Annotated in this window: 103 protein-coding genes and 1 riboswitch (2 of these 104 only partly in view); of the genes, 42 read left to right on the forward strand and 61 right to left on the reverse strand. The window is 68.8% G+C overall.

Annotated features, from left to right (window positions below):
• From ACYVIO_RS26835 to ACYVIO_RS26845, 3 genes are all read right to left on the reverse strand, one after another.
• Positions 1–121, reverse strand: the start of a protein-coding gene (locus tag ACYVIO_RS26835; protein ID WP_460653672.1) for a VOC family protein. Its footprint begins 236 nt before the window's first position; only the first 121 of its 357 coding nucleotides appear in the window; its start codon is at positions 119–121; its stop codon lies beyond the left edge, outside the window.
• A gap of 24 nt (positions 122–145) precedes the next feature.
• The gene (locus ACYVIO_RS26840) at positions 146–964 is read right to left on the reverse strand and encodes a MerR family transcriptional regulator (protein ID WP_460653673.1); all 819 of its coding nucleotides are present in this window, start codon (positions 962–964) and stop codon (positions 146–148) included.
• 118 nt (positions 965–1,082) lie between these two features.
• Positions 1,083–2,984, reverse strand: coding sequence for a ricin-type beta-trefoil lectin domain protein (locus tag ACYVIO_RS26845; protein WP_460653674.1), 1,902 nt, complete (start codon positions 2,982–2,984; stop codon positions 1,083–1,085).
• A 287-nt stretch (positions 2,985–3,271) separates the two neighbouring features.
• On the opposite strand from ACYVIO_RS26845, the gene ACYVIO_RS26850 reads away from it, so the two are divergent.
• Entirely contained in the window at positions 3,272–4,525 is a 1,254-nt protein-coding gene (locus tag ACYVIO_RS26850) for a family 16 glycosylhydrolase (RefSeq protein ID WP_460653675.1), read from the forward strand.
• A gap of 45 nt (positions 4,526–4,570) precedes the next feature.
• Here the strand turns inward: ACYVIO_RS26850 and ACYVIO_RS26855 are convergent, their stop codons facing one another.
• A complete protein-coding gene (locus ACYVIO_RS26855) occupies positions 4,571–6,061 on the reverse strand; it encodes a GMC family oxidoreductase (RefSeq protein ID WP_460653676.1) in 1,491 nt (496 codons plus the stop codon).
• Positions 6,061–7,572, reverse strand: a complete 1,512-nt coding sequence (locus ACYVIO_RS26860) for a GMC family oxidoreductase (RefSeq protein WP_460653677.1) — start codon at positions 7,570–7,572, stop codon at positions 6,061–6,063. The genes ACYVIO_RS26855 and ACYVIO_RS26860 overlap by 1 nt, the downstream gene beginning before the upstream one ends.
• Before the next feature lie 94 nt (positions 7,573–7,666).
• Here ACYVIO_RS26860 and ACYVIO_RS26865 point away from each other — a divergent pair, with 94 nt between their 5' ends.
• A complete protein-coding gene (locus ACYVIO_RS26865) occupies positions 7,667–8,368 on the forward strand; it encodes a TetR/AcrR family transcriptional regulator (protein ID WP_460653678.1) in 702 nt (233 codons plus the stop codon).
• Between the two features lie 36 nt (positions 8,369–8,404).
• Here the strand turns inward: ACYVIO_RS26865 and ACYVIO_RS26870 are convergent, their stop codons facing one another.
• Positions 8,405–9,745 carry a GH1 family beta-glucosidase gene (locus tag ACYVIO_RS26870; RefSeq protein ID WP_460653679.1) on the reverse strand — a complete coding sequence of 447 codons (1,341 nt, stop codon included), beginning with the start codon at positions 9,743–9,745 and terminating at the stop codon, positions 8,405–8,407.
• Positions 9,746–9,839: 94 nt separating this feature from the next.
• Complete coding sequence (locus ACYVIO_RS26875) at positions 9,840–11,054, reverse strand: ROK family transcriptional regulator (RefSeq protein ID WP_460653680.1); 1,215 nt, start codon at positions 11,052–11,054, stop codon at positions 9,840–9,842.
• Positions 11,055–11,354: 300 nt separating this feature from the next.
• On the opposite strand from ACYVIO_RS26875, the gene ACYVIO_RS26880 reads away from it, so the two are divergent.
• From ACYVIO_RS26880 to ACYVIO_RS26910, 7 genes are all read left to right on the forward strand, one after another.
• Positions 11,355–12,365, forward strand: coding sequence for a LacI family DNA-binding transcriptional regulator (locus tag ACYVIO_RS26880; protein ID WP_460653681.1), 1,011 nt, complete (start codon positions 11,355–11,357; stop codon positions 12,363–12,365).
• A 185-nt stretch (positions 12,366–12,550) separates the two neighbouring features.
• Positions 12,551–14,227, forward strand: a complete 1,677-nt coding sequence (locus ACYVIO_RS26885) for an ABC transporter substrate-binding protein (RefSeq protein WP_460653682.1) — start codon at positions 12,551–12,553, stop codon at positions 14,225–14,227.
• Between the two features lie 78 nt (positions 14,228–14,305).
• Positions 14,306–15,376, forward strand: coding sequence for an ABC transporter ATP-binding protein (locus tag ACYVIO_RS26890; protein ID WP_460653683.1), 1,071 nt, complete (start codon positions 14,306–14,308; stop codon positions 15,374–15,376).
• Positions 15,373–16,353 carry an ABC transporter permease gene (locus ACYVIO_RS26895; RefSeq protein WP_460653684.1) on the forward strand — a complete coding sequence of 327 codons (981 nt, stop codon included), beginning with the start codon at positions 15,373–15,375 and terminating at the stop codon, positions 16,351–16,353. The genes ACYVIO_RS26890 and ACYVIO_RS26895 overlap by 4 nt, the downstream gene beginning before the upstream one ends.
• 3 nt (positions 16,354–16,356) lie before the next feature.
• Entirely contained in the window at positions 16,357–17,397 is a 1,041-nt protein-coding gene (locus ACYVIO_RS26900) for an ABC transporter permease (RefSeq protein WP_460653685.1), read from the forward strand.
• Positions 17,397–18,404: an ABC transporter ATP-binding protein gene (locus ACYVIO_RS26905; RefSeq protein WP_460653686.1), complete on the forward strand. Its 1,008-nt coding sequence runs from the start codon at positions 17,397–17,399 to the stop codon at positions 18,402–18,404. Before ACYVIO_RS26900 ends, ACYVIO_RS26905 begins: the two co-directional genes overlap by 1 nt.
• A 75-nt stretch (positions 18,405–18,479) precedes the next feature.
• A complete protein-coding gene (locus ACYVIO_RS26910) occupies positions 18,480–19,883 on the forward strand; it encodes a GH1 family beta-glucosidase (protein WP_460653687.1) in 1,404 nt (467 codons plus the stop codon).
• 152 nt (positions 19,884–20,035) lie between these two features.
• Here the strand turns inward: ACYVIO_RS26910 and ACYVIO_RS26915 are convergent, their stop codons facing one another.
• Positions 20,036–20,440, reverse strand: coding sequence for a DoxX family protein (locus ACYVIO_RS26915; RefSeq protein ID WP_460653688.1), 405 nt, complete (start codon positions 20,438–20,440; stop codon positions 20,036–20,038).
• A 103-nt stretch (positions 20,441–20,543) separates the two neighbouring features.
• Here ACYVIO_RS26915 and ACYVIO_RS26920 point away from each other — a divergent pair, with 103 nt between their 5' ends.
• Positions 20,544–21,110: a DinB family protein gene (locus ACYVIO_RS26920; protein ID WP_460653689.1), complete on the forward strand. Its 567-nt coding sequence runs from the start codon at positions 20,544–20,546 to the stop codon at positions 21,108–21,110.
• On the opposite strand, the gene ACYVIO_RS26925 is transcribed toward ACYVIO_RS26920, so the two are convergent.
• From ACYVIO_RS26925 to ACYVIO_RS26935, 3 genes are all read right to left on the reverse strand, one after another.
• Complete coding sequence (locus tag ACYVIO_RS26925) at positions 21,095–22,492, reverse strand: alpha/beta fold hydrolase (protein ID WP_460653690.1); 1,398 nt, start codon at positions 22,490–22,492, stop codon at positions 21,095–21,097. The two genes, ACYVIO_RS26920 and ACYVIO_RS26925, sit on opposite strands and share 16 nt — an antisense overlap.
• A 389-nt stretch (positions 22,493–22,881) precedes the next feature.
• Positions 22,882–23,889, reverse strand: a complete 1,008-nt coding sequence (locus tag ACYVIO_RS26930) for a sugar-binding transcriptional regulator (protein ID WP_460653691.1) — start codon at positions 23,887–23,889, stop codon at positions 22,882–22,884.
• Positions 23,890–23,916: 27 nt separating this feature from the next.
• On the reverse strand, positions 23,917–25,473 hold the full coding sequence (locus ACYVIO_RS26935) for an apiosidase-like domain-containing protein (protein ID WP_460653692.1): 1,557 nt from the start codon (positions 25,471–25,473) through the stop codon (positions 23,917–23,919).
• A gap of 56 nt (positions 25,474–25,529) precedes the next feature.
• A riboswitch (FMN riboswitch) is annotated at positions 25,530–25,663 on the forward strand.
• Between the two features lie 108 nt (positions 25,664–25,771).
• On the opposite strand from ACYVIO_RS26935, the gene ribB reads away from it, so the two are divergent.
• Positions 25,772–26,395, forward strand: a complete 624-nt coding sequence (gene ribB, locus ACYVIO_RS26940; RefSeq protein WP_460653693.1) for a 3,4-dihydroxy-2-butanone-4-phosphate synthase — start codon at positions 25,772–25,774, stop codon at positions 26,393–26,395.
• Here the strand turns inward: ribB and ACYVIO_RS26945 are convergent.
• Genes ACYVIO_RS26945 through ACYVIO_RS26975 form a run of 7 tightly spaced genes read right to left on the reverse strand, consistent with a single transcriptional unit; the run spans position 26,379 to position 33,255 of the window.
• Entirely contained in the window at positions 26,379–27,344 is a 966-nt protein-coding gene (locus tag ACYVIO_RS26945) for a transketolase family protein (RefSeq protein ID WP_460653694.1), read from the reverse strand. The two genes, ribB and ACYVIO_RS26945, sit on opposite strands and share 17 nt — an antisense overlap.
• Positions 27,341–28,252 carry a transketolase gene (locus ACYVIO_RS26950; RefSeq protein ID WP_460653695.1) on the reverse strand — a complete coding sequence of 304 codons (912 nt, stop codon included), beginning with the start codon at positions 28,250–28,252 and terminating at the stop codon, positions 27,341–27,343. The genes ACYVIO_RS26945 and ACYVIO_RS26950 overlap by 4 nt, the downstream gene beginning before the upstream one ends.
• Entirely contained in the window at positions 28,249–29,244 is a 996-nt protein-coding gene (locus tag ACYVIO_RS26955; protein WP_460653696.1) for a sugar phosphate isomerase/epimerase family protein, read from the reverse strand. The genes ACYVIO_RS26950 and ACYVIO_RS26955 overlap by 4 nt, the downstream gene beginning before the upstream one ends.
• A 22-nt stretch (positions 29,245–29,266) precedes the next feature.
• On the reverse strand, positions 29,267–30,163 hold the full coding sequence (locus ACYVIO_RS26960; RefSeq protein ID WP_460653697.1) for a carbohydrate ABC transporter permease: 897 nt from the start codon (positions 30,161–30,163) through the stop codon (positions 29,267–29,269).
• Complete coding sequence (locus ACYVIO_RS26965) at positions 30,160–31,071, reverse strand: carbohydrate ABC transporter permease (protein ID WP_460653698.1); 912 nt, start codon at positions 31,069–31,071, stop codon at positions 30,160–30,162. The genes ACYVIO_RS26960 and ACYVIO_RS26965 overlap by 4 nt, the downstream gene beginning before the upstream one ends.
• A 4-nt stretch (positions 31,072–31,075) precedes the next feature.
• The gene (locus ACYVIO_RS26970) at positions 31,076–32,365 is read right to left on the reverse strand and encodes an ABC transporter substrate-binding protein (protein ID WP_460653699.1); all 1,290 of its coding nucleotides are present in this window, start codon (positions 32,363–32,365) and stop codon (positions 31,076–31,078) included.
• The gene (locus ACYVIO_RS26975) at positions 32,362–33,255 is read right to left on the reverse strand and encodes a nucleoside hydrolase (protein ID WP_460653700.1); all 894 of its coding nucleotides are present in this window, start codon (positions 33,253–33,255) and stop codon (positions 32,362–32,364) included. Before ACYVIO_RS26975 ends, ACYVIO_RS26970 begins: the two co-directional genes overlap by 4 nt.
• A gap of 90 nt (positions 33,256–33,345) precedes the next feature.
• Here ACYVIO_RS26975 and ACYVIO_RS26980 point away from each other — a divergent pair, with 90 nt between their 5' ends.
• A complete protein-coding gene (locus ACYVIO_RS26980; RefSeq protein ID WP_460653701.1) occupies positions 33,346–34,794 on the forward strand; it encodes an FGGY-family carbohydrate kinase in 1,449 nt (482 codons plus the stop codon).
• On the opposite strand, the gene ACYVIO_RS26985 is transcribed toward ACYVIO_RS26980, so the two are convergent.
• Together ACYVIO_RS26985 and ACYVIO_RS26990 are read right to left on the reverse strand one after the other, a co-directional pair.
• Positions 34,754–35,563 carry a CPBP family intramembrane glutamic endopeptidase gene (locus ACYVIO_RS26985; RefSeq protein WP_460653702.1) on the reverse strand — a complete coding sequence of 270 codons (810 nt, stop codon included), beginning with the start codon at positions 35,561–35,563 and terminating at the stop codon, positions 34,754–34,756. The two genes, ACYVIO_RS26980 and ACYVIO_RS26985, sit on opposite strands and share 41 nt — an antisense overlap.
• A gap of 122 nt (positions 35,564–35,685) precedes the next feature.
• Complete coding sequence (locus ACYVIO_RS26990; RefSeq protein WP_460653703.1) at positions 35,686–37,443, reverse strand: bifunctional metallophosphatase/5'-nucleotidase; 1,758 nt, start codon at positions 37,441–37,443, stop codon at positions 35,686–35,688.
• 199 nt (positions 37,444–37,642) lie between these two features.
• Here ACYVIO_RS26990 and ACYVIO_RS26995 point away from each other — a divergent pair, with 199 nt between their 5' ends.
• Positions 37,643–38,740, forward strand: coding sequence for a hypothetical protein (locus tag ACYVIO_RS26995; RefSeq protein ID WP_460653704.1), 1,098 nt, complete (start codon positions 37,643–37,645; stop codon positions 38,738–38,740).
• A 314-nt stretch (positions 38,741–39,054) separates the two neighbouring features.
• Here the strand turns inward: ACYVIO_RS26995 and ACYVIO_RS27000 are convergent, their stop codons facing one another.
• The 6 genes from ACYVIO_RS27000 to ACYVIO_RS27025 all read right to left on the reverse strand — a co-directional run bounded on the left by ACYVIO_RS27000 (position 39,055) and on the right by ACYVIO_RS27025 (position 45,394).
• Positions 39,055–39,939: a Gfo/Idh/MocA family protein gene (locus tag ACYVIO_RS27000; RefSeq protein ID WP_460653705.1), complete on the reverse strand. Its 885-nt coding sequence runs from the start codon at positions 39,937–39,939 to the stop codon at positions 39,055–39,057.
• A gap of 76 nt (positions 39,940–40,015) precedes the next feature.
• Complete coding sequence (locus ACYVIO_RS27005; RefSeq protein ID WP_460653706.1) at positions 40,016–40,828, reverse strand: carbohydrate ABC transporter permease; 813 nt, start codon at positions 40,826–40,828, stop codon at positions 40,016–40,018.
• Complete coding sequence (locus tag ACYVIO_RS27010; protein ID WP_460653707.1) at positions 40,828–41,757, reverse strand: carbohydrate ABC transporter permease; 930 nt, start codon at positions 41,755–41,757, stop codon at positions 40,828–40,830. The genes ACYVIO_RS27005 and ACYVIO_RS27010 overlap by 1 nt, the downstream gene beginning before the upstream one ends.
• 24 nt (positions 41,758–41,781) lie before the next feature.
• Complete coding sequence (locus ACYVIO_RS27015) at positions 41,782–43,029, reverse strand: extracellular solute-binding protein (protein WP_460653708.1); 1,248 nt, start codon at positions 43,027–43,029, stop codon at positions 41,782–41,784.
• Positions 43,026–44,405: a sulfatase family protein gene (locus ACYVIO_RS27020; protein ID WP_460653709.1), complete on the reverse strand. Its 1,380-nt coding sequence runs from the start codon at positions 44,403–44,405 to the stop codon at positions 43,026–43,028. The genes ACYVIO_RS27015 and ACYVIO_RS27020 overlap by 4 nt, the downstream gene beginning before the upstream one ends.
• Positions 44,402–45,394, reverse strand: a complete 993-nt coding sequence (locus tag ACYVIO_RS27025) for a hydroxyacid dehydrogenase (RefSeq protein ID WP_460653710.1) — start codon at positions 45,392–45,394, stop codon at positions 44,402–44,404. The genes ACYVIO_RS27020 and ACYVIO_RS27025 overlap by 4 nt, the downstream gene beginning before the upstream one ends.
• A gap of 102 nt (positions 45,395–45,496) precedes the next feature.
• Here ACYVIO_RS27025 and ACYVIO_RS27030 point away from each other — a divergent pair, with 102 nt between their 5' ends.
• Positions 45,497–46,639 carry an ROK family protein gene (locus tag ACYVIO_RS27030; RefSeq protein WP_460653711.1) on the forward strand — a complete coding sequence of 381 codons (1,143 nt, stop codon included), beginning with the start codon at positions 45,497–45,499 and terminating at the stop codon, positions 46,637–46,639.
• 17 nt (positions 46,640–46,656) lie between these two features.
• Here ACYVIO_RS27030 and ACYVIO_RS27035 read toward each other — a convergent pair whose 3' ends face one another.
• The 8 genes from ACYVIO_RS27035 to ACYVIO_RS27070 all read right to left on the reverse strand — a co-directional run bounded on the left by ACYVIO_RS27035 (position 46,657) and on the right by ACYVIO_RS27070 (position 58,337).
• Positions 46,657–47,424 carry a heparin lyase I family protein gene (locus tag ACYVIO_RS27035; protein ID WP_460653712.1) on the reverse strand — a complete coding sequence of 256 codons (768 nt, stop codon included), beginning with the start codon at positions 47,422–47,424 and terminating at the stop codon, positions 46,657–46,659.
• On the reverse strand, positions 47,424–49,409 hold the full coding sequence (locus ACYVIO_RS27040; RefSeq protein WP_460653713.1) for an NHL repeat-containing protein: 1,986 nt from the start codon (positions 49,407–49,409) through the stop codon (positions 47,424–47,426). The genes ACYVIO_RS27035 and ACYVIO_RS27040 overlap by 1 nt, the downstream gene beginning before the upstream one ends.
• Before the next feature lie 114 nt (positions 49,410–49,523).
• Positions 49,524–51,077 carry an FG-GAP-like repeat-containing protein gene (locus ACYVIO_RS27045; protein ID WP_460653714.1) on the reverse strand — a complete coding sequence of 518 codons (1,554 nt, stop codon included), beginning with the start codon at positions 51,075–51,077 and terminating at the stop codon, positions 49,524–49,526.
• Between the two features lie 117 nt (positions 51,078–51,194).
• Positions 51,195–53,273, reverse strand: coding sequence for an NPCBM/NEW2 domain-containing protein (locus tag ACYVIO_RS27050; protein ID WP_460653715.1), 2,079 nt, complete (start codon positions 53,271–53,273; stop codon positions 51,195–51,197).
• Positions 53,274–53,309: 36 nt separating this feature from the next.
• Positions 53,310–55,328, reverse strand: coding sequence for an alpha-galactosidase (locus ACYVIO_RS27055; protein WP_460653716.1), 2,019 nt, complete (start codon positions 55,326–55,328; stop codon positions 53,310–53,312).
• Positions 55,325–56,149: a carbohydrate ABC transporter permease gene (locus tag ACYVIO_RS27060; protein WP_460653717.1), complete on the reverse strand. Its 825-nt coding sequence runs from the start codon at positions 56,147–56,149 to the stop codon at positions 55,325–55,327. Before ACYVIO_RS27060 ends, ACYVIO_RS27055 begins: the two co-directional genes overlap by 4 nt.
• On the reverse strand, positions 56,146–57,063 hold the full coding sequence (locus tag ACYVIO_RS27065; protein WP_460653718.1) for a carbohydrate ABC transporter permease: 918 nt from the start codon (positions 57,061–57,063) through the stop codon (positions 56,146–56,148). Before ACYVIO_RS27065 ends, ACYVIO_RS27060 begins: the two co-directional genes overlap by 4 nt.
• Positions 57,060–58,337: an ABC transporter substrate-binding protein gene (locus tag ACYVIO_RS27070; protein WP_460653719.1), complete on the reverse strand. Its 1,278-nt coding sequence runs from the start codon at positions 58,335–58,337 to the stop codon at positions 57,060–57,062. Before ACYVIO_RS27070 ends, ACYVIO_RS27065 begins: the two co-directional genes overlap by 4 nt.
• Before the next feature lie 166 nt (positions 58,338–58,503).
• Here ACYVIO_RS27070 and ACYVIO_RS27075 point away from each other — a divergent pair, with 166 nt between their 5' ends.
• From ACYVIO_RS27075 to ACYVIO_RS27090, 4 genes are read left to right on the forward strand one after another with little or no spacing between them, the layout of a single operon-like run.
• On the forward strand, positions 58,504–59,214 hold the full coding sequence (locus ACYVIO_RS27075; RefSeq protein ID WP_460653720.1) for an SDR family NAD(P)-dependent oxidoreductase: 711 nt from the start codon (positions 58,504–58,506) through the stop codon (positions 59,212–59,214).
• A gap of 52 nt (positions 59,215–59,266) precedes the next feature.
• Positions 59,267–59,995, forward strand: a complete 729-nt coding sequence (locus ACYVIO_RS27080; protein WP_460653721.1) for a FadR/GntR family transcriptional regulator — start codon at positions 59,267–59,269, stop codon at positions 59,993–59,995.
• Complete coding sequence (gene dgoD, locus ACYVIO_RS27085; protein ID WP_460653722.1) at positions 59,992–61,137, forward strand: galactonate dehydratase; 1,146 nt, start codon at positions 59,992–59,994, stop codon at positions 61,135–61,137. The genes ACYVIO_RS27080 and dgoD overlap by 4 nt, the downstream gene beginning before the upstream one ends.
• Positions 61,131–61,925, forward strand: coding sequence for a hypothetical protein (locus ACYVIO_RS27090; RefSeq protein ID WP_460653723.1), 795 nt, complete (start codon positions 61,131–61,133; stop codon positions 61,923–61,925). Before dgoD ends, ACYVIO_RS27090 begins: the two co-directional genes overlap by 7 nt.
• Positions 61,926–61,927: 2 nt before the next feature.
• On the opposite strand, the gene ACYVIO_RS27095 is transcribed toward ACYVIO_RS27090, so the two are convergent.
• Positions 61,928–63,763, reverse strand: coding sequence for an exo-alpha-sialidase (locus ACYVIO_RS27095; protein ID WP_460653724.1), 1,836 nt, complete (start codon positions 63,761–63,763; stop codon positions 61,928–61,930).
• Positions 63,764–63,896: 133 nt separating this feature from the next.
• On the opposite strand from ACYVIO_RS27095, the gene ACYVIO_RS27100 reads away from it, so the two are divergent.
• The gene (locus ACYVIO_RS27100) at positions 63,897–64,520 is read left to right on the forward strand and encodes a bifunctional 4-hydroxy-2-oxoglutarate aldolase/2-dehydro-3-deoxy-phosphogluconate aldolase (RefSeq protein ID WP_460653725.1); all 624 of its coding nucleotides are present in this window, start codon (positions 63,897–63,899) and stop codon (positions 64,518–64,520) included.
• On the forward strand, positions 64,513–65,442 hold the full coding sequence (locus ACYVIO_RS27105) for a sugar kinase (protein WP_460653726.1): 930 nt from the start codon (positions 64,513–64,515) through the stop codon (positions 65,440–65,442). The genes ACYVIO_RS27100 and ACYVIO_RS27105 overlap by 8 nt, the downstream gene beginning before the upstream one ends.
• Before the next feature lie 715 nt (positions 65,443–66,157).
• On the opposite strand, the gene ACYVIO_RS27110 is transcribed toward ACYVIO_RS27105, so the two are convergent.
• Positions 66,158–66,766 (reverse strand): TetR/AcrR family transcriptional regulator, encoded by a 609-nt coding sequence (locus ACYVIO_RS27110; RefSeq protein WP_460653727.1) that lies wholly within the window; start codon positions 66,764–66,766, stop codon positions 66,158–66,160.
• A gap of 93 nt (positions 66,767–66,859) precedes the next feature.
• Here ACYVIO_RS27110 and ACYVIO_RS27115 point away from each other — a divergent pair, with 93 nt between their 5' ends.
• On the forward strand, positions 66,860–67,645 hold the full coding sequence (locus ACYVIO_RS27115; protein WP_460653728.1) for an SDR family NAD(P)-dependent oxidoreductase: 786 nt from the start codon (positions 66,860–66,862) through the stop codon (positions 67,643–67,645).
• 140 nt (positions 67,646–67,785) lie between these two features.
• Here the strand turns inward: ACYVIO_RS27115 and ACYVIO_RS27120 are convergent, their stop codons facing one another.
• A complete protein-coding gene (locus ACYVIO_RS27120) occupies positions 67,786–68,337 on the reverse strand; it encodes a helix-turn-helix domain-containing protein (protein ID WP_460653729.1) in 552 nt (183 codons plus the stop codon).
• A gap of 58 nt (positions 68,338–68,395) precedes the next feature.
• Between ACYVIO_RS27120 and ACYVIO_RS27125 the strand changes: the two genes are divergently transcribed.
• Entirely contained in the window at positions 68,396–69,319 is a 924-nt protein-coding gene (locus ACYVIO_RS27125) for an alpha/beta hydrolase family protein (RefSeq protein ID WP_460653730.1), read from the forward strand.
• Here ACYVIO_RS27125 and ACYVIO_RS27130 read toward each other — a convergent pair whose 3' ends face one another.
• The 3 genes from ACYVIO_RS27130 to ACYVIO_RS27140 all read right to left on the reverse strand — a co-directional run bounded on the left by ACYVIO_RS27130 (position 69,320) and on the right by ACYVIO_RS27140 (position 74,309).
• On the reverse strand, positions 69,320–70,786 hold the full coding sequence (locus ACYVIO_RS27130) for an ATP-binding protein (RefSeq protein WP_460653731.1): 1,467 nt from the start codon (positions 70,784–70,786) through the stop codon (positions 69,320–69,322).
• A gap of 16 nt (positions 70,787–70,802) precedes the next feature.
• Positions 70,803–72,464, reverse strand: a complete 1,662-nt coding sequence (locus tag ACYVIO_RS27135; RefSeq protein WP_460653732.1) for an NAD(P)/FAD-dependent oxidoreductase — start codon at positions 72,462–72,464, stop codon at positions 70,803–70,805.
• 78 nt (positions 72,465–72,542) lie between these two features.
• Positions 72,543–74,309: a chitinase gene (locus tag ACYVIO_RS27140; RefSeq protein ID WP_460653733.1), complete on the reverse strand. Its 1,767-nt coding sequence runs from the start codon at positions 74,307–74,309 to the stop codon at positions 72,543–72,545.
• A gap of 187 nt (positions 74,310–74,496) precedes the next feature.
• On the opposite strand from ACYVIO_RS27140, the gene ACYVIO_RS27145 reads away from it, so the two are divergent.
• Positions 74,497–77,505, forward strand: coding sequence for a S8 family serine peptidase (locus tag ACYVIO_RS27145; RefSeq protein ID WP_460653734.1), 3,009 nt, complete (start codon positions 74,497–74,499; stop codon positions 77,503–77,505).
• Between the two features lie 43 nt (positions 77,506–77,548).
• On the opposite strand, the gene ACYVIO_RS27150 is transcribed toward ACYVIO_RS27145, so the two are convergent.
• The 4 genes from ACYVIO_RS27150 to ACYVIO_RS27165 form a co-directional block, all read right to left on the reverse strand.
• Positions 77,549–78,031 (reverse strand): winged helix-turn-helix transcriptional regulator, encoded by a 483-nt coding sequence (locus ACYVIO_RS27150; RefSeq protein WP_460653735.1) that lies wholly within the window; start codon positions 78,029–78,031, stop codon positions 77,549–77,551.
• 7 nt (positions 78,032–78,038) lie between these two features.
• Positions 78,039–79,328 carry an MFS transporter gene (locus ACYVIO_RS27155; protein ID WP_460653736.1) on the reverse strand — a complete coding sequence of 430 codons (1,290 nt, stop codon included), beginning with the start codon at positions 79,326–79,328 and terminating at the stop codon, positions 78,039–78,041.
• A gap of 61 nt (positions 79,329–79,389) precedes the next feature.
• Positions 79,390–80,187, reverse strand: a complete 798-nt coding sequence (locus tag ACYVIO_RS27160) for a helix-turn-helix transcriptional regulator (RefSeq protein ID WP_460653737.1) — start codon at positions 80,185–80,187, stop codon at positions 79,390–79,392.
• Between the two features lie 60 nt (positions 80,188–80,247).
• Complete coding sequence (locus ACYVIO_RS27165) at positions 80,248–80,610, reverse strand: hypothetical protein (RefSeq protein ID WP_460653738.1); 363 nt, start codon at positions 80,608–80,610, stop codon at positions 80,248–80,250.
• 205 nt (positions 80,611–80,815) lie between these two features.
• Here ACYVIO_RS27165 and ACYVIO_RS27170 point away from each other — a divergent pair, with 205 nt between their 5' ends.
• From ACYVIO_RS27170 to ligD, 3 genes are all read left to right on the forward strand, one after another.
• Positions 80,816–82,015, forward strand: a complete 1,200-nt coding sequence (locus tag ACYVIO_RS27170; RefSeq protein WP_460653739.1) for a helix-turn-helix domain-containing protein — start codon at positions 80,816–80,818, stop codon at positions 82,013–82,015.
• A gap of 10 nt (positions 82,016–82,025) precedes the next feature.
• A complete protein-coding gene (locus tag ACYVIO_RS27175; protein ID WP_460653740.1) occupies positions 82,026–83,162 on the forward strand; it encodes a branched-chain amino acid aminotransferase in 1,137 nt (378 codons plus the stop codon).
• Between the two features lie 151 nt (positions 83,163–83,313).
• Complete coding sequence (ligD, locus tag ACYVIO_RS27180) at positions 83,314–84,324, forward strand: non-homologous end-joining DNA ligase (RefSeq protein ID WP_460653741.1); 1,011 nt, start codon at positions 83,314–83,316, stop codon at positions 84,322–84,324.
• Between the two features lie 3 nt (positions 84,325–84,327).
• On the opposite strand, the gene ACYVIO_RS27185 is transcribed toward ligD, so the two are convergent.
• The gene (locus ACYVIO_RS27185) at positions 84,328–84,933 is read right to left on the reverse strand and encodes a TetR/AcrR family transcriptional regulator (protein ID WP_460653742.1); all 606 of its coding nucleotides are present in this window, start codon (positions 84,931–84,933) and stop codon (positions 84,328–84,330) included.
• An 85-nt stretch (positions 84,934–85,018) separates the two neighbouring features.
• Here ACYVIO_RS27185 and ACYVIO_RS27190 point away from each other — a divergent pair, with 85 nt between their 5' ends.
• Entirely contained in the window at positions 85,019–86,410 is a 1,392-nt protein-coding gene (locus ACYVIO_RS27190) for an FAD-dependent monooxygenase (protein ID WP_460653743.1), read from the forward strand.
• On the opposite strand, the gene ACYVIO_RS27195 is transcribed toward ACYVIO_RS27190, so the two are convergent.
• Entirely contained in the window at positions 86,395–87,480 is a 1,086-nt protein-coding gene (locus ACYVIO_RS27195; protein ID WP_460653744.1) for a lipid II:glycine glycyltransferase FemX, read from the reverse strand. The two genes, ACYVIO_RS27190 and ACYVIO_RS27195, sit on opposite strands and share 16 nt — an antisense overlap.
• A gap of 182 nt (positions 87,481–87,662) precedes the next feature.
• Positions 87,663–88,733, reverse strand: a complete 1,071-nt coding sequence (locus ACYVIO_RS27200) for a substrate-binding domain-containing protein (protein WP_460653745.1) — start codon at positions 88,731–88,733, stop codon at positions 87,663–87,665.
• Positions 88,734–88,856: 123 nt separating this feature from the next.
• Between ACYVIO_RS27200 and ACYVIO_RS27205 the strand changes: the two genes are divergently transcribed.
• From ACYVIO_RS27205 to ACYVIO_RS27240, 8 genes are all read left to right on the forward strand, one after another.
• Entirely contained in the window at positions 88,857–89,237 is a 381-nt protein-coding gene (locus ACYVIO_RS27205; RefSeq protein ID WP_460653746.1) for a MarR family winged helix-turn-helix transcriptional regulator, read from the forward strand.
• Between the two features lie 99 nt (positions 89,238–89,336).
• Positions 89,337–90,983 (forward strand): purine-cytosine permease family protein, encoded by a 1,647-nt coding sequence (locus tag ACYVIO_RS27210; protein ID WP_460653747.1) that lies wholly within the window; start codon positions 89,337–89,339, stop codon positions 90,981–90,983.
• Positions 90,980–91,282, forward strand: a complete 303-nt coding sequence (locus tag ACYVIO_RS27215) for an urease subunit gamma (RefSeq protein WP_460653748.1) — start codon at positions 90,980–90,982, stop codon at positions 91,280–91,282. Before ACYVIO_RS27210 ends, ACYVIO_RS27215 begins: the two co-directional genes overlap by 4 nt.
• A gap of 12 nt (positions 91,283–91,294) precedes the next feature.
• Positions 91,295–93,808: an urease subunit alpha gene (locus ACYVIO_RS27220; RefSeq protein ID WP_460653749.1), complete on the forward strand. Its 2,514-nt coding sequence runs from the start codon at positions 91,295–91,297 to the stop codon at positions 93,806–93,808.
• The gene (locus ACYVIO_RS27225) at positions 93,808–94,491 is read left to right on the forward strand and encodes an urease accessory protein UreF (RefSeq protein WP_460653750.1); all 684 of its coding nucleotides are present in this window, start codon (positions 93,808–93,810) and stop codon (positions 94,489–94,491) included. Before ACYVIO_RS27220 ends, ACYVIO_RS27225 begins: the two co-directional genes overlap by 1 nt.
• The gene (ureG, locus tag ACYVIO_RS27230; RefSeq protein WP_460653751.1) at positions 94,484–95,329 is read left to right on the forward strand and encodes an urease accessory protein UreG; all 846 of its coding nucleotides are present in this window, start codon (positions 94,484–94,486) and stop codon (positions 95,327–95,329) included. The genes ACYVIO_RS27225 and ureG overlap by 8 nt, the downstream gene beginning before the upstream one ends.
• Positions 95,313–96,038, forward strand: a complete 726-nt coding sequence (locus ACYVIO_RS27235; RefSeq protein ID WP_460653752.1) for an urease accessory protein UreD — start codon at positions 95,313–95,315, stop codon at positions 96,036–96,038. Before ureG ends, ACYVIO_RS27235 begins: the two co-directional genes overlap by 17 nt.
• A 101-nt stretch (positions 96,039–96,139) precedes the next feature.
• On the forward strand, positions 96,140–96,769 hold the full coding sequence (locus ACYVIO_RS27240) for a nucleoside/nucleotide kinase family protein (protein WP_460653753.1): 630 nt from the start codon (positions 96,140–96,142) through the stop codon (positions 96,767–96,769).
• A gap of 360 nt (positions 96,770–97,129) precedes the next feature.
• Here the strand turns inward: ACYVIO_RS27240 and ACYVIO_RS27245 are convergent, their stop codons facing one another.
• Positions 97,130–97,876: a TetR/AcrR family transcriptional regulator gene (locus ACYVIO_RS27245; protein ID WP_460653754.1), complete on the reverse strand. Its 747-nt coding sequence runs from the start codon at positions 97,874–97,876 to the stop codon at positions 97,130–97,132.
• Between the two features lie 82 nt (positions 97,877–97,958).
• On the opposite strand from ACYVIO_RS27245, the gene ACYVIO_RS27250 reads away from it, so the two are divergent.
• From ACYVIO_RS27250 to ACYVIO_RS27260, 3 genes are all read left to right on the forward strand, one after another.
• Positions 97,959–98,870, forward strand: a complete 912-nt coding sequence (locus ACYVIO_RS27250) for an ATP-binding cassette domain-containing protein (protein ID WP_460653755.1) — start codon at positions 97,959–97,961, stop codon at positions 98,868–98,870.
• A complete protein-coding gene (locus tag ACYVIO_RS27255; protein WP_460653756.1) occupies positions 98,867–99,640 on the forward strand; it encodes an ABC transporter permease in 774 nt (257 codons plus the stop codon). Before ACYVIO_RS27250 ends, ACYVIO_RS27255 begins: the two co-directional genes overlap by 4 nt.
• A gap of 289 nt (positions 99,641–99,929) precedes the next feature.
• Positions 99,930–100,124 carry a hypothetical protein gene (locus tag ACYVIO_RS27260; RefSeq protein ID WP_460653757.1) on the forward strand — a complete coding sequence of 65 codons (195 nt, stop codon included), beginning with the start codon at positions 99,930–99,932 and terminating at the stop codon, positions 100,122–100,124.
• A 46-nt stretch (positions 100,125–100,170) separates the two neighbouring features.
• Here ACYVIO_RS27260 and ACYVIO_RS27265 read toward each other — a convergent pair whose 3' ends face one another.
• The 7 genes from ACYVIO_RS27265 to ACYVIO_RS27295 are packed head-to-tail and all read right to left on the reverse strand — an operon-like array spanning position 100,171 to position 107,190.
• Positions 100,171–100,995, reverse strand: a complete 825-nt coding sequence (locus ACYVIO_RS27265) for an alpha/beta hydrolase family protein (protein WP_460653758.1) — start codon at positions 100,993–100,995, stop codon at positions 100,171–100,173.
• Entirely contained in the window at positions 100,992–101,831 is an 840-nt protein-coding gene (locus tag ACYVIO_RS27270; protein ID WP_460653759.1) for an ABC transporter ATP-binding protein, read from the reverse strand. Before ACYVIO_RS27270 ends, ACYVIO_RS27265 begins: the two co-directional genes overlap by 4 nt.
• Positions 101,828–102,628, reverse strand: a complete 801-nt coding sequence (locus ACYVIO_RS27275; RefSeq protein WP_460653760.1) for an ABC transporter ATP-binding protein — start codon at positions 102,626–102,628, stop codon at positions 101,828–101,830. Before ACYVIO_RS27275 ends, ACYVIO_RS27270 begins: the two co-directional genes overlap by 4 nt.
• Entirely contained in the window at positions 102,625–103,479 is an 855-nt protein-coding gene (locus tag ACYVIO_RS27280; protein WP_460653761.1) for an ABC transporter permease, read from the reverse strand. The genes ACYVIO_RS27275 and ACYVIO_RS27280 overlap by 4 nt, the downstream gene beginning before the upstream one ends.
• The gene (locus ACYVIO_RS27285) at positions 103,476–104,420 is read right to left on the reverse strand and encodes an ABC transporter permease (protein WP_460653762.1); all 945 of its coding nucleotides are present in this window, start codon (positions 104,418–104,420) and stop codon (positions 103,476–103,478) included. Before ACYVIO_RS27285 ends, ACYVIO_RS27280 begins: the two co-directional genes overlap by 4 nt.
• A 2-nt stretch (positions 104,421–104,422) precedes the next feature.
• Complete coding sequence (locus tag ACYVIO_RS27290) at positions 104,423–106,063, reverse strand: ABC transporter substrate-binding protein (protein WP_460653763.1); 1,641 nt, start codon at positions 106,061–106,063, stop codon at positions 104,423–104,425.
• 8 nt (positions 106,064–106,071) lie between these two features.
• Complete coding sequence (locus ACYVIO_RS27295) at positions 106,072–107,190, reverse strand: C45 family autoproteolytic acyltransferase/hydolase (protein WP_460653764.1); 1,119 nt, start codon at positions 107,188–107,190, stop codon at positions 106,072–106,074.
• Between the two features lie 97 nt (positions 107,191–107,287).
• Between ACYVIO_RS27295 and ACYVIO_RS27300 the strand changes: the two genes are divergently transcribed.
• Together ACYVIO_RS27300 and ACYVIO_RS27305 are read left to right on the forward strand one after the other, a co-directional pair.
• A complete protein-coding gene (locus tag ACYVIO_RS27300; protein ID WP_460653765.1) occupies positions 107,288–108,178 on the forward strand; it encodes a MurR/RpiR family transcriptional regulator in 891 nt (296 codons plus the stop codon).
• Between the two features lie 545 nt (positions 108,179–108,723).
• Complete coding sequence (locus ACYVIO_RS27305; RefSeq protein WP_460653766.1) at positions 108,724–109,050, forward strand: putative quinol monooxygenase; 327 nt, start codon at positions 108,724–108,726, stop codon at positions 109,048–109,050.
• A 387-nt stretch (positions 109,051–109,437) separates the two neighbouring features.
• On the opposite strand, the gene ACYVIO_RS27310 is transcribed toward ACYVIO_RS27305, so the two are convergent.
• The 3 genes from ACYVIO_RS27310 to ACYVIO_RS27320 all read right to left on the reverse strand — a co-directional run bounded on the left by ACYVIO_RS27310 (position 109,438) and on the right by ACYVIO_RS27320 (position 110,826).
• Positions 109,438–109,905: an excalibur calcium-binding domain-containing protein gene (locus tag ACYVIO_RS27310; RefSeq protein ID WP_460653767.1), complete on the reverse strand. Its 468-nt coding sequence runs from the start codon at positions 109,903–109,905 to the stop codon at positions 109,438–109,440.
• Positions 109,906–110,051: 146 nt separating this feature from the next.
• Entirely contained in the window at positions 110,052–110,465 is a 414-nt protein-coding gene (locus ACYVIO_RS27315) for an SgcJ/EcaC family oxidoreductase (protein ID WP_460653768.1), read from the reverse strand.
• Positions 110,466–110,499: 34 nt separating this feature from the next.
• Positions 110,500–110,826: a hypothetical protein gene (locus ACYVIO_RS27320; RefSeq protein WP_460653769.1), complete on the reverse strand. Its 327-nt coding sequence runs from the start codon at positions 110,824–110,826 to the stop codon at positions 110,500–110,502.
• A 138-nt stretch (positions 110,827–110,964) separates the two neighbouring features.
• Between ACYVIO_RS27320 and ACYVIO_RS27325 the strand changes: the two genes are divergently transcribed.
• Entirely contained in the window at positions 110,965–111,465 is a 501-nt protein-coding gene (locus tag ACYVIO_RS27325; protein WP_460653770.1) for an AAA family ATPase, read from the forward strand.
• 165 nt (positions 111,466–111,630) lie between these two features.
• Here the strand turns inward: ACYVIO_RS27325 and ACYVIO_RS27330 are convergent, their stop codons facing one another.
• Positions 111,631–111,846 (reverse strand): hypothetical protein, encoded by a 216-nt coding sequence (locus tag ACYVIO_RS27330; RefSeq protein WP_460653771.1) that lies wholly within the window; start codon positions 111,844–111,846, stop codon positions 111,631–111,633.
• Positions 111,847–111,918: 72 nt separating this feature from the next.
• On the opposite strand from ACYVIO_RS27330, the gene ACYVIO_RS27335 reads away from it, so the two are divergent.
• On the forward strand, positions 111,919–112,698 hold the full coding sequence (locus tag ACYVIO_RS27335; protein WP_460653772.1) for an endonuclease/exonuclease/phosphatase family protein: 780 nt from the start codon (positions 111,919–111,921) through the stop codon (positions 112,696–112,698).
• On the opposite strand, the gene ACYVIO_RS27340 is transcribed toward ACYVIO_RS27335, so the two are convergent.
• Both ACYVIO_RS27340 and ACYVIO_RS27345 read right to left on the reverse strand, forming a co-directional pair.
• On the reverse strand, positions 112,691–113,209 hold the full coding sequence (locus ACYVIO_RS27340) for a DUF402 domain-containing protein (protein ID WP_460653773.1): 519 nt from the start codon (positions 113,207–113,209) through the stop codon (positions 112,691–112,693). The two genes, ACYVIO_RS27335 and ACYVIO_RS27340, sit on opposite strands and share 8 nt — an antisense overlap.
• Positions 113,206–113,320, reverse strand: partial view of a class I SAM-dependent methyltransferase gene (locus ACYVIO_RS27345; protein ID WP_460653774.1) — the final stretch only. Its footprint extends 635 nt past the window's final position; only the last 115 of its 750 coding nucleotides appear in the window; the start codon falls outside the window, past its right edge — the gene reads right to left on this strand; its stop codon occupies positions 113,206–113,208. Before ACYVIO_RS27345 ends, ACYVIO_RS27340 begins: the two co-directional genes overlap by 4 nt.

Consider the following 113,320-nt stretch of genomic DNA (forward strand, 5'->3'; position numbering starts at 1 on the left):
CGGTGGCCATGAATTCGTTGCTGCCGGCATCGACCTCGGTCTGGAAGACCTGGGCCCAGAAGGCGGCCTGGGCCTGGACGTCGGTGCAGTCGACGGCGAGCTGCTCGAAGGTGACGGGCATGGTTCAGCCTTTCGTTGGTTGCGATCAGTGCAGCGTGGGGATCCGCTGGATCGGCCAGCAGATCTCGGTCCGGTAAGTGGTCGGGTCGGCGGTCTCGCCCGGCCCGACGACGTACAGCTCGCGGATCGATCCGGGAGCGATCGCGCAGTGCTCAGCGACGTGGCTGCCGAGGGCGCCGTACGTGCGGTCGAAGTCGGTGAACGGCCCGGCGTGCACGGTCACCGCGAAGTAGCCGGCCGGGAGATCGACGAGCTCGACACCCTCGTACGGCGCTTGCCCGGGCGCGACGGGCAGGAAGCCGACGACCTCGCCGACGTCGTCGGTGAAGAACTCGTCGCTGTACGTCGCTCCGGCCGTGGCCGTGATGCCGAGCTCTCCGCCGATCGCGCCGAGGCGGGTGAAGGTCGTCTCGCACCAGGCGTCGATTTGGTCGCGGGCGACCCGGTCGGTGACGGCGTAGGCGCGGAAGGCGGGGACGAAGCGGTACTCGACCGCGAGCTGCGTCGGCTGGAGAGTGAGCATCGAGCGGAGCGACGCGACGACCTCCTGGGTGCGGATCAGCTCGCGCTCCATCTGGTCGAGGTGGAGGCGCAACGTCTGGTCGCGGGTCGCGAGGTCGGGGGCGTCGATCACCTCCCGGACCTGCGCGAGCGGCATCTGCAGCTCACGCAGCCGGCGGATCAGCTGAGCGGTCGGCACCTGCGTGACCTCGTACCGGCGGTAGCCGGAGCTCGGGTCGATCGCGGCGGGCGCGAGCAGTTCGATGTCGTGGTAGTGGTGCAGCGTCTTCACGCTCAGATGCGTGAGCCGGGAGAACTCCCCGATGGTCACCGAAGCCGTCATGCATCAAACCTTGCACCCTCCGGCGACCGGAGGGTCAACAACAGACCGACCGCGACCCCGGGGGCGCGGGGCGCGGTCGGTCGGGCGGGGTCCCCGTGCGGACCCCACGACTAGAGGGCTAGACGTTCCACTTCTGGTTCGCGGCCCCGGTGCAGGACCAGATCTGCAGCGGTGTCGCGTTCGCCGAGTTGTTCCCGGTCACGTCCAAGCACTTGTTCGCCGCGGGATTCACCAGATCCTTCCCGCCGGTGTAGTTCCACTGCTGAGCAGCCGACCCGTTGCACGTGTACAGCTGCACCCGAGAGCCGTCCGCCGTACCAGCGCTGGCAACGTCCAGGCACTTGCCGAGCGCCCGAACAGTCCCGTCACCAGGACGCGTCCACTGCTGAGCGGTCGAGCCGTTGCAGTCATAAAGCTGTACGCCGGTGCCGTCCGCCGAGTTCGCGCCGGCGACATCGATGCACTTCCCGGCCAGCCCGGTGATCTGACCACCGGTCCCACCACCACCGCCGCTCTGCGTCCCCGACCACGTGAAGGTCGCCGAGGTCTTGGTCGGCAGCGTGTACACGAACGACTGCGACCCCCAGTTCACCCGCACCGACTGCGAGCTGCCCGTCGTGTTGAACGCGATCAGCGCCTTCGAGCCGTCCGGGTTCTTCCACGCGACGTTCTTCACCGAGGCGTTCGCGTTCGACTCGATCCGCGCCGCCCCCGGCTTCACGAACTTCGTCAGGTGACCCATCGTGTAGTACTCGACGGTCTTGTCGACCTGCCCGGCCCGCGCCCCACCGCGCTGGACGGTGATCAGCCCGGTGCACACGTTGCAGCCGGCACCGACGTACGGGAGCATGTTCTGATCCTGGCCGAGGCTCCACTTCACCCAGGACTTGCTCCAGTTGCGGGTGTAGTCGATCAGGTTGTTCATGTCCTCGACCTGCTGGTTCGCGATCCAGGTACCGCCCGAGTGCTCGGTCATGTAGTGGTTCACGGCCGGGTACTGGTTGTGCACCGTGGTCTGCAAGTTCACGTCACCGCCGTACCCGTGCCACGCGATCCCACCGAACAGCGGGTCGTTGCGCAGCCCGGCATCGGCGAGCGGGACCGAACCGAGGTCGTTGTAGTTGCCCCAGTTGTAGTCCAGCACCATCACCTTGGTGGTGATCCCGGCCGCGCGGAACGCCGGCAGCAGGTGGTTCTTGGTGAAGTTCAGCAGGCCGGCGCCGTTCCAGTTCATCGACGCGTAGCCGGTGTTGTCGTTGCCGCAGCAGGTCGGCTCGTTCTGCACCGACACGTAGTCGATGTGGTTGCCCTGGGCCTCGTTCTGCTGCACGTACTTCACGAAGTACTGCGCGTACAGCGGGTAGTACTCGGCCTTCAGCCAGCCGCGGTTGGTGAACTTGTTGTTGTCCTTCATCCAGGCCGGCGCGCTCCACGGCGCGCCCTTCACCTTCAGCGCCGGGTTCAGCTGCTTGGCCTGCTTGGTCAGCGGTACGACGTCGGCGAGGTCGTGGTTGATGGTGAAGTCGTTCAGGTCGCAGCAGGTGTCGTCGTACGAGTAGTTGAACCGGGCCAGGTCGGACGCACCCATCGGGTTACGCGTGAAGGCCAGGCCGATCCCGTTGACCGGGTCGAACAGGTCCTTCATCACCTGGTTGCGGGTCGCGGCGGTGATCGTGTTGCTGCTGTTCAGCAGCCACGCGGCGCTGTCGGTGAACGACGCGCCACCGCCTTCGAAGGTCTGGTACGACGTATTCTCGTTGACCGTGACGGTCTGGTTGGCCGTGCCTCCGGCCGGGCCGAAGTTCACCGGCGCCTGCTGCTGCAGGCCGCGAGTCACGTTGCGACCGCCGGCGTCGTTGGTGGTGGTCAGCCAGACATTGACCTGCTCGCCGGCGGCGTGGGCAGGCTGCGGGTTGCCGAGGCTCAGGCCGGTGGCGACCACCGAGAGGGCCGCGAATCCCGCCAGGGCGGGGAGCAGGCGTCGTCGTCCAGGGCGGGCACGACGAAGGGTGCGGGGCATGGGCGGATCTCCCTCTTGCTCAAGGGCTCACAGGGGAACGAAAAGGAACCCCGGGTCCGGCGTCTGCCCGCGCCGCAACTGGTGGTCATCAGCAGGTAACCATCGGTGCGCACCGGAGTCAATGCCGTGCCGCCGCTTTTTTCACACCTTGTATTTACGTGTGGTCTTGACGTGGGAGCGTTCTCACAGTTAGCTCCCTCCCAGCGATTCCTTGTCTCGTTCCGTCCCGCCCCCGCCCCCACGCCGGCCGGACCGCCCCGTTCGGCCGCGCGAGAAATGAGGCACGCATGAGGTTCCCGCGTTCCCGGTTCCGGGCCGCCGCCCTGCTCACCGCAGGCGCCGCTCTGCTCGGCACCGCCGTACTCCAGTCCCCCGCCGACGCCCGTACGCCGGGCGACAGCGCCGCTCAGGCGATGGCCCCGCAGGCCACCATCTGGGAGGACAACTTCGACGGCCCGTCCGGCCAGGGCCCCGACCAGAGCAAGTGGCGCTTCGACATCGGAGGCGGCGGCTGGGGGAACAACGAACGGCAGTACTACACCAACTCGACCCGCAACGCCGCGCTCGACGGCGGTGGCAACCTGGTGATCACCGCGCGCCGCGAGAGCGGCGGCTTCCAGTGCCACTACGGCACCTGCGAGTACACCTCGGCCCGGCTGCTCACCGCGCAGACGTTCACCCAGACCTACGGCCGCTTCGAGGCCCGGATCAAGATCCCCGGCACGCAGGGGGTCTGGCCGGCGTTCTGGATGCTCGGCGGCGGCAACTGGCCGAACGACGGCGAGATCGACATCATGGAGAACATCGGCCGCGAGCCGAACACCGTGCACGGCACGCTGCACGGCCCGGGCTACTCGGGCGAGGGCGGCATCGGCGCGGCGTACCAGTCGCCGAACGGTCAGCCGTTCCGCAACGACTTCCACACCTACGCGGTCGACTGGGCGCCGGACTCGATCACCTGGACGGTCGACGGCGTGCAGTACCAGCGCCGGACCCCGGCTGACCTCGGCGGTCGCCAGTGGGTCTACAACCACCCGTTCTTCATGATCATGAACGTCGCGGTCGGCGGCTACTGGCCCGGCTACCCCGACGGCAGCACGGTGATGCCGCAGTCGATGGTCGTCGACTACGTCCGGGTCTCCACCCTGGGCAGCAGCGGCGGCACCGGCAGCCAGATCACCGGGCTGGCCGGCAAGTGCCTGGACGTCGCCGGCGCGAACGCGGCCGACGGCACCACCGTCCAGCTCTACGACTGCAACGGCAGCAACGCGCAGAAGTGGACCCGGCCGGGCGACGGCACGATCCGTGCCCTGGGCAAGTGCCTGGACGTCGCGAACGCCGGAGTTGCCGACGGCACGCGCGTACAGATTGCTACCTGCAACGGTAATGCGGCCCAGCAGTGGACGTACTCCGGAGCAAGGGACCTGGTGAACCCACGGGCGAACAAGTGTCTCGATGTCACCGGCAACAACTCGGCGAACGCCACTCCGACGCAGATCTGGACCTGCGGCGGCGGCGCCAACCAGAAGTGGACCGTCTGATCTCCAACGTCTGAAGGGCCAGGCCGCACCGGCCTGGCCCTTCGGCTATTCCAGCAACAACCCGGCCGCCCGCTCGGCGATCGCGTAGACCGTCGCGACAGTGTTGGCCGACGGCAACGACGGCATCACCGAGGCGTCCGCGACCCGCAGCCCTTCGATCCCGACGACCCGCAGTTCGGTGTCCACCACAGCCGCGTCGTCGTCACCGATCGCACAGGTCCCGACCGGATGGCAGTACGACGTCAGCGTGCGTCCGACGTACTCGCGCAGGTCGGTCACCAACGGCCCCGGCGCGATCTCGGTCGGGCCCCAACTGGCCAGCGCCGGCGCGGCACCGATCTCCCGGGCCAGTGCGATGCCGCGCAGCATCGTGGTCAGGTCGCGTTCGTCGGCGAAGTAGTTCGGGTCGATCAGCGGCGCCGCGGTCGGCACGCTGCTCGCGAGCCGGACCGTGCCGCGGCTGAACGGGCGCATCACCGACGGCCGGATGGTGAAGCCGTACTTCGGCGCGCCGGTCGGGACCTGCGGGACATGCGTGACGACGAACTGCAGGTCGGGTCCGGCGGCCGCAGGATCGGTCTGGACCAGCCCGACCAGCTCGGCGTTGTTGTTCCGCCCGGCAGGGACCTCCTTGGTCGTGCCGTAGACCACCCCGGCGATCGGGTGATCGCGCAGATTCGACCCGACACCCGGACGGTCCGCGCGGACGGCGATGCCGAGCCCGTGCAGGTGATCGGCGGGTCCGACGCCCGACAGCATCAGCAGCTTCGGCGATCCGATCGCGCCGGCGGTGAGCACGACCTCGCGGGAACAGTCGACCGACAGCAGTGCGCCGTACGTGCTGTACCGGACGCCGACCGCCCGGCCCTTCACGATCCGTACGTCGTGCACGACCGCGCCGGTGACGACCTGGAGGTTGCGCCGGGCAAGGACTTCCGGCGTCAGGTAGCCGTCAGCGGCACTCTGCCGGACCCCGGCGACGATGTTGAGATCGGTCCACCCGAAACCCGTCTCCAGTCCCCCGCTGATGTCGGAGGCGGCCCCGTGGCCCACCTGAACGGCCGCCTCCAGAACCGACGCGAGCACCGGGTTCGGCGGATCCGCCGGCCCGACCACCACCGGACCGCTCTGACCGCGCAGCTGCGGATCACGGCCGGCGGCCGTCTCGCTGCGCTGGAAGTACGGCAGCAGATCGTTGAAGCCCCAACCCTTGGCGCCGGCCTCGGCCCAGTCGTCGTAGCTGGACCGATGCCCGCGCAGGAAGAGCATCGCGTTGATCGCCGACGAGCCGCCGAGACCACGGCCGCGCGGCAGCGGCGTCGCTGTACCGGTACTGGCTTGGACGACGGTGCTGTCGCCCCAGTTGAAGGCGGTCTGGCGCAGCAGGTAGTGATCCTGCGGTACGGCGACCAGCGGGTGCGGCTCGCGAGCGCCCGCTTCCAGCAGCAGGACCCGTATGTCGGGCCGCTCGGACAGGCGTGCCGCGAGCACACTGCCCGCCGTACCGCCGCCGACCACGATGTAGTCGTACGTCATCAGCCGCGCCCGATCAGGTCGGCGGCGCGTTCCGCGATCGCGTAGACGGTCGCGTTGGTGTTGGCCGAGGGCAACGACGGGATGACCGAGCCGTCGGCGATCCGCAGGCCTTCGATGCCGTGGACACGCAGGTCCAGGTCGACGACGGCGAGCTCGTCGGTGCCGAGCTTGCAGGTGCCGACCGGGTGGCAGTACGAGATCATCGTGGCCCGCAGGTACGCCGCCAGGCCCGCGTCGTCGTCCAGGTCCACACCGGGCGCGATCTCCGCGTCGCGCCAGCCGTCGAGCGCCTTCGCCGCGCCGATCTCGCGGGCCAGGCGGAGCCCGGTCACCATCGTCCGTACGTCGTACTCGTCGGCGAAGTAGTTCGGGTCGAGGAGCGGCGCCGTACCGGCGGTCGGGCCAGCCAGCCGAACGGTCCCACGACTGCGCGGGAGCATCACCGACGGGCGGATGGTGAACCCGTTGTCGGGAGCACCTTGATAACCGCCGTGCTCAGCGACCTGAGCCACGTCGACGAAGAGCAACTGCAGATCCGGGGCACCGAGCGAAGGATCGGTGCGGATCAGCCCCAGAACGTCGGCGTGGTTGAAGTTGTTGTGGGCAACGGACCGCGACGCGCTGAACGCGACGGCACCGGTCGGGTGGTCGTGGAAGTTGCCGCCGACACCAGGCAGATCGAGTACGACGTCCACGCCGACCTCGCGCAAGTGCTCCTGCGGCCCGACGCCGGACAGCATCAGCAACTGCGCCGTACCGATCGAGCCCGCGGTCAGGACCACCTCACGGCTGCAGCGCACCGGCGCCGGGTCAGCGCCGGCGATCGAGTACTCGACGCCGACGCATCGGCCGTCACGGATCAGGAGCTTGTGCGCCAACGCGTCGGTGACGATCTCGAGGTTGGCCCGGCCGCGGACCTCCGGAGTCAGGTAGGCGTCGGCGGAACTCTGGCGCCGACCCTCGTAGATGTTCTGGTCCGAGGCGCCGAAGCCCTCCTCGACACCGCTGGTGATGTCGTTCGCGAGCGGGTAACCGACCTCGAGCGCCGCATTGAGGCAGGCGGCGAGCACCGGATTGACCGGGTCCGCGGGGGCAACGTGGAGCGGACCGTCGGTACCGCGCAGCTCGGGATCGCGGCCCGGGGCGGTCTCACTGCGGCGGAAGTACGGCAGCAGGTCGTCGAAACCCCAACTCTTGCCCCAGGCGTCGTAGCTCGACCGGTGACCGCGGACGTACGACATCGCGTTGATCGCCGACCCACCGCCCAGACCGCGGCCGCGCGGCAGCGGGACCGGCGTACCGGTTCCCGGCTGGACGACGGTGAGCTCGCCCCAGGACATCGAGCTGGTCAGCAGGGCCGGCCAGGCCGGCGGGATCGCGGCCTCGGGCAGCGCCTCCGCGGCGCCGGCTTCCAGCAGCAGCACCCGGGCCGCGCCGCTCTCCGACAGTCGCGCGGCCAGCACGCAGCCCGCCGTACCGCCGCCGACGACGATGTAGTCGTAGTCACTCACGTCAGTCCCCTTGTGGATGTTTCCAGTGATAACACTCTTAGGTATACCACCGTGAACGAAACACCAGGGGCCAGTTCTTGTTATCGTCGATAACATGCCAACCAGCACCCGCGCGAGCACCCGGGACCGGATCGTCCGCGCCGCGACCGACCTGCTCGCCGACGGCGGCCGCGCCGCGGTCTCCACCCGCTCGGTCAGTACGGTGGCCGGGGTCCAGCCGCCGACGATCTACCGGATCTTCGGCGACATGGACGGTCTGCTCGACGCCGTCGCGACCCAGGCCTTCGAGGACTACCTGCGCGACAAGCGCGACCTCGGCGAGACCGACGACCCGCTCGACGACCTGCGCCGGTCCTGGGACCTGCACGTCGACTTCGGCCTGTCGAAGCCGATGTTCTACACGCTCGTGTACGGCGGTCCTGCCGACGACAAGGCGTCGACCCTGCGCGCCGAAGCGATCGAACGTCTGCACGGCATGATCGCCCGCGTGGCCGCCGTCGGCCGCCTGACGATGAGCGTCGAACGAGCCGCCGCACTGATGCATGCCAACGGCATCGGTCTCGTGCTGTCGCAGATCGTCCTTCCGCCCGCGGACCGCGATCCCGAGCTGTCCGCCGTCGCTCGGGAGGCCGTGCTCCGCACCATCACCAGCGGCAAAACCCCAGGCCGCAAGGACATCCCGTCGCAGGCGACCAGGCTGCGAGTTGCTTTGAGCAACCAAACCGAGAGCCCACTCAGCGCCTCCGAGCAGGCCCTGCTCGACGACTGGCTCCGACGCCTCGCAGACACCAACTGACCGCGCCCTTCGCAGGACGCGGTCAGTTGAGAGAACTCAGACGCGGTGGGACTTGACCAGCTCGGCGTACGTCTTGCCGCTGGTCTTCATCACGCGCTTGCCGGTCGGGTAGTCGACGTAGGCGAGGCCGAAGCGCGGGGCGTAGCCGTAGGCCCACTCGAAGTTGTCCATCAGCGACCAGGCGAAGTAGCCGGCCAGCGGAGCGCCCTGCTGCACGGCGCGAACACAGGCCGCGAGGTGCCCTTCGAGGTACGCCGTCCGCTGGGTGTCGTCGACACTGAAGGCGTCGTCCGGCTGGTCGACCCAGGCCGAGCCGTTCTCGGTGATGTAGATCTTCTCGGCGCCGTACTCCTTGGCCAGGCGCAGGATCAGCTCCTCCAGGCCGGCCGGGTGGATCTCCCAGTCGAGCATGGTGTGCTCGGCGTTCGGGCCGGGGACCTGGCTGAAGCCGAGCACGGGCACGGTGTCGTCGGCCTTGATGATCTGGCGGAAGTAGTAGTTCAGGCCGATGAAGTCGGTCGGCGCGGCGATGATGTCGAGGTCACCCGGCTGCTCGGGCAGCTCCACGCCGTACGTCTCGACCATGTCGGCCGGGAAGCCGCGCCCCGACGTCGGGTCGAGCCACCAGCGGTTGATGTGCCCGTCGGCGATCGTCGACGCGCGGATGTCCTCGGCGCTCTGGCTGGCCGGCTCGCAGCCGCTCAGGTTCACGACCAGGCCGACCGACGGCGGCTCGGGGCACGATTCGCGCAGCGCCTGCACGCCGAGACCGTGCGCCAGCAGCAGGTTGTACGACGCGCGCACGGCGATCGCCGGGTCGGTGATCCCGGGCGCCATCCGGCCTTCCCAGTGGCCGATCCAGGCCGAGCAGAGCGGCTCGTTCAGCGTCACCCAGTCGCGCACGCGATCGCCGAGCCTCGCGCCGACGACCGCGGCGTACTCGGCGAACCGGTACGCCGTGTCGCGGTTGTCCCAGCCGCCGAGCTCCTGCAGCGCCTGCGGCAGATCCCAGTGGTACAAGGTGACGAACGGCTTGATGCCTTCGGCAAGCAAGTCGTCGACTATCCGGTCGTAGTACGCCAGACCGGCCTCGTTGACGGCACCGGAGCCGGTCGGGATCACCCGCGGCCAGGCGATCGAGAACCGGTACGCGTCGACGCCGAGCTGCTTGATCAGCGCGAGATCCTCGGGCCAGCGGTGGTACGAGTCGCAGGCCACGTCACCGGTGTCACCGTTGTCGATCGCGCCGGGAACCCGGCAGAACGTGTCCCAGATCGACGGCAGCCGGCCGTCGGCGTCGACAGCGCCTTCGATCTGGTACGCCGAGGTGGCGGTACCCCAGACAAAGTCCTGCCGAAGCGGGGAGAGCTCGACCATCGGTGACCCCCAAAGGGTGGGAAGGCGGTTTCTTCAAAGCATAGTTGAAGTCCTGAACCTCGCGCAGCGAGTTCAGGTTCCGGAACCTCAGGGATCAGCTGGCAGCGAGCCGTTTCGCGCTGCCGCCCTCACGCAGCAAACGCAGGACCGGAAGTGTCGCCGCACCCAGAGCAACCGCATCTCGACCCAGCTCGCAGAGCTCGATCGTCACCTGGGCGTACGGGCGATGCAGCGCATGCTTGCCAACCGCTTCACGCAGCTCAGGCAGGTAGCGCTCCCCCAGCAGCAGGCCCGACCAACCGCCCAGCACGATCCGCTCGGGGTTGACCAGGTTGACCAGATTCGCGAACCCCGCCCCCAGATACCCGATCGTGTCCTCGACGACCTTCGCGGCGATCTCCGACGAACCCACCGCGGCCAGCAGCGAGATGAACTCGGCTTCCTCGTCGTCGGACCGCGGGGCCGGCCCACCAGCAAGCCGATACCGATCGAGCACACCGTCAGCCCCGACGTACGCCTCGAGGCACCCTTCAGCACCACACCGGCACCGGCGGCCGCCGTACATGATCGTCGTGTGGCCCCACTCGCCCGCGCTGCTGCGCGTGCCGCGGTAGCTCGTCCCACCAGTCACCAAAGCAGCACCAACGCCGGAGCCAACCAGCGCCACAACGGCATCCGTCGCACCGCGCCCAGCACCGAACCACATCTCGGCCTGGCCCAACGTGTTCGCGCCGTTGTCCACCTGGATCGGGATCTCGGTCCCCGCCGCGAGCATCGCGCCCAGCGGAACCGCGTCCCAGCCAAGCGTCTGCGCATGCACGACAGCATCCGCAGGCCCCTCGACCACGCCAGCGACAGCAACTCCCAGCCCCAGCACACGTTCAGCCGGTACGCCGGCCTGCGTAATCACCGCGTCGAGGCCCTGCAGCACGTACTTGACCGCCAGCTCCGGCGCGGGTTTCGGCGTCTCGATCGGGTAGACCACGGTCGCGAGCACCGACATCGCCAGGTCGAAGAGCTCAACCCTGACCCGCGTCTCGCCGACCTCGGCGCCGACGACGTACCCGAAGGACGGCGCGACCCGCAGCAGCACGCGCGGCCGGCCGCCGTCGGACTCGACCGACCCGGCCTCCTCGACGATGCCCTCTTCGAGCAGCTCGCCGACCAGGTTGCTCACACTGGCCGCGCTCAGCGACGTCTCGTGGCCCAACTCGTAGCGGCTCAGCGGTCCCTGCCGGTAGATGCTGGTCAGGATCACCGACCGGTTGGACCGCCGCATGTCGCGCACAGTCGTCCGGCGTCCGTCCATGGTGTTCTCGACCCGCCCTCTGCACCCGCTGCCAGGCCACCACGGCGGCCACTGAGATCAATCGCTCCCCGCAGTCCATCATGCCGCAGCGCCGGGTCGCCAGCCCTGAGCCCGGCCGCGCGCCGGACTTCTTACAAATCGTGAACTTAGTCCTGGTTTCGTTATCGCGTCGTGATTGACGTGACCTGGCCCACTCCGCTTCACTCTACGGAACCGCTTCCGAAACCGGTTCCGAACACACCGTTCACGAATCGGCAACAAACCGCCCCGCACCACCCCACCGCCCGAGGGGAGCTGTGAATGTCGATCACGATCGCCGATGTCGCGGCCCGTGCCGGAGTCAGCAAGACGACCGTCTCGCGGGTTCTGAACGGCAAGGGCGAACTCGACCTGCGGACCGCCGAACGGGTCCGCCAGGTGATCGACGAGCTCGGGTACGTGCCCAGCGCCCGGGCCGTCGGCCTGGCCCGCGGCCGGACCCGGATCGTCGGCATGCTGGTCCCCTCGCTCACCTGGCCCTGGATGGGCGAGGTGCTGCAAGGCGCTGTCGACGTCGTCGAGACCGAGGGCTACGGCCTGCTGCTGTTCACCTGCAACCGGGGTGAGGAGTCGATGCAGCAGTTCGCCTCGCAGGTCTCGGCGCAGTCGTTCGACGGCCTGCTGGTGATCGAGCCGGAAGGCACGCTCGCCTACATCGAGCAGTTGCACTCGCGTGGCCTGCCGGTCGTCCTGATCGACGACCGGGCCAAGCAACCCGTGTTCCCGTCCGTCGCCACCACCAACCGGGCCGGAGGTGAGGCCGCCGCCCGGCACCTGCTGGAGCTCGGTCGCCGCCGCCCGCTGGTGATCACCGGCGTGGACTGGTTCGGCTGTACGCAAGAACGCCTGGACGGTTTCCGCGACACCTACGCGGCGGCCGGTCTCGAGCTGGACCCACGGCTCGTCTTCGAAGGCGATTTCACCCACTCCAGCGGTCGCCGCGGCGTCCAGCAGGCGCTCGAGGCCGGTACGAAGTTCGACGCGATCTTCGCGCACAACGATCTGTCCGCCGGCGGTGCCATCCAGGCCGTCCGGGAGACCGGGCGGAACGTGCCGAACGACGTGTCGGTGGTCGGCTTCGACGACATCCCGTACGCCCAGCACACCGAACCGCCGTTGACCACGGTGCATCAGCCGATGCGCCAGATGGGCCAGACGGCGGCCCGGATGCTGATGGACTACTTCGGCGGCAAGCCGCTGCCGGAGGCTCCCCAGGTGCTGCCCACGACGCTGATCGTGCGCAGCTCGACCGCCCCCGCCCGCCCCTCGTAGAGCTCCGGTGGCGAGGTAGCTGCCCCTGCTTCGCCACCGGCAACCCCTCAGCACCGCCGATATCGATCTGTTAAGCCGTGCGCTCTTTCCATGAGAGCGCTTTCACGGCACGATGCGTGCCCAAACGCACCACCGACAGTCATTCGACCGTCATCCGCCAGCAGTGGACGAACACAGGAGGAACGATGCGAGCACGACGCTCAGTCGCGCTGGCCCTCGCGGGCCTGCTCGCGGCAGCACTGGCTGCCTGCAGCAACGGGGACACGAACAACTCGAACGCCAGCTCCGGCGGCGGCGCCACGGTGCTCAACGTGGGCATGCCGAACGGCCCGCAGACGGAGAACCACAACCCGTTCCTCGGTTCGTCCTCGGGCGCCTCGCTCGGGTACCGGTGGATGATCTACGAGCCGCTGGTGATGATCAACGCGCTCAAGCCGCAGGAGAAGGGCAAGCCCTGGCTCGCCACCGACTTCGTCTGGGCGGACAACTTCAAGAAGGTCACCTTCACGATCCGCGACGGTGTCACCTGGTCCGACGGCAAGCCGATGACCGCCGAGGACGTGGCCTACTCCTTCCAGCTCCGCAAGGACAACGAGGGGCTGAACCAGGACGCGATCCCGTACGGCACGATCACCCAGACCGGGAACAAGGTCGACCTGACCTTCCCCCGGTCGCAGTTCGTCAACCAGAACAAGATCCTCGGCGTCTTCGTGATCCCCAAGGCCCAGTGGTCGGCGTTCAAGGACCCGAGCCAGGACACCGTCAAGGACCCGATCGGCACCGGCCCGTACAAGCTGAAGTCGTTCACCCCGCAGACCACCACGCTGGAGCTGCGCGACAAGTACTGGCAGGAGCTCCCGAAGGTCAAGGAGCTGCGCTACACGTCGTACAACGACAACAACGCGCAGACCACCGCGCTGGCCAACGGCGCCTCGGAGTGGAGCTTCGTCTTCGTCCCGAACGTGAAGACGGTCTTCCAGGCCAAGGACGAGAAGAACCACAAGGTCTGGGCGCCGGGCACGCTGGGCATCCACGGTCTGTGGATCAACACCACGGTGAAGCCGTTCGACAACCCGGCGCTGCGCCGGGCGATGGACAAGGTGATCAACCGCGACGACATCTTCACCCAGGCCGAGGCCGGGTACTTCTACCCGAAGATCGAGTCGGTCACCGGCATCCCCGCCGGCGTCGGTGAGTCCTACATCGCGCCGGAGTTCAAGGACAAGAAGCACGCCGTCGACGTCGAGGGCGCCAAGGCCGAGCTGGCCGCGGCCGGCTTCAAGCTCGAGGGCGAGACGCTGAAGGACCAGAGCGGCAAGCCGGTCACGATCACGCTGACCAACCCGGCCGGCTGGTCGGACTACGTCACCAGCCTCGAGATCATCAAGGACAACCTGTCCCAGATCGGGATCAAGGCCACCGTCGACAAGGCCAACCAGGACGCGTGGTTCAAGGCGTTCGACGAGGGCAACTTCCAGGCCGGGATGCACTGGACCAACGGCGGCGCGACGCCGTACGACATCTACCAGAACATCATGGACGGCAAGATCCTGAAGCCGGTCGGCAAGGGTGGTGTCAGCGGCAACTACGGCCGTTACAACAACCCGGAGGCGACCAAGGCGCTGGACGCGTACGCCAACGCGGCCGACGACGCGGCCCGCTCGGCGGCGCTGAACACGCTGCAGAAGATCATGGTCGAGCAGATGCCGATCATCCCGACCGGCGCCTCGAACATCGGTGCGCTGTACAGCACCAAGAACTGGGTCGGGTGGCCGGACGACACCAACCCGTACGGGCCGGCCCAGCCGACCCAGCAGAACGCGCTGGAGATCGTCCTCAAGCTCAAGCCCGCAGGGGCCTGACACCCCGCCGCGGCCGGGAGCTCTCCACCTGGGGCTCCCGGCCGCGGTTCCCTGTGCCCACCGAGCGAGGAGTCGGAAATGACGGCGACGCCAGCAGCACCACCGACCACGACCGACGACGTGGTCCTCGAGGCCGAGAACCTCACCAAACACTTCCCCGTACGCCGGGGCCTGCGCGACCTGTTCACCCGTGAGCGCAAGGCCGTGCACGCGGTGGACGACATCCAGCTGACGCTGCGCCGCGGGCGGGTCACCGCCCTGGTCGGCGAGTCCGGCTCCGGCAAGTCCACGGTCGCCCGGTTGATGGCGCAGCTGTACAAGCGCACCGACGGCGACATCCGGCTGCACGGCGACTCGATCACCGTGCACGGCGGCCGCGCGTTCCGCGCCTACTGCCGCCGCGTGCAGATGATCTTCCAGGACCCGTTCGCCTCGCTGAACCCGGTGCACACCGTGCGCTACCACCTGACCCGCGCGCTGAAGATCCACGGCCGCGCCGGCAGCGGCAGCGCCGAGCTGGAGAAGAACCTGAACGACCTGCTGCTGCGGGTCCAGCTGACCCCGCCGGAGCGCTACCTGGACAAGTTCCCGCACGAACTGTCCGGCGGCCAGCGCCAGCGGGTGTCGATCGCCCGCGCGCTCGGCGCGAATCCCGAGGTGCTGCTGGCCGACGAGCCGGTCTCGATGCTCGACGTGTCCATCCGGCTCGGCGTACTGAACCTGCTGCGGGACCTGAAGGAACGGCTCAACCTGGCCATCCTCTACATCACCCACGACATCGCCTCGGCCCGGTACTTCGCCGACGAGACCTTGGTGATGTACGCCGGCCGGATGGTCGAGGGCGGCGACTCCGAGACCGTCACGCAGCACCCGGCCCACCCGTACACGCGGCTGCTGATCGAGAGCGCGCCCGACCCCGACCGCCTGGACCGGGTCGGTGACGCCAAGGACGCGCCCGAGGACGAGGCCGGCGGTGAGCCGCCGAGCCTGATCGCGCCGCCGACCGGTTGCCGGTTCCACCCGCGCTGCATCCACGCGATGCCGAAGTGCTCCACCGACCTGCCGCCCCGGTTCGAGCTGCCGGTGGTCGACAGCGGCCAGGCCCACTGGGCGGCCTGCTGGCTCTACGAGGAAGGAGCGGCGAAGTGAAGTTCCTGCTGCAACGGATCGCCTTCTACCTGTTCACCGCCTGGGCGGCGATCACGATCAACTTCTTCATCCCGCGGATGATCCCCGGTGACCCGGTCACCTCGCTGATCAACAAGTTCCAAGGCCAGATGAGCACCGAGGCGATCAACTCGCTGTACGTGCTGTTCGGCCTGGATAAGAACGCGAGCCTGTGGAGCCAGTACGTCGACTACTGGGGTCAGGTGTTCAAGGGCGACCTCGGGTTGTCGTTCACCTTCTTCCCGACACCGGTCTCGGAGATCCTCGGCCAGAGCCTGCCGTGGACGATCGCGCTGGTCGGCATCACGACGCTCGCGAGCTTCATCATCGGCACGGGCCTCGGCGTACTGGCCGGATGGCGGCGCGGGTCCTGGCTGGACGGCCTGCTCCCGGTGACCACGTTCCTGTCGTCGATCCCGTACTTCTGGCTCGGCCTGATCGCGATCACGCTGCTGGCCGGCGCGGGCAGCTTCTTCCCGTCGTCGGGCGGGTACGAGCCGGGCCTGGTACCGAACTGGGACAGCGTGTTCATCGGCAGCGCCGTACAGCACAGCCTGCTGCCGGCGCTCACGATCCTGATCTCGTCGGTCAGCGGCTGGATCCTCAGCATGCGCAACATGATGGTGACCGTCGCGTCGGAGGACTACATCACCGTCGCCCACGCCAAGGGCCTGTCCGAGCGTCGAGTGATGCTCAGCTACGCCGCCCGCAACGCGTTGCTGCCGAACGTGTCCGGTTTCGCGCTGTCGCTCGGCTTCATCGTCGGCGGCACGCTGCTGGTGGAGATCGTCTTCTCGTACCCCGGCATCGGCTACAACCTTTTCCAGGCGGTCGGCGCGAAGGACTACCCGTTGATGCAGGGCGTCTTCCTGGTGATCACGATCTCGGTCCTGGTCGCCAACCTGATCGCCGACATCGCGTACCTGCTGCTCGACCCGCGCACCCGCAAGGAGGGCTGACCGATGTCCGCACCCACCAGCACCATCACCGCGGTCACGCCCGACGGCCCGGAGGTAGCGGCCGCTCCGGTCAAGCGCCAACGGCTGCGGTTCGTCGCGAACCCGAAGGCCGCGACCGGGCTCGTCATCCTGGGCTTCTTCTGCCTGATCGCGATCATCGGTCCGTGGATCGCGCCGTACGACCCGTCCGCGCGCAGCGCCGACCTGATCCAGCCGCCGTCGGGCAAGCACTGGTTCGGCACCACGCACCTGGGCCAGGACATCCTGTCGCAGATCCTCGTCGGCACCCGGGGCGTGATGTTCGTCGGTCTGCTGGCCGGCATCGTCGCGACCGCCCTGTCGGTCCTGATCGGCGTCAGCTCGGGCTTCCTCGGCGGTGCCGCCGACGAGGGGCTGTCCGCGCTGTCGAACGTCTTCCTGGTCATCCCGGCGCTGCCGCTGATCATCATCGTGGCCTCCACCATCCCGGGCGCGGGTGACCTGATGGTTGCCCTCGTCATCGGTTTGACGTCGTGGGCGTGGGGTGCGCGAGTACTACGAGCGCAGACGCTGTCGCTGCGGCGGCGGGACTACGTCGAGGCCGCCCGCGCGACCGGTGAGAGCACCTGGCGGATCATCACCGTCGAGATCCTGCCGAACCTGACCGCGATCATCGCGTCGGGCTTCGTCGGAACGGTGATCTTCGCGGTGATGTCGGAGATCACGCTGGCCTTCATCGGCATCTCGACGATCTCGGAGTGGAACTGGGGCACGATCCTGTTCTGGGCGCAGAGCCAGCAGGCGCTCGCCCAGGGCGCGTGGTGGTGGTTCGTCCCGGCCGGCCTCGCGATCGCCGTACTGGGCACGGCGCTGTCGCTGATCAACTTCGGCATCGACGAGTTCGTCAGCCCGCGGCTGCGCAGCAGCGGGCACACCCGGGTGAAGACCAAGGACGGCCACACGGTCCGGATGAAGGTCGGGTTCACCCCGGTGCTGAACACCTCCGACAGGAAGGCCCCGGTCACGCCGGTGGTCCGCGCCGACGAAGCGAAGGGCACGGTCTGATGGCGAAGCAACCAGTCCTGGAGATCAAGGACTTCAACGTCGACTACGGGCTGGGCGACCAGGCCGTCCGCGCGGTCCGCGACGTCACGCTGACCCTGCACCGCGGTGAGGTGCTCGGCCTGGCCGGCGAGAGCGGTTCCGGCAAGTCGACGCTCGCGTACGGCGTGACACGGCTGCTCCCGCCGCCCGGTGTGATCAGCGGCGGCTCGGTCATCTACCACCCGCCGGGCGACCAGCCGTACGACGTGATGGCGCTGTCCCCGGCCGAGCTGCGCAAGTTCCGCTGGGCCGAGACGTCGATCGTGTTCCAGGGCGCGATGAACTCGCTCAACCCGGTGCACAAGGTCTCCACCCAGATGCTCGACGTGATCCGCGCGCACGAGCCGCAGCTCAGCTCCGAGGCCCGCTGGTCCCGGGCCAAGGACATGCTCAAGCTGGTCGGCATCTCCGCGGACCGGATGGACGCCTACCCGCACCAGCTGTCCGGCGGCATGCGGCAGCGGGTGATGATCGGGATGGCGCTCGTGCTCGAGCCGCAGGTCGTGATCATGGACGAGCCGACCACCGCGCTGGACGTGGTGATGCAGCGCCAGATCCTGGCCCAGCTGGTCGAGCTGCGCGAGCGGCTCGGGTTCTCGGTGCTGTTCATCACCCACGACCTGTCGTTGCTGGTCGAGTTCTCCGACCGGATCGCGATCATGTACGGCGGCCGGATCGTCGAGGAAGCCAGGTCGGCCGATCTCTACAAGGACTCCCTGCACCCGTACAGCGAAGGACTGCTGAAGTCCTTCCCGGCGCTGCGCGGCCCGCGCCGGGAGCTGAGCGGAATCCCGGGCTCGCCGCCCGACCTGCGCGGCATGCCCAGCGGCTGCGCGTTCCACCCACGCTGCCCGCACGCGTTCGACCGCTGCTCGACGGAGATCCCCGTCCTCGGCGTCCCGGAGGCCAGGAACGACCCGAACCGCCAGGTGGCCTGCTGGCTGCCCGGCCGGGTCCCCGTCGCCTAACTTCTTCCCCGAAGGGAGTCAGTACGGCGTTCCGCGCCGGCCCACCGGCTGGGCGCGGACCGCCGCACGTCCACCATGAACACATCTGCTGCCCCCACCACCTCCGAGGCGGACCTTGCGGCGCGACTGCCGAGCGGCTTCCGCTGGGGTGTCGCCACCTCGGCGTACCAGATCGAGGGCGCCGTCGACGTCGACGGCCGGACCCCCTCGATCTGGGACACCTTCTGCCGGGTCCCCGGCGCCGTGCACGACGGCGACCACGGTGACGTCGCCTGCGAGCACTACACCCGGATGCCCGCTGATGTTGCCCTGATCAAGGATCTCGGGATGGACACCTACCGGTTCTCGGTGTCCTGGTCACGGGTCCAGCCGCACGGCACCGGCGGGGTCAACCCGGCCGGGATGGCGTTCTACGACCGGCTGGTCGACGAACTTCTTGCCCAAGGCATCGACCCGTGGGTGACGCTGTACCACTGGGACCTGCCGCAGGAGCTCGAGGACGCGGGCGGCTGGCCTGCGCGCGACACGGCGTACCGGTTCGCGGACTACTCGATGCTGGTGTTCGACGCGTTGAGCGACCGGGTCGACACGTGGACGACGCTGAACGAGCCGTGGTGCTCGGCGATGCTCGGGTACGCGTACGGCGCGCACGCGCCCGGCAAGCGCGACTACCCGGCCGCCGTCTCCGCCGTGCACCACCTGCTGCTCGGGCACGGTCTCGCGACCGAGCGGATGCGCGAGGCCGCGCCGCGCAAGCTCGACATCGGGATCACGCTGAACGCCGCCACGGCGTACCCGGCCTCGGACCTGGAGCCCGACCTCGAGGCCGCTCGCCGGGCCGACGGGATGGGTGCGCGGCTGTACCTGGATCCTTTGGTGCACGGGCGTTATCCCGCGGACGTGGTCGCCGACCTGGCTGCTCAAGGCATCGAAATCCCTGTCCAGGATGGTGACCTGGCGACGATCTCCGCGCCGATCGATGTCCTGGGCATCAACTACTACTTCAGCCAGATGTTCACCGGCTTCGCCGAGGACGGCAGCACGGTCGACGCCTCCGGTCTCCCGGTCAGCCGGACCCTGCCGCTGAACCGCCCGCGCACCGCGATGGACTGGGAGATCGTCCCCGAGGGCTTTACCGACCTGCTGGTCCGGATCAGCAAGGACTACCCCGGCCTCCCGATGGTGATCACCGAGAACGGCTCGGCCTTCGACGACGAACCGGATGCTTCTGGTTTCGTCGCCGACGAGGGCCGTACGGCGTACTTCACCACCCACCTGGCCGCCGTGGCCGACGCGATCGACCAGGGCGCCGACATCCGCGGCTACCTGGCCTGGTCCCTGCTCGACAACTTCGAATGGGCCTACGGCTACGAGAAGCGCTTCGGCATCGTCCGCGTCGACTACGACACCCAGGAGCGCACCCCCAAGCAGTCGGCGCTGTACTTGCGAGATCTGGCGCAGCAGCACCGCTCGCGCTGATCCTCGGGGAGCCTGTCGGTCGGCTCCGGGTGCTTCGGCTGCTTCGGCTTCGGGTGGAGCCCGCGTCCTCTGGCGGTGGACGCGGGCTCCTGCCGTCTACGATCCTCGGGTGCCGACGCCACCCGAGATCGCGCTCCGGCACATCCCGTTCATCACCGGCCAGGCTGGAGGAGCGCCTGGACGGTGGACCGGCGGAACCAGGCGACCAGCGCGGCGACCACCAGCAGGGCGAGCGGCACCGCCGGGGAGACGCCGAACACGAACGCGTTGGTGATCACCGCGCCGGCCATCAGCCCGGCCAGCCCGAGCGCGGCGAGCCCGCACAGCCGGGGAACCAGCACGCCGAGCGCCCCGGCGATCTCGAGCATGCCGACGGCGTACCGCAGCCACTGCCCGGCGCCGAGCTCCCCGAACATCGCGACCATCTGCTCGTTGCCGGCCAGCTTCATGATCCCCGCCGCGGCGAACTCGAACGTGAGGACCAGCCGCAGGATCCAGAGCCCGATCGTGCCCGGCTGGATCTTCCACGTCCTGACCGTCGTACCGATGCTGCTCATGATCTCTCCTCGGTTCGGTGATTCGGTACTCCGAGGATCGACCGACCGCGCGGTGACGGCATCCGTGCTCACCACTGATTCCGGCTGCTCCTATCGTTTCCCCATGGACCTGAAGGCCGAGCTCCACGAGTCCCTCCGCGCCGCCCGAACCACCAACCTCCAGAAAGCCGCCGGGCTGTCCGAGTACGACCTCCGCCGCCCTCTGACCCCCTCCGGCACCAACGTCCTAGGCGTCCTGAAACACCTCGGCGGCATGGAGTACGGCTACCTCGGCGAAGCCTTCGGCCGCGGCCTCGACCGCGAGATCCCCGGCGACGAGGACCTCGCGGGCGCCGCCGACCTGTGGGCCCGCCCCGACGAGACTTCGTCGTACGTCCTCGACTGGTACCACCAGTCCTGCACCAACGCCGACGAAACCATCGCGCTCCACGACCTCGACTCCCCCGGCCGAGTCGAACACTTCACCCCAGGCCACCAGACCACCACCCTCTCCGCAATGATCCTCCGAGTCCTCACCGAAGAACTCCGCCACGGCGGCCACCTCGACATCCTCCGAGAACAAATCGACGGCACCACCAGCCCGAGCAACACCCCGATCGACCCCACCGAGCACCTCACAAAGATCCAAGCGGCGGCGGCCCCGTTCGCGCCGCCTCAATCTCCCAAGTAGTCGTTGACGGTTTCGATCATCGTCGGGACGCGTTCGTCGTAGACGCCGTGGGCTCGGCGGTCGACCGTCTTCAGGGTCGAGTTGGGGAGTTTGCGGTGGAGGCTCTCGGCCCAGCTGAGCGGGATGTTGTCGCGCTCGGCCTCGACGATCAGCATCGGGGTGTTGTTGCTGACGGCAAGGGATGGTTCGGTGGTGTGCTGGGTCCAGTAGGCGCACGGGAGGAAGGTTGTCGCAAACAACGGCTGAGTGCTCCTGGTCTGCTGAACGTCCCGCCAGTACGTCGCTGGGCTCTTCGGCCAGCCGGTGTCGTTGCAGGTGAAGGCGATCGACGCGGCGACGAACTGGGAGAACATGGGCGCGCGGCCGTAGTACTGATCAAGCCAGCCCTTGAGTTCTGGCGTCGGCGGGGTGTTGCGGAGCAGGGTGCTGACGTTGCGCGCCATCAGGTCGCGGTCGCTCTCGTCGCCGAGCGCTGACTGGAGCAACCAGGGCAGGACTGCGGAGTCGATCTTGTGGCCGGCGATCGTCAGGTCACGCTTCATCAGTCGACTCACCGCCGTACGGATCTGCTGACCGCTTCCGCCGAGGTGGTACTTGTCGTCCCGCCAGGCAGCCCAAGCCGCCCACTCGTCGAAGGCTGCTTCGGCGCGCTCGCCGGTGGCGAGATGGTGGTACTCGGATCCTTCGACATCGGTGACGCTGTCGACGACCATGCGGTCGACCTTGTCCGAGAAGAGCTGGCTGTAGACGACCCCGAGGTCGGCGCCCCAGGAAACGCCGTAGTAGTTCAGCTTGGTCTCCTTGAGCGCTTTCCGTACAAGGTCCAGGTCACGAGCGACGTTGCGAATGCTCGCGTACTGGAGTCCTTCGGGGCAGCTCCGTACGAAGGCCTTTGCCCGGCGGGCGGACTCCGCGAAGTCGGTGCGGTTGAGGGACGAGCGGAAGACGTCAGCCAGACGGACATCCCCACAGGCGGCCGGCGCACTCCGCCCAACGAAGCGAGGATCAAAGCCGATCAGGTCGTACTGCTTCGCGACGTCCCTGAGCAGAGGACGCAGGGCCAAGGGGTAGTCGAGCCCGGAGCCGCCGGGTCCGCCGGGATTCACCACCAGTACGCCGCGCCGCTTCGCCGGGTCGGCGCGCAGCCGAGAGATCGCGATGTCGATGGTCTGCCCGTTCGGCTGCAGATGATCAACAGGCACACGGACCGAGCTGCAGGACGCCCCCGCCTCATCGAGTGCCTTCCCCTGGTCGTCGTCGCTGCCACTCTGGCATTCCCGCCAGACCAAGTCGGCGACATCTGCCGCAACGGGCCACGCCTCCGCCACAACATTTGCCCCAGGCAACAACAAGAACGCCGCCAGCACCGCCACAATTCGCATATCCAGACGCTAGGCGCCCTACGACGCCCGGTCCGGAGCGCTGGCGCCCGACCCCGGGTAGCTCCCGCGCTACCCGGGTCGGCTAGCCAGCCCGCCGCCTGAAGCGGGCGACAACACGCGCACCACCTAACCGGGGCGGGAGCAGGCGCGCAGGGAGCACCCGCGACTCGTCGCGGCTGGCCACAACCGAACGGTCGCGCCGGGGCTCGCACCTGAACCGCAGGCACCCCCGTGCACCACCAAGTGGTCAACCGCGCGCCAGCGCGCACAAGAAGCGGCGGCAGCCGCGCACTGAAGCGCGCGACAGCACGCGCACTCACCAAAAGGGCGGGCGGGAGCACGCACCGCAGTGAGCGCCAGCGAACGGAGGGGCGCGCGTGGGAGAGGCGCTAGTCGGCGAGCAGGCGTTGGGCCATGGACAGGTCGGTGATGAGGATGTTGATCCAGCCGCCCAGCAACGCCGCGCGGATGGCGGAGTGTTTGCGGTCGCCGCCGGCTACGCCGATGCGGCGGGGGACGGCCAGCAGCTCCTTCGCGGTCACGCCGATGACGCGTTGGTCGAACGTCGAGCGGACGTGCTTGCCTTCCTCGTCGAAGAAGCGGAAGCAGACGTCGCCGACGGCGCCCAGGCGGCGGAGTTCGTCCTGATCGGCGACAGCGACGGCGTTTCCGCTGCGCTGCAACAAGGGCGACGGCTCCAGGCTGCCGATTCCGACCAGGGCGTCGGTGAGCTGACTCCAGGTGCCGAGGACCTCGCGGACGGAGACGTCGTTCATCATCGCGCGGCGTACGGCGGGAGTACCGACCAAGCCTGGAGCAGGCAGGTAGACGGGCATCGCGCCGGTCAGCTCGGCGAAGCGGGCGGTCAACCGCGTCGCCTGCATCTGAACGGCGGCGTCGCCGAGCCCGCCGACGATCTGCACGACCTTCTCCGCGACCGGCACGCTCTTGCGGGGCATGCGGTCGACGGCGCTGATCAGGGTCTCGCTCCAGGACGAGATGCCGATCAGGTGTCCGCCGGTGAGCGTCATGTCGAGGTACGCCGCAGCGCCCGACCCCAGCGCGGGGAGGACGTCCTCGTCCACACCCGCCGACAATCCACCCGGTCCCACAGACAGACCGCCCGTGTCGACAACCACCGCATCCCGCAGCCCGTAGCGCCCCTGCAGTTCGTCCTCGAGATCGCTGTGCACCCCGCTCGGCATCGTGACGACGGTGTGCACGATCCCCACCTCGACCGCCTGCTTGAGCATCCGCGACACCCGGGCCTGGGACAGGTTGAGCTCGGTGGCGATGCGCGGTTGCCGGATGCCCTTCTCGTGGTACATCCGCGCCACTTTCGCCAGCAGCCGCAGCTCGTCCAGCCCCGGCTGACGTACGCCACGGTTCGCGCTCATGCGAAGCCCCCTTCGATCAGGACTGGACTATAGGCAGATGTAGACCCGCGGCGCGCCACCCGCATCGGGCAGCGGGTCCTGCGGCGTGTCCCGTCGCCCGGTCGCCACCACCGATCCGTCGCGCGGATCGACGATCCGGTACGACAGCGGCACCGAGTCGTCGAACACCATCACCGGCCCACCGTGCTCGCGATACACGATCAGCAACCCGTCAGCACCGCGCAGCGCCCGCCCCGAGATCACCCGCGTCCAGTCCGGCTCCAGGTCCGCAATCGGCAACCCGGCCAGCACGCGCCCCACCAGCCCGACGTACGTCGACCCCTCGAAATCCACAGCGTCCCGCCACCCGGCATCCGGCGCGATGAAGAACGACGAATGCCCCGGCTCCGACCCGTGCAGCCGCCACTGCCACAGACTCCCCGCGCCGTACACGACCCCCATCGTCCCGCCCGCGCACAGGTTGCTCCACGCCTCGTGTCCCTGCCACCACCCCTCGGCCACGTCGAGACCGCCGTGCTTCTCGTACGTCGGTTCGCCGTTCGCCACACCCCGTACGGGCTCGTTCCGCCACATGTCGGCCACCCGCTCGGCCACGTGCTCCCCGGTGTGCCCGGTCTGGCACCACTGGAAGTCCAGCCACTCCGCATCCTGATGCGCCGCCGCACGGATGTGCGGCCGGTAGTGAATCCCCGTCGGCTGGCCGTAGCAGTCGACCGCATGCACCTCCGCTCCCCCGGCCGCCACCTGCGGCTCCAGCCCGGTCCCGTCCCCACCGACCAGATAGATCGCCGGCTGCGCGCCGTACCGCGCGACCAGGTACCGGCAGTACGTCGCATACTCCTCAGCCGGTACGACGGTGCCCGCGACTCCCAGCCCCTTCCACCCGAACCCCTGGAACACCGGCTGCAGCACCGGCACCAGCCCGTGCTCGACGAGCACCGCGAGCAGCTGATCCAGGTACTGGAAGTACTCCGCCCGAGGCTGCAACAGATGCCCCGACGGCAGATCCTCGAACCCGACGTCGAACCCCTCGTCCGCCGTCCGGTCCCGCGGCCCGACCGCGCCCATGTCCGGCTGCACGGACATCAGCAGTACGGCGTTGAAGCCCTTCGCCTGACGATCGGCGGCGTACTCGCGCACCTGAGAAACCGTCGCCCGCCACGGGAGCGCCCACGCCGTGTCGGCGACCAGAAGAGCTGGAGTCCCGTCGGCGTGCACCAGACTCCGCCCGCCAGGAGACATCTGCCAGAACCCGTGGGCGTAGAACGGATTTGTTTCGCCGGCTGGTACTTGCTGGGCGTCGAGCACGCCTGAGGACGAGCCGAAGACCCATCGCCACTCACCGGCCAGCGGCGGTGCGAACCGCACCCGCCACCTCTGCCCAGCCCCGGCACCGGGCTCGCCGACGCCCTCCCCGGCCCCGGAGCCGTCCTCGCCCTCCCCGGCCCCGGAACCGTCCCAGAAAGCCGGCCGCCGCACCCTCACCCCGCTCTCGTGCTCGAACTCCGCCCACACCTCCGCCCCGTAAACCGACTCCAAAGAAGCCGAGAGCTCGACCGACCGCCAAACGGATGAGATGGACATGACACTCCCGGAGCCAGAAGAGACGGATACACTGACGGTTGAATCTGCAAGATCACACACGTGCTCTGGGGTCGGTGAAATTCCGAGCCGGCGGTGACAGTCCGCGACCCGTACCTCCGCAAGGAGGTCCGGTTGACCTGGTGGAACTCCGGGACCGACGGTGAAAGTCCGGATGGGAAGACGCACGTGGCAGACTCCGCGATGCCTGTCCGGCGCGCGCCCACGAGGCGCGCCTGTAAAAACAGACTCGCGGAGCTTGTCGTTGCCCCCGGAGTGCCAGGCCGAGAGGACAGCGACTGTGAGCACCGTGGCGAGCACCACCCGCCTGGACACCATCGACCACGCGATCGCCGAGATCGGGCGTGGACGCCCGGTCGTGGTGGTCGACGACGAGGACCGCGAGAACGAGGGCGACCTGACCTTCGCCGCGAGCCTGGCGACGCCGGAGCTGATGGCGCTGCTGGTCCGCTACACCAGCGGGTACGTCTGCGCGCCGGCCGCGCCCGAGGTGCTCGACCGGCTCGAGCTGCCGCTGATGGTCCCGAACAACCAGGACAGTCTGCGTACGGCGTACACGATCTCGGTCGACGCGAGCACCGGCGTCGGGACCGGCATCTCGGCCGCCGACCGGGCCCGGACCGTCAACGTGCTCGCCGACGCGACGGCGCAGCCCACTGACCTGATCCGGCCCGGCCACATCCTCCCGCTCCGCGCGGTCGCGGGCGGCGTCCGGCAGCGTCCCGGTCACACCGAGGCCACCGTCGAGCTGGTCCAGCTGGCCGGACTGCCGCCGGTCGGGGTGATCGGCGAGCTGATGAACGACGACGGCACGCTGATGACCGGCGCCGACCTGCGCACGTTCGCCGACACCCATGACTTCGCGATGGTCTCGATCGCCGACCTGGTCACTTACCTCGGCTGACCAGCGCGCGGGCGGCACCAGCGATGCCGTCCGCGGACAGCCCGTACCGGTCCAGCAAGTACGCCGCGGAGCCGGTCGGCGCGAACTCGGGGATCCCGAGGATCGACACCCGCGCCGGATGATGCTGTACGACGGTCTCCGCGACCGCGCCGCCGAGCCCGCCCCCGGTGACGCCCTCCTCCGCGGTCACGATGCCGGCCGTCTCCCGCGCGGCCGCGACCACGGCGTCGGTGTCGAGCGGTTTCACCGTCGGCATCGACAGCACCCTGGCCGAGATCCCCTCCGTCGCCAGCTGCTCGGCCGCGGCCAGCGCCCGCCAGAGCACCGTGCCGTTGCTGATCAGCGTCACGTCGTCGCCGGCCCGGACGGTGATCGCCTTGCCCAGCTCGAACGTGTAGTCGTCGGCGTAGATCTGCGGCACGCTCATCCGGCTGACCCGGATGAACACCGGCCCGTCGGACGCGGCCGCCCAGCGCAGCGCCGCAGCGGTCTCGATCGGGTCGGCCGGCACGATGATCGTCATCCCGGAGATCGCCCGCAGCCAGGCGATGTCCTCGATCGAGTGGTGCGTCGGGCCCAGTTCGCCGTACGCGACGCCCGGGCTCATACCGCACAGCTTCACGTTGGTGTGCGAGTACGCGACGTCCGCCTTGATCTGCTCCAGCGCGCGCCCGGTGAGGAAGCAGGACGCCGCCGACACGAACGGGATCCGGCCGCCGTTGGCCAGCCCGGAGGCGACGCCGACCATGTCCTGCTCGGCGATGCCGACGTTGATCAGCCGGTCCGGGAACGCCTTGCGGAAGCTGTTCAGCTTGCTCGACCCGACCGAGTCGTTGACGACGCCGACGATCCGGTGGTCCGCGTGGGCCAGCTCGGCGAGCGTCTCGACGTAGGCGTCCCGGCAGTCGTACCGCGGGCGGTCCGCGATCGAGGTGTCGACGACTGTCATTCCAGCTCCTTCGAGTAGCCGGGAGCAACGGCGGACAGCTCGGTCAGCGCCTGCTGGAACTCCGCGGCGTCGGGCACCCGGTGGTGCCAGGCGACGTTGTTGCTCATGAACGAGATCGGGTGGCCCTTGTGCGTGTGGGCGATCACGAAGGTCGGCTTGCCCGGCCGGAACGGTACGGCGGACAACACGTCCAGCAGCTCGCCGTGGTCGTGCCCGTTCACCTCGACCACCGCGAACCCGAACGCCGCCGCCTTCTCCGGCAAGGGATCGAGGTCGTTGGTCTCCTTGGTGGTCGCGCCCTGCTGCAGCCGGTTGCGGTCGACGATCACGGTCAGCCGGTCGAGCTGGTACTGCGAGGCCGCCATCATCGCCTCCCAGTTGCTGCCCTCCTGCAACTCGCCGTCGCCGACCAGCACGTACGTACGACGCAACGACACGTCGAGCTTCGCCGACAACGCGTGCCCGACCGCGACCGGCAGGCCGTGCCCGAGCGGGCCGGTGTTGGCCTCGACGCCGGCGACCTTGCGCCGGTTCGGGTGCCCGTTCAGCGCCGACAGCGGCTTCAGGAACGTCGCCAGCTCCTCGACCGGCATGAACCCGAAGGCCGCGAGCGTCGTGTAGAGCGCACCCGCGACGTGCCCCTTGCTGAGGATGAACCGGTCGCGCTCCGGATCGGCGACCCGGTCCGGAGCGACGTCCAGCACCGCGCCGTACAAGGTCGCGAGGATGTCGATCGACGAGAAGTCCCCGCCGATGTGCCCGGCGCCGGCGTGGTGGACCAGCTTGAGGTCCTGGACCCGGATCTGCCGGGCGGCCTCGGCGATGTGCGCGACCTGCGCCGAGCGGCTGCTGTGGATCGGCAGCCGCCCGAGCACGGGCATCGTCGTGTGCTCGACCGTCAGCGTCATGTCAGCTCTGCCATCGACGAGAGCAGCACCTTCTGGACCAGCTTCTGCGCGGCGAGCGCGTCGTGCGACGCCTGCGCGGCGGCCAGCGCCTCCTCGTCCAGTACGTCGAGCGCGTGGTGCACCGCCTTGAGGAACCGGATCGCCTGCTTGGCCGCCTCGACGCTGTCCTCGCGGAACGGGAACTGGTCGAGCTGCCAGACGCCCTCCCAGTTGTTGCGGCGCAGGGTGTGGAAGAACTCGAACGTCTCGACCAGGTGCACCGAGCCGACCACCATGTCGTCGTCCCAGCCGCGCAGGTTGTCGTTCACGTCGATCGCGAACAGCCGTCCGTAGTCGATCGCCAGCTGCGCCGCGTCGGCCGGCGTCTCCTGCCCGTACAGGGAGTGCCCGAAGTCGAGCAGGATGCCCAGGTTGGGCAGGCCGATCTTCTCGATGCCGAGCAGCGTGCGGGCGACGTTCGGGAAGATGATCTTGACCCGCGGCTCGCGCGGCTTGTACTCGATCACGAAGTTGATGTCCGGGTGCGCCGAGACCAGCTCGGTCAGCCCGTCCAGCGCGAGCTTCCAGATGTCGTGGTAGTTCACCTGGAACGGGTAGTCCCAACCGTCCTGCCCGGGCCACAGCTTCACGTACGAGCAGCCCATGTCCTTGGCCAGCTCGGTTGCCTGGTGCAACAGTTCGAGCGCCTGCTTCCGGACGCCGGGGTCCGGGTTGGTGATCGAGCCCTTGACGAAGTCGCGGGTGTAGATCTCCGGCGTGATCGCGATCGCCTTCAGGTTGTTGCGGGCCAGCGCGGCCTTCACCTCGTCGAGCGTCCCGTCGTACCCGGCGAACGGCCAGTTCAGGTCGACCACGGACAGGTCGCCGACGGCGCCCGCGCGGTCGATCTGCTCCAGCAGCCCGACCGGCGGGCCGTAGCCGTCGGTCGCGTAACGGTCCTTGTACGTCGCGAAGTGCCAGATACCCGCGCCGAAGACCGGCATCTCGGTCATGGTGTTCTCCTCCATATGTTGGTCAGCCCTTGGTGGCGCCGGCGGTCAGGCCGCCGACGATCCAGCGCTGGAGCAAGGTGTACGCGATCAGGATCGGGACGACGGCGATCAGGATGCCCGCCGCCAGACCGGTGTTGTTGTTGGCGAACTGGCCCTGGAAGTTCAGCAGGCCGACCGGGATGGTCTTGTTCGCGTCGGAGTTGAGCAGGATCAGCGCGAACAGGAACTCGTTCCAGGTCGCGACCGCGTCGAGGATCGCGACCGTCACCAGGGCCGGCAGCGACAGCGGCAGGATCATCGTGAAGAACACCCGCCAGTCGCCGGCGCCGTCGACCTTGGCCGCCTCGATGATCTCGTCCGGGATCTGCCGGAAGAACGACTGCAGCACCAGCACCTCGAACGGGATGCCGAAGGCCAGGTACGGCCCGATCAGCCCGAACAGGCTGTCGGTCGCGCCCGCCGAGCGCAGCATGATGAAGACCGGCACGATCGCGATGTAGATCGGGATGGTCAGCCCGAGGAACACGGTGAACATCACCGTCTTGCGGAACTTCATCCGCAGCTTGGCCAGCGCGAACCCGAGCATCGCCGAGATCAGCACGCCGAGCGGCACCTTGATCAGCGCCAGCAACGCGCTGTTCTTGTACGTCGTGGCGAAGTTGCCGATCCCCCACGCGTCGCTGAAGTTCGACCAGGTGAACTGGTCCGGCCACGACAGCGGCCCGTTGCCGACGAAGTCCGCCAGCGGCCGGACCGCGGTGATCACCAGCAGCGCCAGCGGCGAGATCCAGAAGATCGCCGCCACCGCGAGCACCAGCGTGATGACCAGGCCTTTGCGGCCTCGCGGCGGCTTGTTCGACGGCGCGGTCTCCTCGGTGACGAGCGGCGGCTCGACCCGGACCGGTGCGATCGAGGTCATGTCGCCTCCTTCGTCTGCGAGCGGACGTACGGGATGCCGACGGCAACGGCTACGAGCGTGATCACGACCGCGATCGCGGTGCCGTACCCGGCTTGGTAGTACTGGAAGACGTTGAAGTACATCCACGTCCCCATCACCTGCGTCGACGTACCAGGCCCGCCGTACGTCATCGCGTAGATCATGTCGAAGACCTTGAACGAGTCGATCAGCGACAGCGCGAGCACGATGTAGTGCGCCGGTCTGAGGCTCGGCATCGTGATGTGCCAGAACTGTTGCCATCGGCCCGCACCATCGACGGTCGCCGCCTCGTACAGCTCGTTCGGAATCCCTTGCAGGGCGGCCAGGTAGAGCAGCATCGGAAAGCCTGTGCGCAACCAGATCGCCGGCACCATCACGGCCCACAGTGCGGTCGAGTCCTGGCCGAGCCACGGTTGCGCCAGGCCGTCGAGCCCGATCATCTTCAGCGCCGAGTTGATCGCGCCGTACTGCGGGTTGTAGAGCCAGCCCCAGATGCTCGCGATCGACACCAGCGGCAGCACGGCCGGCGTGTAGAAGATCAGCCGCAGGATCGGTTTGCCGTGCACCTTGCCGTTCAGTGCGATCGCCAACGCCAGGCCGACGACGGTCGGGACGGCGATCGTCACCACGGTCCAGATCAGGTTGTTCCGGACCGCGGTGCCCACGACCGGGTCGCTCGCCAGCTTGGTGTAGTTGTCCAGACCGACGAAGTCGTACGTCGCGCTCAGGCCGTCCCAGTTGGTCAGGCTGAAGAACAGGGACGAGATCGCCGGGTACACCAGGAACCCGACGTACACGATCACCGCGGGCAGGGCGAACAGCCAGGGCGACCAGCGACCGCCCTTGCCGGGCTTCACCGAGGCGGGCTTGGACAGCGCGACGACGGCCACGGAATCAGCCCTTGGCCCAGGCGGAGACGATCTCCTGCATCTTCTTGGCCGCGGCCTCGGGCGTCACGGATCCCTGCAGCAGATCGCTCTGCACGCTGAAGTACTGATCGGCCTCCTTCTTCGGGAAGGCCTGGTCCTGGATCGTGTAGAACGGGTTGACCGCGTACTTCTGCGACCACTCGGCCGCCAGCGGCAGCGCCTTCGGGTCCGGCTCGGCGCCCTTCACCGTCGAGGCGGTGATCTGCATCGCCTTCTGGGCCTCGGGCTGGAGAATGAAGTCGATCAGCGCCGCGGCCTTGTCGGCGTTGCCGGACTTGGCGTTGATCATGTAACCCTCGACGAAGCCCGAGTGCCGGGCCGGCTTCTGGTCGGTCGGCAGCTCGAAGGTCCCGAACGCGGTGGACGGCTTCTTGGCCGACAGGATCGCCTGCGCCTCGGTCCACGGACCGGTGATCGTGTACGCCGTCTTGCCCTGCACGTACCCGGGCTCGATGTCGGCCGGGTCGAGCCCGAGCGCGCCCTGCGGCAGCCACTTCTTGTCCTGCCATTTCTTGAACAGCGCGAATGCCTCGACCACCTCGGGCCGGTCCCAGCTCTCGGCGCCGGTCAGCAGCTTGTCGTGCAGCTCCGGCCCGGCGGTGTGCTCGAGCAGGTACTCGAACAGCCGCATCACGTGCCAGCCGTACTTGCCACCGGTCGCGAGCGGCGTGACACCGACCGCGACGAGCTTCTCGTTGAGCGTCTCCAGCTCGGCGTACGTGGTCGGCGGGGCACTCACGCCGGCCTTGGCGAACAGCGACTTGTTGTACCAGGCACCGATCCCGAGCGCGATGAACGGGACGCCGGTCTTCACGCCGTCGAAGGTCATCCCGCTGATCGCCGCGGTGTTGATCTTCGAGTCCCAGCCGTACTTCGAGTAGTACGGCGACAGGTCGAGCGCCTGCTTCGCCTTCGCGAACGGGCTGCCGATCTGGCCGCCCCAGATCCGCCAGACGTCCGGGCCCTTGCCGCCGAGCAGCTCGGTGCGCAGCTTGTCCGGGTACACGGCCGCACCCGAACCGGGCAGGCTGTCGACGGTGGTCGTCGTCCCGTTCTGCTCGTCGAACTTCTTCACCTGGGCCTTCAGCAGGCCGATCGTCGAGTCGTCCTCGTAGGTGAACAGGCGCAGGTTGTTCGAGGCCGCGGCCGTGTCGCCGCCGCCGGACGTCGTACCGGCGCCGGTGCAGGCGGACAGCCCGGCGCCGAGCGCGGCGGCGGAGGTGAGGCCGAGGAATCCCCGGCGGGTGTAGGTCATGACTGGCTCCTTTGGCGGGCGAAGCGGCGGATCTTGGCGAACATGTCCTCCAGCAGGAAGCGGACGTCGATCTGTTCGCAGACGTGGATCGGGTTGTCGGTGCCGGGCAGGTACCAGCCGTCGACGCCGAAGCGCGGCGCCGGCTGGACCCGCAGGTCCCCGCTGCGGGGGAAGAGCATCAGCGCGATCGCGGGCGAGTCGCCGAGGGAGCGGGACTCGATGGGCTCGCCGTGGTGGATCGCGTTCCACTCGTGCAACTGCTCGATCAGGTACTTGCCGAGCGGACCGGCGTCGCCGATCTTCTCGTCGAGCTCGGCGTAACTGACCGAAACCTTGGTGTAGACATCGCTGGTCACCTGCCAGACCGTCATCCCCGAGCCGAACACGACGTTCGCGGCGTGGATGTCGTTGGACAGGTTGAACTCCATGCCCGGGTACGACGTGTAGCCGTTGTACCCGCGGCCCCCGATCCAGATCACCACGACGTCGCGGTTCACGATGTCGGGGTCGAGCAGGATCGCCGACGCCATGTTGGTCAGTGGGCCGAGGAACGAGACGAACAGCGGATCGTCCTTCGAGGCCAGCTTCGACTCCTCGATGATCAACTGGGCGCCGGGCGAGTCCAGCGGGGTCTGCTCGTCCGGGATACCGGTCGGCGCCCCGTTCGCGACCGGGACCTTGCCGGTCAGGTCCATCAGGTCCAGCAGCAGGTCGATCTCCTCGCGGGACTCCTCCATGCTGCGGTCCGACCGCCGGGTGCCGAAGTGGGCGGCGATCAGGCCCCGCACGTCGAAGGTCGGCGACAACAGCCCGTGCACGATCGCGAACTGGTCGTCGGCCTCGTTCTTGGCGTCGGTGTCGATGATCACCCGGCGTCGGCTCGGCTTCACGGCTGCCACCTTCTTTGAATAGAAATTCACTAGTGCATAGCCTGTCGCCATGAGTGTCGCCACGACGCTAGAGTCCCGTCAAGAGCTCGGTTGAAAGTTGTCGGACTGTGGGAGGTCGGCCGGATGGTCAGTGCGGTGCTCGCGATCGACCAGGGCACGACCAACACCAAGGCGGTGCTGGTCGACGAGTCCGGTGCCGTGCTGGCGCGCCGTACGGTGCCGGTCGGTTTGTCGACACCACGAGCGGGATGGGTCGAGCAGGACGCCAACGATCTGTGGGCCAGCGTGGTGTCCGCGATCCCGTTGACGTCGGCCGACGTCGTCGGCATCGCGCTGTCGACCCAGCGCGAATCGGTCGTCGCCTGGGACCGCAGTACCGGCGCGGCCGCTGGTCCGGCGATCGGTTGGCAGGACGTCCGTACGTCGTCGTGGTGCTCCGCGTTGCCTGCCGGCGTCGACGAGCTCGTACGCCGTCGTACCGGACTCCGGGTGGACGCGATGTTCTCGGCGCCGAAGCTGCGGTGGTTGCTGACGCACTCGCCCGCGAACCAAGTCGGAACGATCGACTCGTGGCTCGTCGACCGACTCACTGGTGGCCGAGAGCACCTGATCGAGGCGGGCAATGCCTCACGCACTCTGCTCTACGACATCCGCGAACTCGGGTGGTCCGCCGAACTGCTGGAGGCCTTCGACATTCCGTTGTCGGTTCTCCCCGAGGTCCGATCCTCGAACGCGGGCTTCGGCATGACCTCCGGCGTCCCCGGGCTCCGCGACGGCATCCCGATCGTCTCGGTGCTGGCCGACTCGCACGCTGCGATGTACGGGCAGGGCTGTGTGCGCGCCGGCCTGGTGAAGGCGACGTACGGGACCGGCTCGTCGGTGATGACTCCGGTCGAGTCCTTCGCGGCGGACGGGTGCACGCTGGCGTGGCTGACCGAGCGTCCGACGTACGCGCTCGAGGGCAACATCGTCTCGTCGGGTGCTGCTCTCGCGTGGACCGCTTCGCTGCTGGGGCTTGCTGATGTCGGTGCTCTGGTGGAGCTCGCCTCGACGGTGTCTTCTGCTGAGGGCGTCACGTTGGTCCCGGCCTTTGCCGGGCTAGGGGCTCCGCACTGGGATCGCGAGGCGCGGGCGGCGCTGGCCGGCATGGGCAGCTCGACCACGCGGGCCCACATTGCGCGCGCTGCGGTGGATGCGGTCGCTCATCAGATCTGCGACATCACCGAGACGCTTCCGGTCCTGCAGCGCCTGCGCGCCGACGGCGGCGGCACCGTCTCCACGCTCCTGATGCAGACCCAGGCTGACCTCCTCGGCCATCCGGTCGAGGTCGCCGACGTTCCCGAGCTCTCCGCCCTCGGCGCCGCGGAACTCGCCTGGGCCGCTCTGGGGCAACCAACCGGTTGGGCGGAACGCCGTACGTACCGAACCTTCGAGCCGGCCATCGACGGCGCCGCGCGCGACGACCGCCGCGCCGAGTGGGCCGCGGCGGTCGCCTCCGTCACAGCTGGGGCGAGCGGCGCCAGTACAGGCCGACGCTGACGGCGATCAGCGTGGTCAGGAAGAACTCCAGCCACAGGCCGGTCGAGCTGAGGGCCGGGACCAGTTCCTCGGTCAGGTTCCAGGCTGCGTGCAGGAGGATCGCCGCCCAGACCCCGCCGCGGAGTCGCTCGGAGACGAACAGGATGGTGAAGGTCAGCGGGAACAGGCCCAGGAAGAACAGCAGGCCTTCCAGGCTGACCAGCCCCTTGTCGTACTGGCCGGTGCCCTCGAGGAAGAACAGCGGCACGTGCCACAGTCCCCACGCGACACCGATGATGCCGGTCACCGCGAGCCGGCTGTAGAACCGCCGAAGCCTCGGCTGCAGGTATCCCCGCCACCCGAACTCCTCGGCCACCGGCCCGGCGAGCAACGTGTACGCCAATGCTCCGAGCGGGCCGCCAGCACCGGCGATTACCGACGAAGCGTGCTGCGGAATGCCGTCGACCCCCAGGAGCAGCGCCGCCACGATCGGCGGAGCAGCCCCGAGGACCACCGCGGCGATGGGCCAATGCCACGACCAGGTGACCTGCCGGGGCATCCGATCGCTCCCCCGATACCGGAGCCACATCACCAACGCGGCCAGCGAAGGCCCGCTCGCCGCCAGTCCGAAGACCAGCGACCCGACCCCTTCGTCGACGTTCGCGCCGGTCAGCCCGAGCACCGCCCACGGCACCCAGGTCAGCGCCAGGCAGATCCAGAAGAACAACGGCACCCGTCGCTGCAGCATCCTCTCGTCGCCAACCGCCACGGCCTCAGTCGTCGCCACCACGGCCCCCAGCCAAGTCTCTCGTCGAACTCATGCCTGAATCCTGGCGGCATTTCGGCCGTTCGATCAGGGGCCCAGCCCGCCGATCCATGGTGGTGCTAGACCCACCATGGATCGGCCGGCTTCTACCCGCGGGAGGTGACTCGGGTCAGGGGTGCCGGAGTGAGAGTGCGGTGGGACCTCAGGTAGTCGGCGAAGGTCTCGTGGTCGGTGTTGTTACGTACCGGGTTGGTCGCGGCCTTGAAGGCCGGGTAGCCGTCGGCGCCGATCACTGTGTAGGCCAGCGCGGCGACGCGGTAGGTCTTGGCCGGGTCGAGCGCGGCGCCGTTGATCCGGACGTCAGCCGGCGCGACGCGGTCGCCGATTGGCCGGCTGGCGTCGTACACGTAGCTCGTGTTGCCGGAGACGGCTAAGGGTACGAACTTCACGGTGCCGTTGGGCTGCGGCTGCCACTGCTGCTCGAGTACGGCGTCCAACTGCGCGCCGGTGAGGCTGACGGTGAGGACCGGGTTGCCGTAGCCGTAGGCGTCCCAGGACTCGCCGAGCAGGACCCGGCCGGGTGCGTCATTGGACTTGTTGCTTTGCGCAACCAGCAGGTCGCCGCGCAGCGCCGTACTTCCGACCGCGGGCTGAGCGGCGATCAGGCCTAGGTCGGCGGGGCCGTTCCGGCGCGCGGTCCACAGATGCACATCAGCGGCCAGGTCGGCGAAGGTGCTCTCACCGGCGGCGTTCGGCGTACGGGTGAAGTCGCCGGTGATCGTCGCGACGGGCTCGGCGTACTTGCGATCCCCCGCGGCCGTCCAGTAGTCGACGATCTTCTGGATCTTCGGGTCCGGGGCGACGTCCCGGGTGACCGCGTGATTGACCGAGGTCGTTGCCGGCCGCAACACCTCGCCGGTCCGCCGGTCGAGCTGCAGGTTGATCTCGTTGATCAGGCGTCCGTGGTTCGCCGCCTCGACGACCGGCCGCGGATTGCCCGCCGGGTCCGGCAGCGAGCAGTTGAACGCCGCGTGCCAGTGCCCGGTGACGATCGCGTCGATCGCCGGACTGACCTGCCGCGCGAGATCGATCGCGGGGCCTGTCGGGTTCACGCAGTTGTCGTACGTCGCCGACGCGTCCGTCCCACCGTCGTGCAGGTTGAGCACGATCGCCTTCACCCCGCGCCTCGTCAGCTCCGCCGCCGCCGCATCCGCCGCCGCGACCGGGTCGAGCGCCCGCAGTTCCGGCTGGTACGACGTGGAGCCGACCGGCGTGTCCGGCACGGTCATCCCGATGAACCCGACCGGGTACGACCTGCCGTGATCCCGCACCCACCGAATCGTGTACGGCGCGACGATCGTCTTCCCGCGCCGGTCCACGATGTTCGCCGACTGGAACGCGAAGTCGGCGCCCCGGAACCTGCGGCCCGTGGAGTCGGTGAAGCAACTGTCCACCCCGACCCTCCCGAAACACTTCCCCTTCTCCATGTGATCCACCAGAAAGCTCTTCGACACGTCGAGCTCGTGGTTCCCCACCGACGAGAACTCGACCCCGAGCGCGTTCAGCACCTCAACGGTCGGCTCGTCCGCATGCACATCCACCTCGAACGGCCACCCCGAGAAGTTGTCCCCGTCGGTGAAGAAGACCGAGTTGTCCTTCCCAGCCCGAATCGCCTTCAGATGAGTAGCCAGGTACGCCGCCCCACCCACCACGATCGCCTCCCCGTCCGGCCCGGCGATCGTCCCCCCATCAGCCACCGAAGGCGGCCGCAAATACCCATGAAAGTCAGTAATCGAAACCAACTGCACCGGTACCGGCGTACTCACGGCACCAGCCGGCTGAGTCAAAGCTCCAGCGGCCAGACCAACCGCCACCACAGCGGCCAACGAACGAACTCTGCGCATAAGTGTCTCCAAATGGGCGAGGGCAAGCACTTACCAGCACCAGGAGACTGCCCGATTCCGAACGCGATGTCACTACCTCACGGCAATCCCGCAAACTCCGCAGGAATCTGTCGACTGCGTGCAGGGCCGCCGCCGCAGGGCTGATCTGGACTCGCCGTGGGCCCGCGCGGCGACCTTTCGCGCCGGTACGGTGCCGCTCGTGCCGATGCAGACCCTGATGACCGGACCCGCCTGGGTCTCCTACGCGCAGATCTACGTGGAGAGCTCCGACGATCCGATGCCGGAGCTGAGCGAGTGCTTCGGCGGCCAGCAGAACGGCCTCTGCGGCGCCGCCGTCCCCGGCACGCTGTTCCTGATCACCGGCCTCCACACCGGCAACGTCGGCTTCGCCGTCGAACTCCACGACGAGGAACCGCCACTCGACGACACCTGGGAGGAGATCGTCGAAGCGTCGTACCGGCCGGCCGGCGAGGTCGCCCTCAACGGCTGGGGCGGCGAAGGCCGCTGGCCGCTGGCGCTGGACCCGATCGACTACCGCGTCCGCTACTCCGGCTGGGGCATGGACACCGGCCACCAGTCCGCAGGGCCAATGGACGACGAGCCACTGGTCGATCGCTACCTACTCCAGTTCTGGCCGGCACCCCCGGCGCCCGATCGCGTCCTCAAGCAGACCAGCGCGCAGGCGGCGTACTGGCACGGCTTCGCCCGCGAAACTCCGCCACGCCCGACACCCGAACAACGCGCAGAACAGCAGCAAGAGCGCGAACGCCAACGGGAGAACGAGCAGCAGGCCGCAAACCTGGCCGCGTGGGGAGGAACACTCCCGAGCGAACGCCTGCAGGAGATCTGGAAGGCGTTCCACCTGGCGAGCGACTACCGCCCCCTTCTGGACGCCGCCGACGCGGCGACGCCGGACACCCAGTGGGCCATCGCCCGCTGGATCACCCGCAGCATGTGCGTCGAGTCCGGCCTCATCCAGTACGACTGGATCGCAGCAGCCCTCGACCGCCTCGAGAACGGCCACGAGGACAAGTGGTCGATCCTCCAGATCCCAGTGGAAGCCTTCAACCCACCCCTCACCGAAGGCGCCCGCTTCACCGCCGGCGGCTACACCAACACCCCCGACCTCGCCGGCCAGGCGACCGCGATCTTCTCCACCTTCTTCTATGACGACCCATTGAGAGCAGTAGTCGACGCCCTGTGGATCGCCAGAGACGTCTACGGCCCAGACCGAGCCCAGGTCTTCCTGGATGATTTGTGGCGGGACTTCCCGATGCTTCAGCTTCGCCGCCGATGACGGCGTCAGAGCTCCAGCCGCAAGCATCGGAGCGAGTTCCCACGAACGGAGCCGGTTGCGTGGGTCGTGGCCGGAACTTTCCTACGGGCAGGGGTGGTTTGGTTGCAGGAAAGTGCAGGGGGTGGCTGGTGCCCAAAGGGTTGAAGATCTGATCAAATGGCAGGTAGTGGTGGCCGGTGTTCCCGCGAAGTCACCGGCCACCACGCCCACTGAGCGCCGGACTTCGGGCCCGGCGTTCAGTGCTGTTCGGGGACCCGGGGTGGAGAGCTGCGGTGGCGCCCGGGCTTGAGGGTTTTGGCTGAGGCGGGGCCCGGCTAGAGAGTGACGACCGAGGATGTCGTGCGGCTGGTTCGGGCTGCTTCGGTGATGGTGACGATGTCGAGGATCTGGTCCGCGGGGACGGTTGGGTGGTTGGCTCGGGCCGCTGTGACCAGGGCGGTCAGGAGGCCGGTCAGCATGGCGGGTGAGGCTTCGATGTGGAAGTTGGACGCCGTTGCGTCGGCGCAGGTGAGGGTGCCCTCGGTCAGGGGGCTCCAGGTGGGGTCGCCGGTGAGGGTTGCTTGGCGGCCTTCTGGCCAGGTGAGGGTGACGGGGTGATCGGGGCGGGCGTCGACCGTGGTGCAGCCGGGGCCTAGGGCGGCGACGGCCAGGTCGACGAGGTGGACGCCGTACCAGTCGAGGACGGGATGGCCGGGTTGTTCGGGGAGTGGACCGGACAGGTTCACGTCGACAATCTGACGGCCGCGGAGAGCATCCAGCGCCGTACGGAACGACGGGGTGAAGCGTTTGGGTGAGCCGGCCAGGACGGTGGTGCCGTACTGCGCGGCCAGGTCGAGCATGTGCTGCGCGTCGGCACGGGTGAGGGCGAAGCGGGTGTCGACGTACACAGGCTTGCCGGCGGCAACTACTCGGGCGAAGTACGCCGGATGCGTGCGGGCGTCCGAGGCAACGATCAGTACGACGTCGCAGACAGCCGCGACCTCCTCCGGGCTGTCGCAGAAGACGACCCCGAGCTCGATCAGCCGCTGATGCCCCGCGTCGATGCGGTCCCTGGACGGCGGGAAGTCTGCGGAGACCTCACCGCGCCACGCGTGCGTCACCACAGCACCAGACACCTGTACGCCGAGCAGCTCCGTGAACGACGGCGCGTGCGACGAGTCGACCCCGATCAACCCGGCCCGCAGCGGCACAGCCGTCATCCTTCACCACCCCGAAGCAGCACAACCGCCCCTTCACCACCCCGGAAGAGCACAGCCGCGCCCAGCGGCACGGTCGTCATCCCTTCACCGCGCCCGACATGATCCCCGCGACGATGTGCCGCTGCAGCACGACGAAGATCACCAAGCACGGCACGAGCGTCACCAAAGTCGCCGCCATCACGTTCGCCGTCGACGCGGTCTCGGTGTTGAGCGAGGCCAGCCCAACAGTCAGCGTCCGCGCCGCCTCCGACTGGCCGACGACGAGCGGCCAGAGCAGGTCGTTCCAGTGCCACAGGAACACGAAGATCGCCAGCGTCGCGAGGATCGGCCGGATCAGCGGCAGCACGATCGCGGCGAACGTCCGCCACTCCCCCGCGCCGTCGATCCGCGCCGCGTCGAAGAGGTCGTCGGGCAGGTCCTTGACGAACTGGCGGATCAGGAACACCGCCTGCGCATTGGCCAGCGTCGGCAGGATCAGCCCCCACAGCGTGTCGACTCCACCCAGCCGCGAGATCAGCACAAACGTCGGGATCAGCGTCGCCTGCATCGGCACCATCAGCGTGGCGATGATTGTCCACAGCACCAAGTTCGCGCCCGGGAACCGCTTGCGGGCCAGGGCGTACCCGGCCATTGCCGCCGTCAGCAGTACGACGACCACCGAGACCGTTGAATAGATCAACGAGTTCAGGAACCACCGCGGGAAGGCACTGACCGAGAACACCCTGGCCAGGTTGTCGAAGGTCAACGCCCGCGGCCACGCGTACGGGATCGTCGGGGTGTCGACCGGCGACAACGCGAGCACGATCACGAACAGCAGCGGTACGACGGTGAACAGCGACAGCGCCGCGACCACACTCGTCCGGACGACCTGAGGTCGAGAGCCGGCCATCACAGCTCCTTCCCGGCGAACCGCCGCTGCACCAGCGACAGCGCCAGTACGACGACGAACAGCACGATCCCGATCGCGGACGCGTACCCGAAGTCGAAGAACTTGAAGCCCTCGTCGTACAGCAGGTAGATGAGACTCAGACTCGCGCGGTTCGGCCCGCCACCGGTCATCACGTAGATCGTGTCGAACACCTGGAACGCGACGATGGTCTCGATCACCAGCACGAAGAACGTGACCGGCCGCAGCATCGGGAAGGTGATCTGCCAGAACGCCCGCCACGGCCCGGCGCCGTCCATCCGCGCGGCCTCGTGGATCTCGGCCGGCTGGCTCTTCAGCCCGGCGAGGAAGATCAGCATCGAGTACCCGAAGCCCTTCCAGACCGCGACCACCGCGAGCGAGGCGAGCACGAGCAGCTGGTCACCGGTCACGAACCCGATCGGTTGCCCGCCGGCCTTGGCGATCATCGCGTTGATCGGCCCGTCGGAGGCGAAGATCCAGGTCCAGATGATGCCCGCCATCACGAACGACGTCAGGTACGGCACGAACAGCAGCGACCGGAACAGCCCGACGAACAGCTTCAGCCGGTCGAGCAGCACCGCGCCGGCCAGTGACACCGCGAGGATCAGCGGCACGAAGATCACCGCGTACACCAGCGACACCCGCAGACTCGCCCAGAACGCGTCGTCGGCCACCAGCTCGGCGTAGTTCTCGCCGCCGGTGAAGGTGACCTCGCCATTGAGCCGGTACGTCGTGAGGCTCATCGCCCCCGCACCGAGGATGGGCAGGATCTTGAACGCGGCGAAGATCACCAGCGTCGGCGCGACGAACAGCCAGCCGGCCAGCGCCTCCCGGCGGCGGCTCGCCGTACGGGCGCGGTCGTCCGTACGGCGGGCCGCCGTACGGGCGCGGTCGGTCAGGACCAGGGCCATGATCGCTCCTCGCATGAGAGGTGGTCAGGAGTTCTTCAGCACCGACCGGGCCTCGACCGCCGCCTGCCCGAGCGCGTCCTGAGGACTGAGGTCGCCGCGCAGCGCGGCCTGGATCTTCGGTGCGAGCACGGCCATCACCTGGCGCGATGCGGGCGAAGCCTCGCCGGGGTTGGCGACCTGCAACGCCTTCACCAGCTGGGCGACGTCCGGGTCGGCGGTGTCGACCTTCACATCCGTACGGGTCGGCAGCGCGCCGGTCTTGGCGATCAGCGCGGACTGCACCTCGGCGGACGTCAGGTACCGCAGCGCCTCGTTCGCGGCGTCCTTGCCGTCGGACTTGGTGATCGAGGTCAGCGCGAGCAACCCGGGATTGCCGTACGTCGCCTGCACCTTCCCGGTCAGCGGCGGGCCGAAGGCAACGTTCTTCGCCCCGAGCGCGCGGCGCAGCTGCTTCAGGTCGTTCAGCGACGACGTCATCCGCACCGCGACCTTGCCCTGGGCAACGGGTTGCCCTTCGACGCCCGGCCCGCTGGTCGCGGCGTCGCGGGGCAGACCGCCGGCTGCGTTCAGGTCGACCAGGAACTGCAGTGCGGCCACGCCCTCGGCCGAGTCGAACGCGACGTCGGAGCCGTCCTCGGTGAACACCCGGCCGCCCGCCTGCCACAGCAACGGGTAGAAGGTCAGGTTGAGCGTCTGCTCGGGCGAACCGGCGTAATCGGTGACCGCGATCTTCTTCTTGGCCAGCACCGGCGCGGCCGCGGCCAGCTGAGCCCAGGTCGTCGGCAGCGGCAGCCCGGCGTCGGCGAAGATCTTCGTGTTGTACGCCGTCGTACTGACGTTCTGGAACAGCGGTACGCCGTACAGCTCGCCGTCGATGGTCGCGGCCTTCAGCGGACCGGGCAGGAAGTCGTCGCGCTTCAGCCCGTCGCCCACCGGCTCCAGCCCCTTGATCCGCTGGTACGTCGACGCCATGTCGGGCGTCACCAGCACGATGTCCGGACCCTTGCCCGCGGCAAGCGCCGCGCCCAGTTGCGCGTCCCGCTTGTCGAAGGTCTGCAGCTGAACGGTCAGGTCGATGTCGGGATGGGCGGTGTCGAAGTCCTGCTCGACCTTGCGCCAGAAGGCCTGGCTCTCCTGCGGATCGGTGATCACCGGGTACATCCACAGGGTGATCGCCTGCTTGCCCCCGTCGCTCCCCGACCCACCACAGGCGGTCAGCGTGACGGCCAGAGCCATGGCGGCGGCGAGGAGCCGGAACGGTGTGCGCTTCATGCGATCTCTTTTCCCCTGCTCGGGTGAAGGGTGACGGAACTGACCGGGTGCCGCGACGCGGCTTCGAGGGTCGCCAGTACGGCGGCGTGCCGCGGGGTGATCGGGCGGGCCGAGAGCAACGGATCGTCCTCCCGCCGCATCCAGTCGAGCAACTGCGCAGCAAGTGAGTCGAAGATGGCCGCGGCCTCGCCAGACCTTCCGGCGGCGAGGTCGTACAGCTCGTCGGGATCGGTGCGCAGGTCGTACAGCTCGAAGGCCTGGCTGGTCTCGACGGCGGGTTGCGGCATGAACCGAGGGCGAGTCCGGCGCTGCCAGGACTGCGTGGGATCCATCGCCCGCGGGGCGTTGCCGAAGTTGGCGATCAGCTTGTGCGTTGCCGTGCGCACCGACCGCTTCGGATCGGCGTACACGTGATGGTTCTGCTGACCGAAGGCCGGCCGCTCGGAATCGGATCCCCCCGTGAGACTCGTTCCGACCAGTTCCTCAGGTTGCTCGATACCGACGAGGTCGAGCAGGGTCGGGACCACGTCGACGTGCTGAACCACGGACGAGATCCGGCGACCGGTCCAACCAGCGCGACCCGGCACCCTGACGATCAGAGCCACGCCAAGGCCGGAGTCGTAAAGCGTGCACTTGGCGCCCGGCAGCGCGAGCCCGTGGTCGGTCGTGAAGATCACCACGGTGCTCTCGGCGAGGCCGACGGCGTCGAGATGCGCCAGTACGGCGCCAACGCCTTCATCCATGTACCGCACAGCCCCTTGCAGCTCCGCGATCTCTTCCCGAGCCGCCGCATCGTCGTGCAGGTACGCCGGAACGGTCACGCCGCGGCTGTCGTCCGCCGAGACGCCCTCGCCGAGAAACCCCATCACCTGCGAGGAATCCGGCCCGACCGTCCGGTGCGGTTCGTGGAACCCGACCTGCAGGTAGAACGGCCGCCCGTCCGCAGCAGCGCGGTCGAGAGCAGCCCGGGTGTTCGCCACGACGGCGTCGCGCGAGTGATCGGTGTCCACGGCATCGAACCCGAGCCGCGCCGCCACCAACCCATCGCTGAGCACCCGCGACTCGTGGTGCACCCCGATCAGCTCGGTGCGATAACCGTTATCCCGAAGGCGATTCGCGAGATGCAACGACGGATCGGCGAGGTCCCAGCTGAACGGATCGTGCGTCAACCCCAGTACGCCGTTGCGCTGCGGATAGGTCCCCGTGAACAGCGAGGCCCGAGCCGGGCTGCAGGTGGGCGAGGCCGCGAACGCCTGCTCGAACAGCACGCCCTCGCCGGCCAACGCGTCGACGGACGGCGTACTGACCGTCTCGACGCCGTAGCAGCCGAGGAATCTGCCCAGGTCATGGCAGTGCAGCAGCAGGATGTTGGTCATGCCATCCGCTCCGACTCCGCCTGGCTCACGGCGTACTGCAGCGGCTCGCCCGCGAGGTGGCGACGGATCTCGGCCACCACGATCTCGCCCGCCCGCCGGCGCGACTGTGCGGTCGCGCCGCCGAGGTGTGGAGTGAGCAGGACATTGGGCAAGGCTCGCCAACGGTCGTCGACCGGCAACGGCTCGGCGTCGAACACGTCGAGCGCGGCATCCAGGCGACCGGCCGCAACCTCGACGTACAAGGCGTCCAGGTCGAGGATCGACGGACGCGCTGTGTTCACGATCAGACCGCCGTCGCGGATCAGCCGCAACTGCTCGGCGCCGATCAGCCCGTGGGTCTCGTCGGTGGCCGGCGCGTGGATCGCGACGACATCACTGACGGCCAGGAGCTCCGGCAACGTCGTGACCGCGGCGGCGAGCGGATCGCCAACCTCGACGTACGGGTCGTAGATCGCGATCTCCGCACCGAGCGCCTGGCACAGCTCGACGTAGCGGCGTCCGGTGCGAGAGGCACCGACGACACCGATCCGTGCGCCCGCGATCTCCTGCGCCCGGGGCACGGATCGAGCCGTCGCCCAGTCGGCGCCGGACCGCAGCGCGTTGTCCAAGCGGTGCACCCGCCGCAGCAGCGCGAGTGTGAAGGTCAGGGACAGCTCGGCCACCGCCGAGGACATCGCCGCACCGGCCTGCGACACCGGGATCCCGGTGCGCCAGAAGTCCTCGCTGACCAGAGCGCGGAGCGAGGACGCGGAGTGCATCACCAACTGCAGGCGCGGCGCCAGCGCCAGCCGGCGGGCGTCGAGTCGCGGGAAGCCCCAGCCGGTCACGACGGCGTCCGCCGTACCGAGGACGGCGGCGAAATCGGACTCGGCCGCGACGTCGGACGGCTCGCGCCACTCGACGGACGCCAATTCTTCCAGGGCTGCCCGGGTGGACGGCGGGAAGAAGGCGTCCGACTCCGGCTGCGGCACGCACACGACCAGCTTCATGCCCGACAAGCTAGGCCGCCAGGATTATTTCTGTCAACAGCTAAAATAAACCTGCTAGGCTTCGACCACTCGTCGTCACCGACTTCCAGACTGGAGTTGCCCGTGGAGTCTCCCGCCCCGGCGCGGCCGCTGTTCCGGCCCGGCAGCAAGACTCTCATCCGCGAGATCAACGAGGCACTCGTCCTGGACGTCGTCCGGACGGAGGCGCCGGTCTCGCGCGCGGCCGTCGCGACCCGGACCGGCCTGAGCCCGGCCACGGTCACCGGGATCGTCGGCCGGCTCGTCGAGTCCGGCTACCTGATCGAGACCGAGATCGTGCAGGGCGCCCGCGGACGTCCGGCCCGCCAGTTGCAGCTGGGCAACGACCGCATCTTCGCCGCCGGTCTGCGCGTCGACCGGGACCGGCTCTTCGCGGTGATGGTCGACCTGCGCGGCGAGGTCGTCCACACCGAGCAGGTCGAGCTGCCCGACACGACACCGACGCGGATCAGCGACGTCGTGGCTCGAGTGGTCGCCGACCTCGGATCCCTGCGTCCTGGCGCCGATCTACTCGGGGTCGGCGTCGCGATCTCCGGCGTGGTCAACAGCGCGGGCGGCGTGGTCCGCCACAGCGGCCTGCTCGGTTGGGAGAACGTCGCCCTCGCACCGATGATCGAGAAGGCGACCGGCCTGCCTGTCGTCGTCGACAGCTACGTGAACTGCCTCGCCCAGGGCATGCTGCTGTTCGGGCGGGAGCGCCGCGACCGCGACCTGCTGGTCTTCAACATCGGCGCCAGCCTGGGCGTCTCGGTCGTGGTCGGCGGCCGGTTGCACCGCGGCGCCGACGGCGCGGCCGGCAGCTTCGCCCACACCCGTACGACGGGCGAGGCCGAGCATCGCCGTTGCCACTGCGGCGCCGAGGACTGCGTCGAGGCGTACGGCGGCGGCTGGAGCATCCACCGCCGGCTCTCCGAGGGCGCGGACCGGGAGACCGTCGTGGCCGATGCCGCCGAACGGCTCGGCGTCGGCGTCGCCAACCTCGCGAAGATCGTCGGCCCGGAAGCGGTCGTCCTCGCCTGCACGGCCGACCTGCGCGAGCTCGGGCTCGACGAGCCGCTCGCGGCCGCCGTACGGCGTGAGTACTCGCACCACTACACGCCGATTCCTGATCTCCAGGTCGTCACAGCCTCGCCGGAATCCGTGGCGACCGGCGCCGGGCACGCCTCGCTGGCACGGCTGTTCGCGGCGAACGGTGCCCCGGTCTGACCCGGGGCACCGTCGACTCAGTAGTCGGTGACCGCGATGTCGCGGTGGTAGACCACGACGTCCGGGCCTCCGGTCGGCAAGCCACTGCCCGGCCGCCACTCGGAGCGGTAGAGGCCGGTCTGGAAGTGCGGTGACCACTGCTGGTGGTAGTTGTTCGCGCCGTTCTCCCGCAGTACTTCGGTGCCGTCGCGGGTGATCACGAGCAGCCCGTCGCTGTCCGGCGTCGACCACGTGATGTCGAAGACCCACTTGGTCCACCGCCCGAACGAGTCGGTCAGCGACCCGAGCGGGAACTGCTGCTTCGTCGCCGTCGTCGGCCCGGTGAGCCGAGCCAGATCCAGCTGCCAGGACGACTGGTACGCGTTCAGCGCGAGCGGTGGATAGGTGCTGGTGCCGTCCGAGAACTTGTAGCCGTGCCACTGGGCCAGGATCGTCCCGCGGTCGAAGATCACCCAGTTCGCCGGCAGGAAGATCGACAGCTCGTAGACGTACCGGCCCCACGCGAACTGGTCCTTGCCGAGCTCGGACCGGAACGAGACGCCGTCGTTCGGCAGCACGAACCGCGCGACCTTGTCGGCCGCGTCCGTCGGACTCGGTACGACGGCCTGGCTGCCGTTGCCCTCGACCGCCTCGGCGTCCCAGGCTCCGAAGTTCCCGGTCTCGAAGCCGTCCCGGAAGATCACCGTGCCGGCGTCCGCGCGGGCGGCGCCGACCAGGTGCGGCGCCGCCGCGGCAGCAGCGAGTCCGGACAGTACGGCGCGCCGGCCGAAGCGATGGTCGCCCATCAGCAGTCGACCTCGATCCGGATCAGGTTGCGGCCCCGGATCGCGTAGAAGGTGCCGCGCTCGTCGAGGGCCGAGCGCGGGATGCCGTACCACTCCGCGTTCAGCGTCACCAGGTCGGTCCGTGCGTAGGTCTTCGGGTCGAACCGGAAGAACGCCTTGCTCGAGGTCGCGTACGCCTGCCCCTTGCTGACCAGCAGCGTGCCGTAGTTCGGCACGACCGGTCCGTGATTCGCCGTGTGCACGATCTTGCGGGTGCGCAGGTCGATCACGAAGAAGTCGCCGCGGTGGCACATGACGTACAGACGTCCGCCGAGGACGGCCAGCCCGGTCACGCCGGTGCCCTTGGCCTGCGGGTCGAGCCGCCACAGCTCCTTGCGGCGCTGGGGATCCCACGCCACCACCGTGCCGCCGGTGTTGCCGACGTTCTGCCCGCCGAGGTACGCGATCCCGTCGTGCACGGTCACGGCCCGGACCATCTGCGTCGCGTCGATCGGGTTGATCGCGGCCGTCGTCGCGCGGGTCCGGGGATCGAACGTCAGCAGCGATCCGCCGCTCTGGGTGTCGGACTGGATGCCGACCAGCGCCAGCCGGTGCCGGTCGTCCCAGACGATCTGATGTGGTCGGTTCTGAGCCGACGGCAACGGCGCGACCGTGCGCGGCCACTGCCCGTCTCGCCGCGGGTTGTAGGCGAGGATCCCGATCTGGTTGTACTGCGCGAAGTACCCGACGCCGTCGCGGATCAGGACGTCCTTGGCCTCGCTCTGCGCCAGGATCCGGGTCTGCTTGCCGCTGCGCAGGTCGTGGTACATCACCGAGTTCGTCCCACCGACGTAGACCCCACCGGCGCCGGCCGCCACCGACATCGCCAACTGCGGACCCGTCGGCGCTCCCCCGGCGATCAGGTCGTGGGTCTTGGAGGTGCCGGTGGCCGGATCGACCTCGAAGACCAGGCCGAACGCCGACACCACCATCACCTTGCCGGCCCGGATCCACAGCCCCCAGATCTCACCGAACTGCGCGCCCGCGACGGTCACCTCCCGGAACTTGCCGGTGGCAACGGTCAGCTCGATCAGCGCGCCGCCGTTGAAGTAGATCTTGTCGCCCAGCACCCGCGGCAGCCGCAGGAACGGCCGGTCACTCTGCAGCAGCCGGTACGACGTCGGGTCGGCCAGGTCGACGATCGCGACCGCGGCGCCGTCCTTCGTGGTCGAGCAGACGTAGAGCGAGTCGCCCTCGATCATCAGGTCGCGCACCTCGACCGCGTCGGCGAACTCGGCCGGCAGGATCGAGGTGTACTCGTTCGTCGCGCGGTCGAGGACGAACAGACCGGCCTTGCTGCTGGTCGGCGTGGCGCCGAGCGAGGCGCCGGTCCCGACGTACACGCGGTCCTCGGTCGCCAGCAGGCAGCGGATCATCGGCGCGAGCGGGTCCGGGCCGGGGACGGTGGTCAGCTCACCCGTTGCCCCGTCGTACCGGCGTAGGCTCGGGTTCTTCTCCTGCCCGCCGAAGTAGAGGACGTTGTCGGGAGCCATCGTGATCGCGTACGGCCCCAGGCCGGGGATCGAGGCCAGGTCCTCCTTCGGCGCGTCCGGCGCGGACAGGTCGAGGCGGATGAACCCGGGGGCGGCCTGACCACGCTCGTCGATCGCGGCGTACAGGTACTTGCCCTGCGGATCGGCGGCCAGCAACTGGGTGCTGATGCCCGGTCCCGCGGTGACACTGGTGACCTTGTCGGTGGTCAGGTCGAAGCCGACGATGCGCATTGGGTCGATGTTGCGGGACGCGACGTAGACCCGGTCGCCGACCGGGATGCCTGCCGCCAGCGAGAAGTTGGTGACGCCGGGCCCGAGGTCGGTGACCTCGACGCGCGGAGCCGTGGTGGTCGCCGCTGCGGCGGTCCCCACGCGGGCCGCCGCGACCGCGATGCCGGCGGCAGCGCCCAGTTGCAGCGCCTGCCGCCGGCCGATCAGTGGTGCTGAGGTCATGACGTCAGGCCTTCCTGTCGGGCTCGACGGGCGGTCGAGCTTTCCAGGGAACCTAAAGTCGTGATTTTATTTTGTCAATGGCCGAACTAATGCTCGTTGAGCATCGACCGATGCTCAGCCGTTCCAGCCACTGCCCTGCTTGACGCGGGTGCCGAGGCCGTTCGCCTTGCCGGGGTACACGTACATGTCGCCGCCGGTGTTCGCGACCGTGATCAGGTCCGGGATGGCGTCGCCGGTCAGGTCGCCGAAGCCGGTCAGCGAGCGCATGCCGTTCCAGCCGCCGGTGCCGATCTCGACGCGGGAGGTACCACCGGCGTACGTCAGGCCCTTGTAGAGCCAGAGCTTGCCGGTGCTCGAGTCGACGGCGGCGAAGTCGGGCTTGCCGTCGCGCGAGAGGTCGCCGATCGCGGCGAGCTTGGTCATCTTCTGCCAGCTGGTGCCGAGCTGCTTGCGCGCGGCCAGGCCGTTCAGCTTGCCCGGGTAGACCCAGAGCTTGCCGGTCGACTTCTCGATCGTCACCAGGTCCGGCTTCGCGTCGCCGGTGATGTTGCCGATGCCGACCAGGTCACGCATGCCGGTCCAGCCGGAGTTGCCGATCAGCAGCCGGGTGGTGCCGGCCAGCGACGGGCCGCGGTACAGCCACAGCTTGCCGGTGGACTTCTCGACCGCCGCGACGTCGGCCTTGCCGTCACCGGTCAGGTCGCCGACGCCGGTCAGCTCGGTCATGCCGTTCCAGCTGGTCCCGATCTTGACCGCGTTCGCGCCGCCCTCGAACGAGCCCTTGCCGTTGTTCGTGTAGCGGTAGAGATCGCCGGTCGGCCGGTGCACCGCGATCATGTCCGGCAGGCCGTCACCGGTCAGGTCGCCGGCGTTGGTCAGGTCCGCGTCGGAGTGCCCGGCGACGTACGAGAGTCCGTAGCTCTGCATCGCCGCGTTCAGCGTCGACGCCGCGATCGTGTGGGTGCCGCCGGTCGGCTTCCACGGGTCCCAGACGGTCAGCGTCTTCGCGGTCTGGTCGTAGCCGTAGACGAGGATCGCGTGCCCGAAGTGGCCGCTGAGGCCCTTGTTCCAGGGCAGCTTCTCCATCCAGACGCCGATCATCGGCGCGCGCTTCAGCGTGCCGATGTCGTACGCCGCCCAGTTCAGCAGGTTGGTCGCGTTGCCGGTGGTGTCGCTGCTCCAGATCGAGTACCCGAGCGGGTTCACGTACTTGTTGACCACCGGCATCGAGGTCCGGTTGTAGGTCCCCTCGGTGGTCGTGCCCATTTCCTTGGCCAGCGTCTGCTGGGTGACGTTCACGCCGTACGTCGCGAGCGTGACCTGGCTCGAGGCGGGGACGCAGAAGTAGTTGGTGCTCTGGTAGACGCCCTTGATCGAGAGCTTCCCGGAGGTCGGCGCGACGGCGACCGCGCGGGCGAGCTGCTGCGCCGACTGGGGGCGCGGGGCAACGGCCGGACCGGAGCTGGACCGTCCGACAACCTTCGGCGCGAGCGCTTCGGCCTCCGCAGCAGTCAGCGGTACGGAGCCGGCGACGGGCGGAAGGCTTGAAGCAGCCGGGCCGGCGGGAGCGCCGGTGTCCGCGGTCGCCACGTGGACGACTCCACCGACGACGAGTCCGATGCTGACGACAGCAGCAGTGCCGAGCTTCCAGCGGTGACGCAGTTTCATGCAGGGGTCCTCACGACGTACAGGCGGATGAAGCGAGAACAACCCAAGCACGACGAAGGGGCAGACCGGCGTTCGGTCCGCCCCTCCGGGGATGGCTGATTCAGGACATGGCGTCCATCAGCAGGTGGCGGTCGGGGCCGCCCAGTCGGCGCGGTCGTTGTAGCCGCCGTCGCCGGCGTCGCCGACGACCAGGTCGAGCACGCGGACGCCGGTCAGGTCGACGTCGACCTGCTTCGGGTCGTCGCGGCCGACGGTGCCGCTGTCGTACAGAACCTTGCCGTCACCAACGACCTGGAAGGTGGACGTGCCACCGTCCGGACCGACGTTGCGGACGGCGTCGTCGATGCCGACGGTCGCGGTGAACCGGCTGCACTGCTGCCCGACGTAGTACCGGACCAGCGACGGCGAGGCGACGCCGATGCCCGTCTCGTACGTCTGGCCGACCAGGCTGATCGGCGACCCGCCGCCGACGGACTGGTCGACGGTCGGCGTCATCCAGCCGGACGTCGCGGTGATCCAGTCGTGGTGCGACAGCTGCGCGGTGCCCGACGGCGGCTCTGGCGCGACCACGACCGGCGAGACCGTGGTCTGGTTCTGCCCGCCGTACCCGATCGCCTCGTACGACGTACGCGCCGTCAGCGCGGCGTTACCCGGCGCCGCGCCCGCCGGCAGCTTCGCGGTGAACGCGAACGTGAACTGCTGACCCGGCGCGACCAGGACCGGCGGCTTGGTCAACGACTTGATCGTCCACCCGGTGCCACCGGCAAGCGTCGCGGCCGGCTTCAGGACGGGCAGGATCCCGTCGTTGCGAACGGCAACCTCGACCCGGAGCTCGTCGCCACCGGCAACCACCGGTGCGGCGTCGGCGGGCTGCGTCGCGTTGCCGACCTTGGTCACCGTCGGGATCCCGGCGGTGACGTGCGGGACGCCCGGCAGACCGCGGGCCGGCTCGACCCGGAACAGCGCCGTACCGTGCGCCGGAACCGCGGCGCTGATCGTGCCCGCGCTCTCGGTGACCTTGTTGGTCCACGCGTTCTTCAGCGTGAAGCGACCGCCACCAAGCCCAACGGCCTTAGCCGTAGTGGTCAGCGTCTTCGCGCTGTCGCCACGGTTCAGCAGGACGACCGCGCGACCACCGTCGGCGAGCCGCTTGACCCACGTCTCCGTCGTACCGGCCGCACCGACGCGCACGGCCTGGACGACCGCCTTGTCCTGGTTGATCGCGAGCACGTCAGGATCGGTCAGCGTCGCGATCGACGTGGCGCTCAGCTTGCGGACGTCGCTGCCGATGATCAGCGGTGCCGCGGCGACGGCCCACAGCGTCATCTGGCTGCGGAACTCCTCGTCGGACATGCCCAGCTCCGGCGCGAGGTAGTCGGGATCGTTGAAGGCGCCGGGCCGGACGACCTCCGGGTGCCGGGCGTTCGCGTCGTAGTTGCGCAGGACGTCCTTGTACTTGATGTCGAACACGAAGCCGACGTCGGTGTAGGTCCGCCACGACTGCGCGATGTCCGGCGCGTAGGTCCAGGAGTTGATCGACTGCTGCGACTCGGGGTAGTTGCCCCAGTCCGGCGAGGTGACCGGGTTGCACAGGTTGAAGATCATCGGGCGCTTGCTCGCGTTGTTGCGCAGCGCCTTGGCGAACTCGGTGAACGCGGTCTTCGGGTCGAGGTCGGCGGCGATCCCGCAGAGGAAGTCGACCTTCACGGCGTCGAAGCCCAGCGCGGCGAACTGGTCGGCGTCGTGCTGGTAGTAGCCGCCGCCGCTGCCCAGACCGCACTTGCCCGGGATGAACGGACCGGCGTCGGTGTAGATGCCGGCCTTCAGGCCCTTGCCGTGGATGTAGTCGACCAGCGACTTCAGGCCGCTGGGGAACTTGGCCGGGTTGGCGACCAGGTCGCCCTCAGGACTGCGGGACTGGTCGGCCTGCCAGCCGCCGTCCAGCCAGACGATGTCGTAGCCGGCCTTGGCGAGCCCACGGCTCACGATCGAGTCGGCGACGGACTTGACGGTGTCCTCGGTGAAGTCACCACCGAGACCGAAGTACGTGTTCCAGCCCTGGTACGGCGTGGGGCTGAGCACCGGGGCCGCCGCGGCGGCAGGCACTGCCGCGGCGGGAACGGTCGCGGTCACGAGCGAAGCGGACACCAGGGCCGCCGCGATCAGACCGCCGAGCAGAGCGGAAAGTCGTTTCACGCTGTCTTCCTTTGCTGCCTAGTGATGACGGGCGGGTCAGTCGAGGGGTTCGACGACCAGGCAGTGCGAGTCGGCGCCCTCGGGGCTGACACCGACCTCCAGCAGGTAGCTCCCCGGGTGGATCTCTTCGCCCACCCGGTAGTTCTTCGACGGGTCCAGACCGGCCAGCCGGACCCGGCGAGGGCGGGTCGGCAGGGTGCCGCGGACGTTGGTGTCGCCTGTGTCCCAGAGGAAGACGATCGACTGATCCGCACCGTTGTACTGCAGACCTTGGTCCAGGAAGTAGACGGTGCCGTGGGCAACTGTTTCGCGGATCTGCCGGTACTCGAGGACGTGGCGGCGGGCGGTGGTGAGTTGTTCGTCAGACCATCGCGAGAGGTCCGCGCCGATGCCGAGGCCGCCGGCCATCGCGACGTGGAAGCGGAAGTCGAGCGACCGCTCGCGGCCGTCGTGGGTGCCCTCGGCATCGGTCACCCACGAGCTCATCAGGTGCGGCGACCAGCCGGTCAGGAACCCACGCTGGATCTTCAGCCGGTCCAGCGGTGCCGTGTTGTCGCTCGGCCAGAGCGTGTCGACCCGCGCGGCCATGCCGAGATCGACGCGCGCGCCACCGCCCGCGCAGCCCTCGACGAACACCCGCGGGTGCTGCTCGCGCAGCCGGTCGAGGATCTTGTACAGGTTCGCCACCACGAGCCCGTCGAGATCACGCCGCCGGTCCCCCGCGTCCAGCCGGGCCCGGTTCGCGTCCCACTTCAGGTACGTGATGTCGTACGACGTCAGCAGGGAATCGAGCGTCTGCCAGATCCACTCCGTCACGTCGTCCCGGCTCAGGTCCAGCAGCCACTGGTTCCGGATCTGCACCGGCTCGCGGCCCGCGGTCCGCAGTACCCACTCGGGATGCTTCGCCGCCAGCTCGGAGCCAGGACTGATCGCCTCCGGCTCGACCCACAGCCCGAAGTCCAGCCCCAGCTCACCCAGGTCGCCGATGAACGTGTCGAGCCCGCGCGGGAAGACGGCCGGATCGACCTCCCAGTCCCCCAGCGCCGAGCGGTCGTCGTTCCGCCCGACGAACCAGCCGTCGTCGACGACGAACAGCTCAGCCCCGACGTCAGCCGCTCGCTGCGCCAGCTCCAACTGGTGCTCGGCCCGGATGTCGAACTCGGTCGCGAACCAGGAGTTGTACAGCACCCGCCGCGGCAGGTCCCGCGCCAACGACCGCTGGTAGGCGTGGAAGACCCGGGCCAGCCCGTCGGGACCTTCGGTACTGCAACCGCCGACGGCCACCGGGGAGACCCAGGACGCTCCCGGGGCAAGGGCGAGGCCGAAGCTGGACGGAGCCCGGCCCGCCTGGATCCGGGTCTGCCCGGTGGTGTCGACGTCCGCGCTCAACCGCCAGTCTCCGGACCACGCCAGCTGAACGCCGTACGTGGTACCGGCCGGATCGCCGGCGTCGCTCACGGACAGGAACGGTGAGTACGAGTGGCCGGTGATGCCCTGCCGACTGTCGACGGTGAACCGCCCACGCCGCAGGGTCACCGACTCCTGCTGGAACTCGCTGTTCCACTCGCCCCACAGCGACCGGATCACCGCGCCCTCGGACGTCGGGATCACGAACCCGGCCGAGTCGTGCTCGTGCAGCCGCAGCTCGTCGGGGCCGTCGTTGTGCACGGCAACCCACCGCTCGACGACGTCCAGATCAGCCGGCATCCGGTAGTGCAGGACGACGCGCACCGACCGCAGCGGGTCGGCGAACGTCAGCTCCAGCTCGTCCTCGTCCTGGACGGCGTCGACGAACACCGGCCGGCACTCGTCACTCCCGTCCGGACCGCTCACGACCAGCTCGGTCGGACTCGTGTAGCGCACACCTCGTACGGCGTACTCGAGCGGCTCGATGTCGGCCCGCGGCAGGAAGTGCTCGGTCCCGACCGGCTCGGTCACCGATGGGCCGTCGGCAACGGCTTCCGGGCCCCAGGCAACGAGCGACGCCCACTGACCGTGCTCCGGTACAGCCACGACGTACGCCGTACTGGCGCCATGCAACGTCCATCGGGTCACTTGACCGCTCCGATCGCCAGCCCACCGACGAAGTGCTTCTGGAACCGCAGGAACACCGCGACCGTCGGCACCGCCGCGATCACCGTGCCGGCCGCGATCACGTTCCACGACGAGACGAACAGCCCCTGCAGCCCGAGCAGCGCCGGCGTGACCGGCATCTTGTCGCCGGACCGGATCACCGTGATCGACCAGAGCAGGTCGTTGAAGATCCACGTGAACGACAGTGCGCCGAGGGCGGCCAGTGCGGGCCGGGTCAGCGGCAGGATCACGCTCAGGAAGATCTTGCCCGGACCGGCGCCGTCGATCGTCGCGGCCTCCTGGATCTCCTTCGGCAGGTCACGCATGAAGCCGTGCAGCACGAAGGTGTAGAAGCCCAGCCCGAAGCCGACGTGCACGGCGATCAGCGCGATCAACGTGTCGTAGTACCCGATCAGCTCGACGAACCGCGAGATCGGGATCAGCAGGATCTGCGGCGGCAGCAGGTTGCCCATCAGCATCAGCATCAGGACGGTCCGGCGGAAGGGGATGTTGTACCGGGCCAGTCCGTACGCCGCGATCGAGGCGAGTCCGAGACTCAACAGCACCGCCGGGATGGTGACCAGCAGACTGTTGACCAGGGCCCGGAACTCCTCCGCGTCCTGCCAGGCCTGCACGTACGTCGAGAACGTGAACGAGTGCGGCAGCGAGCCGAGCCCGTTGGCCGCGACGTCGTCGAAGCTGCGGAACGAGATCACGATCACCCAGAGGATCGGCGCGACCCACAGCAACGAGACCAGGCCCATCGACAGGTGGTACCCGCCGGTCTTCAGACGGTTGCTCATGTCTCCTCCCGGAAGGCACGGATCAGGTAGCCGAGGATGACCGCGAGCGCGAGCAGGAAGATCACCACGGCGATCGCGGAGGCGTAGCCCAGCTGAGTGGACTGGAACGCGGTCGAGTACATGTACGTGCTGAGCAGCTCCGAGGAGTGGTACGGGCCGCCCTTGGTCATCGACCAGACGATGTCGAACGACCGCAGCGAGTCGATCACGATCACCGACAGCACGACCGAGTTCACGCCCTTGAGCTGCGGGATCGTCACGTACCGGGTGCGTTGCCAGGCCGACGCGCCGTCCACCCGGGCCGCTTCGTACAGCGCCGGGTCGACCGCTTTCAGACCGGCCAGGTAGAGCACCATCACGTAGCCGATCTGCCGCCAGAGCGCGGGCAGGATCACGGCGTACAGAGCGGTGTCGGGATCGGCCAGCCACGGTCGGACCAGGTCGCCGAGACCGACGCCGCGCAGGACCGAGTCGACCAGACCGTCCGGCTGGTAGAAGACCCGCCAGATCAGCGCGGTGACGACCAGCGAGAAGACGACCGGCGTGAACAGCGCGGCCCGGTAGATGCCGACGCCGCGGCGTTCCTTCTGCAGCAGCAGGGCCATCCCGAAGCCGCCGGCGACGCTGAGGCCGCCGAACAGGACGAGCCAGATCGCGGTGTTCTTCAGCGCCGTACGGAAGATCGGGTCCGAGACCATGGCGTGGAAGTTGCCGAGGCCGACGAACGACGGGGCGGACAGGCCGTCCCAGTTGGTCAGGGACAGCCAGAACCCTTGCAGGGCAGGCCAGAACACCCAGACCGCCTCGACCGCGAACGGCACGAAGACGAAGGCGAGGATCAGCGGCGAGACCCCCAGCGACCGGCGCTTGGCCGACCGCCGGGAGGTCTTCACCTCGATGGCTGAAGCAGTCACGCCTTGAAAACCTTCGTCGCCGCGGCCTGCCAGTCCTTGAGGATCTGGTCGAGCTGGTCAGGCTTGTCCATGAACTTGGTCAGCGCCGCGTCGGCGGTCGGCTGCAGCGCGTCGCTGGAGTCGCGGTTGAAGAACTGGGTCAGCTCGGCCGCGCCCTCGAGCATCGCCTTGCCCTTGCGCACGTACGGCGTGTCCGCGAACTTGCCGTCCGGGTTGGCCGGCAGCACGGTGCCCGACGAGTTGTCGATGTAGATGTTCTGCGCCTCGGCCGTGGCCATCCAGGTCAGGAACTTCTTCACCGCCTCCGGGTCCTTGGCCTTCTTGCTGGCGAAGTAGCCGTCGGTCGGTGCCTCCTCGGCGACCGGCACGTTCGGGTCGATGATCGGGAACTGGAAGAAGTCGATGTCGTCGAGCGCGTCCTTCGGGGCGCTGTCGGCGAAGAACGTGCCGATCAGGAACATCCCGGTCTTGCCTCCCAGCAGCGCCGAGGTCGCCTCCTGGAACGGGAACGACTTGCCCTTGGGATCGAAGTACGGGAGCACCTCGCGCCACTTGGTGAAGACCGCCTTCACCTTCGGGTCGGTGAAGTCGCCCTTGCCGGCCAGCAGGTCGCGGTGGAACGGCGCGCCGTTGATCCGGATGTTCAGGTAGTCGAACCAGGCCGACGCCACCCACGGGGTGTCGCCCAGGCCGATGCCGATCGCCGGCACGCCCTGGGCCTGGATCTTCTTGCAGACCTCGAGGAACTCGGCCCAGGTCTTCGGCGGCGTGACGCCCCACTTGGCGAAGTTCGACTTGCGGTAGTGCACGCCCCACCAGTAGTTGCTGGTCGGCACGAAGACCTTCTGGCCGGCCGCGCTGGTGGACAGCGTCTGCAGCGACTTGGGGTAGTTGCCCATCGTGTCCCAGACGCTGGTGATGTCGAGCAGCAGGTCCTTCTCGGCGTACGAGTTGGCCACCGAACCGGCGTACCAGGTGTACAGGTCCGGCGGGTTGGCCGAGGTCAGGTACGTCGGCAGCTGGGTCCGGAAGATCTCCGAGGCCACCGTGTTCAGCTTGACCGTGCTGCCGCCGGTCTTGTTGTAGGCCTCGACCAGCTTCTCCATCGCGACCTTGGCCTGCTCGGCCGACAGGTTCGACTGCAGCGCGAGCTCACCGGTCGCGGAACCGCCGCCGCTGCCGCCGCCCGAGGTCGAAGTGGCGCACCCGGGCACCAGGGCCGCGGCCCCGAGTACTCCGAGACCCTTGAGGAACGTCCGCCGATCAGGTGCCATCACTGCTCCAGTGCGCTGAGTGGTCCGTTGTGCTTGCTGCGGACGATCTTGCGGCGGCGATGTCGAGGGTGTCAATATTAATTCGTAAATTATTGAGAAACCGGTTGACGCGAAGCGCTGCTCGCGGTCAACTAATGCAACGTGCATCGTCGAAAGGAACACTTACGTGCAGGTGATCGTGGTGACCGGCGCTGCTACAGGGATCGGTGCGGCCTGTGTGGAGCGCCTGCTCACGGACGGCGACGCCGTCGTCCAGGTGGACCTCCAGCCGTGCAAGGAGATCCCAGGTCGCGCGATCGCCGTGGTCGGTGACGTCTCGGCGCCCGACACGTGGGCCGAGGTGCTGTCCCGCGGGCGCGACGAGCTCGGACCGATCAGCGGGCTGGTCAGCAACGCGTACACGGTCGACGTCCGGCCGGCGCACGAGCTTGCGCCGGCATCGTGGCAGCGACAGCTCGACGTGAACCTGACTGCTGCGTTCCTCGGCTTTCGGACTCTGTACGACGACTTGGCGGCCGCTGAGGGTTCGGTGGTGCTGGTGTCGTCGGTGCACGCGGTCGCGGGGATCCCCGGCCACCCGGCATACGCGGCCACGAAGGGCGCGCTGGTCGCGCTCGGTCGGCAGTTGGCCGTCGAGTACGGCGGGTCGATCCGGGTGAACACCGTGCTTCCCGGCCCGGTCGACACGGCCGCCTGGGACCGGGTCAGTGCCGAGGGCAAGGAGCAGAGTGCCCGGGCGACCGCGATCGGACGGCTCGGCCGGCCCGACGAGGTCGCGGCGGCGATCGCGTTCCTGCTGTCGGACCAGGCGTCGTTCGTGACCGCGGCGACCCTCGCGGTCGACGGCGGCTGGACGGCGAAGAAGGATTCGGCGTGAGCAGGCGTGCAGTGGGTATGACGACGATGACCAGGGTGATGGGGAGAGCGGCGTGACGGGGATTCAGCGAGGGATGTCGCGGGGACTGCACGGGCAGATCGTCGAGGTGATGGCGCAGCGCATCCTGTCGGGGCAAATCGCCGAGGGCGCGACGATCAACGTGCCCGACCTGCAGGCCGATCTCGGCGTCAGCCTGACCGCCGTACGGGAAGCCCTGAAGGTGCTGACCGCGAAGGGGCTGGTCGACGCGCGGCAGAAGCGCGGCACGTTCGTCCGGCCGCGCTCGGACTGGAACCTGCTCGACGCCGACATGATCCGCTGGCACTTCGACGACGACGTACGGCCCGAGCTGCTCGAGGAGCTGCACGAGGTCCGCGGCATCGTCGAGCCGGCCGCGGCGCGACTGGCCGCGATCCGTGCCGACGACGCCAATCTGGCCGCGCTCGACACCGCGCTGGCCGCGATGGCCTCGGCGACCGACGACATCTCCGCGGCCGAGGCCGACGTGGCCTTCCACAAGGCGCTGCTGGCGTCGACCGGTAACGAGCTGCTGACCAAGATGGAGGTCATCATGGAGACCGGTCTGGCCGGCCGTGACCGGTTGGTGCACAAGGCGAAACCGTCCGACGACCCGGTCCCGAGTCACCAGCGGGTGGTCGAGGCCGTCCGCGCCGGCGATCCCGAGGGCGCCGAACTGGCGATGCGGGAGCTGCTGGCGAAGGCCGCCGAGGACCTGTCCGACGTACGGAAGAAGCCTGGCACCGCTCGGGGTCGCAGGTGAAGATCGAGCGGATCGAGACGTTCCTGGTCCCGCCGCGCTGGCTGTTCTGCCGGATCGAGACCAGCGACGGCGTCGTCGGCTGGGGCGAACCGGTGGTCGAGGGCCGCGCCGAGGTCGTGCGGACCGCGATCGAGGTGCTGTCGGAGTACCTGATCGGCCAGGACCCGCTGCAGATCGAGCGGCACTGGCAGATCCTGAGCAAGGGCGGCTTCTACCGCGGCGGACCGGTGCTGAGCAGCGCGGTCGCGGGCCTGGACCACGCGCTGTGGGACATCGCGGGCAAGGTGTACGGCGCTCCGGTGTCATCGCTGCTCGGCGGCCGGGTGCGGGACCGGGCGCGGGTGTACGCGTGGGTCGGTGGTGACGAGCCGGGCGAGATCGCGGAGCAGGTCGCCGAGCAGGTCGCGGCCGGGATGACCGCGGTGAAGATGAACGCGAGCGGACTGATCCAGCCGTCGCCGTCGCGGGCCGACATCGTCGGGATCGTGGATCGGTTGGCGGCCGCGCGGTCGGTGCTCGGGGATTCGCTGGATGTCGCGATCGATCTGCACGGGCGGGTCGGGGTCGCTGGGGCTCGGCGGATTCTGCATGCGGTCGAGGATCTGCACCCGTTGTTCGTCGAGGAGCCGGTGCTGCCTGAGCATCTCCGTCATCTGCCGTCGATCGTGGATGGATCGACGGTGCCGATCGCCTTGGGCGAACGGCTTTACAGCCGGTCGGAGTTCTTGCCTGCCTTGGATGCTGGGGTTGCTGTGGTGCAGCCGGATGTGTCGCATGCGGGTGGGATCTCGGAGCTGCGGCGGATCGCTTCGCTGGCGGAGTCGCATGGTGCGTTGTTCGCACCGCACTGCCCGCTGGGGCCGATCTCGCTGGCGGCGTCGTTGCAGGTTTCGTTCGCTACGCCGAACTTCCTGATCCAGGAGCAGAGTCGCGGGATTCATTACAACGTGGCGAACGATCTCACGTCGTACGTGGTGGACCCGGCGCCGTTCACGTGGGTGGACGGGCATGCGGAGTACAACCCGCTGCCGGGGCTGGGGATCACGGTCGACGAGGCCGCCGTACGGGCTGCTGATCAGAAGGGTCACGCCTGGCGTAACCCCCTGTGGGCGCACGAGGACGGGTCCTTCGCCGAATGGTGAGCGCGACCGTTGGCGTCGACCTGACGGACGGTGGCCGGTGGAACTCCTTGCAGCTCGCCGGTCGCGAGTGGCTGTGGTCGGGGCCGGGGCTGGTGTCCGGGCCTCGGACCGGGGATGTCGCCTTCACCGATGCCGGTGGGCTGGACGAGTGCTTTCCGACCGTCCGCGGCACGCCTGACCATGGCGGGTTGTGGAACCAGGTGTGGAGCGCGGACGGCGAGTGGGATGTGGTTCGGTGGGGCGAGGCGGAGCTGCGCCGCCGGATGAACGGCGGCGAGCGCCCGGTGGATGTCGTCGGCGGGCCGGCGGGTGTCGTCTGGGCGGACTATTTGTTGACGGCTCCGGCGGGTTACCGGTTTGTGTGGGCGGCGCATGCGTTGCTCGACTGTGCTGTGGGTGCGTCTGTTCGTGTTCCGGAGGGGACCGGTTGCCGGCTCTATCCGGATGCCGGTCCTTGGGTCGCGGGTGCTTGGTCTGCTTCCCTGGGGACCTACGGGCCGACTGATGGGACCGCTGTTGGGGCTGTTCTCTCTTGCTCGTCTGCCGCTGTTCGCGATCGTGGGCTGGAGCTGACCTTCGACTTGAGTTGCCCTGGGCAACCTGTTTCGACGGCCCTGTGGCGCAACCTCGGCGGGTTCCCGGAGGGCGCGCCGTACCGGAGCCTGGGCGTGGAGCCGATGCTCGGGCGGGTGTTCGGGCTGGACGAGGCCGGGCCAGGTGATGCCGCCGTGGTGCCTGCCGGCGGCGAGCTGGCCTGGCGGCTGGTTGTGTCCGCCAGGCCGGTGTGATGTCAGCCGAGCGGCAGGTCGAGTACGGCGTTCGGGACCGTGGCGACGTTGCTCGTACGGATGCTGCCGATCTCGGCGACCGTGAGCGCGCGCTTGTAGATCCGGACCTCGTCGAGCGAGCCGTCGAGATGGTGCGCGCCGTCGAGCCGCTGACCGACGTACATCTTGAACGGACGTCCCGGGCTGATCGACCCAGTGGGCGCCGACGTACTGGCGACCTGGGCACCGTCGACCCACAAGCTCAGGGCGCCGGCCTTCCGTTGCAGCGCGACGTGATGCCAGGCGTTGTCGTTGTAGGCCTTCGTCGAGGCGACCGCCGCCGTGCTGCCGTTGACGGTGATCAGTCCGCGGATGCGCTGGTCGGCCGGCTCGGCGCGCAGCCAGAACTGCGAGAACTCGTTGATCCCGTAGCCCCAGAAGATCGCCTGCGGCGCCGTGCTCGCGCCGTACTTGAGCCAGGTCATCGCGGTGAAGTCACCCGAGCCGAGCGCGAGCGATTCGGCGTACGGGAGCTGGATCGCGTCGTCGCTGCCGTCGAGATCGCGGGCCTGACCGAACTTGCCCGCGACAGCCGTCGTACCGCCGCGCAGGTAGCTGTTGTTGCCCAACCCGGAGACGTCCGGTGTGGTCGTCCCGCTCGCACCGTCCGGGTGGCCGATGTCGGTCTCGGTGAACCGCGCGAACCGGACCTGATCCCGCGCGTCGACCGTCCCGCCCTCGTACAGCAAGCCGATCTCGCCGGTGTCGAGGACCGCCATGTCCGAGTAGCCGGACCAGTCGCTGGTGATGCGCGTGCCCTGGGCAACGGTCTGCCAGGTCTTGCCCTCGTCGAAGCTCGACCTAATGGTCAGGTACCGGCGCCGCTCGGGATCAGCAGGCGAGGCGAACAGGATCCGGTTGTACTTCGCGCCCTGATCCGTTGCTCTGAGTCTTTGCAGCGAGCCCTGCACGGTCGGCGTGGTCAGACCGAGGATCGACGTGTACGGCGCTGCGTAGGTCTGCCCACCGTCGTTGCTGACGGCAAAGGCACGACTGTTGCCTCCGCTACCACCGTTGTTGCGGGCACCGGCATAGATGCCGCCATCAACCTTCTCCACGACGCTGATCTCCTGCGGCACCAGCGCATCCGACCGCAGATCGGTCGCGCCCTTGTGCCAGGTGTCGCCGCTGTCGTCGCTGTAGACGAGCTGCCCGGCATGCTTGCCGCCGACGTCGTAGTTCGTCCCGGCCACCAGCCGACCCTTGTGCGTGCCGCGCGTCAACTGGATCCCGTGCACCGGCCCGGTCGCGTACCAGCCCCAGCTGGGGTCGTCGATCTGCGCACCGATGCTGCGCGCCTTGCTGAACGTCAGCCCGTCGTCCTCGCTGAACTGCACGTACGGCGTCCGCGGGCGGTCGGTTCCGGTCCCCGGATCCATCGTCGTGAGCAGCACGATCCGGCCGGTTTCGTAGTCGACGATCGGCGTCGGATTGCCGCGGGTCGCGACGGCGTTCGGGTCTGTGTCGGTGCCGGAGAGGACGATCTTCTGCGCCGACCAGGTGCGGCCGTCGTCGGTGGAGCGACGCATCACCAGGTCGATCTCCTGGGAGTCGGCGCAGTAGGTCCGGCGGGCCTCGGCGAAGGCGAGCAGGGTGCCGGCCTTGGTGCGGACGATGGCGGGGATGCGGTAGCAGCCGTAGCCGGCGCCGCCTTTGTCGAACAGTACGGTCTGGGTGATCGCGGTTGGTTGGTTGACTGCCTGGGGCTGGGTCGCTTGGGATTGGGCGGTCGCTTGGGTTTGGGTCAGTACGGCCGGGAGCAGCAGCGTGACGGCGAGGAGGCGGAGGGATTTGGGCACGGGATGTCCTGCCTTCCGGGTGAACGGAAAGTAAACAACGGGGCGGATGCCTACTTGGGTAACTTTTCTCCAGTTATCTGACAACTGCAAGACCCTGGACCGGATCAACTAGCGTTTGAGCTTTGGAGGACACATGGATCTGCTGGCCGAACTGCGGCGCCGGAAGGTGCTCGCGATCATCCGCGCGGACGGACCGGACCGCGCCCTGGACTGCATCCGGACGCTCGTCGGCGCCGGGATCAACACCCTCGAGGTCTCACTGACCACCCCCGGCGGCGCCGAGGCGATCGCGAAGGCGCGATCGGAGTTCGACCCGTCGGTGCTGATCGGCGCCGGTACGGTCGTCACCGCCGCCCAGGCCGACGAGGTCGCCGCCGCGCGCGCGGGCTTCGTCGTCACGCCCGCGATCACCCAAGGCGCCCACCGCAGCGTCGAACTCGGCCTGCCGCTGCTCTGCGGTGCCCTCACCCCCACCGAGGTCGTCGCCGCCCTGGACCTGGGCGCTCTAGCGGTGAAGATCTTCCCCGCCAAGGTCTACGGCCCCAGCTACTTCCGCGAGCTCCGCGCGCCTCTCCCCCACGCCCCACTCATCGCCGTCGGCGGAGTAGACGCCGCCATCACCCCGGAGTACCTCGCCGCCGGCGCCCTGGCGGTCGGCGTAGGTTCCCCACTCCTAGGCGACGCCGGCACCGGCGGCTCCCAGCAGGAGTTGGCCACCCGAGCCAAGGACTTCCTCAAGGCGGTCGCCGATGCCTGAGGTTCTCACTCTGGGGGAAACGATGGTCTCCCTTCGGACCCGGGCAGCCATGCGGCTCGGCGGGGAAGCCCATCTGTCGATCGCCGGCTCCGAGAGCAACGTCGCCATCGGACTCGCCCGCCTCGGACACCAGGCCGCCTGGCTCGGTGCCGTCGGCAACGACGAACCCGGTCGCCTGATCCACCGCACCCTGCGCGCCGAGGGCGTCAGTACGTCGTACGTTCGCTTCTCCGACACCGACTTCACCGGGTTCATCGCGTTCGACCAGCCCGCGCACGACATCACCCGCGTCAGCTACCACCGCCGCGGCTCGGCCGGCTCCACGCTCACCCCCGACGAGTGCACCACGGCGATCACCAGCGCGGCCCCGAAGCTGCTCCACCTGACCGGCATCACCCCCGCCCTCTCGGACACCGCCCGCGCCGCCACGCTCGCCGCCGCCAAGGCCGCGACCGGCGTACAGGTCTCCCTGGACGTCAACTACCGCGGTCGCCTCTGGTCCCGCACCGAAGCAGCTGCTTGCCTCAAGCAACTACTCCCCCACGTCCACACCGTCTTCGCCTCCGAGGACGAGCTCGACCTCCTCACCGACGCCACCGACCCGGTCGCCGCCCTACTCGAAAGCGGCATCACCGAGGTCGTCGTCACCGCCGGCGGCAAAGGCGCCTGGTCCCACACCCCCGACGGCACCCTCCACCAGCCGGCCCTCCCCGTCACCGTCGTCGACAGCATCGGCGCCGGCGACGCCTTCGTCTCCGGCTACCTGTCGGCCACCCTCGACAACCTCACCCCCGACCAACGCCTCACCCGAGCCACCACCTCAGGAGCCTTCTGCGTCGGCGGCTACGGCGACTGGGAGTCCCTCCCCACCCGCGAAGACCTGACCCTCATCACCCACACCCACGGCACCGCCCTCCGCTAACCCACCCCAACCAGCAGCCCCCAGCAAGCGGTCGCATGGCGCCTCCAGGTCGGCATGCACCTGCACCTGCACCAGCACCAGCACCAGCACCAGCACCAGCACCAGCACCAGCAAGCCTCCCCTCCACCGCCACCCTGAGCACTCACCAGCCGCATCCGCTCGCCCCCGCCGACCGGACGGTGCATCACGCGCGACCTCACGACAGGACAGCTAACACCCGAGCCGAGCCCCGGCCAGCTGCCGACTGCACTCCAACCTCACGACCGCCCCCGCACATCGCGCCACTCGTCGAACTAGGCGTCAGTCAACAAGCCTCCACCGACGGCCGCACCGAGCGGCGCAACGCACGGCGGGCTGGCACCGTGTCGGGTGCCAGGCAGCAAGCGGCGAGGCGAGCCCGCAAGCGAGGCCGGGTGTCGACTTGCGGGCGGCGCACCCCACGGCAGGCGGCAGGCGGCGGGCGGCGGGCGGCGGGCGAGGAATGTGCCGGTGCCGATGCCAGGCGCTGGTGCCGGTCGCCGGGGTGCGAGGTGCCGGATGCCGCGCGCCGTGCCGGGCGCCAGGTGGGGGATGCGGGGACCCCAGTGGCCGGGGAGCCGGGCGCGGGTGCCGGGCACAGGCACCCGGTGTGCGGAGAGCCGGACGGCCGGGCAGCAGCAGCGCCGCCCTGCGATTACCCAGGCTCGCTAGGCGCGGGGCTGGGCGGTGGAGGGGTTTACGCGCCCGGCGCCGGCTGCGGGAGGGGGCGGGCTGCGGTGGGTTGTAGGCCGTCGAAGGTGAGGGCCAGGTAGCGCTGCCAGATCTCCGGGGAGTCCGGGAGGGCGGGAGCGGCGGTCTGGTAGATGCCGGCCAGGAGGAGCATCACGTCCTGGCCGGTGATGTCGTTGCGTACGGCGCCTGCTTGGCGGGCGCGGTCGACGAGGGCCTCGACGGCCTCCTCGAGGCGGGCGATCTTCTTTCGGAGCACGGGGTGCTGGCGTACGGCGGCGCCTGCGGCTACGTCACAGAACGCCTGGTTGTGGACCTGGAGATCGATGCCTGCGGTCATGAAGGCGCGGAGGGCTTCGGCGGCGTCGTCGGCCTGAAGTAGGTCCTCGGTTTTGGCGACGAGGTCGTCGACCATCTCGTCGACGATCGCCGCGACCAACTCGTCCTTGTTCGCGAAGTGCCGGAAGACCGTGCCTTTGCCCAGGCCGGCGCTCGTCGCGATCTCGGCCACCGTCGCCTCGGTGCCGCGGACGGCGAACACGTCGCGCGCCGCGGTCATCAGCTGCGCGCGGCTGCGTACGGCGTCCGCCCGTTGCGGTCGATCCACTCTCTCCACGGCTCCAGCATACCTAAGTTGACCAAGCGGTCCGGTTAGGTATGCTGAAGCTAAACGGACCGCTTGGTCAGGTTAATCAGGAGAGGACAAGCAATGCAGTCACTGGAAGGCAAGGTCGCGCTCGTCACCGGAGCTTCGTCGGGCATCGGCGCAGCCGTCGCCACGGCCCTGGCGGCCGCCGGAGCGAACGTCGTCGCGGGCGCACGCCGTACGGACCGCCTGGCCGAGTTGGCCGGTGCAACCGCGGCCGGCCAAGCGGACCGCGTAGACGCCGACGTCGCGCCCAGGGCCACCCTCGGCGAGATCTACCCCGTCAAGCTCGACGTCACCGACGAGCAGTCCGTCCGGGACGCCGTCGCCGCCACGGTCGAGCGGTTCGGGCGGCTCGACATCGTGGTGAACAACGCCGGCGTGATGCTGGTCGGCGCGGTCCAGACCGCCGACACCAGCGAGTGGAACCGCATGGTCCAGACCAACCTGCTCGGCAGCATGTACGTCGCGCACGCCGCGCTCCCCTACCTGCTGGAGAGCAAGGGCACGATCATCCAGACGTCCTCGACCTCGGGCCGCTCGGCATCAGCAGGCAACGGCGCGTACGCCGCGACCAAGTTCGGCATCAACGCCTTCACCGAGGCCCTCCGCCAGGAGGTCACCGCGCAAGGCGTTCGCGTCGTGCAGATCGCCCCCGGCATGGTCGACACCGAACTCGCCACCCACGTCACTGACCCGGCAATCCTGGAGATGGCCGCAAAGCTCTACGCCTCGGTCCGCACCCTCCGCCCCGAGGACATCGCCGAGGCTGTTCTGTACGCCGTCAACCAGCCACCCCACGTCGCCGTGAACGAGATCCTCATCCGCCCGACCGACCAGGTCGCTTAGGGGGCGAGCCCATCCGGCACGGTCACCTGGATTTCGCGCCGGTACTTGTTGGCGCCGGGCACCGCCGACGGACCCCTGATGCCGAGCCCCGCCGACCGACCCCAGGGGCCGAGCCCAGCCGACGTCCCCTGGTGACGAACTCAGCCGAGGGGCTCTCCTGGCGCCGGATCCTCAGCAGGGAACAGGATCGGGCTCAGCAAATAGCGCTGGCGGTCGGCGGTGGCCTCGTTCGACAGCGCCGGCAGGATCGCGGCGCGCATGCCCTCGATCAGCGCGTTCAGCTCGTCGGGGCTCAGCCAGACAGCATGCTGGCGATACCCCACCAGATCCTCGACGGGGTTCGCCTGCTCGCGGTCGAGGTAGAGGTTGAACTCGGCAACCAGCACAGCCATCGCCGCAGCGAACCCCTGCCGGTGATCGTCCGCCGTCAGCGACGCGATCATCGCGGGGTCGATCGACGCCCGATCCGCTCGCAACCGGTACAACCGCTCGACCGCCCCGCGGACCCGGCGCTCCTCGGCCACCTCGAGCACTCCCCCGTCGGCGAGCAGCTCGACATGCCGGTACAGCGTCGCCTTCGACACGTCGGGGATGTACCCAGCCAGCTCAGCGGTCGTCAGTACGCGCCCACCCCGCAGCGCGTGCACCACCCGGAGCCGCACCGGATGCCCGAGCAGTTCCAACGGACCCATGGCCCGACGATCTCACGCCGTGCTACCTTTCTCAAACATTGAGAAAGGTAGCGAGACGATGACCTGGTCCCCACCGGAGTACGCCAATCCGTTGCGCTTCGAGGAGGCGGACGTCGCCCTCGACGTCGACGACCGCCCGACGCAGGGCACGCTGACACTTCCGTACGGCGGCAGCCGTGTTGGCGCCGTCCTGCTGACCGGCGGTGGCCCGTTCGACCGCGACGAGACCAGCGGACCGAACAAGCCGATGAAGGACCTCGCCTGGGGCCTGGCGAGCCGGGGCGTCGCCGTCCTGCGGTACGACAAGCCCAGCTTCACCTACCCCGACCTCTTCACCCAGCCGGGCTTCACGATGACGCAGGAGTACGTCCCGCACGCGGTCGCGGCCGTTCGCACCCTGAGCGAGTACGTCGACCAGGTCTTCCTCATCGGCCACAGCATGGGCGGCAAGGTCGCCCCGAAGGTCGCGGCCGCGGAGCCGGGAGTCGCCGGACTGGTGATCATGGCCGGCGACACCCAGCCGATGCACCACGCCGCCGTACGGGTGATGAAGCACCTCGCGACGATCGACCCGGCGATGGTTCCGGCCGAGCTCGTCGAGAAGTTCGAGCGCCAGGCGGCCGTCGTCGACAGTCCGGACCTGTCACCGGAGACGACGGACCTGCCGTTCGGTGCACCCGGTTCGTACTGGCTGGACCTTCGCGAGTACGACGCGGTCGCCACCGCCGCGAAGCTCGACGTACCGATCCTGATCCTGCAGGGCGGCCGCGACTACCAGGTCACCGTCGCCGACGACCTGCCCGGCTGGCAAAACGGCCTGGCCGACCATCCCGCCACGACGATCGAGATCCTGGCCGCCGACAACCACCAGTTCATCGCCGGGATCGGCGCCTCGACCCCGGCCGACTACGAACTCGAGGGCCACGTGGATCCCGTGGCCCTCGGCACCATTCTCGATTGGTTGCCAGCAGCAACCAGCTGATCAGATCAGGTCGGCCTGAGCCTCGATCTCCTGCTGGGGGTCGAGCGGGAGGACGATCTTGAAGACCGTGGTGCCCGGCTCGGACTCCACCCGCAGGTCGCCGTGGTGCTTCTTGACCACGATCCGCCAGGAGATGTCGAGGCCGAGGCCAGTACCCTCGCCGATCGGCTTGGTGGTGAAGAACGGCTCGAAGATCCGCCGCTTGATCTCGGCAGGGATGCCCGGGCCGGTGTCGCCGATCTCGACCACCGCGTAGTGCCCGTCGCGACGGGTGCGCAGCGTCAGTGTGCCGGAGCCTTTCATCGCGCCGACGGCGTTGTCGATGATGTTGGTCCAGACCTGGTTCAGCTCCGCGGCGTACGCCGGGATCGCGGGCAGCTCGGGGTCGAAGTCCTTCACGACCTGGATGCCCTGCAGCTTGCCCGACATCATCACCAGCGTCGACTTCAGCAGCTCACGCAGATCGACCACCTGGAACGGCGCCCGGTCGATCTGCGAGTACTGCTTCGCGGCACCGACCAGCGTCGAGATCCGGGTCACCGAGTCGTCGATCTCGTTCATCAGCGACTCGGTGTCGACCGTGTACATCAGCCAACGGACAGCGCCTTCGAGGTAGTCCGGGCCGACCGCGGTCAGCACGTTCTCCATCCACGGCACGTCCAGGCCGGCCGCGGCCAGCACCGGCGCGACGTCCCAGCTCGCCCGGACGTCGTGGTCGTCGAGCCAGTCCGCCAAGGTGTCCTCGGCATCGGACAGCTCCAGCGGCGAGACCTCCTTGCCGACGGTCTTGGCCAGCCGCTCGACCGCGGCCTCCTGCAGCTCGACGATCTCGTGCAGCTTGGTCGCGTCCAGCGTGCCGTCGGCCAGCATGCCCAGCTTCGACCGCATCCCGGCCACGCGCTGCCGCAACGTCGCCGAAGCCCGTACGGCGGCCGCCGCCGGGTTGTTCAGCTCGTGCGTCAGACCCGCCGACAACGAACCGAGCGCCAGCAGCCGCTCCCGTTCTCCCATCGTCTCGTTGGTCCGCCGCATGCCCTGGACGAACCCGTCGATCAGGTGCACCGCCATCGGGAACCACTGGTTCATCATCGTGGCCATCGTCTCGGCGGTGATCACGAAGAACGTCGACGGCTCGAGCACCCGCATGGTCGCGTTGTACGACTTGCGCTCGTCGGCGCCGAGGAACGCGGTCACCGCACCGGCGTACACGCCGCGCTGGGTGCTGCGGTTGATCTCGACCTCTTCGCCGTGCGACAGCTTGCACATCCGCAGCCCACCGGTCAGCAGGATGTAGCAGCAGACCGCTTCGTCGCCCTCGGTGAAGACGACGCCGTCCTCGTACGACTCGACGGTCCCCTCGCGCGCCAGCCAGGACAGCTGCTCGTCGGTCAGGCTCTCGAACAGGAACAGCGTGCGCAGCTCGTCGTTGCTGATCCGCTGCGACTCGGGCACAGCCTCCGCGCTCATCGAACCGTCTCCTTCGTCACAGCATCTCCAGGTATCGGTGCACCAAGGTCACGGCCATGGCTCCGTCGCCGACCGCCGAGGCGACCCGTTTGACCGACTCGGCCCGGACGTCGCCCGCCGCGAACACGCCCGGCATGGACGTCTCCAGGTGGTACGGCTCCCGCTCCAGCGACCAGCCCGCCGGCTTCCCGTGCAGGTCGGGACCGGTCAGCACGAACCCCCGGTCGTCGCGCTGCAGGTTGCCCGGCAGCCAGTCGGTCCGGGGTGCGGCGCCGATGAACACGAACAACCACTCCGAGTTCACCTCCCGCGTCTCTCCGGTCGAGCTGTTCTGCAGGGTCAGCACCTCGAGGTGGTCCGACCCCTTGCAGGAGACCACCTGCGTGCAGGTGTGCACCTCGATGTTGTCGATGGCGTCGATCTGGTTGATCAGGTACGACGACATGGTCGCCTCGAGCGATGGCCCTCTGACCAGCATATGCACGCGCTTCGCATGGTTGCTGAAGTAGACCGCGGCCTGACCGGCCGAGTTCGCCCCGCCGATGATGTAGATCTCCTGGCCGACGCAGCTCGGGCCCTCGGTGGTCGCGGAACCGTAGTAGATCCCGCGGCCGCACAGGTCCTCGACTCCCGGCGCCTGGAGCGTCCGGTACGCGACGCCGGTCGCGAGGATCACCGAGTGCGCGGAGATCTCGCTGCCGTCGGAGAACGTCAGCCGCCGCGCGGAGCCGAGCGTGTCCAGCCCGACCACCTGACGGGCCGTCAGCAGCTCGGCGCCGAAGCGGACCGCCTGCCGCCGGGCCCGGTCGGTCAGCTGCGCGCCGGACACCCCGTCGGGGAAGCCCAGGTAGTTCTCGATCCGGCTGGACTGGCCGGCCTGGCCACCGGTCGCCAGCTGCTCGACCAGGACAGTCCGCAGCCCCTCGCTGGCGCCGTACACGGCTGCACCGAGTCCGGCGGGCCCACCGCCGACCACGACGAGGTCGTAGAAGGCCTCCGCCGGTGAGGTGGACAGTCCGACCTTGGCGGCCAGCTCGGCCTCGGTCGGCGCGACCATGACCGTGCCGTCCGAGGTGATCACGACCGGAAGGGTCGCGCCGTCCACACCGGCGGCCTCGAGCAGCCGCTTGCTCTCGTCGTCGTCCACGCCGTACCAGCGGTAGGGCACGGCGTTGCGGGCCAGGAAGTCACGGGCCGCGAACGACGGCGCCGACCAGCGGTGGCCGATCACCCGGGTCTCGTCGGTGGACGGCTCCGGGGTCGACTTCCACAGGTCCAGCATCGAGTCGACCACCGGGTAGAGCTTCTCTTCCGGCGGGTTCCACGGCTTGAGCAGGTAGTGGTCGAGGTCGACGACGTTGATCGCCTGGATCGCCGCGTCGGTATCGGCGTACGCCGTCAGCAGCACCCGGCGGGCGAGCGGGAACAGGTCCATCGCCTGCTCCAGGAACTCGATGCCGGTCATCTGGGGCATCCGGTAGTCGGCCAGCAGCAGCGCGACCGGCTCGCCGCGCAGCTTCAGCTCGCGCAGCGCTTCGAGCGCCTGCATACCGGTCTCGGCCCGGACGATCCGGTGCTCCTCGCCGTACCGGCGGCGAAGGTCACGGGCAATCGACCGGGACACCCCGGGATCGTCGTCCACGGTGATGATCACCGGGCGGGAAGTCGACGCTGTCATGCCTCTTTCATACCAGCGCCCGGCCAACTGTGGGAGCGATTCCTCCACAGGCTGACCGGGCGCCGGGATGTCACCGGGTCACGGCAGCGCCGCGAGGTACGGCGCGTGGCTGTTCTGGAACTCCCAGTTGTAGTACTTGTCCCAGTTGATCGACCACGTCATCAGGCCCCGGAACGACGGGCTGGCGCCGCCGCGCAGGCTGTAGCCGCCGCAGTTCTGGCCCTTGACCAGACAGTCGAGCGCCTGGTGAACGGCCGCGGGGGCGGTGTGGCCGTTCCCGGCGCTGACGGCGGCCGGCAGGCCGAAGGCGATCTGGTCCTCGCGCAGACCCGGGAAGGTCTGGCCGGTGGTCGAGACCGGGAAGCCGGCCTTGATCATGTCGGTCATCGCGATGTGGAAATCCGCGCCGCCCATGGTGTGGTACTGGTTGTCCAGACCCATCACCGGACCCGAGTTGTAGTCCTGGACGTGCAGGACGGTCAGCGCGTCGCGCAGTGCGTGGATCACCGGCAGGTACGAGCCGGTCCGGTTGTCGCCCGTGCCGTTGCCGCCGTAGAACTGGTAGCCGACCTGGACGAAGAACGTCTCCGGGGCCATCGTCAGCACGAAGTTCGCGCCGTACCGGGCCTTGAGGGTCTTCAGCGCCGAGATCAGGTTGACCACGACCGGGGTGGTCGGGCTGCGGAAGTTCGTGTCGCCGGGGTTCAGGTAGAGCGAGTGGCCCTCGAAGTCGACGTCCAGACCGTCCAGGCCCCAGCGGTCGATGATCGAACCGACCGAGCTCACGAACGCGTCGCGGGCCGCCGTCGTCGTCAACTGGACCTGGCCGTTCTGGCCGCCGATCGAGAGCAGGACCTTCTTGCCGGCGGCCTGCTTGGCCTTGATCGCGGCCAGGAACTCGGCGTCGCTCTCGACGTTCGGGCACTCCGCGACCGGGCAGCGGTTGAACCGGATGTCGCCCGACGTCACCGAGGTCGGCTCGCCGAAGGACAGGTTGATGATGTTCCACTGCGCCGGGATGTCGGCCATCCGGACGTAGCCGGACCCGTTGGCGAAGCTGGCGTGCAGGTAGCCGATCAGCGCGTGCTTGGGCAGTCCGGTGCTGGCGCAGCCGGTAGTGGTTGCACTGGCCAGACTGCTCTTGGCCGACTCGCCTTGAGCGTTATACGCCGCAACCGAGTAGCTGTGGCTAGTGCATGCACTGAGCCCGTCGACCGTCGTGCTGGTGCCCGTGACTGTCTTGACCACGCTGGAGCCCTCGTAGACGCGGTAGCCAGTCACCGTGCCGGTGGAGGCTCCCCAGGTCAGGCCGATCGCGCTGTTGGTGGTGCTGGTGACCGACGGCGTGCCGGGCACGCTGGGAGCGCCCTGAGTCGGCGGGGTGCCGCCGGGACCGTCCAGACTCACGTCGTCCGCCTGGTACGCCGGTTGGCCGTACCAGCCGTGCAGGTAGATCTGCGCGGAGGTCTGCGAGGCCGACGTGGTGAAGGAGACCGTCAGCTGGGTGTAGCCGGAGGCCGACGGCGTCCAGGTGGAGGCGCCGCCGGTCACGCCCAGGTAGACGTAGGAGCCGCGGACCCAGGCCGACAGCGTGTACGCCGTACTGGGCTGTACGGCGACCGCCTGGCTGCACTGGCCAGTGTCGGAGCTCGTCACTCCGCCCTGCAGGGCGTGACTGCCGGTCCGGACCGGGCTGGAGACCACTGAGCCGCCGGAGCAGGTCCAGCCACTCAGTGAGCCGCTCTCGAAGCCGGGGTTGGTCAGGATGTTGGCTGCTTGGGCGGGGGACGCGACCACGAGTCCGCTCACGACGAGCAGAAGGACCGCAAACAATCGGGAGCGCATGAATAAAGTAGAGAGCTTTCAGAAGTAGGGCGTCAATGCGCCACGGTTGTCGGCTTACCGACGCTGTCCGGTTGCCGACGGGTCACTGGCGGTTTCCCGTCAGTGGCTACATGCAGCCAAAACCGTGTGCCGGGCGGCAAGGATTGGCAGGATCTCGCCGACCAAGCCGCACCCTTGGAGGCATTGCGTGAACCACCTGTCCCTGCGTCGCCGGACCGCTTTGATCGCGGCCGCCGTCCTCACCTCGGCCGCGTTCGCCGCACCCGCCGGCAACGCTGCACTCACCGATCCGTCACCCGGATCGGCCGCTCCTGACAACCTGTCCAGCGCGCTGCAGCTCCCGAAGTTCGCGCCTGGCAAGTACGTCGTGACGCTTGCCGACAAGCCGCTGGCGACCTACTCCGGTGGCGTCTCCGGCCTGAAGGCCACGAAGCCCGCCAAGGGCAAGAAGGTCGACGCCGCCGGCCCCGACGCGAAGCGCTACGGCACCTACCTGCAGGGCCGCCACAACCAGATCGCGGCCAAGGTCGGCGCGACGGCGTCCCGGCACTACACGACCGCGATCAACGCGTTCCGGGCCGACCTCACCGGCCAGCAGGCCGCGGCCCTCGCCAAGACGCCCGGCGTACTGGCTGTCACTCCGGACCAGCTGCACAAGACGCTGGACGACAAGAAGCCCGCGGACTTCCTCAAGCTGTCCGGCAACGCCGGTGTGTGGAAGGCCCTCGGCGGCAACGCCGAAGCCGGCAAGGGCGTCGTCGTCGGCGTCGTCGACACGGGCATCTGGCCCGAGAGCGCCTCGGTGTCCGGCCCCAAGCTCGGCAGCAAGCCGACCGCGGCCGACCCGTACAAGCCGTACCGCTCCGGCGACAGCATCGTGATGCACAAGGCCGACGGCAACGACTTCACCGGTTCGTGCCAGGCCGGCGAGGACTTCACCGCCGACCTGTGCAACACCAAGCTGATCAGCGCCAAGTTCTTCGGCGACGGCTGGCTCGGCGCCACGCCGCCCGAGGCCCGCGACGACTGGGCCTCGCCGCGTGACGGTGGCGGCCACGGCACGCACACCGCGACCACCGCGGCCGGCCGGGCCGGCGTGGACGTCGCCGAGAGCGGCATCAACTTCGGCACCATCTCCGGGGTCGCGCCGGCCGCCAAGATCGCCGTCTACAAGGCGTTGTGGACCGGCAAGAACGACGTCGGCTCGGGCGGTTACACCTCCGACATCCTGGCCGCGATCGACCAGGCCGTCGCCGACGGCGTCGACGTGATCAACTACTCGGTCGGCTCGATGTTCGAGTCCTCGCACGTCGACCCGGTCCAGCTGGCGTTCCTGTCGGCCGCGTCGGCCGGCATCTTCGTCTCGGCCGCCGGCGGCAACTCCGGCCCGTACGAGTCGACGCTGGACAACACCTCCCCGTGGGTGACCACGGTCGCGGCCAGCACCGTCGCGCCGTACGAGTCGACTGTTGTCCTGGGCAACGGTGAGAAGTACGCCGGGCTCAGCACCAGCCTGGCCGGCTCGCTGTCCAGCAAGCCTCTCGTCACCGGGGCAGCCGCGAAGACCACGGCCAGCACCGAGTACGACGGTTCGCAGTGCCTGCCGAACACGCTCGACTCCGCACTGGTGGCCGGCAAGGTCGTGGTCTGCGACCGCGGCGTCGGCGCTCGTGTCGACAAGTCGGCCGAGGTCAAGCGCGCCGGCGGTGTCGGCATGGTCCTGCTCAACCTCACCGATCAGGACATGGTCGCCGACTCGCACTCGGTCCCGACCATCCACCTGAACACGCCTGGCTCGCTGTCGGTCAAGACGTACGCCGGTACGCCGGGCGCCACCGTTCAGTTCGTCCAGGGCAACCAGACCTCGGTCAAGACGGCGTACCCGCAGATCGCGGACTTCTCCTCGCGCGGCCCGTCCCTGTCCAGCAACGGCAACCTGCTCAAGCCGGACCTCGCCGCACCGGGTGTGAACGTGCTCGCCGCGGTCGCTCCCCCGTCGAACGACGGTCACAGCTTCGCCTTCTACTCGGGGACGTCGATGGCCGCTCCGCACATCGCCGGCCTGGCCGCGCTCTACCTGGCCAAGCACCCCGACTGGACGCCGATGATGGTCAAGTCGGCGCTGATGACGACCACCAGCGACGTCAAGAAGGCCGACGGCTCGGTCAACAACGACCCGTTCGCCCGCGGCGCCGGTGAGGTCCAGCCGTCGAAGATGCTCTCCCCCGGCCTGGTCTACGACTCCGGTGACGCCGATTGGCTCGGCTACCTGGAAGGCAACGGCGTCGACACCGGCACCGGCGTACCGGCGATTGCCCCGAGCAACTACAACACGCCGTCGATCGCGGTCGGCCAACTGGTCGGCACGCAGACGATCACCCGCCGGGTGACCGCGGTGACCGGTGGCCTCTACCGGGCGACCGTGTCGGTGCCGGGCATGAAGGCCGTCGTCACGCCGTCGATCCTGAACCTGCAGGCCGGCCAGACCAAGTCCTTCACGGTCAAGCTCACGCTGGACAGCGGTCTGTCGAACGTCTCCACCAACGGCTGGCTCACCTGGTCGGGCGCCAACACGTCCGTCCGCAGCCCGATCGTGGTCAAGCCAACGTCTGCCGTCACGCCGACCGAGGTGAAGGGTTCCGGTGCTTCCGGCAGCGCGTCCTTCGAGGCCACGGCCGGTACGTCGGGCCTGCCGATCAAGGCGTACGGCGTGGTCTCCGCGCCTGCCGTCCCCGGGTCCGTCCCGGCCGGCGCCGCTGACGCCGACCTGCCGAACTACCCGGTCACCGTCACGGCCGCCACCAAGGCCGTGCAGTGGAACATCAAGACGGTCGACCCGGCCGGCAGCATCTGGCTCGTGCTCTACAAGGTCGTGAACGGCCAGATGCAGGCGCTGTCCTTCCAGGGCGACGGATCCAACCAGGCCTCGGCCACGCTGTCCGCGCCGGAGCCCGGCGTGTGGGGTGTCCTCGCGATCACCCTGACCAACCCGCCCGGCGCCGACACCACGGCGTACACGATGCAGACCAATGTGGTCACCGGCGGCAGCTCGCTCGCGGTGACGCCGACGAAGGCACCTGCGGCGGGCAAGCCGTTCCAGGTCACGGCCTCGTGGTCGGGACTGCCGACCGACCAGCGCTCCACCGGTTTCGTCGAGTTCCCGAACCGGGCCGGGACTGTCGTCACGATCAACTGAAAACTGCGGCGGGCCCGGTCTTTGGTGACCGGGCCCGCTGTGTTTACCGCCAGGTACTGCGGTCGGACGGACCGCCTGGCACCGGCTCGAAGACCACTTCGTCCTCCGGTACTGCTTTTCCTTCTTCATCGATGAAGCCCACCGAGACCAACCCTCCGTTGGCCGTGTCCCGCCGGAGCACGGTCGGCCCATCAGCTCGCGGGACGTGCTGATCACCCCACTGCTGCAGCGCGGCCAGGACCAGCTTGAGATCCTCGCCCGCCTCGGTCAGGTGGTACGACGACCGCACGCGCTCACCCTCGTCGCGGTAGTCCCGCTTCTCGAGGATGCCGCCCTCGACCAGCGCGATCAGCCGGCTGGTCAGGATGTTCGGCGCGATCCCCAGCACCTGGCGGAACTCCGCGAACTTGGTCGACCCGAAGTGCGCCTCGCGCACGATCAGGAAAGCCCAGCGATCGCCCACGATGTCCACCGCGCGGGCGATCGAGCAGTTCGGCACCGGCCGGACCTTGGTCTGCGGGCTCATCTCTTGCCTAACTCCTTTGCAGGGTGGACTTCTGCAGCGCGGACTTCTGCTGCGCGGACTTCTGCTGCGCGGACTTCTGCAGTGCCGGTACGACGCCGGCGACGGTGAGCACGAGCAGGCCCAGCGTGCCGATCACGATCGTGCCGAGCAGCAACGCCGTACCGAGTCCGGACGCCGTCGCCACGATACCGAGCGCCAGCGCGATGGCGCCTTGCAAGATGTAGGCGACCAGGTAGACCGCGGCGATCGTCCCGCCACGGTGGTGGGCCGGGGCCTGCGCGTTGATCAGGCCGAGTCCGCCGGAGAACAGCAGGCCGTACGCGATGCCGGCCAGCCCGGTGGTGACCAGGAAGATCGACAGCGAGTGCGCGCGGGCCGAGTACTCGAGCAGAGCCAGGGCGCCGAGCGTGATCACGGCACCGACGAGGACCAGTCGACGCGGCGGGAAGCGGCGCGCGACGATCGCAGTCAGGCCGATCATCGCCGACGTGATCGACAGGATCAGGCCGATGGTGAAGACGTTCTTGGTGCCGATCAGCTGCTGGGCGATCTGGGCGCCGAGCGCCAGGAAGACCGAGCCGAACGCGTACGCCGTGGTGACAGCGGCGGCGGCTCCGGCGTACAGGGTGCGGATGCCTTGCGGTACGGCGATCGGGCGCGGGCGCCACTTGCCGCGGCTCTCGTCCTTGGTGTGGCGAGGGAGGCGCCAGATGAAGCCGAGCAGGCCGACGATCACCGCGAGCAGGACCCAGAAGTCGAGGTGCAGCGGGAGCGGCGCGTACTGGATCAGGCCGCCACCGACGATCGTCGCGAGCGCGAGCCCGGCGGCTGTCGCGGCGGTGACCACCGAGGAGGCGCGGGACGCCTTGCCTTCGGCGCTGAACTCGACCGCTGCGGCGGTGGCCGCGGTCAGGGCCATGCCGACACCGGCGCCCATCAGCGCGCGGCCGGCGTACACCCAGCTGACCGACGGTGCGACCGCGAAGAGCAGCACTCCGGCGAGCATCGCGCCGACGCCGTACAGCATGGTCGCGCGGCGGCCGATGTAGTCGGACAGCTGACCGAAGACGAGCAGGAACGCGACCAGGACGACCGGGTAGACGGCGAAGATCGCGGTCGTGGCGGTTGGGGTCAGGTGCCACGTCTTGGCGTAGAGCGGGTACGCCGTGGTGGGGGCCGCGCTGGTCCACAGGCTGATCGCGGCGACCGCGGCGGCGGTCCAGAAGCTGGCCCGGCGGCTGAGGGGCTTGGCTTTTCGCCGGTGCGCGAGGGTGGCGGGGAGTTCGAGAGTGGTCATGCTCAGCTGAACACCCCTCGATAGCAAAATGCTACCCAGGCTGCCGAGTGAGCTGCGTCACTCAGATCCAGCGACGCCGAGCAGCCTGTACGCCGGCCTGGAAGCGGGTCTGCGCGCCGAGCGACTCCATCAGCGCGCGCACGCGACGCTGCGTCGTCCGCGGGCTGATCCGCAGCCGGCGGCTGATCATGTCGTCGGTCGCACCGCCGGCGAGCAGCAGCAGGATGTCGCGGTCGTGCGGCCGCAGCCCGTGGAAGTCGCCGTCGAACGGCAGCGCGGGCATCGGGATCGCCAGCGCCCAGAGCATCTCGAACGTCGCGATCAGCCCTTCGAGCAGTCCGGACGAGCGGATCAGCAGGTGCTGCTCGGACGGCGACCGCTTGGTCAGGCCGATCAGCGCGGTGTCGTCGTCGCCGACCGCCATCTTCAGCGGGATCTGGGCCAGCACCCGGCTGCGCTCCCCCGCCGCCTGCAGCTCGGGCAGCACGCCCATGATGTCTTCGCTCTCGAACACCTCGGTGCCGTAGATCGCGCGGTAGCCGATGCCCGCCTTGAGTCGCTCCAGCTCCAGCGCCTGCTGGGTCGACGGCGGCGTCACGTACGGCGGGCGGTCGAGCACGCGAACCTCGCGGACCGCGTCCTCCTGCAGCTGCTCGTACGCCCGCAGCAGGGTCGGTCCGTCCTCGATCAGCTCCACCTGATTGCCGGTGAGCACCGGCTTGCCGCGCGACCCCCGCAGCTCGTCGGCCACACTGCGCAGCCTGGCCAACTGCTCGTCGAGCTCGTCCAGCGGATCGGTGCGAACCGGCGCCGGCCCCTCCACCTGTTCCTGCACCCCACCACTCCAGATTTCGTGCACGATTCTGTTCTGACAGCTCAGAGTAGACCGCGGGCGCGACGAGCTGACAGCGTTGTCTCGTCAGAAGCCACACTCCAGGCACGGCCAGCACCCGCCGCAGCGCACGCACCGGCCGTCCACTCCAGGAGCCGGCAGGTACGGCAGCGGCCGCCGTACGGGCTCGTCGGCCTGACCACGCAGGGGCTCTTCCTCCTGTACGTCGGGTGGCCGGGGCTGCTCGCTCCACCGCACCTCGGTGCTGCCGGCCCGGCCGTGTCCGGCGAGCAACGCGTCCAGTCCGCCCGACCACACCGAGACAGCGGTCCCCTGCCCGCACCACCGCACGGCCACCACCCCATCCCCCCACAGCACCCCTTCCGCCACCGCGCCACCACCGTCGGACCGCACCAGCCAGAAGGCCCGCGGCGGCCCCTGCTGTGACATCCCCCGTGTCATCCCCTGCCGGTCCACACCACCAAGTCTCACCACCGCCCACTTACCCTACCAGGTGTGATCTGTGGGCTCTCCGAACAGCCCACAGCCCCCAGCTCCTCGGGTGTGCTCGCTGTGCCCACTTTCTGTCGGTAGACCCTTGTAGCGTTCGGACACGCACCGCAACCACCGGGCGTGAGCAGTGGGGGGAGGACCTGTGGCCGAGACAGCACTGGAACCGTTCGGCGTCCAGCTGAGGAGGTGCCGCCAGGCAGCCGCCCTGAGCCTGCGCCAACTGGCAACCCGCGTCGGCTACGACCACAGCTACCTCTCCCAGGTGGAACGAGGCCGCCGCCCGGGCTCCGCCCACCTGGCCCACCTGTGCGACCGGGAGCTGGCCGGTGCCGGCACGCTCACCCAAGCCTTCCAGCGGGACCGTCAGGCCCGGCCGCTCCCCGCAGTACAAGGTGGGCAGCTGCTGGAGGCTGTGCGGCACGGCGTGACCGAAGCGTTCGTACGGTCGTCGGCGGGAGCCGAGTGGTCGACGGTGACTGCTGCCTACGCGAGTGCCTTCAGCCTCACGCCGGCTGCGGACCTGCTGCCTGAGCTGACCGTCGACCTCGAGCTCCTGCACCGTGCGGCCGGCTCCGACGCAGCTGAGCTCGCCGTTCCTGCCGCTGAGTTCGCCGTACTGATCGCACTGACGCTCTCTTCCTCGGGCAGGTCCCGCGCCGCCGAGCGCTGGTGGCGGACCGCCCGTGCGACCGCCGACAGTTCTGGCTCGGGTCGGATCGCCAGCCAGGCAAGGAGCTGGCAGGTGATCAGCACGACCGACTCCGGTGGGGCCGAGCTGCTGGAGTTGGGAGTCGACGCGCTCACCCTGGCCGAGCACCCACGGGACCAGGCTCGCGCTCTTGCTGCGCAGGCTCGGCTGCTGGCTGTGCTCGGTCGACCTGAGGAGGCTCGGCAGGCGGTGCGCTTGCTGCCGGGCGGGATCGACAGCTCGGGCTCGGTGTTCGGCTGGACGGCGTACGAGCCGCCCAGCATGGAGAGCTTCGTGCACACCGTGCTGGGGGACACGGCGTCGGCGTACGTGGCGTTGGACCGGGCGCTCGGGCTGTGCCCGGCTGAGCGGCGCCGCGAGGGGGCTGAGCTTCGGCTGTTGCTGGCGGAGTGCCTGGTGGTGGACGGCGACGTCTCGACCGGGTTGGCGATGGCGATGCGGACCCTGGTCGAGCTGGAGGACCAGTGGCACAGCCCGGCCTTGTACGACGCGGGCGGCCGAGTGCTGGCCGCCGTACAGGGCAAGGAGCTGACCAGGCCGGCAGTGCGGGACTACCGGGAGCTCCTGCGGCGTCGACCGTTCGCGGGTCGGAGTGTGGGCAGCGGGTCGAGCGCCGGGGAGGAGCAGGGGTAGCGTGCCGAGAGTGACGACAGCAGACGGTGCAGTGGCAGTGACAGACGCGTGGGAGTTCCAGCTGGAGCTGCGGAGCGATCCGGCCAGCACGGCGGCCCGGACGGCGGTGCTGGACAAACCCGGCTTCGGTCAGGCCTTCACCGACCACATGGTGCTGGCGAACTGGTCGGCGGACCGCGGCTGGTTCGACCAGAAGGTCACGGCGTACGCACCGCTCAAGGTGAGCCCGGCGGCCGCCGTACTGCACTACGCGCAGGAGATCTTCGAAGGGCTGAAGGCGTACCGGCACGAGGACGGCTCGGTCTGGTCGTTCCGGCCGGAGCTGAACGCGGCCCGCTTCCGCCGGAGCGCGCGGCGGCTCGCGCTGCCGCAGGTGGAGGAGCAGGACTTCATCGCCGCACTGCGCGCGCTGCTGACCGTCGACGAGGCCTGGGTGCCGGCGACGGGCTCCGGTGAGAGCAGCCTGTACCTGCGGCCGTACATGATCGCCACCGAGGCCGCACTGAGTGTGCGCCCGGCCAACGAGGTGCTGTTCGGCGTGATCGCGTCACCGGCCGGTGCGTACTTCGAGACCGGCCCCAAGCCGGTGTCGATCTGGTTGACCACCTCGTCGATCCGCGCGACTCCCGGCGGCACGGGCGCGGCCAAGTGCGGCGGGAACTACGCCGCCAGCCTCGCCGCGCTGGCCGAAGCGGTCGCCAACGGCTGCGACCAGGTCGCCTTCGTCGACGCGGTCGAGCGCCGATGGCTGGAGGAGATCGGCAGCATGAACCTGTTCTTCGTGCACTCCGACGGCTCGATCGTCACGCCCGAGCTGTCCGGCTCGATCCTCGAGGGCGTCACCCGGACGTCGGTGATCGACCTGGCCCGCGACCTCGGCCACACGGTCGTCGAGCGCCGCGTCTCCGCCGACGAGTGGCGCGACGGCGTCCGCTCCGGCGACATCACCGAGGTCTTCGCCTCCGGTACGGCGGCCGTCATCACCCCGATCGGCCGTCTCGCCTGGCCCGACGACGAGGTCGTCATCGGCGACCACACGGTCAACCACGGCGTCGGCCCGATCACCGCCACGCTCCGCAAGACTCTTCTCAACCTCCAGTACGGCCGGATCCCCGACGACCGGAGCTGGCTGACCCGCCTGGTCTGAGCGGGGGCGGGTCCGGGGACTTTGAACAGGTCATCGGGGGCTTGAACAGGCTATTTGTTGTTCACGGTCCCGGGTGGGTGTTCGAGGTCCCGGGTAGACGTCCGCTGGGTGGTGCGTGCTCGTTGTCCCCTCCGGCGGTTAGGTTGGCCGTATGGCGGAGTCCTCAGCGGGGTCCACGGGTGCGGCCAGGAAGAAGGCTGCCAAGAGCAAGTCGCCGGCGATCGAGCTCGAGGTCGGGGAGCGGACGGTGCGGATCTCGAATCCGGACCGGATCTACTTCCCGGCGCGCGGCGAAACCAAGCTCGACCTGGTGAAGTACTACCTGTCGGTCGACGACGGGATCGTGCGCGCGCTGCGGGAACGGCCGTGCATGATGCACCGGTTCCCCGAGGGCGTCGCGGGCGAGAAGGTGCACCAGAAGCGGCTGCCGCACGGTGCGCCGGACTGGATGGAGACCGTGCGGGTGAAGTTCCCGCGCTACAACCGGACCGCCGACGAGCTGTGCGTCACCGAGGTCGCGCACGTCGCCTGGGCGGTGCAGATGTCGACCGTCGAGTTCCACCCGTGGAACAGCCGCCGCGCCGACACCGAGAAGCCCGACGAGTGGCGGATCGACCTCGACCCGATGCCGGACTGCCCGTTCGACCGCGTACGACGGGTCGCGCACGTGACCCACGAGCTGCTCGACGAGCTCGGCGCGGTCGGCTACCCGAAGACCTCCGGCGGCTCCGGCCTGCACGTGTACGTCCGGATCAAGCCCGAGCACGGCTTCACCGACGTACGGCGTGCTGCGCTCGCGTTCGCCCGCGAGGTGGAACGACGGGCGCCGGAGGACGTCACGACGACGTGGTGGCGCAAGGACCGTGACCCTCGAAAATTGTTCGTGGACTTCAACCAGAACGCACGGGATCACACGATCGCCGCGGCGTACTCGGTCCGCGGTAACCCCGAGGGAACCGTCTCGACGCCGATCCGCTGGGACGAGCTCGACGACGTCGAACCACGCGAGTTCACCATCGCCACGGTCCCGGCGCGGTTCGCCGAGCTCGGTGACCTGCACGAGACGATCGACGACAACCCGTACACGCTGGACACGCTGCTTGAGTGGGCCGACCGCGACGAACGGGAAGGCGCGGAGGAACCGCCGCCGCCAGAGGAGTAGCAGTCAGCTTCCTGCAAATCCGTGGTGCAGCAGATCGGTGAGTAGATCGATCGCTTCCTCGTCCGCGATCGTGCGGCCGGCCGCTGCGTTGACGACCAGCCACTGGTAGGCGAAGCCTTCCAGCAGCGCGTTCATCGCGGAGATGTGCGGGGTCGGGTCGGCGGGCGGCGTCGGCAGGTGGGCGAAGTGCTCGACCATGTGCGCCCGGTCGTCGTCCATCAACTGCTGCAGCCGCAGGCCGAGCGCGGGGTCAACCATCGCGGCCTGCTTGAGCGCAACCATCTCCGGTAGGTGTGCCCGGTAGAAACCCCAGAACGCGGCCACGTGCCACCGGATCGACGAGCGCTGGCTGAAGTCCGCGGAGTGCGTCGCATCCTCGATCACCGCCTCGTCGGCGGTCGCCAGCATGTCGGTCAGCAGCGCTTCGAGCAGCTCTTCCTTGCCCGCGAAGTGGTTGTAGAACGAGCCGGTCGCCCGCCCGGCCGCCGCGGTGATGTCGGTGATCTTGGTGTTCAGGTACCCGCGCTCGGCGAACACCTGACGCGCGGCCTGCTTCAGCGCGGCCTCGGTCCCGGCCGCCTTCTCCTGGCGACTTCCCGTCAGCACCACGACCACCTCCTTGACAGCGAAGCCTAGCGACGTCCACACTGAATCCAGATTCAGTGAATCATAATTCAGTGAAATGGAGAAGGTCATGAACGTACTGATCGCCGGCGCCGGACCGACCGGGCTGACGCTGGCCATCGACCTGGCCCGCCGCGGGATCGCGGTGCGGCTGGTCGACCAGGCGACGGAGTACTTCGAGGGATCGCGCGGCGACGGCCTGCAGCCGCGGACGATGGAGGTGTTCGAGGACCTCGGCGTGCTCGACGAGGTGATGGCCCAGGGCATTCCGATGCCCGCGATGAAGGTGATCATCGACGGCCAGTTCGTCCAGGAACGCCGGATGGCGCCGGTCGTCGAGCCGACCCCGGACGCGCCGTACCCGAACGCGCGGATGCTCGGCCAGTCCCGGATCGAGGCGATCCTGCGCGCCAAGCTCGCGTCGTACGGCGTGCAGGTGGAGCTCGGCACGGCGCTGCAGGACTTCACCCAGACCCCGGACGCGGTGACCGCGACGCTCTCCACCGGCGAGAGCGTGACCGTCGACTACCTGGTCGGCGCGGACGGCGGCCGCAGCACGGTCCGCAAGACGCTCGGCATCCCGTTCGTCGGCACCACCGACGAGTCGATCCGGATGCTGCTCGGGGATGTCGCGGCCGACGGGCTCGACCACGACTTCGGGTACTGGTTCGCACAGGGCACCAACCCGATGTTCGGCGTCGTCATGACCCCACTGTCCGGCGGCGACCAGTTCCAGTTCGGTACGCCGCTCGACGACGACCACATCGACCCGACCCTGGAAACCCTGCAGGAGCTGGTCGACCGGTACGCCGGCCCGGGGGTCGCGAAGCTCCGCGACCTGACCTGGTCGACGATCTGGCGGCCGAACATCCGGCTCGCCGAGCGATTCCGCGACGGCCGGGTGTTCCTGGCCGGCGACGCGGCGCACGTGCACCCGCCGACCGGCGGCCAGGGCCTCAACACCGGGATCCAGGACGCGTACAACCTCGGCTGGAAACTTGCCAGCGGCAACGAGGAGGTTCTCGCGACGTACGAGACCGAGCGCCGGACCAACGCCGAGCGGGTGCTCGGGATCAGCACCGGCCTGATGAAGAAGTACCAGGACGGCGACGAGCGCGCCCACGAACGCGGCCGGGACACCCAGCAGCTGGACATCACCTACCGCGACCTGGACGACACGGCCGTCCTGACCACCGGCGACCGCGCTCCGGACTCGCCGCTCCTCGATGCCCAGGGCAACAAGACCCGTCTCTTCGAGCTGTTCAGCGGCCCGCACGAGACCCTGCTCCGCTTCAGCCCGACCGGCCCTTCCGACCACCCCCACACCGTCGACATCGCCCACACCCCGACCGGCGAGGCCTACACCTCAGCCGATGCCTTCACCTTCTACGACGCCCACGACGGCGACGAACTGCTGATCCGCCCCGACGGCTACGTCGGACGGGTTCACCGCGCCCGGTAACGCCGCATCGCGTGGTGCAGCGTCTGGTTGACGACGCCGGGGAGAGTCAGTTCCCACTCCCCCAGCGTCTCGACCACGTCGCCGCCGGTCCCGAGCTTCCACCGCAGCAGCCCGAACTCGCGCCGCTCCGGATCGAGACAGTCCGAGATCCCGCGCATGTCGTAGTACGCGGCGCCGTGCTTGAACGCGTCCTGCATCATCCGCCACTGCAACGCGTGGCTCGGCCGGACATCGCGCCGATGGCTCGCCGACGCGCCCGTCTGGTACCAGACCCGGCGCCCGACCACGTTCATCGTGTGCGCGGCCAGCACTTCACCCTCGTACGACGCCAGATACAACCTCATCCGCCCGTCGGCCTCGGCGTTGAGCGCCTCGTACTGGCGCTCGTAATAACCGAGCGACCGCCCGAGCCGGAAGCCGTTGCGCTGCTCGGTGGTCTGCAGCAGTGTGTAGAACGCCGGCAGGTCGCTCGCGTCTCCGATCCGGGTCTCGATCCCGGAACGCACCGATTTCTTGAGGTTTCGCTGCCATTCGCTGTTCATCGAGGTCAGTACGCCGTCCAGCGAGGGCAGCGGGACCTGGAAGACGAACCGCGGCTGAGCATCGCCGCCGGCGCCGTCCTCCCCGCACCTGCTCCACCCGAGCGACCGCAGACGATCACTCACCGACGACCCGATCGGCTCCACCAGGTCCGGCAGTACGTCGCCGATCCGCAGCGACGGACTCGCCGCTGCCTTCAACGTGGCCGCCTTCCAGCGCCGCAGCTCAGGCGGTGGTCCCACCCGTACGGCGAACGCGCCCGCCTCGACGAGATGCTCGATCAGCGGCGTGAGCCACCGCTCCAGCGACGCGTCGGTCCAGTCGATGTCCGGCCCTTCGGGCAGGTAGGCGAAGTAGCGCTTGATCCCCGGCACGGAGCGGTAGAGCACGAGCGCCGTACCGACGATCTCGTGGTCGGCGTTGCGCCAGGCAAGCAGTTCGGGCCGCCAGTCGGGCTTCACCTGCGCCCATGACGGGTTCTGCAGAAAACTCCGGCCGCCGTACAGCTCACCAGCGGCCAGGTACGTCACCGAGTCGACAGCTCCCACTGTCAGCCGGGTTTGTCGAGTTGGACTCAGAGTGGTCGCCAGCACAAGGCACCTCCGGGTCGGCGTGATCGGCATCCCTTACCCACAAAGACGTTGGCACCCCTCGAAAAAGTTCTGCCCGTCTTCAACTCTTCAACGCCGCGAACCAACCGGAGTGTCACAACTCAACTGAGACGGGTGATCCGATCCTCGATCCGGAACTGCACGCCGTCGGCCGCGGCGAGGTAGACGTCCTGGTCGAGCAGGTTGCCGTCGAGCCGCAGCAGCCCACGCGGACTGCTGTAGAACTGGCCGCTGCCCATCGCCGCGACGTCCGTTATGGCGACCGAGCCGGCCACCTCGCCGAGCCGGGCCAGGAAGTGGATCGCTTCATAACAAGACTCGCCGACCGCGTTCAGAGCCGGAGCCCAGGCTCCGAACCGCGCGTAGTAGTCGCGTGCGAACTCGCTGCTCTCGACCGTCGCCATGCCGTCGAAGTACGCCGCGGCGGCGTACAGGCCGTGGTTCGCGGCCGCGCCGGCGCCGAGCAGGGTGTTCTCCTCGACCGCCGGGCTCAGGCGAACCAGCCGTTCGCTCAGCCCGGCTCGGGCGAACTGCCGACTGAAGTGGACCGCGTCCTGGCCCATCAGCAGCATGATCACGCCGTCCGCAGTACTGCGGACGATCGCGCGCAGCACGGCGCTGAAGTCCGTCGTACCGAGTGGGACGTACGACGTACCGATGATCTCGGATCCTGAACCCTGCAAGGCCGAAGTCGCCACTCCGCCGGTCACCCGCGGGTACACGTAGTCGTTGCCGACCACCACCCATCGCCGGACGCCGTGCTGATCACGCAACCAATGGGCCGCGGGCAACAACTGGTTGACCGGGCGCTCTCCGAGCATGAACACGCCCGGGGTGTCGTCGCGACCTTCGTGCATCGCGGCGAACGCGTAGACGACTCGACCCCCGATCCGCTGCGTGAGGGCAACCCGTACGGCGGAGATGTGCCAGCCGGCGACGGCGTCGACGCGGCCGGTGTCGACCAACCGGCCGACCTCTTCCGCAACCACCGCGGGCGCGCGACCGGCGTCTACATGGACCAGCTCGACCTGGCGGCCCGCGATGCCGTTGCGCGCGTTGAGCTGCTCGACGGCGAGCTGACCGCAGGCGAGGCAGGACGGGCCGTAGATCCCGGTCGGCCCTTGCCGCGGCACGACGAAGGCGATCGAGATCACCTCCGCGGTCCCTGGCATGCCGACCAGTGTGGGCCAACGGGCACCGGTATTCCGAGTGCTGCGTTATATTCACCGCACCGTGAGACGCCGCCCGCCGCGGCGTCGCCGCCGTACCGGCTATAGGGACCCCCGGGGAGGGCCATGTCGACCAGCCTGCTCCTCCTGCTGAAGCAGGCCGAGCGCCGGATCGAGCTCGGGCTGCTGCCGGAGCTCGACGAGTTCGAGCTGACGATCGAGCAGTGGCGGGTGATGTCGGCGCTGCACGAGGAGCCGGGCCTGCCGATGACGACGCTCGCCGAGACCGCGGTCCTGCCGGCCGCGAGCCTGACCCGGCACGTCGACAAGCTGGTCGAGCGCGGGCTGGTGCTGCGCCGGGTCCACCCCGCAGACAAGCGGCGCATCGTGACCGCGCTGTCGCCGGTCGGCGCGACCGTGGCCGTTCGGCTGCGCGCCGCGGAGCGCAGGGTCGAGCGTGAACTGAACGTCGGCGGTTTGCTTCCAGATGGAAATACAAGAACGTAGCGGTTGCGTCATCTGCCGGTAACAGACGGTTCCTAGGTTCCTTCCATTCGGGTGCATCGACTGCACCACCCGCCTGAAGGTGCCCGCCAGGAGTTCGTCATGACCGTTGAACCCTCGCTCGACCAGCGCACTGATCCGCCCGCTCCCAGTACGGCGACCCGCGAGACGCTCGAGGACTACACGCTGCGGTTCGCGCCGCGCAGCTACCGCAAGTGGTCGACCGGCGTGGTCGGTGTCTCCGCGCTCGGCGGGATCGCCTACCTGGCCGACTTCGCGATCGGCGCGAACATCGGCATCTCGTACGGCACGACGAACGCGCTGTGGGGCATCGCGATCTTCGCCGTGGTGATCTTCGCGACCGGCCTACCGCTGGCGTACTACGCGGCGCGGTACAACGTGGACCTCGACCTGATCACCCGCGGCAGCGGCTTCGGGTACTACGGGTCGGTGGTGACGAACGTGATCTTCGCGTCGTTCACGTTCATCTTCTTCGCCCTCGAGGGCTCGATCATGGCGCAGGGCCTGGAGCTCGGGCTCGGCATCCCGCTCTGGCTCGGGTACGCCGCGTCGACGCTGGTGATCTTCCCGCTGGTGATCTACGGGATGAAGGTGCTGTCCACGCTGCAGGTCTGGACGACGCCGTTGTGGCTGGTGCTGATGGTGCTGCCGTTCGTGTACCTGGTCGTGTCGCACCCCGAATCGGTGTCGTCATTCTTCGACTACCAGGGCGAGAACGGGCAGGGCGCGACTGATATCGGCTCGATGCTGCTCGCCGCCGGAGTGTGCCTGTCGCTGATCGCGCAGATCGCCGAGCAGATCGACTACCTGCGGTTCATGCCACCGAAGACGCCGGAGAACTCGCGCCGCTGGTGGTCGGCGATGCTGCTGGCCGGCCCCGGCTGGGTGATCTTCGGTGCGCTGAAGCAGGCGATCGGGCTGTTCCTCGCCGTCTACCTGATCGCGAACGTCGCCGACGGCGCCGCGGTCGCGAACGAGCCGGTGCACCAGTTCCTGGAGATCTATAACGGATTCCTGCCGGGCTGGCTCGCGATGACCCTGGCCGTCGTACTGGTTGTCATCAGCCAGATCAAGATCAACGTCACCAACGCCTACTCCGGCTCGCTGGCCTGGACGAACTCGTACACGCGACTGACCCGGCACTACCCAGGCCGACTGGTCTTCCTCGGGCTCAACCTGCTGATCGCGCTGGTGCTGATGGAGGCGAACATGTTCGACTTCCTCAACACCATCCTCGGCTTCTACGCCAACTGCGGCATGGCCTGGATCGTGGTCGTTGCCTCCGACATCGTCTTCAACAAGTACCTGCTGAAGCTGTCGCCGCTGCGGCCGGAGTTCCGGCGCGGCATGCTGTACGCCGTCAACCCGGTCGGCTTCGTCTCGATGGCGGTCGCCGCGGGGGTCTCGATCCTGGTCTTCTTCGGGGGTCTCGGCCCGGTCTTGAAGCCCTACTCGCCGCTGGTTGCGATCGGTCTGGCGCTGGTGCTGCCGCCGGTGCTGGCTGTGGCAACTCGCGGCCGGTACTACCTGCGCCGTACCGACGACGGCATCGACCTCCCGATGTTCGACGAGCACGGCAACCCGTCGGGCGTCGTACTGACCTGTCATGTCTGTCGTCAGGACTACGAGCGGCCCGACATGGCTGCGTGCGCGACGCACTCGGCGTACGTGTGCTCGCTGTGCCTGAGCACGGACAAGGTCGCCGACCACGTTCTGCCCGCTTCATGAACTTCACTCCCAGCGAGGTCGAGAAGCTCCTGCTGTCGGTCGCGGGCATGGTCGCCCGCGACCGGCTGGCCCGGGGAGTTCCGCTCAACCATCCAGAAGCCGTGGCTCTGCTCAGCACTTGGGTGATCGAACGCGCCCGTGAAGGTGCGCTGGTCGCCGAACTGATGGAGACCGGTCGCACGGTGCTGTCCCGCACAGACGTGATGGAGGGGGTCGCGGACCTTCTCCATGACGTTCAGGTGGAGGCGACGTTCCCCGACGGGCGCAAGCTCGTGACCATCCACCACCCGATCATCTGAGGAGGCTGTTCCATGTCAGGTGAAGGCCCAGGTGCGGTTCGCGTTGCTCCCGGCACCATCGAACTGAACGCCGACCGTACGCCGTCCGAACGGCTGCGGCTGGTGATCCTCAACACCGGCGATCGTCCCGTACAGATCGGCTCGCACCTGCACCTGCCCGACGCCAACTCAGCCCTCGCCTTCGACCGCGAGGCCGCCGAAGGCTTCCGGCTCGACCTCCCAGCCGGCACCTCCCAACGCTTCGAGCCGGGTGCCTCCCGCGAGGTCGCCGCGGTCGCCCTGCGCGGGCGGCGCGTCGTACCGGGCCTGCAGGTCAAGCCTGCGGGCGACGCCCGAGCCGGTGAACCGGCGGCGGCCGGAGGTGCAGCCGAGACCTCGCGCACAGCCGATGCCGGGGCGGTCGGCGCGGCCGAGACCTCACGTACGGCGGATGCCGGGATGGGAGGTGCAGCCGGGACCTTGCGCATGGCGGACGCCGGGGCGGTCGGCGCCGCCGAGACCTCACGTACGGCGGACGCCGAGGCGGGAAATGCGGCCGAGGCCTCGCCTACGGCCGATGCCGGGGCGGTCGGCGCAGCCGAGAGCTCGCGTTCGGCGGCGACCGGCGCGATCGGCGCAGCCGAGAGCTCGCGTGCGGCGGGTGCCGGGGCGGGAGTGCTTGCGATCCCGCGGGCGGCGTACGCCGCCTTGTACGGGCCGACGGTTGGCGACCAGGTGAGGCTGGGTGACACCGACCTGTGGGTCGAGGTGGAACGGGATCTGACCGTCGGCGGTGAAGAGGTGGTGTTCGGCGGTGGGAAGTCGATTCGCGAGTCGATGGGGCAAGGGACGACGACGCGCGCCGAGGGTGCGCCGGACACCGTGATCACCAATGTGCTGGTGATCGACTGGTGGGGCATCGTCCGTGCGGACGTCGGGATCCGGGACGCGCGGATCGTTGCCCTCGGCAAAGCCGGGAACCCGGACATTGCCGACGGCATCCACCCCGACCTGCGGATCGGTCCGTCGACGGATGTGATCTCAGGTGAGGGCCGGATCCTCACCGCCGGTGGGATCGACTCGCACGTCCACCTGCTGTCGCCGTCGCAGCTGCATGAGGCGAGCGCGTCCGGGATCACCACGATCGTCGGCGGTGGGACCGGGCCGAGCGAGGGCTCCAAGGCGACCACTGTCACACCCGGCGCCTGGCATCTCCAGCAAATGCATCGTGCTCTCGATGACTTCCCCCTGAACGTGCTGCTGCTCGGCAAAGGAAATACCGTCAGCGCCGAAGGCCTCGCCGAACAGGCACTCGCGGGCGCTGCCGGTTATAAAGTCCACGAGGACTGGGGATCGACGCCGGCCGCCATCAACGCCGCCCTACAAGCCGCCGACGACTGGGGACTGCAAGTCGCCCTGCACGCCGACTCACTGAACGAGGCCGGCTTCGTCGAGTCAACTCTGGCGGCGATCGCCGGCCGCTCGATCCACGCGTTCCACGTCGAGGGCGCCGGCGGTGGGCACGCACCTGACATCCTCTCCATCGCGGCACACCCGCACGTCATCCCCGGTTCGACCAACCCGACGCTCCCCCACACCGTCAACACCGTCGCCGAACACCTCGACATGCTGATGGTCTGCCACCACCTGAATCCTGAGGTCCCCGAGGACCTAGCCTTCGCCGAGTCCCGCATCCGCGCGACGACGATCGCCGCCGAAGACATCCTGCACGACCTCGGCGCCCTGTCGATCACCTCGTCGGACGCCCAGGCAATGGGCCGTATCGGCGAGGTCATCACAAGAACCTGGCAGGTCGCCCACGTGATGAAACTCCGCCGAGGCCACCTGGACCTCGGCGGCCCACCGAACCTCGGCCCCGCCGACCCGACGCGCGGCGGAGCCGGTACGACGGGCAGTGCCGGTGCCGTGGGCGGCAGTCGTGCCATCGTCGGCGCCGCTGAAGCGGGCGGCGCCCGGGTGGCGGCGACCGGCTTGCCGACCGACACCGGTCGCCGGGCGATCGGCTCGCTGGCTGACAACGATCGGGTGCGGCGGTACGTCGCCAAGTACACGATCAATCCGGCGGTTGCTCATGGCATCGATCACCTGGTGGGGTCGGTGGAACCGGGGAAGCTGGCCGACCTCGCGCTATGGGAGCCGGCGTTCTTCGGCGTACGCCCGGCGTTGGTGATCAAGGGCGGGACGATCGCGTGGGCAGCGCTCGGGGATCCGAACGCCTCGATCCCTACTCCGCAGCCGGTGCTGATGCGGCCGGCGTTCGGGGATGCGATCGGCGCGCGGACGTCGTACTCGTTCGTCGCTCCGGCCGCGCTCGAGAACGGCCTGGCCGAGCGCCTCGAGCTGCGGCGCGAGCTGCTCGCCGTACGCCCCACACGCGATATCGGCAAGGCGCAGATGAAGAACAACGACGCGCTGCCGTCGATCCACATCGACCCGGAGACGTTCGCGATCACCGTCGACGGCAACCTGATCGAGCCTGCGCCGGCGGAGCGGTTGCCACTCGCCCAGCTATACCAGATGTTCTGATGGGCTCCCCCGAGCTGGTCGCGATGATGCTCGCCGACGCGCGGCTTCCCACCGGCGGCCACACGCAATCCGCCGGCCTGGAACCCGCCGTCCGCGCAGGACTAGGAGCTGACGGCAACAAGCTGGAGGAGATCGAGCAGTGCGCGCGAGACCGCCTCCGCACGGTCACGCGGGTCGAAGCAGGAGCAGCAGTTGTCGCCCGTCACCTCACCGCAGCGGAACCTGTCGACCAAGGTCTGCAAGCTCTCGAGGCCGCTTGGGCTGCTCGGGTACCAAGTCAGGTTCTCCGGAGTGTGGCCCGACGGCAAGGGCGGGCCTACTTGCGCTTGGCAACGAGGGTCTGGCCTCAGGTCACCGAGTACCTGCCCGCCGATGGTGAGGTGCCGAGGCCGATCGTCGTCGGGGTGGTTGCTGCGGTCAACGGGTTGTCGCCCGCTCAGACCGCTCGCTTGATCGCGTACGACGACGCGCAGACGGTTGTTGCCGCGTCGCTCAAACTGCTTCCGGTCGACCCGGCCGACGCCGCCTGCTGGTTGGCCGCGCTCCATCCCGACATCGAGGACCTGGTTGTCGAGGTCGCCGGGCTGACGCGGGCGGCCGACGTACCGGCGTACGGCGCTCCGCTGGTCGATGTGTTCGCCCAGAACCACTCCACCGAGAGAATGAGGTTGTTCCATGCGTGAGTCCAGCAGGTCGTTCCGGCTCGGTGTCGCGGGGCCGGTCGGTACGGGGAAGAGCTCGCTGATCGCCATGGTGTGCCGTGAACTGGCGTCCGAGTTGCAGCTCGGCGTGATCACGAACGACATCTACACGGATGAGGACGCGCGGTTGCTGCGCTCGGCCGGAGTGCTCGACGCCGAGCGGATCCGCGCGGTCGAGACCGGCGCTTGCCCGCACACCGCGATCCGCGACGACGTCACCCCGAACCTGATCGCCGTCGAGGACCTCGAACGCGACTTCGCCCCGCTCGACGTCGTCCTGGTCGAGTCCGGTGGTGACAATCTCACAGCGACGTTCTCGCCTGCGCTTGTCGACGCGCAGATCTTCGTGCTCGATGTCGCTGGTGGTGGGGATGTGGCACGCAAGGGTGGGCCGGGGATCGCACGTGCTGACCTGCTGGTGGTGAACAAGACCGACCTGGCGCCGTACGTCGGGGTGGACGTTCCGCAGATGGTCGCGGACGCGGAGGCCGCGCGGGCCGGCAAGCCGGTGCTGGCACTGTCGCGGACGGATGCTGATTCGATCGCGGCGCTGAAGCGGTGGGTGCTGGAGATGACGGCGATCGTGCGCGGAGGTGCGCACGTGCCGGTCGATCCGGGCCCGATGGCGCCACACTCGCACGTCGGCGAGGACGGCCAGATCCTCACCCACGTCCACAGCGCGAGCACGAGTGCGGACGTGAGCACCGCGGGATCGGGCACCGCGGACACCAGCGCCGCGAGCGCGCGCGCTGCGGATGCGGACGCCGCAGCCGCAGGTCCCGCGGGTGCGGGCGTGGGTTTGCATGCTCACTCGCATTGAGGTTGTTGCCGATCCCGTGCGGGATCGGTGCGTACTGCGAACTGGCGACCTCTCACCCCGGCGGCTGCCTGCGCCGTACGGCGTGGTGCGGGTCGCACTGGTTGCCGCGGGCGCGTTGCTGCTTGCCGGGGACGAGGTGCGGATCGAGGTAGTTGCCCAGGGCAAGCTCAGACTGGAGATTGTGGAGACCGCCGGGACTGTCGCCTACGCGATGCGGGGAGGGTCGGCTCGGTGGGATGTGGACGTCATGCTGACCGACGGCGCGGAGTTGAGCTGGCACGGGGAGCCGTTCGTCGTCGCCGAGGGGGCTGATGTCGAGCGGTCGACGTCGATCGCGTTGGGCGACGGGTGCCGGGCGACTCTGCGGGAATCATTGGTTCTCGGACGTCACGGTGAGGCCGGCGGGCGTCTGCGGACGAGCACGCGAGTAACCACCGCCAGCAGATCGACGGAAGGCGCAGCCGACGGGCGTGCTGACGGTTCCGGCGAGTTGCTGGTTGAGGAGCTGGATCTGTCGCCTGGGGTGCGTTCAGGGTGGGCGGTCCTCGGCGATGCGAGATGCCTGGACAGCATCACCACGCTCGGGCACCGCCTGCCGGAGGCGCCGCAGACTCTCCAGCTCGAAGGACCAGGCTCGATCGCACGGCGGTTGGTCGGTCAGCAGCACACGAGTGATCTCGGAGGGCTGTGGGCCGACGCCCACCACTGACCAACCTCCGTCTGCAGTGGGTGCGGCGCACATTTCAGGCGGGGGCCGAGGTGTTGCGCAAAGGTTGATCAGTGGTGGACGTCGGCGCCTAGGATCTGGGGATGCGCTCACTCGACCCAGCTGCCGCCCGCGTACGTGCTGTCGAGCTGGCCAAGCAGCCTGAGCGGGCGATCCTCGGCATCACGGGCGCCCCGGCAGCCGGCAAGTCGACGTACGCCGAAAGGCTCGTCGCCGAGCTGATCGCGGACGGCCTCAAGATCGCGTTGGTCCCGATGGACGGCTATCACCTCGCACAGTCCGCCCTAGAGGCGCTGGGACTGGCGGAGGTGAAGGGCGCACCACACACCTTCGACGCCGCCGGTTTCGTCGCGCTGATCCGGCGACTCAAACAACGCGAAGGCACCGTCTGGGCGCCGCGCTTCGACCGGCAACTGGAGGACTCGATCGCCGCCAGCATCGGAGTAGGCCCGGAGATCGACCTGATCGTCACCGAAGGCAACTACCTGCTGCTCGACCAGGAGCCTTGGACAACAGGCCGCGAGCTGATCGACGAGGTCTGGTACATCGAGCTCTCCGAGGAAGTCCGCCACGCCCGCCTGGAAGCCCGCCACCGCCACTTCGGCCGCTCCCCCGAAGAAGCCCATAAACGCACCTACGGCTCCGACGAACGCAACGCCGAACTCATCGCCTCCACCAGAACCGGAGCAGACGCAGTCCTCCACCTCAGCTAACCCCCGCTTCACCAGCAACCCACCTGCCCACCCCCCGCCGCCGGCTCCAACGGTTACTGCGGAGTGGCGCGGGAGCCGGCGCAGACGCGGGCTGAGGTGAGCGGCCGATCCAAACCCCGCCGGCACCAGCAACCCACCTGCCCAACCCTCGCCGCCGGCTCCAACGGCTACTGCGGGGTGGGGTCGGGAGCCTGCGCAGATCTGCATGGGCGTCCGGCGGTTGCTGCGGGCGGGCGGCGGCGGGCTGCGGGCTACCTCGCCCGCGCCGTACGGGAGGTCGAAGCGGCCGTCGAGCGTGGCGCGATCGCGCCTTCAGGCTTGGGAGCTTCGGCCGGCGGGCGGCATCCGGCGAGAGGCGTGCTAGCTCGGCTGTCCCCCGCACGTGCGTTCGATGAAGCCGGCGACTCCGTCGAGGAAGAGTTGGAGGCCGAAGTCGAAGTCTTGGTCGTCGGACTCCTCGAAGGCTACGACTGGGTCGAAGACTCCGGCGTCGAGGACCCGGCCAAGGGCTGGCATGCGGCGGCGGTCGACGACCTGGGCCAGCACCGCGCCGTACTTGCTGAAGGCTTCGGGGTTGTCGGCGAAGCCGGCGGCCAGGTCGACCGACAGGCGGATCTGGCCGTGGACGTAGGTCATCAGGCCCATCACGACGCCGACCTTGCCCTCCTCGCTCAGGCCGGTGTCGGCGAGCGCACCTAGGGCCGCGTCGAACCAGGCGAGATTCTTGGGCCCTGCAGGCGGCCCGGAGATCGGGATCTGGGCGTACCAGCGGTGCCGGCGCAGGGTCGTCAGCACGTTGTCGGCCCAGAAGGTCAGCCCGGTGCGCCAGTCCACGTCGTCGGGCAGCGGCGTCGGCTCCTCCAGCGCCGCGTCCGACATGAGCGTGAGCAGCTCGTCCTTGCTCTTCACGTGCCGGTAGAGCGCCATCGTCGAGTTGCCCAGCCGCTCGGCGACGCGCGCCATCGACACCGCCGCGAGGCCCTCGGCGTCCGCGAGGTCGATCGCCGCGCGGGTGATGTCCTCGCTGGTCAATGACGGCTTCGGCCCGCGGCGGGTCCCGTCCCGCAGACCCCACATCAGCACCACGTCCGCGGGTAGCTCGCTCATCTCCACCACCTCAGTCTAGAAACACGTACTGCGTACCTGCTACGCTATTTAGCGTACCCGATACGCAGTAAGGGGGAAGTCCATGATCGTCGAGGCCACCGGCCTGACCAAGTCGTACGGCGGCACCGAGGTGCTGTCCGGGGTCGACCTGACCGTCCGCGAGGGTGAAGTGGTCGCTCTGCTCGGCCCGAACGGCGCCGGCAAGACCACCACCGTGCGGATCCTGACCACACTCACCCGCCCGACCGCGGGCAGCGCCACCATCGCCGGGTACGACGTCGTCCGCGCGGCGACGAAGGTCCGCGGCGTGATCAGCCTGACCGGCCAGTACGCCGCGGTCGACGACAACCAGACCGGCCGGGAGAACCTCGTCATGGTCGGCCGCCTGATGCACCTCGGCCGCGATGCAGCCCGCCGTCGTGCCAGCGACCTGCTCGAACGCTTCGGCCTCACCCACGCGATGGACCGCCGGGTGAAGACCTACTCGGGCGGCATGCGCCGCCGCCTCGACCTGGCGATGAGCCTGATCGGCCGGCCGCGGGTGATCTTCCTGGACGAGCCGACCACCGGCCTCGACCCGGCCAGCCGGCTGACGATGTGGGAGGCGATCGGCGAGCTCGTCCGCGACGGTACGACGATCCTGCTGACCACCCAGTACCTCGAGGAGGCCGACCGTCTGGCCGACCGGATCGTGCTGCTCGACCGCGGGCGGATCACCGCGGCCGGGACCGCCGACGCCTTGAAGACGCAGATCGGCGGCGAGCGGATCGAGCTGTACTTCACCGAACTGGCCGACGCGCAGAAGGCCGCGCACCTGCTGGAAGGCCTTGCGGACGGCGCACTGGTGAACCTCCCGTCCGACGGTACGGCGGCGCACCTGCACGCCGTACTGGACGACCTGCGCGCGCAAGGCCTGCAGCCGAGCCGGGTCTCGTCGCACCGGCCGACGCTCGACGACGTGTTCCTCACCCTGACCGCCAAGGAGCCGGTATGAGCCACGAGGGATTCGGTGCCGCGCTGAGCGACACCGCGACGATGATCGACCGGAGCGTCCGGTTGAGCCGGCGCAACGTCGACACCCTGTTCGTGTCGATCCTGCTGCCGTTGCTGATGATGATGCTGTTCGTCTACGTGTTCGGCGGCGCGATCGAGACCGGGACGCAGTACATCAACTACGTGGTGCCCGGGATCCTGCTGCTGACCACCGGGTACGGCGCGTCGAACACCGCGATGGCGGTCGCGGACGACATGACCAAGGGCATGATCGACCGGCTCCGGTCGCTGCCGGTGCGCAGCTTCGCCGTGTTGACCGGGCACGTCACGGCGAGCGTCGCGCGGAACGCGGTGTCGACGGCGATCGTGCTGCTCGCGGCGCTGGCGATGGGCTTTCGGCCGAACGCCTCGGTGGCCGAGTGGTTCGGCGCGATCGGGCTGCTCGCGCTGTACGTGATCGCGCTCTCGTGGCTCGCGGCCGGGCTCGGCGTGATCGCGAAGACGGTCGAGTCGGCGAGCACGCTGAGCTTCTTCATGCTGTTCCTGCCGTACCTGAGCAGCGCGTTCGTGCAGCCCGAGACGATGCCGCGCTGGCTGCGGCCGATCAGCGAGCACCAGCCGATCACACCGGTGATCGAGACCGTGCGCAGCTTCCTGACCGGTACACCGCTGGGCAGCAGCGGATGGATCGCGCTGGCCTGGTGCGGCGGGCTGCTGGTCTTTTCGGTCGGTTTCGCGTCCGTGCTCTACCGGCGGCGCAGCAGCAGCTGAAAAAACGAGTGCCCCGACCTTGGATCGGGGCACTCGCCCGTGCGGGTCCCGGGGGGAGTGGGACCTCCACACGTGGGGGGGACCTCAAATCTATCGCTTCCGGAGGGTCAGCCGGAATCGAGACGGCGATTCTCGTAACGCCCTGTCCGCCGAACGGTCGATCGGTGCGCCCAACGGTTGCTACCTGACTTGACAACAACTCCCCGGACTTTCTTTCCCGGCCGTGTCGATTTCGCTGGTTCTGGTCCGACGTACCAGTAAGAGCTAGACACCAAGGGAGAGGGTCAGCATGAACGAGAACAGCGCCAACCAGATGATCGTCACCATGCTGGCCGAGGGGAACCCCGTCTGGTACGTCGCGGCGATGGTGAACATGCGCAGCCACGACGTCTACCTGATCGGCCAGGCGGCCGGCTACCCGGACAAGGCGAAGCTGCGCCGGGCCCTCTGGGCCGAGAAGAACCGCACCCGCGTCGCCGCCTGAAGGAGGCGGTGCACCCGGGGCAGGGACCAGGTGCACCGCCGGTCTGTCAGTCCATCAAGGACGTCATCCACCGCGTGACGGTCGGGAGCATCAGGCTGCCGGAGTGGGCGGCGCCGTCGACCATGTCGAAGGTGACGTTCAGACCGTGGGAGCGGAAGTTGGCCTCGAGGGTGCGGAGGCGCTCGATGCGGGTGCTGCCGGTCTTCTCGACCCCGTCCATCCAGTTCGACTCGCCGGGGTTGTTGATCTCCCAGGTCTCGACGTCCTCGGTGCCGACGACCATCTGGATCGGGACCTGGCGCAACGCGTCGAAGTCGATCTTCTGGCCGAACTTCTCCTCGAAGCCCCGCGTGCCGAGCCACCAGTCGAGCTTGTCGTCGAGCTGCGTGATCCGCCCGGGCGCACCGATCGACGCCGCGGCCAGTCGCTCCGGGTGCAGGTAGAGGAAGCGGTGCACGAACTGCCCGCCGCCGGAGAACCCGTGCAGGTAGAACTTGTCCGTCGCGACCGGGAAACGCTCGGCCACCTCGTCGACGATCGACAGCAGCATGTGGTCGAACCGGATGCCCTGGTACTCGATGAACTTGAAGTTGTGCAGGTCGTTCGGGTCGATCAGCCCGGCCGGGAAGATCGGCGTCAGGATGACGACACCGTGCTCATCGGCGAACGGCTTCAGGTGGTCGCGGTACTTGGCCGCGGTCCGCGCCGTCCCGTGCTGGACGACCAGCAGCGGCGCCTTGTCGTCGTCCTTCAGCTGCTTGGGCACGTAGAGCAGGTAGTGCAACCGGGGGTCGACCTGCGAGGCGAAGATCGGGATCGACCCGCGCTGGTAGAACGCAGCGGTGGGGGCGACCTGCTGGGTGTCGGTCATGACCGTCCTTCGGTGAGAGCGAACGCTGCCCGCAGCTCGGCCACGCGTTCCGGCTGCCAGCCGGGTCCGGGGGCGGAGGAGAGCAGCATCTGGGTGTAGGGGTGACGTGGCCGGCGCAGCAGCTCGGCCGTGGCGTTCTGCTCGACGTCGTCGCCGCGGTACATCACCAGGATGTGGTCGGTGACCTCACCGACCACCGCCAGGTCGTGGCTGACGAAGACCAGCGCAATCCCGAGCGCGTCGCGGATGTCGTTGAGCAGGGCAAGGATCTTGGCCTGTACGGAGACGTCGAGCGCGGAGACCGCCTCGTCCAGCACCAGCACCTTCGGCCGTACGGCGAGCGCCCGCGCGATCGCGACTCGTTGCCGCTGGCCACCACTGAGCTCGTGCGGCCGGGACGCCGCGAGCTTGCTCGCCAGGCCGACCTGGTCGAGCAGGTTGGCGACCTCGGCGGCCGCCGCGGCCTTGGCCAGGTCCGGGCGGTGCCGGTTCAGTACGTCGCGCAGACAGGACTCGACGCTGAGCCTGCGGTCGAGCGAGGTGTAGGGATCCTGGAACACCATCTGGATCTCCCGGGCGCGGCGCAGCCGGGCTGCCTTGCCGCGCTCGGACTTGCTGGTCTCCCGGCCGTCCACCGTGACCGTGCCCTGGTCGGGCGTGGAGAGGCCGACCAGCATCCGGGCGACCGTGGTCTTGCCGGAGCCGGACTCCCCGACGACGCCGAGCGAGCCGCCGGCCTCGACGGAGAAGCTGATGTCGCGAGCCGCCACCACGGCGGCGTGGCCGCGTTTGCCGTGGAAGGTCTTGCAGAGCTTGTCGACCGCGAGAACGGTCATCGGGTCACCACCTCGCCGTCCTGCTCGGGCAGGGTCGGAACGGCTTCCGACAACTGTCGCGTGTACTCGTTGGTCGGGTTCTCGAAGATCGTCGCCCCGGGCTGGTGGTCGACGATCAGCCCCTCGCGCATCACGTACACGCGGTCGCAGTACGCCGCCGCCAGGTGCAGGTCGTGCGTGATGAACAGGACGCCAAGGTCCCGCTCCCCGCGCAAACGCTTGAGCAGGGCAAGCACTTCGGCCTGCGTGGTCACGTCCAGCGCACTCGTTGCCTCGTCCGCCAGCAAGAGCTTCGGGTCGATGCTCAGCGCCGCCGCGATCACGACCCGCTGCAGCATCCCGCCGGACAGCTGGTGCGGGTACTTCCGCAGCAGGCTCTCCGGATCGCGCAGCCCGACATACTCGAACAGCGTGAGCAGCTTGGACCGCGCGGCCTTCTTGTTCAGCCCGTGCACCTGGACCAGCCGCTCGGTCGCCGAGTCGCCGATCCGTCGTACCGGGTTGAGCGCCGTACGAGGTGCCTGGAAGATCATCGCGGCGTCGTTCGCACGGATCTTCTGCACGGTCGCGTCGTCGGCGGACAGCACGTCCACTCCCCCGACGCTGACCCGGCCGCCGGCCTGGGCCTCGTCCGGGAACAGTCGCAGCGCGGCGCGTGCGGTAGTCGACTTGCCCGACCCGGACTCGCCGACCAGCCCGACCGTCTCGCCGGTCGCGACCTGCAGCGAGATCCCACGCAGGATCTCCACCGTCGGGACACGCAGCGTCAGGTCCTCGATCTCGAGCAGCATGCTCATTTCCTCACCGCCAGCTTGTCGGACAGCCGGACACCGATGACGTTGGTCGCGACCACCACGATCGCGATCGTCAGACCGGGGATCAGCGCCGGGCCGACGATGCCCTGGATGACACCGGTCCGGCCTTCCTGCACCATCAGGCCCCATTCCGAGCTCGGCGGTTGCGAGCCGAAGCCGAGAAAGTTCAGCGACGCCAGGCTCATCAGGCCCTCGCCGAACAGCACGACCAGGTACCCGACGAGCGTCGGCATCAGGTTCGGCAGCAGGTACTTGCCGCACAGCACGGCTCCACCGACTCCCTGCAGGCGATACGCGTCGACGTACGGGCGAGCCATCTCCTCCAGCGCGATCGCGCGGGTGAACTTCGCGATCGCCGGCGCGTAGGCCAGTGCCATGCCGAGCACCGAGGTCAGCTGACCGCGGTCGAACACAGCAATCACCAGTACGACGAACAGCAGCCCCGGGAACGCGAACATCACGTCGGTCACCCGGCTCAGCGCCGTGTCGACCCAGCCACCCTTCCAGGCGGCGGTGATGCCGATCAGGACACCCATCACGGTCGCGACCGCGAGCAACGCGATCGCGCCGAGCAGGCTCGGCCGGGCACCGTGGATGATCCGCGACAGGATGTCGCGGCCCAGCTGGTCGGTGCCGAGCCAGTGCGTCGCGTTCGGCGGCTCCCAGAGCGCGCCGAAGTCGGTCTGCGACGGGTCGAACGGCGACACGATCGGCGCGAAGATCGCGGCGATCACCGCCAGCGCCAGTACGGCGGCGCTCAGGTAGAACGGCCACTCCTGGCGACGGCGGGTCGCCGTCGCGGTCAGGACGGGCGCGGACAGATCAACGGTCATGAGACGCTCCTGGCCAGGACCCTTGCGTCGAGCAACGGATAGATCAGGTCGACGAGCACGGTGACGGCCATGTACGCGATCACCATGTAGAGCAGGATCGCCTGCACCACCGGGAAGTCGTGGGTGTTGATCGCTTCCACCAGCAGGCTGCCGATCCCGTTCAGCCCGAAGACTCCCTCGACCACGACCGTGCCGGCCAGCATGCCGGCCAGGATCAGCCCGCACATCGTCACGATCGGGCCGAGGGAGTTGCGCAGGACGTGCCGCAGCACGGTCTTCCGGGACTGAAGACCGTAGCTGCGGGCCGCCTCGACGTGGTCGAGACTCTGCTGCTCGACCATCGTCTGCCGGGTGACCCGGCTGACCACCGCGATCGCGCCGAGCGCGAGCGCGATGGCCGGCAGGGTGAGGTGGTGGATCCGGCCGAGGAAACCCTCGCCCGGACCCGACACCGAGAACCAGCGCAGCTTCACCGCGAACACCGAGATCAGCACGACCGCGACGACGAAGTTCGGGATCGAGGTCGCGAACGTGGTGATGCCGGTGATGAAGGAGTCGATCGCGGTGCCCTTGCGCAGTGCGGACACCACGCCGAGCAGGACACCGATCACGATGAACAGCACCCCGGAGTACGCGACCAGGGACAGCGTCACCGGCAGCCGGCTGCCGAGCAGGTCGGTGACCGGCTGCTGGTAGATGAACGACGACCCGAAGTCACCGTGCAGGAGATCGGTGGCCCAGATCCAGTACTGGTGCAGGAACGGCAGATCCAGGTGGTACTCGGCTCGCACCGCGGCAATCCGCTCCGGTGTCATGTTCTCCGGGTTGCCGATCAGGAACGCGACCGGATCACCGGGCGCTGCGTACATCCCGGCGAAGATCACGAACGAGCTGATCACCAGGGTGAGCACCATTGCGCCAAGGCGCCGCAGTGCGACCATTGTCAGGCCCCCTTGGTCCCGAGGTCCGCGGCCCACGGCGAGTAGCGGTAGCAACCGCTGGCCGGGACCCCGGTCACCTTCGACGACAGCGCCACCGTGCTCGGGCTGTCCACGACCGGGATCCACGGCATCGCCTCGGACCACTTCTTGGCGAGCTCGATCGCGATGTCGGCGCGGGCGGCGTCGTCCAGCGCGCCGCGGCCCTTGCTGACCAGCGCGTCGTACGCCGGGTCGTTGAGCAGCCACTGCACCGTCGAGGTGCTGGCGCCGTTCTTGTAGAAGCCGACCGGGTCGTTCTTGGACACGAAGTAGTCGTCGGTCAGGATGTCGACGCTCTTGCGGATCGTCTCGTCGTACGGGTCGTACTGCGCGGTCGGGATCTGCGTGATCGTTGCCTTCAGCCCGATCTTCTGGGCGGCGTCGACGAACGCGTTGGCGATCACGTTGCGGACCGGCGAACCGTCGCTGGCGATGATCAGCGGCTGGGTCTCACCGACCTCCTGGACCAGCTTCTTGGCCGCGTCCAGGTCGGTCTGCTCGGGCTTGGCGGGCAGGCCCGGCAGAGCGTCGTACGCCGCCTTGAACTTGTCCTTCTCGTAGCCCCACGCGCCGGAACCGACCGGCTCCTTCCACGGCTGGCCGAGACCGGAGAACGCGGCCTTCGCCACGCCCGCACGGTCGATCGACATCGCCAGCGCCTTGCGCAGCCGGACGTCCTTGAGGCCGCCGCGGTCGGTGATCATCATGCTCCAGACCCGGGTGTCCGGGCCCTGGCTGACGCTGGTCGCGCCGCCGGTGGCGAGCTGGGTCGCCGAGGAGAGGTTCTCCAGGTACGAACCGGTCGCCTCACCGGTCTTGAGGGAGTTGACGATCACGTCGTCGCTGCCCCACTTGAAGGTGATCTCGTCGGTCTTCGCGGCCTTCGGCTTGTTCCAGTAGTTCGGCGCCTTGGTCAGCGTGATCGACTTGCCGGACTGCCACTCCTTGAGCTGGAACGGACCCGTGCAAGCGTCGGTTCCGGCCGGCGTGCCGTACTTCTTGCCCTGCGACTCGACGCCCTTGCGGCTCAGTACGACGCCGGCGTCACCCGCGATCGCCTCGACGAACACGGCGTCGGACTGCTTGAACTTGACCGTCACCTCGTTCGGGCCGGTCTTGCTGACGCCGGTCACGTTGACGTACTCGTCGGACTCGGCAGCACCGTCGGCGCGGTGCCGGTCCAGGCTCCACAGCACGTCGTCGGCCGTCAGCGGGGTGCCGTCGTGGAAGGTGACGCCCTGGCGGATCGTGAAGACCAGCGTGGTCGCGTCCTTCCAGGCGTACTTCTCGGCCAGGCCCGGCTTGAGGGTCAGGTCGGGCTGCAGCTGCAGGAGCCGGTCGCAGACGTTGGCCAGGATCAGGTCGCTCTGCGAGTTCGCCGCGTCGTTGTCCAGGTCGAGCGAGCGCGGCTCCTTCGGCATGAACCAGATCGCCTTGTCGAGCTGACCGGCCGCGGCCGGGGTGCTGTTGACCAGCTTGATCTGGTCCAGCACCGGCGACTGCGCGCCGGAGCTGCTGCCGTCACCGCAACCGGCGGCGACGAGCAGGCCGGCCGCGGCCAGCGCCGTACCGGTGGTGAACCTCTTCAGAGAGGAGGCGGACATGGGTGCTCCTAGTCGTAAAGATTGAAGGGCACGAGCTCGTAGTCGTGCTCGCACGGAGTTCCTGCTGCGACGCGGTAGTCGCCGGTGGTGAGATCGACCAGGCTGGACAGCACGGTCGACCATTGGCTCAGCGCACCGAGCCGGTCGTCGGGATGGGCGCAGAGCGAGTCGGGCTGCCCCAGGTGGTCCGACATCGCGCTACGGACTGCTTTCGGTACGTCGGTGGTGGTGGCCGCCTCTTTCAATCCCTTCCGGGCCTGTGGCACCCGGAGCAGTGAGTCAGGGGACATCGGTCGGTGCCGCGCCGCCAGCTGCGGCGGCACGAACGCCTGGTAGTGGTTGCCGTGCACAAGCAACCCGTCGACCGGGTACTCCCAGCCGTGGGCACCCGGCGTGGTCTCGAGGTCGATGCTGAAACCGGATCGGTCGGTCAGCAGGGCGTTGCTCGCGATGTGCGCTCTCGTGCGGATCAGCACCTTGAGCGCGTCGGAGATCGTCGTGGAGTCCAGGACGAGCCGCCGGATCACCGTCTGCGGGATGCCGACGCTGTCGTCGAAACGGCCCCCGAGGCCGTTCGCGTTCAGCGCGAAGCCGTTGCTGCTGGCCCCGTGCCGGCCGATCTGGCCGGCCTCGGTCTGGATGATCACGGTCGGTTTGGGCGACTGGACCACCTTCAGGACGACGACGGTGTCCTTGACGGCGTGGCGCCAGTCCCAGTTCTGGCCGGCGTAGACGTGGCCGTCGGCGGCGCCTTCGTCGGTGATGGAGAAGGAGGTGCAGCCGTCTGCCGGCTCGTCGTCGGTTGGCTCGTCGTCGGTGCTTTTGCGGTACGTCGCGGCGTCGTACACGATCTCGCCGCGGCAGTTCAGCACGACGATCTCGCGGACCGTGACGCCCGCTCCGGCCGCGATGCCCCGCATCTCCTCGTACAGTTCGGGGAAATCGGTGGCCACGAGGCGTTCCCACGGCGCGGACAGGGCCTGGATCTCGGTCCAGGTCCGGCCGAGCTGGCTCTCGAACGCGGCCTCGTAGTACGCGATCGACGCTCCGACCAGGTCGGCGGCTGCGCGACCGTACTGCAGTCCGCGATCATAGGCCGACGGACTCGACACCTCGATGATCCTCATCAGGACGGAACTCCTTGTGGGGACTTACCATGGCATTACAGGGGGACCGTCTTTTGAACGGTTCGTTACACGCTCGATGGGATCGGATGATACACAGATGACCGATGAGGTAACAGGGGTTACGGCAAAGAATCCGGCGATCGCGGAGCTTCGTGCACGCATTCGTGACCATTGGGACGAGTTCACCCCCGCCGCGCAGGCGGTCTGCCGGTCCCTGTCCGAGATCTCTCCTGAGCGGCTGCTGTACCTGTCCGCGGCCGATCTGGGCGTCGAGAGCCGGACCAGCAACGCCACCGTGATCCGGACGCTGCAGGCGCTCGGTTACAAGGGCCTGGCCGAGCTGAAGGACAAGGTCGCCTCGCCGTTCGGCACCGCGCAGCGCGAGCAGCGGCTGCGGGACCGGATCACCTCCACCGGCGGCGACCCCAAGCACGTCTGGGACAAGGTGATCACCGAGGCGATCGAGCGGATCGAGTTCCTCAACGAGGGCTTCCCGCTCGACGCGTACGCCGAAGCGGTCCGGCTCCTGCTCGACGCCCGCGAGATCGTCTCGTACGGCTTCGGCGCGAACTACGTCGCCGCCGAGCACCTCACGCTGAAGCTCCGCCGCCTCGGCCGTACCGCGCGCGCGATCACCAACTCGGGCTTCCGCCTGGCCGACGACCTGCTCGGCATCCAGCACGGCGACGTCGTCGTGGTGATCGCCCCCGGCCGCCTGATCCTCGACGCCGAGTCCGTCATCGCCCGCGCCCGCGCGGTCGGCGCGCACATCATCCTGCTCTCGGAGCAGAAGGTCGCCGAACGCCTCGCCGGCGACGTCACGGTCGCCATGCACGTCCCCAACACCGTCACCGGCATCACCGCCGAGGTCCTCACCTCAATCGTCGTCACCGACGCCCTCGCCCAGGCCGTCGCGGCAGCCGACACGGAACACACCCTGGAGTCCGCCCACACGCTCGCCACCATCCGCCAGCAGCTGGGCTTCTGAGGGGTCGGCCGACCCCGGGGCAAGGAGCTGCCGCATCCAGCCGTGCACCAGGCACTACGCCTGACGTTCCATGGTCGGGCGGCACGACGATCGGCAGGTACGCCCCGCCCCCGCGAGGAAGGAGCTGCCGCATCCAGCCCTGCACCAGCCACTACGCCTGACGTTCCATCCCACGGTTGGGGTGGTTGGGCGGCACACGACAATCGGCAGGTGGGCCGCCCCCGCATGGGCAAGCTTCGCCGGTGCGCCGGGTGCCGCGCGGCCCGCCGTGCGGCGGCTAGCCTCCGGACGCCCTGGCCGGGCAGTCGTACCGCCGGGGAGGAAATCTGCCCGGGCCGCCGTACAGGCACAGGAGGAAGCCTGCCCGGCCCGCCGTACAACCACGGCGGGCGGGCGCGTGCACGCCCGCCCGGACCGGCTCCAACCCTTCGCAGTCGGCCGGTGCGACCTCAGCTCCACGCGGCTGCATCGCCGTCGGCGTACGAGCAAACGATCCTCCGGCCGAGCGCGCCCCGAAGCACGTGCGCGTCGGTAACATCCCCTCCATGATCTTCATCACCGCGAAGTTCCGTGTCCTGCCCGACGACGCCGACAACTGGCCCACCATCACCGCCGACTTCACCGCGGCCACCCGCGCCGAGCCAGGCTGTCTGTGGTTCGACTGGTCCCGCTCGGTCGACGACCCCACCGAGTACGTCCTCGTCGAAGCCTTCGCCGACGACGACGCCGCCTCGGCCCACGTCACCTCAGCCCACTTCAAGGGAGCTCAGCAGTCCCTCCCACCCCACCTGGTCGAGACCCCGAAGATCGTCAACTTCAAACTCGACCAGAACGAGTGGTCCGAACTCGGCGAACTAGCCGTCAACCGCTGACCATCGCCTGATCCCCCAAACAGACTCCACCAGCCGCTCCATACCCGCGACTATGGACGGCTCGGCCTGGACTGCGAGGGGCCAGCAAACTCACCGACCCTGCTGCTCCTGAGCGGCGCGGATGTCCTGCCCTAGGTCGTCCGCGGGCTGAACGCGTCCGGCCCGACGCGATCACCAGCTCACCAACTGCCGGCGACTCGTCGTTCGCCTACTGTCCGACCAGCTTCCCGTCGGCTCCGATGCCTCGGCCAACCTCCGGCAGATCTGGTTCACCGTTTGCCGCGGCTTGATCCCCGTCACCGCTGACGACTGGTCGTCGTCCAGCGGCATCGCCCTCGTACGGATCGCGCTCAAGATGCGTTCGCGATGGGTCTCCTCGTCGCGCATCTAGTTCTCGCAGGCAACGCCGTCGCCGTCTCGGTCGAGTTTTCTGGAGTAGCCGGGCTCACCCGCGTGGATGGGCGCGGCGCCGGCGGCGCGGACTGCGTCGCAGTTGGCGTAGTAGACGTCCGTCACCGGCGGCTTGGTCGTCGTACGGCGGGTGGTGGGCTTCGTCGTCGGCTTCTTCACCGTGGGCTTCTGCGTCGGCTTCTTGGTGACGGGCGGGAGCTTCGGCTTGGTCGTGGGCGGCTTCGAGAGCAGACCGACGGGCTGCGTCGGCTTGGCGCTCGGCTGCTGCGTCGCGACCGGCGTGGGCGTCGCGGTCGGCGTCGGCGTACTGGTTGGTGCCGCGGTCGTGACGGTGACGGTGACCGGCGCGGCAGCCGGGGTGGTTTCTGGTGCGGCGCAGGCGCCGGCGAGTGTCAGAACAACGAGTCCGGTGCCGACTGCGAGCACGGCGCGGCCACGGTCCATGGATGGTCCCCCCAAATCCGCCCTCGGCCCCCCGGTGGCGGTAGTCGTCGCCCGGCCGGAACCAGCCGGGCGCGTCATGCCTACCACCGATCCGTCACTGTCCGCGACGGTTCGCCGGGTCCGCCCGGCGAACCTTGTCGCTTTCGTTACTCGGCGACGACGATCGTGTTCTGGGCCGCGGCGATGCGCCAGATGCCGTCGTCCTTGGCGAGGAAGTAGACCGGGCTGCCGTGGTCGAGCACCTTGTCGCCCTCGCGTTGCACGTAGGTCTGGTTGACGTTGAGCACGGCGATGTCCGGCCGGACGAAGAGCAGATGATCGGCCTCGTACGTCGCGTAGCTGTCGGTCGTCGCGCCGGGCAGCACTTTGCGGGTGAACTCGCCGATCGTGTCGCGCCCGTACAACCGCTTGCCGTGCCCGGTCACCCACAGCGCGTCCTCGCGGAACACCCCGAGGAACGCGTCGGCGTCCTCGGTCCGCTGGGCGCGGTCGACCGTGGTCAGCAGCGCGAGGATCTGGTCGACGTCGTCCTGGCTGGGAATCGTTCCGGTGATGTCCATGGTGACGATCCTCGGAGTTGAAGTCCCCTTGAGGTCAACTCCGATTCTCGATCTCGTACTGAACCCGCAGCTCGTCGAACGTCCCCGGACGCCCCGCCCGCAGCTCGACCCGGCGATCGCCGACCACTGGCGCAACTCGCCGTACGATCTCCTCCGCTTTCACCACCGACGCATAGATCCCCAGCACTAGTACGCCGTCCCCGCCGCTCTCGCTTGGCTCGTCCGTTTCGTCCCCCACCGTGAACCCCCACGGCACCTCGCACGGCCCGTCATGCTCGTCCACCGGACAGATCGTCCGCGCCACCGGCTCCTGTATCTCGAGCCCAGCGCCGTGGATCCACACCTCATAACCAGCAACCATCCCCAGACCGTAGCCCGAGATAGTTGCCCACCGCATCGGGAAAACCCCGCTGCCTCCCCTGGCTCGAGCCCGCACTGGTTGCCCATCGCATCGGACAAACCCGTTGACTCCCCCGACCCGATCAGGTGGGATCCCCTGATGAGCCCCCGCCTCGTCGTCCTCTGCGGTACGTCGTACTCCGGCAAGAGCTCGTTCGCGCTCGCCCTCGCCCAAGACCTCGACGCCCACATCGTCAGCCTCGACGAGATCAACGATCGCCGAGGCCTCTGGGGAGGCGACGGCATCCCCGTCGGGGAGTGGCAGGCAACCCACTCGATCGCGACCGCAGAAGTCCGCGCACTCCTCACCGGCACGTCAGCGACGACCGTGATCCTCGACGACACCAGTTCGCCGCGATTCCTGCGTGACGGCTGGCGCGCACTGTCCGCCGAACTCGGCGTCGAGTTCCACCTCATCCATCTCGACGTCGACCACGAGACCATCCACCGACGCCGTGCCGCCAACCAGGCGAGCCCCGGCCGCCGCCACGTCTCGGACGCGGTACTCGCCCAGCACTTGGCCGACTTCGAACCACCCACCCCCGACGAGAACGCCGTCCGGGTCCGCCCTGGTGATCCCCTGCCGAAACTCCTGCGCTAGCAAGAGACTCGTACATCCTCCTGGGCTTCACCCCGCCCCGAAAGTTGCCTCTAGCAACTTCAAGGCGCCGGACGTCGAACTGGTCCGCACCTGGTTCGGTGCGGACCAGCTCGGTCGTTCATGGTGCGACTGCTGCAGGGGTGACGCTCGCCGAGCGCCCCTTGGTCAGCGGCGGCGGCCCCACTTGGTGGAGGCGCCGACGCCGGCGAGGTGGAGGGCGATGCAGAGGAGGCCGGCCATCAGGAGGGTCTGGGGGGTGAAGGCGTCGCTGACGCTGGCGTTGGCCCAGTCCAGAATGAGGGCCAGGCCGAAGATCACTGCGGCGATGATCGCGAACATCTCGTGCTCCTTAGCGGGTTCCAGCAGGCGGAAGGCGCTCATCTAACTCCCGTGGTGTCGGCGGCACAAGAGCCAACACCGTTAAGCTTCCGGAGACTGGAAGGACGGTTGAAGTTGAGCCCTCGCGAGCAGGTCAGCGTCGCGACGCTGAACACCCGCGGGACGCCCGTCCGAGGGCCGCAACTCGCCGATCGGTACCGTGCGATCGGCGCGTTCTTCGACGGGTCGGACGTCGACGTCGTCAACTTCCAAGAGGTCCACACGTACTACCACTCGCGCCTGCTGCGGACCGCGATGCCGTCGTACGACGTGAGCTTCCGGCCGTCGCTGGTTGGTCCCGCCGGCGGTGTGGTGACGTTCGTACGCCGGTCCGTTGGGGCGCGGTCCTATCGCCGATTGCCGATCGGAGCCGAGCACGACGTGCGCCGATGGCCGCGAACGAAAGCGCGATTCAAGGGCGTGCTGCTGACGCGGCTCGACGATCTCTGGATCGCCAATACCCACCTGCTGGCCAACCCCGCCGGCGACTGGTCCGACGACAGCCGCTTCACGCCGATCCACCGCGGTCAGCTGGACGCGCTAGCTCGGGTGGTGGAAAGCCTGGACGGGCCGGTCGTCCTTTGCGGCGACTTCAACGTCGCCCGCGACAGTACGCCGTACGAGGAGTTCCTGAAGCGGGCCGGACTTGTCGACGCCTTCAACGGCGAGTGTCCACCGACCTTCCACACCGACTACCTGGGTGCCGGGAAGAGTCCGCACTGCATCGACTTCATCCTGACCCGCGGGCTCGAGGTCGAGTCCGCCGAGCAGATCCTCGCCGACAAGGTGAACCTGCCCGGCGGCCCGGCGTACGTCTCCGATCACGTCGGCCTGCGCGCCGGCGGCATCAACTAGCGGCGAAGGGCGGCAGGTCGAGTAGTGGGAGCAACGCGGCCGGTGGGAAGTTGGGCCAGGCGGCGGGGGCTGCTTGGTCGGGGGTGCGGAGGTGGTGGTCGATGAAGTGTTGGGTGTTGCGGAGGACCTTGATCGCGGTGGGGCTGTCGATCGCGCCGGTCTCGAGTGCGTCGCCGAGTTCTTCGAGGTCGAGGAGGTCGTAGCGGATGGCTCGGGGTGGGATGAGGAGGTCGACGTAGAGGTCGTGGACGACCAGGCGTTTCGGCTCTGGCTCCTCGACTTCGACCAGGTCGACGTACCAGCCGCCTTCGTACGAGCCGGTGAAGGTGTTGGGCTTGGTGAGTTGAACGCCTTCGTCGGGGAGGACGAAGCAGCGGTCGGTGGTTGGGCGGCCGGGGGCCTGGTACTGCGGGAGGATCGGTACGTCGTACGCGATGACGTTGTTCGCCGTACGGACGCCGGGGCACCACTGGCCGGTGCGGTGGAGGACGTTGATTTCTTCGAGGATCACTCGGGCTGGACGATCAGGGTGAACTCGTCGGCGTCGGGCTTTGCCGGGTTGCCGGAGTCGTCTTGGATTCGGGTGATCGACAGGCCGGCTTGTTCGCAGAGGGCTTGGGCT

It is taken from the genome of Kribbella endophytica, from assembly GCF_054781295.1.

Excerpts from the sequence above, each read along its gene's own strand:
- ACYVIO_RS26840 (WP_460653673.1), bottom strand. The coding sequence starts at position 964 with ATGACGGCTTCGGTGACCATCGGGGAGTTCTCCCGGCTCACGCATCTG.
- ACYVIO_RS26845 (WP_460653674.1), bottom strand. The coding sequence starts at position 2,984 with ATGCCCCGCACCCTTCGTCGTGCCCGCCCTGGACGACGACGCCTGCTC.
- ACYVIO_RS26850 (WP_460653675.1), top strand. The coding sequence starts at position 3,272 with ATGAGGTTCCCGCGTTCCCGGTTCCGGGCCGCCGCCCTGCTCACCGCA.
- ACYVIO_RS26855 (WP_460653676.1), bottom strand. The coding sequence starts at position 6,061 with ATGACGTACGACTACATCGTGGTCGGCGGCGGTACGGCGGGCAGTGTG.
- ACYVIO_RS26865 (WP_460653678.1), top strand. The coding sequence starts at position 7,667 with ATGCCAACCAGCACCCGCGCGAGCACCCGGGACCGGATCGTCCGCGCC.
- ACYVIO_RS26870 (WP_460653679.1), bottom strand. The coding sequence starts at position 9,745 with ATGGTCGAGCTCTCCCCGCTTCGGCAGGACTTTGTCTGGGGTACCGCC.
- ACYVIO_RS26875 (WP_460653680.1), bottom strand. The coding sequence starts at position 11,054 with ATGGACGGACGCCGGACGACTGTGCGCGACATGCGGCGGTCCAACCGG.
- ACYVIO_RS26880 (WP_460653681.1), top strand. The coding sequence starts at position 11,355 with ATGTCGATCACGATCGCCGATGTCGCGGCCCGTGCCGGAGTCAGCAAG.
- ACYVIO_RS26885 (WP_460653682.1), top strand. The coding sequence starts at position 12,551 with ATGCGAGCACGACGCTCAGTCGCGCTGGCCCTCGCGGGCCTGCTCGCG.
- ACYVIO_RS26890 (WP_460653683.1), top strand. The coding sequence starts at position 14,306 with ATGACGGCGACGCCAGCAGCACCACCGACCACGACCGACGACGTGGTC.
- ACYVIO_RS26900 (WP_460653685.1), top strand. The coding sequence starts at position 16,357 with ATGTCCGCACCCACCAGCACCATCACCGCGGTCACGCCCGACGGCCCG.
- ACYVIO_RS26905 (WP_460653686.1), top strand. The coding sequence starts at position 17,397 with ATGGCGAAGCAACCAGTCCTGGAGATCAAGGACTTCAACGTCGACTAC.
- ACYVIO_RS26910 (WP_460653687.1), top strand. The coding sequence starts at position 18,480 with ATGAACACATCTGCTGCCCCCACCACCTCCGAGGCGGACCTTGCGGCG.
- ACYVIO_RS26915 (WP_460653688.1), bottom strand. The coding sequence starts at position 20,440 with ATGAGCAGCATCGGTACGACGGTCAGGACGTGGAAGATCCAGCCGGGC.
- ACYVIO_RS26920 (WP_460653689.1), top strand. The coding sequence starts at position 20,544 with ATGGACCTGAAGGCCGAGCTCCACGAGTCCCTCCGCGCCGCCCGAACC.
- ACYVIO_RS26925 (WP_460653690.1), bottom strand. The coding sequence starts at position 22,492 with ATGCGAATTGTGGCGGTGCTGGCGGCGTTCTTGTTGTTGCCTGGGGCA.
- ACYVIO_RS26930 (WP_460653691.1), bottom strand. The coding sequence starts at position 23,889 with ATGAGCGCGAACCGTGGCGTACGTCAGCCGGGGCTGGACGAGCTGCGG.
- ACYVIO_RS26935 (WP_460653692.1), bottom strand. The coding sequence starts at position 25,473 with ATGTCCATCTCATCCGTTTGGCGGTCGGTCGAGCTCTCGGCTTCTTTG.
- ACYVIO_RS26945 (WP_460653694.1), bottom strand. The coding sequence starts at position 27,344 with ATGACAGTCGTCGACACCTCGATCGCGGACCGCCCGCGGTACGACTGC.
- ACYVIO_RS26950 (WP_460653695.1), bottom strand. The coding sequence starts at position 28,252 with ATGACGCTGACGGTCGAGCACACGACGATGCCCGTGCTCGGGCGGCTG.
- ACYVIO_RS26955 (WP_460653696.1), bottom strand. The coding sequence starts at position 29,244 with ATGACCGAGATGCCGGTCTTCGGCGCGGGTATCTGGCACTTCGCGACG.
- ACYVIO_RS26960 (WP_460653697.1), bottom strand. The coding sequence starts at position 30,163 with ATGACCTCGATCGCACCGGTCCGGGTCGAGCCGCCGCTCGTCACCGAG.
- ACYVIO_RS26970 (WP_460653699.1), bottom strand. The coding sequence starts at position 32,365 with ATGACCTACACCCGCCGGGGATTCCTCGGCCTCACCTCCGCCGCCGCG.
- ACYVIO_RS26990 (WP_460653703.1), bottom strand. The coding sequence starts at position 37,443 with ATGCGCAGAGTTCGTTCGTTGGCCGCTGTGGTGGCGGTTGGTCTGGCC.
- ACYVIO_RS27000 (WP_460653705.1), bottom strand. The coding sequence starts at position 39,939 with ATGACGGCTGTGCCGCTGCGGGCCGGGTTGATCGGGGTCGACTCGTCG.
- ACYVIO_RS27005 (WP_460653706.1), bottom strand. The coding sequence starts at position 40,828 with ATGGCCGGCTCTCGACCTCAGGTCGTCCGGACGAGTGTGGTCGCGGCG.
- ACYVIO_RS27010 (WP_460653707.1), bottom strand. The coding sequence starts at position 41,757 with ATGGCCCTGGTCCTGACCGACCGCGCCCGTACGGCGGCCCGCCGTACG.
- ACYVIO_RS27015 (WP_460653708.1), bottom strand. The coding sequence starts at position 43,029 with ATGAAGCGCACACCGTTCCGGCTCCTCGCCGCCGCCATGGCTCTGGCC.
- ACYVIO_RS27020 (WP_460653709.1), bottom strand. The coding sequence starts at position 44,405 with ATGACCAACATCCTGCTGCTGCACTGCCATGACCTGGGCAGATTCCTC.
- ACYVIO_RS27025 (WP_460653710.1), bottom strand. The coding sequence starts at position 45,394 with ATGAAGCTGGTCGTGTGCGTGCCGCAGCCGGAGTCGGACGCCTTCTTC.
- ACYVIO_RS27035 (WP_460653712.1), bottom strand. The coding sequence starts at position 47,424 with ATGGGCGACCATCGCTTCGGCCGGCGCGCCGTACTGTCCGGACTCGCT.
- ACYVIO_RS27040 (WP_460653713.1), bottom strand. The coding sequence starts at position 49,409 with ATGACCTCAGCACCACTGATCGGCCGGCGGCAGGCGCTGCAACTGGGC.
- ACYVIO_RS27045 (WP_460653714.1), bottom strand. The coding sequence starts at position 51,077 with ATGAAACTGCGTCACCGCTGGAAGCTCGGCACTGCTGCTGTCGTCAGC.
- ACYVIO_RS27060 (WP_460653717.1), bottom strand. The coding sequence starts at position 56,149 with ATGAGCAACCGTCTGAAGACCGGCGGGTACCACCTGTCGATGGGCCTG.
- ACYVIO_RS27070 (WP_460653719.1), bottom strand. The coding sequence starts at position 58,337 with ATGGCACCTGATCGGCGGACGTTCCTCAAGGGTCTCGGAGTACTCGGG.
- ACYVIO_RS27090 (WP_460653723.1), top strand. The coding sequence starts at position 61,131 with ATGGTGAGCGCGACCGTTGGCGTCGACCTGACGGACGGTGGCCGGTGG.
- ACYVIO_RS27100 (WP_460653725.1), top strand. The coding sequence starts at position 63,897 with ATGGATCTGCTGGCCGAACTGCGGCGCCGGAAGGTGCTCGCGATCATC.
- ACYVIO_RS27105 (WP_460653726.1), top strand. The coding sequence starts at position 64,513 with ATGCCTGAGGTTCTCACTCTGGGGGAAACGATGGTCTCCCTTCGGACC.
- ACYVIO_RS27115 (WP_460653728.1), top strand. The coding sequence starts at position 66,860 with ATGCAGTCACTGGAAGGCAAGGTCGCGCTCGTCACCGGAGCTTCGTCG.
- ACYVIO_RS27120 (WP_460653729.1), bottom strand. The coding sequence starts at position 68,337 with ATGGGTCCGTTGGAACTGCTCGGGCATCCGGTGCGGCTCCGGGTGGTG.
- ACYVIO_RS27125 (WP_460653730.1), top strand. The coding sequence starts at position 68,396 with ATGACCTGGTCCCCACCGGAGTACGCCAATCCGTTGCGCTTCGAGGAG.
- ACYVIO_RS27130 (WP_460653731.1), bottom strand. The coding sequence starts at position 70,786 with ATGAGCGCGGAGGCTGTGCCCGAGTCGCAGCGGATCAGCAACGACGAG.
- ACYVIO_RS27135 (WP_460653732.1), bottom strand. The coding sequence starts at position 72,464 with ATGACAGCGTCGACTTCCCGCCCGGTGATCATCACCGTGGACGACGAT.
- ACYVIO_RS27140 (WP_460653733.1), bottom strand. The coding sequence starts at position 74,309 with ATGCGCTCCCGATTGTTTGCGGTCCTTCTGCTCGTCGTGAGCGGACTC.
- ACYVIO_RS27150 (WP_460653735.1), bottom strand. The coding sequence starts at position 78,031 with ATGAGCCCGCAGACCAAGGTCCGGCCGGTGCCGAACTGCTCGATCGCC.
- ACYVIO_RS27155 (WP_460653736.1), bottom strand. The coding sequence starts at position 79,328 with ATGACCACTCTCGAACTCCCCGCCACCCTCGCGCACCGGCGAAAAGCC.
- ACYVIO_RS27165 (WP_460653738.1), bottom strand. The coding sequence starts at position 80,610 with ATGTCACAGCAGGGGCCGCCGCGGGCCTTCTGGCTGGTGCGGTCCGAC.
- ligD (WP_460653741.1), top strand. The coding sequence starts at position 83,314 with ATGGCGGAGTCCTCAGCGGGGTCCACGGGTGCGGCCAGGAAGAAGGCT.
- ACYVIO_RS27190 (WP_460653743.1), top strand. The coding sequence starts at position 85,019 with ATGAACGTACTGATCGCCGGCGCCGGACCGACCGGGCTGACGCTGGCC.
- ACYVIO_RS27200 (WP_460653745.1), bottom strand. The coding sequence starts at position 88,733 with ATGCCAGGGACCGCGGAGGTGATCTCGATCGCCTTCGTCGTGCCGCGG.
- ACYVIO_RS27205 (WP_460653746.1), top strand. The coding sequence starts at position 88,857 with ATGTCGACCAGCCTGCTCCTCCTGCTGAAGCAGGCCGAGCGCCGGATC.
- ACYVIO_RS27210 (WP_460653747.1), top strand. The coding sequence starts at position 89,337 with ATGACCGTTGAACCCTCGCTCGACCAGCGCACTGATCCGCCCGCTCCC.
- ACYVIO_RS27215 (WP_460653748.1), top strand. The coding sequence starts at position 90,980 with ATGAACTTCACTCCCAGCGAGGTCGAGAAGCTCCTGCTGTCGGTCGCG.
- ACYVIO_RS27220 (WP_460653749.1), top strand. The coding sequence starts at position 91,295 with ATGTCAGGTGAAGGCCCAGGTGCGGTTCGCGTTGCTCCCGGCACCATC.
- ACYVIO_RS27225 (WP_460653750.1), top strand. The coding sequence starts at position 93,808 with ATGGGCTCCCCCGAGCTGGTCGCGATGATGCTCGCCGACGCGCGGCTT.
- ureG (WP_460653751.1), top strand. The coding sequence starts at position 94,484 with ATGCGTGAGTCCAGCAGGTCGTTCCGGCTCGGTGTCGCGGGGCCGGTC.
- ACYVIO_RS27235 (WP_460653752.1), top strand. The coding sequence starts at position 95,313 with ATGCTCACTCGCATTGAGGTTGTTGCCGATCCCGTGCGGGATCGGTGC.
- ACYVIO_RS27240 (WP_460653753.1), top strand. The coding sequence starts at position 96,140 with ATGCGCTCACTCGACCCAGCTGCCGCCCGCGTACGTGCTGTCGAGCTG.
- ACYVIO_RS27245 (WP_460653754.1), bottom strand. The coding sequence starts at position 97,876 with ATGAGCGAGCTACCCGCGGACGTGGTGCTGATGTGGGGTCTGCGGGAC.
- ACYVIO_RS27250 (WP_460653755.1), top strand. The coding sequence starts at position 97,959 with ATGATCGTCGAGGCCACCGGCCTGACCAAGTCGTACGGCGGCACCGAG.
- ACYVIO_RS27255 (WP_460653756.1), top strand. The coding sequence starts at position 98,867 with ATGAGCCACGAGGGATTCGGTGCCGCGCTGAGCGACACCGCGACGATG.
- ACYVIO_RS27260 (WP_460653757.1), top strand. The coding sequence starts at position 99,930 with ATGAACGAGAACAGCGCCAACCAGATGATCGTCACCATGCTGGCCGAG.
- ACYVIO_RS27265 (WP_460653758.1), bottom strand. The coding sequence starts at position 100,995 with ATGACCGACACCCAGCAGGTCGCCCCCACCGCTGCGTTCTACCAGCGC.
- ACYVIO_RS27270 (WP_460653759.1), bottom strand. The coding sequence starts at position 101,831 with ATGACCGTTCTCGCGGTCGACAAGCTCTGCAAGACCTTCCACGGCAAA.
- ACYVIO_RS27275 (WP_460653760.1), bottom strand. The coding sequence starts at position 102,628 with ATGAGCATGCTGCTCGAGATCGAGGACCTGACGCTGCGTGTCCCGACG.
- ACYVIO_RS27280 (WP_460653761.1), bottom strand. The coding sequence starts at position 103,479 with ATGACCGTTGATCTGTCCGCGCCCGTCCTGACCGCGACGGCGACCCGC.
- ACYVIO_RS27285 (WP_460653762.1), bottom strand. The coding sequence starts at position 104,420 with ATGGTCGCACTGCGGCGCCTTGGCGCAATGGTGCTCACCCTGGTGATC.
- ACYVIO_RS27290 (WP_460653763.1), bottom strand. The coding sequence starts at position 106,063 with ATGTCCGCCTCCTCTCTGAAGAGGTTCACCACCGGTACGGCGCTGGCC.
- ACYVIO_RS27295 (WP_460653764.1), bottom strand. The coding sequence starts at position 107,190 with ATGAGGATCATCGAGGTGTCGAGTCCGTCGGCCTATGATCGCGGACTG.
- ACYVIO_RS27300 (WP_460653765.1), top strand. The coding sequence starts at position 107,288 with ATGACCGATGAGGTAACAGGGGTTACGGCAAAGAATCCGGCGATCGCG.
- ACYVIO_RS27305 (WP_460653766.1), top strand. The coding sequence starts at position 108,724 with ATGATCTTCATCACCGCGAAGTTCCGTGTCCTGCCCGACGACGCCGAC.
- ACYVIO_RS27310 (WP_460653767.1), bottom strand. The coding sequence starts at position 109,905 with ATGGACCGTGGCCGCGCCGTGCTCGCAGTCGGCACCGGACTCGTTGTT.
- ACYVIO_RS27315 (WP_460653768.1), bottom strand. The coding sequence starts at position 110,465 with ATGGACATCACCGGAACGATTCCCAGCCAGGACGACGTCGACCAGATC.
- ACYVIO_RS27320 (WP_460653769.1), bottom strand. The coding sequence starts at position 110,826 with ATGGTTGCTGGTTATGAGGTGTGGATCCACGGCGCTGGGCTCGAGATA.
- ACYVIO_RS27325 (WP_460653770.1), top strand. The coding sequence starts at position 110,965 with ATGAGCCCCCGCCTCGTCGTCCTCTGCGGTACGTCGTACTCCGGCAAG.
- ACYVIO_RS27330 (WP_460653771.1), bottom strand. The coding sequence starts at position 111,846 with ATGAGCGCCTTCCGCCTGCTGGAACCCGCTAAGGAGCACGAGATGTTC.